A 115,343-nucleotide genomic window follows, 5' to 3' on the forward strand; every position below is an offset into this window, starting at 1 on the left:
TGCCGCTTTCCAGGGCGGCCTGGAGGCGGAACCGATCCGGGGGCTCCGCGGGCTGCCTCGCAGGCTGGATGGCGCCATCGATTATACGAAGCTGCACCAGCAGATCGTCCCAGGGCGGGAGAAACCCGGTTTCCTGGACGGCCTCGCCGCTGGCCTTCTGCCCGGTACTCCGGGACGGAGACAGGGTCCAGGGCCGGGTTTCGACCTGAAAAACCGGTTGCTCGAGGGTGAAGACTCCAAGATTTTTCGGCGCCGCAACCAGGGCAAGCAGCCCGCGGCTACCGGTCATCCGGGGAACAATAACCCGTACACCCAGCTCCGGACTCTGGCAGGTCAGGTTGCGGATTTCCAGGCCCCGAAACCAGCCAAAGGAGCAGGAGCCCAGCTCCAGGGTGATGGCCAGGCGCGAACGGAGCTCTTGGCGAAGCAGGTCCAGGACCACCGGGGAGGAGAGAATGGCAGGCAGAAAGATAAAAAACAGCCCGACAGTGAACAGACCGGTTATCCACAGTATTTTTATTTTTCTGGTCTTCCCTGCTGCCAATTCGCGCCTCTTGCTGTTCGAAATCACACCTGGTGGCTACCTTGCCGCGAAAGGGGATCCTTGTCAACCGGGATCAGGTTGCGTACAATGCATACTGGTACAAACCTGGATTCTCATCTTTGATGGCCCCCTAAACTATGGTTGCCGATACCCTGCTCATTGTTGACGACGAGATCGACCTGCTGGCCGGACTCAAGCGTCTTGCCGCCAGCTCGCTGGACTGCGAGGTCCTGACCGCTGACTGCGGGCACAAGGCCCTGGACCTGCTCCAGAGCCAGGATGTCCAGATTGTCCTCTCTGACATCCGCATGCCGGACATGGACGGCATGACCCTGCTACAGCGGATCCGGGACGAATTCCCTGGAACCGATGTCATCCTGATGACGGCCTACGGCTCCATAGACCAGGCAGTCAAGGCCCTGCAGCAGGGAGCCTATGACTTCATCACCAAACCACTCAACCACCAGCAGCTCTTCCACCTCATCGGCAACTGCCTGGAACGACGCCACCTGCTCCAGAAAAACGTCATCCTGGAACGCCAGATCAAGGCCCAGCGCGAAACCGGGCGCTTCATCGGCCAGAGTCCCGCCCTGAGCCAGGTTCTGTCGGTGATCAAGCTGGTGGCAGCCTCCAATATCTCGGTACTTATCACCGGCCAGTCCGGAACCGGCAAGGAGCTGGCGGCCAAGACCATCCACCGGCTCAGCGACCGGGGCGACCGGGAACTGATCGCCGTCAACTGCCCGGCCCTGCCGGAAGCGGTGCTGGAAAGCGAACTGTTTGGCCATAAAAAAGGCGCCTTCACCGGCGCGGACAAGGACCATCCCGGGCTCTTTGCCGCCGCCGACGGCTCCACTCTGTTTCTCGATGAAATCGGCGACCTGCCCATCGGGTTGCAGACAAAACTGCTTCGCGTCCTCCAGGAGCGTGAAATCCGCCCGGTGGGAGGTACCAGGACCCGCAGGATCGACGTGCGGATCATCGCCTCGACCAATCAGGATCTCCAGGAGAAAATGCGCCAGGGCCAGTTCCGCGAAGACCTCTACTACCGGCTCAGCGAGATCACCCTCCACATGCCGCCCCTGTGTTCCATGTGCGAGGACATTCCGCTCCTGGCCGAACATTTTCTCACCCGCTACTGCCGGGAACTGAACCGGGAACCCAAGACCCTCTCGCCCGAGGCCGTGCGCCAACTCTGCCAGGCCAGGTGGCCCGGCAATGTCCGGGAACTGCAGAACACCATCAAACGGGCCGTGCTCCTCGCCCCCGGCCCGGTCATACAGCCGCAGGACCTCGCCCTGGAAGACAATCCCTGTACCTGCGACGAGACCGACATGGAGGCCCTGCTCAACATGGACTACCGCAGCGCCAAGGACCAGGCCCTGCGGCTGTTCAGCACCAGGTACCTCACCGGACTGCTCAAACGCACCGGCGGCAATGTCAGCCAGGCTGCCAGGGAATGCGGCCTGGAACGCCAGTCCCTCCAGCATCTGCTCCGCAAATACAACATCTCGGCCCAGCAGTTCCGCACCGCCCGGTCCTGATCCCCCCTGCCTGCAAAAAAAATCTGACACTGTCATCTGAATACTGCTGTTTTTTCCCTTCCACAGTCCTTTTCCCGACCCGCCCTCCCGGTTGATCAAAAAAATTTATTCATCCTATCAAAGAGTTAAATACCTGATCCCATACCGTCTCCGGGACGGCATACCTATTGCTATTTCCAGGCTGTAGATAAAACGCCCGTACCGCGCGCATCGAGCGGACGGGAAAATCGTAAACCATGCTTTAAGACGGAGGTAGTCATGACAGAGAAGAAACAGATGGATTCCAGTGGATCCGGGACCCTGTCCGGTGGCGAAATGGACACCAGCAGTGTTCTCGAAGGCGCCGAGCCCTGGGAACCGGTGGAGACCAAGCTGGTCCTGGGCTCGCTGATCGCCGCGGCCATTGCCCTGGTCGTCGGCTTGATGCTTGTCCCCTCATCCATTCTCCACTGAGAGGAACAGCCATGTTCACCCGATGGAAAGCAAAGATAAAGAGAACCGAAAAGAACCGAAAAACCATTGAACTGATCCTTGGTCACGATGGCCGCAACTGGACCCTGTCCGGTGACCAGCTGGCCTCACTGTCCGCCCCCACACTCGACGAGCTGGACCGCAAGCTGGAATCAGCCCTGGAACACGCGTGGAAACAGGAACCGCTCGAGGTCTTCATGACCAGTGACAACGAGATGATTCCCGGCTGGATGCGGCCATTCATGAATCATTACTTCAACCGGATTCTTGAACTGCCGCTCAGGTACAGCTGAGCTCACCGGAGCTGTAACCGGAAGGCGGCGTCCGGGTCCTTCCCGGCCCATCATATCCGGTTATGTTTCAAGAACAAACCATGAAGGGAGGAGAATAGAAAAATGGCAAAAACACAACGCGCCTGGTACTCAGGCATGCTCACAACCGAAGACTGGTGGGCAGTGTGGCTCGGCCTCACCTTTTTTGGCCTTGGCCTGCTCACCCTGGCCGGCATCGACCTGGTCGGCTGGATCGCCTATCCCAAGAAATGGGTCTTCAGCCTGCCCGACGGGGCCATTGCCAAGAAAATCGTCACCATTGACAAGGCCTTCTACGCCCTGGGCGGCAAGTACAGTCTGACCGCCAAGGATACCTACAAGGCCCTGGGACCCATCGGTTCCATCCTGGTAACCTATGTCGTTTTCACCGTGGCGACCACCATCGGCGCCTATTTCCAGAAATGGGATGTGAAACGGTACGTGGTTGGCTGGACCATCATTTTTTTCCTGACCTATTTTGTCTGGTTCATCGGCCACCACGCCTTTTTCTCCGCCTCGGTGGTTGACCTGAAGAAGAGTCACTTCCCCCAGATGTTTACCCTCTCCCTGGGCGGCGGGGCCTCGTTCATCCTGGCCCTCATTGTCGGCCTGATCATAGGTAACTTCTTCAAACCCCTGGCCCGCTACCTGAGCGAGGCGGCCAAGCCCGAGTGGTTCATCAAGACCGCCATAGTATTTCTGGGGGTCAAGGTCGGCTACCTGCCGATCAAGGCCGTTCTCCAGACCGCCCACCTCGGCAGCAAAGGTGCCCAGATCGGCCATGAAATGGCCAACCTCACCTTTGACCTGTTCACCGCCGGGGCCGCGGCCACGGTTGTCGCCTATCTTATCTTCTGGCCGGGCGTCTACTCCATCTCCCGGCTCATCTTCAAACTGCCCAGAAAGACAGCCGCAGTCCTGGCCTCGGCCATCTCCATCTGCGGTGTTTCCGCCGCTGTGGCCACCGGTGGCGCGGTCCGGGCCCGGCCGGTGGTATCTATCATGGTATCGGCCCTGGTAGTTGTCTATGCGGTCATCGAGCTGGTCATCCTGCCCGGTGTCTTTACGCATGTCTGGCCGGGCACCAGTGATCCGCTGGTCGCCGGTTCGGCCATGGGTATGGCGGTCAAGACCGATGGCGCCGACGCAGCGGCCGGTGAGCTGCTCGATGAGTTCATGCGGACCAAGGTCGAGCAGGAGACCAACGGCCAGGTGGTCTGGATGAGCGGTGTTATCACCACCTCCGCAGTCATGACCAAGATCTGGATCGACATGTTCATCGGCCTGTGGGCCTTTATCCTGGCCCTGGTCTGGGTATACAAGATCGAAAAGCACGAGGGAGACCGGGTCCCGTTCTCGGAAGTCTGGTTCCGGTTTCCTAAATTTGTCCTGGGCTACTTTGCGGCCTGGTTCATCTACCTGGGCATCTTCTTCGGCCCGGGACAGGCCGGGGCCGCGGACGGCATGTCGGTGCTCAAGGCCGCCAAGGCCGGTGCCGTGCCGGTGGAAAAGGGCATGCGGAAGCTTTTCTTCATGCTGACCTTCATGAGCCTTGGTATTATCACTGATTTCAAGAAACTGGCCGAGGCCCAATTCGGCAAGATGGTCTGGGTCTACTTTGTTGCCCTGTTCCTGTTCATCATTCCGGTGGCGGTCATCATCGCCTACCTGTTCCACCACGGGATGCAGATCCCCAACATGGCATCCCTGGCAGGGGCAACCATCAATTGATCCTTTAAAAGAGTAAAAAAACCCGGCCGGTCCCGGACCGGCCGGGGCACAGGGAGCGGAAAATGACAGCGGAAATGACCAGCGGCATTCTCTACCTGCTTGTGGGGGCAGCCATTATCTACCTGTTCCAGCAACGGCGCAGCCAACTCGCCAGCCTGACACCGGACAAGGTCCCGGAACTGGATGAGGAGGGGTTGGCCGAACTGCGGCTGCTGGTGAAAACCGCCTACGAGCGCATGCTCTACATGGGGGTGCTCTTCCTGCCCCTGGCGATCAGTACCATGCGGGGAAGCTCCAATGTCAGCCGATTGTTCTTCCTCCTCCTCATCGGGCTGTTGTTTCTCAGCAACATCCCGCCAAGAAACAAAATCATCCGCCTGCTGGAGCGCTACAATCTCACCGTCCCCGACCTGCAGGATCGGGGCATCAAAGTCTGAGCAGGCCTAAGCGATGTGGTCTCTTCAGGGAATATCAGGGCTTTGGGAGTTGCGCAGCATATCAGTACCGGACAACACGCCCCGTTCACGTGCTCGTGCACGTGAACGTTAACAGGCACGAGCACGGCGCCCGCGATGTTATCCCTTCCCCGGGACACCACCGCTCACCTCCCATTCTTCCCTGAACCAGCACGTCAGTTTTTTTCATCCCCCGTTACCTCCTCAATCACCGGCAGGGTGATGATGAACACCGTACCCTGGCCAGGTTCTGATTCCACGGTGATGGTGCCGCCGTGGTCCTCGATGATCCCGTAACTGACCGACAACCCCAGGCCGGTACCCTCCTCCACGCCCTTGGTGGTGAAAAACGGATCAAAGATCAGGGGAAGGCTATCAGGGCTGATGCCGCAGCCGCTGTCCCGGACCCGGATCTCCAGGGCCCGGGAATCACTGGAGTCCGAGGAGGAAATCACCCGGGCGGCGACATGGACTTCTCCGTCTTCGCCGATGGCCTGGATGGCATTGATCAGGAGGTTGACCAGCACCTGCTTGATCCGTTCCCGGTCCATGTAGGAAGGCGGGATATCCGGGGCCAGGTCCAGCTCAAACGATATCCCCTGCCGCTGCATCTGCCGGCTGAGAATCCGCTGCACATCGTGCACAATGGTTTTGATATCCACCAGGTCCCGGCTGGACTCGTGGCTGCGGGCAAAGTTGAGCAGATCGCTGACAATCCGCTGGCAGGTCCGGGCATGGCGCTCGATGACCTCCAGGTCTTCAGCGGCCTGACCGGTCCCGATCTCCTTTTTCAGAATATCAGCATAGCAGAGAATAACACCCAGGGGATTGTTGATCTCATGGGCCACCCCTGCGGCGAGCTGGCCCACGGCCGCCAGCCGCTCGGTCCGCCGGATTCGCCGGGCCACCATCTGCTGCTCGGTGATATCGCGGGCAAAACAGACAATGGCCTCATCGGCGGCGCTGGCAAATTTCACCGGGTAGAGCGAAACCGCAAACACGGCCCCGTTCTCCAGGGTGACCTCGGTCGATTCAGGGAGGGCACCGGGATCAAGGTTGTGGAAACAGCGGGCAAAGGGCAGGGTTACACTGCAGGGCAGCGCCTCGATGGAAAGCCCGTATATGTCCTCTTCTTCCATGCCACAGTGATCCAGAAAGGCCCGGTTGACCATCCGCACGATACCGCTCTTGTCAAGCAGGGCCATGGGATCGGTGATGGCGTCGAAAACCGTATGCAACAGCTCCTTGGAATAGCGCAGCCGGGAAATACTCTCCAGGCTCTCCAGAGTGATACCGATCTGTCGGCCGATGGAGATCAGAAGCGCCTGCAGAGCGTCATCCAGGTCTTCGAGCTGGATACCGGAAAAAATCATCATCCCCAGCAGCCGTTCCCGGCAGCACAGCGGGACCCGGATTCCCAGTTCCCGGTTTTCTCCCTCCCCGGTCAAGCGGATATTGCCACACCCCTCGATGGCCACCAGCCGGGCAATGGCGTCCGGATCCGTAACCCGGGTGCCACTCAGGGAGGCCGCATCGATTTCCAGCCTCGGGGCCAGTTCCTGGTCCCCTTCCTGGCAGCGAAGCTCCAGCTGCTGCTGCCCACGGTCAAAGAGATAGATCCCGGCTCCCCGGGCAGGAATCACCTTGAGCGCAGCCTGCAGCAGGGCCGGAAGCAGGTCTCCCAGGGTCCTGGCCTGGGTGATCAGACCGGCAATGGTGTTGAGCAGGGCCAGCTCCTTGTTCCGGGCCCGGACCTGGTGGTGCAGCCGCTCCTGGGACCGTTTGAGGGCCTCGGTCCGCTGTTCGACCATGGACTGCAGGTGGCGGGCATACTGTTCCAGCTTTCTTCGACTTTCCGCCAGATGGTTGGCCATCAGCTCTGCCGCCACATGGAGATCTCGCAGTTCATCGCCCTTGCGGGCCAGCTGGTAAATCTTCTCCCCTTCCCGGTCGCCCAGGCTGTCCCGGAACAGGGTCAGGACCGACCGCAGGGAGCGGACCACCACCCGGTCAAAGAATATCCAGATAATGGCATAGAGAAAGAGCAGCACCAGGACAATGAAGCTGAACACCTGAAGGGCGGCCTCACGGATGGCGGCCATCTGGCTGCCCGCGGGAATGGATATCGACTGAACGCCGCCGATCATACCTTCCTTTTTGTAAAAACCCAGATCGGTCCCGTACCTGGCCCGGATCTCTGCCGGGGCATCGGCTGGATCGCCGTGACAGTGCAGGCATTCAGCAGAGAACTCCACCGGCCGGAACTGGACGAACCGGTCCTCACCCTGATCCCTGAGCATACCGAACCACAACTCCTCGTCGGGATGGTCCCGGAACCAGGCAATCATCTCCCGCTCTCTCGGGGTGGCTTCAAAATCAGGATTACGGGCATTGATGGCGCTGCGCCGGTAATTGAACTCGGGCAGCTTTTCATGAAAAATATCCATGATCACCCGCGAGATATAGGAAGTAGACATGGCCTCCAGGACAAAACGGTCCGGCCCCAGTTCCTCAAACATCCGCGGCCGCAGGGTGGTATGGACGTAGGTCCTGGTGGATTCCACCGCGGCCATGACCAGCTGGGTCTTCTGGAAGGTCTCTTCCTCAAAGAAACTTTTTTCGTAAAAATAGGTGATCAGGGCGACGATGGCCCCGAAGAACACGAGAATACAGGCAAGCCCGATCTGAAACCTGACCTTCATGAATATCCTGTTTTTTATTTTTGCGTGTAAAGCGTGTCGATCCGCAGCCGGTGCCGGTCGTCAAAGAGACGGCGGCAGGTCCAGGCCACGGCGAACATGGTTCCGAACCCTGTGCCGCCGCAGAGCAGGAACATGATCAGGATCTGGTATTTCACCGCATCCATGGGCGAGGAGCCACCCAGTATCTGACCGGTCATCATCCCGGGCAGGCTGACAATACCGGCCGCGGCCATGGAGTTGATAATCGGAATCATGCCGGAACGGACCGCCGAGCGCCGGATCTCATCCACGGCCTCCCGGCTGCTCTGCCCAAGCAGCAGCCTCTGTTCGACCACCTGGCGCTGCTGCCAGAGGGTCTCGGTGAACCGGTCCATGGACAGGGCCACCCCGTTCATGGTGTTGCCCAGCAGCATGCCGAGGAGCGGGATGGCGTACTGGGGGGAGTACCAGGGATCATTGCCGATGATAACGGTCAGGGCCAGCAGGGCCACGGTAAAGGAGGAGATGAACATCGAACCGGTACCCAGCAGCCAGCCCCCAAGACCCGGAAAGCGGTATTTCTGCCGGGCCATGACCTCCCGGCCGGCCACGGCGAGCATGATCGTGGCGATACCGAGGACGAACCAGATACTGCCATTTGCAAAGACCAGCCGCAGCACCTGGCCGATGAGCAGGAGCTGGACCGTGGTCCGCAGGGCCGAGATGGCCAGGCGGCGTTCAAGCCCCAGCCCCAGCCGGTAGCTGGTAAGGCCAAGGAGCAAAACAAGCGATGCGGCCAGGACCAGGTCCAGAGGAGAAAGCTGTATCACCCCCATGTTCATGCCTCCCGGTGCAGAACGGAGTCCCCGTCCATGAACAGTCGCCAGTCGGCCACCCGCTGCAGCTGCTCCGGATCGTGGCTGACCCAGAGAACGGGCACCTGCCTGCTCTGCATGTACTCCAGGACAAGTTGCTCCACCCGCTTTATGTTGGCTGCGTCCAGGCTGGCGGTGGGTTCGTCGAGCAGCAGGGCCTCGGGACGGTTGGCCAGAAGACGAAGAAAGGCAAGGCGCTGTTTTTCCCCGGTGGAAAGCCGGCTGATCCGCCAGCCCAGTACCTCGGGACCGAAACCAAGCCTGACCAGCTGTTCGCTGGCCGGTGGCCGGGAAAAATGCTCGCCGACCAAGTCGTACCACCAGAAACTCTCGGCCGGCAGCAGCCCAACCCGGCGCCGCCACCGGGGAGCCGGAATCTCCTCCTGGCGGGTATCACCAAGCCAGACCGTGCCCTGGTGGGGATCCAGATCCACCATGGCCCGCAGCAGCAGGGTCTTGCCGGCTCCAGAAGCCCCGTGCAGACCAACGCACTGCCCGGCTTCCACAGTGAAACTATAGGGACCGCGGTCATGAAAGCTCAGCTCATCAACCCGCAGGGCCGCTGCCCACTGCTCTTTCCGGGGGGAACTCGGACGACGCGAAGCCATCATTCCTGCCCGATCCCGGTTTCCATTTCCGGCTCAGGGATCTTTTCACAGCCAAGATAAACGGTAAAGACACTGCCCTCTCCCTGCCGGCTCTCCACCTCGATCCGGCCGCCATGTTTTTCGACGATATTTTTGGCAATGGCCAACCCGAGGCCGGTACCCCGATTCTTGTCGGTGAAAAAGGGCGTGAAAATCTGCTCCATCTTCTCCCGTTCCATACCCACCCCGGTGTCCGCCACCTCCAGAATCACCCCGGCGCCCCGGGTACAGGGCCGGGTGGTGAGGGTCAGGGTTCCGCCCTCGGGCATGGCCTGGACCGCGTTGAACATCATGTTGAGCAGAACCTGGTAGATCTGCTCACTGTCCATGACCACATCCGGAAGATGGGGATAGAGCTGCAGGTTCAGGACCACGCCATGTTTTTCAAACTCCGGTTCCATGAACCGGGTGGCTCGCAGGATCAGCTCGTTCAGGGAACCTCTCTGCATCTTCGGGTCCCGGGGCCGGGCAAAGTCGAGAAACTCGCGAACGATATTGTCCAGCCGGGTGGTCTCCTCGACGATGATATCGGCCAGGTGCTCGTTGCCCGGCGCCACCTTGCTGATCCGTTTGCTCAGAATTTCGGCGGTGGAGCGGACAATGCCCAGGGGATTCTTGATCTCATGGGAGACCGCGGCCACCATCTTGCCAAGGGTCGCCAGCCGCTGGGCCTCGTGCAGTTTCTCTTCCAGGCGCCGCCGTTCCTCGGCCCGTTCCTCCAGGATCCTCTTGCCCCGGGCCACGATCAGACTGAGCACCCCGAACAGCATGCCCATGATGGCCAGGGACAAAACAATGATCCGGGCCTGCATCTCGATGATGGCCCGGAGGTCGCCGGAAAGATCCTTGACCACCTCGATCACGCCCATGATGGTACCGCTGCGTTCACCGAACTGGTGCTCCTGACGAAAGGGAATATAAGTCTTGAGCTTGCAGGTGACCGGTGGGGTGCCGGGGAGCAGATTGAAAATAGTTCCCTGGCTTTCCAGCACAGTGGAGTTCTCACCCTGAAGCGCCTTCTGGTATTCGATCCCGCCCACATTCCGTTTACCCACCAGTTCCGGCCTGGTGGAATAGGAAATAATATTTTCCCGGGAATCAAAGATGGTCACCGAATCGATCCCCATACCCCGGGTTATGTTGCGGACGATCATGTCCAGGCGGGCAAACTGTTCCTCGTTGGACAGGGCGATACGGCCATAGCGGACCACGGTGGGCAGGACAAACTGGAGGAATACCTGGCGGTTCAGGTTTTCCGCGAAGAGCAGCGAATAGGCTTCGCTACGGGCAAGGAGCACCTGGCGGGCCTTGTTGGAAACCGCCCAGGAAAGCACCAGCGAGGCGACGAGGATCACCGAAAGACTGGTAAAGGCAAAGTACTTGACCAGCTGAAACGGCTGCCGACCGGTCTCCACGACCTGACGTCGCCGGTTGCCCCGGGAACGGCGCTGAAAGAGCCGGCCCGGATCGACCCGGAAACGGAGACCATCCAGCGCCTGCCATAGCCGTTCAAGGGAGAGGTTTTTACGTGCCTTTTTTCTCACAGTTCTGATCCAGAAATTCGCGTACCCGTGCCTTTGCACTCAAAGGGGTGACTGGGCCCGGCCAGGCCCGGAACACAAAAGATTCCGACCTCACACATAAAACAACATATCAGGGAGTTATGCCACCACAAACCCCGCAGCGACGGCAGATATCCGTATCGCAGGGAGCAGTGGACCGCTCAGCCAGCCCCTTTTCAAGTTCCTGGAAGAGATAACGTTTATCAATTCCATGGTCCACCACGTCCCAGGGAAAGAGCTCGTCCCGTGCCCGCGGGCGGACCGCGTATTCCCATGCCGCACGCCCATGTTTCTTCATGGCCCGCTTGAACGTTTCACCTGCGGCCATATCCAGCAGAACCGGGGCCAGCCGACGATCCCCCGGGAAAAAACCGCCTGCTGCAGGACCCGTTCGGGCCGGTCAACCTTGATCCGCAGGTTGGCCAGCCCTGCAAGTCCGGCACGCAGATATTTTATCTTCTTTTTCAGGGCTGACACCGCCCGGGAACAGGTCCGGTCCAGGGACGCCTCATCATTCTCCAGGCCGCCGTAGGGAAGATACTGGAAAGGGGTCCACGGCTTGGGAACAAAGGAGTTGACCGACAGGGTCAGTTCAGTGACCCGGCCCCGTCGACGGCCGAGTGGCAGGATTTCCCTGTGCATCCGGTGAACCAGGGAGATCATCTCGTCCAGGTCCGCCCGGGTTTCAGTGGGCAGGCCGATCATGACGTAGAGTTTGAGATGAACGATCCCGGCTCCGACCAGGGCCACGGCCGCGGAGAGCAGATCCTCCTCGGTCAGGTTCTTGTTGATGACCCGGCGCAACCGTTCTGAACAGCCGTCCGGGGCGATGGCCACCGACTTGAGCTGCGACTCGGCCAGCAGAGCCAGGAGCTGATCGTTTATCCGGTCGGCCCGCAGGGAGGAAAAGGACAGACTGCACCCCTCGTCATGCAGGTAGGCGGTAATCCGGTCAAGCACCTCCGGATCGGCCATCTCCATGCCCAGGAGCCCCACCCGATTGACCGAGGCCGGACGTTCCTCCAGACTCTCCTGGATGGCCTCGCCGCTCCAGAGCCTGGGAGGCCGGTAAATGAACCCGGCGGCGCAGAACCGGCAGCTGCGGCTGCAGCCCCGTCCCAGCTCCACCATGTACATCCCCAGCTCGGCATCCGGAGAGAGCAGCCGGGAATGGGCCGCGATCCCGGTATCGGGATGGATCACCCTGGTAACCCGTTCCTCCCGTCCCGCTTCTGCCCGGATCCGCCGTACCCGGCCGTCTTCCCCGTACTCGAAGTCGTAGAACTCCGGTACGTAACAGCCGCCCAGGGTGGAGGAGATATTTTCCAGCATCTTCCGCCGTGGTGTGGCCGCGGCCAAGGCCTGATCCACGATCTCGATCAGGGGGCCGAGGACCGGCTCGGCCTCGCCGAGTACTATCAGATCGGCAAAAGGGGCCAGTGGTTCGGGATTCATGAATACCCCGACCCCGCCCAGAACCACCAAGGGGCTGCCCGGTCCCACCTCCCCGGTCCGCCTGGCGGCCAGGGGCTCCAGACCGCCGGCGAGCAGCATACGGATCAGGCGGGGATAATCGTGTTCAAAGCTGATGGAACCGAGAACCACGGGAAAATCAACCAGCGGACGGCAGGATTCCAGGGAACGGAGCGGGCCCGGCTCCTCGGGGTAGACAAACCGCTCGCAGACCACATAATCGAGCCCGCCCAGCAGATGGTAGACCAGCTGCAGTCCCAGGTTGGATACCGCCAGGGGATAGGTGTTGGGATAGAGCAGGGCCACCGGCAGACGGCCCTTCCATTTTTTGACAATGGTCCCTGTTTCTCGATCAAGCCAGGATGTCATGGTTCCCTGCAGCACAAAGCAAAAAGCCCGGACACCATGTCCGGGCTGAAATGACAGATTATGAAAACAGGCAATCTCAGAGGATACACTCCGGCCGGGAGACTACGTCAAACCGCGGTCCGGCTCCGGCTCAGTTGGCCTTTTTGCGGATATAGGCCGGTTCGTCCCAGTCGTCATGCTCATGTTCATCAAAGATAGGGGTGGGCATGGACCGGGTCCTGGGCACGGGATTTGGTTTGGCCGGGCTCACGGCCTTGGGCGACAGATCCTCGGCCCCGACCACCCGCTCTTCCAGGGGCAGCACCGTGGTCTGCTGCGGCTTGGCCTTTTCCTGCCGGCGGCTGCGGCTGACATCGAGCGACGAAATGGTCTCGCTGTCCTCGATGGAGGAGATACCGGTGGCAATCACCGTGACCCGCAGCTCATCACCCAGACCCTCGTCGAACAGAGCGCCGATGATGATATTGGCATCCTCATGGGCCTTGTCCTGGATCAGGGCCGAGGCCTCCATGAACTCGGCCATGGTCAGGCTGGACTCGGTGGCCGAAATATTGATCAGGATGCCCTTGGCGCCGTCGATGCCGACATCTTCAAGCAGCTGGTTGTCAATGGCCCGCTTGGCCGCCTCGGCGGCCCGGTTCTCGCCAACGGCCGCACCGGAGCCCATGATGGCCGGTCCCACCTCTTTCATGACCGTTTTCAGGTCGGCAAAATCCACGTTGATATGTCCGGGCAGGTTGATGAGGTCGGTGATGCCCTTGACCGCCTGCAGCAGGACGTTGTCCACCATCTTCATCATGTCGACCAAGGTGGAGTTGGTCTGCATGAGGCTCAGCAGCCGGTCATTGGGAACCGTGATGATAGTGTCGGCATACTTTTTCAGCTCTTCCCAACCTGCCTCGGCATTACGCATCCGCTTCCTGGCTTCGAAGTAAAAGGGCTTGGTGACAACGGCAACGGTCAGCGCCCCCATCTCCTTGCTCAGCTTGGCAATAACCGGCGCCCCACCGGTGCCGGTACCGCCGCCAAGGCCGGCGGTAATGAAGACCATATCCGCCCCGGCCAGGGCATTCTGGATATCCTCCTGACTCTCCTGGGCAGCTTCCCGGCCCTTTTCCGGATCCGCCCCGGCACCCATACCCTTGGTAATCCCGGGGCCAAGCTGGAGGCGGATATCGGCCCGGGATTTCTCCAGGGCCTGCAAATCCGTGTTCGCGGCGATGAACTCGACACCCTTGAGCCGGTTTTCCACCATGGAGTTGATGGCATTACCGCCACCGCCCCCGACTCCGATTACCTTGATGACTGCTACCGATTCTTCTTCCGCCATTCTAAACGGCATGGTTCCCCCTCGAACTCAACTCTGGTATCCTGATCTTGACAAACTATACCATTAATGTAATTCAGACTAAAGTATAAATTAAGTGAATTTTATTTCCCTCTTTCCCGGTCTCACCCGGCCGGACAGGGACTTCTTTTTCCTGTTCCGCGGAAAAAAATTCCCCGCTGCTGCAGCTTGTCCGACCCGGTCAGACGATGTTCTTCATCCATTCCCGGAGCCGCTGCACCACACCGCTGCGGCTTTTCTGCCCATATTTCCGTTCCTCGCTGCCATAGAGCACCAGCCCCACCGCCGTGGTGCAACGAGGTGATTCCACCTCTTCCACCTTGCCACCGATCCCCTGGGGATAGCCGATCCGCACCGGCATATCGAATATCTGCTCGGCCATTTCCACGATATGGGGCAGCAGCACGGTGCCGCCGGTCAGAACCAGGCCGGCGTTGATCCGGTTGCGATAGCCGGAGGAACAGATGTTCTTGTTCACCAGCTCGAGGATCTCCTCCATCCGTGCCTCGAGAATCTCCACCATGACCCGCTGGGAGACCTTGCGCGGTTTCCGGTCGCCCACCGTGGGCACCTCGATGATATGGTTGTCCTTGACCATGGACGACAGGGCCCCGCCATAAAGGTACTTCAACTGTTCCGCTTCCTGGAGCGGCGTCCGCAACCCGATGGAGAGATCCGAGGTCAGGTTGTTGCCGCCAAGCGCCAGTTCCCAGGTGTGTTTGATGGTCCCGTTACAGAAAATAGCCAGGTCCGTGGTCCCACCGCCGATATCCAGGAGCGCCACCCCCAGCTCCATCTCGTCCCGCTTCAGGACCGCCCGGGAGGATGCCACGGATTCAAGAACAATATCAGCCACCTGGAGACCGGAACGGTTGCAGCTGGTCATCAGGTTGTGCAGCGAGGTCACATCCGCAGTGACGATATGGACATTGGTCACCAGCCGCACCCCGGTCATGCCCAGCGGATTCTGGATCCCGGTGTGGTCATCCACCATGTATTCCTGGGGCAGGACGTGGATGATCTGCTGGTTGTCGGAAATCTTTACCGTCCGGGCGGCCTCGATCACGGCCTCGATATGCTTCTGCCGGATTTCCTGGTTGTTGATGGCGATGATACCCGGCGAGTTGAATCCCTTGATATGGTTGCCGGCAATGCCCACGTAGACACTCTCGATATCACAGCCAGCCATTTCCTCGGCTTCGCTCAAGGCCTGGAGAATGGCTTTGACCGTGGACTCGATATTGACCACCACCCCTTTCTTCATGCCCGAGGAAGCGGCCGTGCCCACACCGATGATATCGACCCGGTCCGGAAAGACCTCACCGATGACCGCGCATATCTTGGTGGTGCCGATATCCAGGCCGGCGATCAGCTCGCCCATTTCCTGGCCATCTGCACCGTGTGCATCCTTCACACTGGTCATTCGTCTATCTCCAACACACCGTCTGTTTCCAACACACTACAGCTCCATTTTTGCAACAAGGACCTTGTTTTCGTCATAGTCCATCCGAATTTCAGCAACTTGTTCCATGGTCTTCTTTTGGTACAGCCGGTCGAGGATCTTGACCAGCCGTGCATACTTTGTCCGCATTCTTCCGCTGCCCAGATAAATAGGAAACGGCCGGTCCACCAGGTACATGACAAGTTCCTGCTCCGGGGTGACATGAATTTCAGAGATCACCTGGACCGGGAGAACCGGATTGCCCCTGCGGGCGACCAGGCGGAGGAAATCCAGGGCCTGGGCCGCCGGGGTGCCTGGAACAATCTGCATGCCATCCTGTTCCAGATCATCCTGGATGCCGGTCAGGACCGGAAAATCCAGCTCATAGCCGCTGACTACCCGGGCAAAGACCTCGCCATCGCTGTCCACGTAGTAGAGCCCGGACAGGTTGTCCCGGCCCTCGAAATTGATCATGGCCAGCGGCCGATGTTCCTGTACGGTCAGCACCAGGGCCGAGGGCCAGGAGCGGACCACGGTCACCGCGTCGATCCACGGATGTCCGGCAATACGCTTACTCACCTGATCCACATCCAGACGCAGGAGATTCATACCCCGCTCGATGCCGGCCAGGTCGATGACGGCCTGGTCCTCAACCATCCGGTTACCCTGGACGGAGATGGTCACCAGCTTGAAGATGTCCGAGCCGGCAAGGACCCGGTAGGCCCCATACCCGCTGCAGCCAAGCAGCAGGGTCACCACCATGCACATCACCCCGCCCCTGGAGATCCGCCGCAGTTTCCACGATCGCCGGGCACTGGCCACAAGGTTCTGCGAATACGGCCGACCGCTGGAAGCACCCCGCACACGGCGCAGCCACCCCGTGCAGGCCGACAACATCCTGCCGAGTCTTCCCGACCTTCCGGGCGGGGTGGATGAAAATTTCGGAGTGTACGGGGCCATATGTCAGATAAAAAAAACGCTCCTTGTTCAGGGTAGCCTCAACCTGCCCCGGCAAGACGTGCCTGCCGGTTACCGGCCAGCTGCAGGATTCAGGTCAGATTATATGGACTTCAGGCTCCAGCCAGATGCCAAACTTCTGATAAACCCGCTCCCGGACCTCGCCAGCCAGGGAGAGAATATCCTCCGGGGTGGCTCCACCGATATTGACCAGAAAATTGGCATGGTCCGGTGAAACCATGGCCTGGCCGTGCCGCAGCCCCTTGAGTCCGGCGGCGTCGATCAGCCGACCGGCGGAGTCCCCTTCGGGGTTTTTGAAAAACGAGCCGGCCGAAGCCATGTTGGCTGGCTGTTTTTCCCTGCGTTTTTTCAGATTTTCCCTGCATTTGCGCAGTATTTCCCGCTGGCGCCCCCGCTTGAGCACAAAGGTGGCCGCCACCACGATCAGATCGTCAAGACTTGCCTGGGCAAGCTCCATTCGCCGGTAGCCGGGTCGCAGCCCCGAGTGATCCACCTCCATCACCTGGCCGAGGCGATCGATCAGGATGATGGAGCGCAAGCTGTCTGCCATGGCCCGCCCCCAGGCACCGGCGTTCATCCGCACGGCCCCGCCGACACTTCCAGGGATCCCGGCCATGAACTCCATCCCGCCCAGGGCATGGTTGGTGCACCAGGCCACCAGCTTGGCCACCGAGCAGCCGGCTCCGGCCCGGACAAAGACCGGATCCGAGCCCATCTCCACGCTCTCTTCCAGTCGAATAACGTGGTTGAATTCGCCGCGCAGCTGGATGATCACCCCGGCAAACCCCTTGCTTCGCACCAGGATATTGGAGCCGCGTCCCACCACCCGCCAGGGGATGCAACGCTCTTCAAGCCAGGCCAGCAGCTTTTTCAGCTCCGCCAGGTGCGTAACCGTCACCAGGGCTTCGGCCGGCCCCCCGGTGCGCAGGGTGGAGTACCTGGCCATGGAGACGTCCCAGAGCACCTCACCGCTCCAGAAGGCCGCAAATTCCCACCGCTCGCCAGGCTTCATGCCTCACCTGCTCCGCAACTGTTCCAGAAACTGTTCCCCTGTGCGGACGATATTGCCGGCTCCCAGGGTCAGGAGCAGATCCCCCGGGCGGACAAACTCGTCCAGCCGCCGGAGCAGTTCCTCACCTTCAGGCAGGTAATGGGCCTGGCGGTGGCCATGCCGCTTTATCGCCGCCAGCAGCCCTTCACTGTCCACCCCGGCAATGGGCTCCTCGCTGGCCGGATAGATATCGGTGAGCAGCAGCACGTCGGCCCGGTGAAAGGCGGTGGTGAACTCATCAAAAAGGGCCGCGGTCCGGGTGTAGCGATGGGGCTGGAAAAGTACCACCAGCCGCCGCTCGGGCCACCCATCGCGAACCGCATCAAGGGTGACGCGTATCTCGGTGGGATGGTGTCCATAATCATCGATTACCAGGACGTCGTTCTCCATTCCCTTGAACTGCAGCCGCCGCTCCACCCCGGCAAAGCCGGCCATGGCCCGGGCAATGACTTCAAAATCGATTTCCAGTTCCAGGGCCACGGCCACGGCGGCCAGTGTATTGTAGATCGTATGCCGGCCCGGGGTATTTCGCCGCATGCGGCCAAGATCCCTGCCACGGTAGCGGACCGTGAACTCGGAGCCGCCGACCCCTGTCTCGATGCGTACCGCATGGAGGTCGGCCTGCTCGGTGAGACCATAGGTGATCTTTCTCTTCTTGATCCTGGGCAACAGGCTGGCGATATTGGGATCATCCAGGCAGCAGATCACCACCCCGTAAAAGGGGATCAGGTCGATGAACTCAAGAAAGGTCTCCCTGATATGGTCCAGGTCCCGGTAGTAGTCCAGGTGCTCCAGATCGATATTGGTCACCACCTCGATGACCGGCGAGAGCTTGAGAAAGGAACCGTCGCTCTCGTCGGCTTCAGCAACCAGGAACTCGCCCTCGCCCAGCTTGGCGTTGCCCCCCAGGTTATCGACCTTGCCACCCACCACCACGGTGGGATCCAGGCCGGCCTCGGTAAGGATGGTGGAGATGAGCGAGGTGGTCGATGTCTTGCCGTGGCTGCCGGCCACGGCGATACCGTATTTCTTGAGCCGCATGAGCTCAGCGAGCATCTCGGCCCGCTGAATGACCGGAATCTGCTGCTCCCGGGCGGCCAGAACCTCGGGATTATCCGCAGAGATGGCCGACGAGGTAACCACAACGTCCGCTCCCTCGACCCAGGCCCCGTCATGGCCGGTGTGAATGATCCCGCCCAGGGATTCCAGCTTACGGGTGATGTCTGAACGGTTCAGGTCCGAGCCGCTGACCCGGTAGCCGAGATTGAGCAGCAGCTCGGCGATCCCGGACATACCGATCCCGCCGATCCCGACAAAATGTATGTGCTTTGTTTTGTTATACAAGACAGTTCTCAGCGATTCGCGTTCACAAGACGCAGGCATTCCTCGACGATACACAACGTCGCATCGGGGCGACCCATTTTTTTCATACAGCTGGCCATAGTATGCAATTTCTCCGGGGCTTGCAAGAGATCCCCAATCTGGTCGGCGACGATGGCCCCGGAGAGCTCCCTTTCCAGGAAGACCCTGGCGCCACCACCCCGGGCGTAGTAATGGGCATTGATTTCCTGGTGATTATCGGCGGCATGGGGATAGGGCACCAGCAGGGCCGGCAGGCCCATGACCGCCAGCTCGGCCAGGGTAGTGGCCCCGGCCCGGGAAACCACCAGGCTGGCCCGGCTGTAGAGCGAGGCCATATCCTGGAAGAAATCCGCCACCTCGGCCCGAATCCCCAGGGCGCTGTAGCCCGCCCGGACACGATCCTGATCCCGGCTGCCGGTCTGGTGGATGACCATGAAATCATCAGCCAGCCTTTTTTTCAGTTCAGGAGCAGCCTCCAGCATCACCATGTTGAGGCGATGCGCTCCCTGACTGCCGCCCAGGACCAGCACCACAGGTGTTACCGGTTGGGGTCGCTCCTCGGCGGCTGCCTGGACAATTTCCCGCCGGACCGGATTACCGCTCAGCACGGTACGCGCCGGCGGAAAGGGATAATCGCAGGGAATGGAGAGAAAAATCCGGTCAGCTATCCTGGCCAGCATCCGGTTGGCCAGGCCAGGGACCGAGTTCTGTTCATGGATGCAGACCGGTATCCTCCGCCGGCCCCAGCCGAGCTTTGCCGCCACCAGCACCGGGCCGGTCACATAGCCGCCGACCCCCAGGGCCAGGTCGGGCCTGAACCGGGCCAGGATCCTTCCGGCCTGCCACACCGCCTTTGGTAAAACAGCCAGCGACCGGAACCGGTGGCCGATCCCCATACCCTTGAGTCCCATGCAGGAGATGGTGCCCCGCTCGAAATCATAGCCACCCAGAGTGGTGCGGTCGAGTTGCCGCTCGGTGCCGATAAAGAGTACCCGGCAGCCGGGAATCCGCTCCTGCATGGCCGTGGCCACGGCAATACCGGGGAAAAGATGCCCCCCTGTTCCGCCTCCGGTTACGATAATCCGCATGTGGTCAGATTACCGGTCGAACTCAGACATCCCGCTCCCACGCCAAGCTGGTGCTGGGCAATGAAGGCCTGCAGGTTTTCCATAACCTCGGCAAAGCACTCCGGGCAGTACCCATGGGTGAGCCGTTCATCGGCCGACAGGACAATCCCTTCCATCCAGGTGCCGCCAAGCTCTGTCCGCTGGCAGGCACAACAAATCTTAACCATCTCCTGGTTCTCCTTCACTCTCTTCTTTTCTCTTCTCTGACTGCAGGGCCCGGACCGCGTTTTCAAAAACCTCCCCGCGCTGACCGTAGCCTGCAAACATGTCAAAACTCGCACAGGCCGGTGAAAGAAGTACCGTCCCCCCTTCCCCGGCCAGGGCCGCAGCCTTTGCCACAGCCTCTTCCATGGTGGCGGCCCGGACAGACGGCACCAGGTCACCAAGGGCCTCTTCCAGGGCATCGGCCGCCTCGCCGATCAGCACCAGGTGCTTCACCCTGGCAGCCACGCTTTCGCGCAGAACCCTGAAATCGCGCTCCTTGCTGCGCCCGCCGCAGATAAGCACCACCGGTCCGTCACAGCTTTCAAGGGCCGCGATCACCGCCCCGGTGTTGGTGGCCTTGGAATCGTTGATAAATCGGACACCGCCTACCGTGGCCACCTCGGCCATCCGGTGCGCCGGCGGAGTGAACCTCTGCAAACCCTCTGCAATGGCTTGGGGCGGACAGCCAGCCACCCTGGCCGCCAGAATGGCCGCTGCCGCGTTGAACCGGTTAATCCGCGAGTTCAGTCGGGTTCCCGCAAGCGGGTAGCTCTCGTCGACCATCTGTCCGTGGATAACACCGTGCAACCGGACACCGTCCGGCAGCACCCGAGCCTGGGCCGACTCTTTTTCGCCGAAGCCAAGCATGCTGACATCCGCCACCACCCGGGTTTCCATGACCAGCGGATCATCGAAGCCCAGGATCGCCGTATCCCCTGCACGTTGACAGGCAAAGAGCCTGGCCTTGGCCGCCGCGTAACGCTCCATGGTGCCATGGCGGTCGAGATGATCAGGGCTCAAGTTGAGAAGTATCCCGATATCGGGCCGGAAATCACCGCTGAGCTCCAGCTGGAAGCTGCTCAGTTCCAGGACCGCCACCTCAAACTTCTCTTTCTTTTTCCTTTCTCCAGAGAGAAAAATCTCCAGCAGCGGCCGGCCGATATTCCCACCCACAAAGGGATGCAGGCCGCCGGTCTCCAGCAGGGTGCCGATGAGCCCGGTGACCGTGGTCTTACCGTTACTACCGGTCACGGCGATCACCGGCATCTTCAGACGACCACTGGCCAGGGCAAGCTCGCCGACCACGGGAATCCCGCGTTCCCTGGCACAAACCAGAACATCCAGATCCAGGGGCACCCCGGGACTGGGCACCACCAGGTCGGCATCCTCGATACACTTCCCTGTGTGCCCGCCGCTCTCCAACTCGACCCCGAGTCTGTCAAGCAGGGACAGATCCGCCCGGCCAAGCGCCTCCACGGGCCGAGACTCGGACACGACCACAGAAGCGCCGAGCTGGCGAAGAAAACGCACCGTGGCCAGGCCTGAACTTCCCAGGCCGATAACCACTACCTTTGTACCAGGACCCGGATCCAGCATCAGCGCAGTTTCAAGGTGGCCAGGGCGATCAGACCCAGAATAATGGAGATGATCCAGAACCGGACCACCACCTTGGGTTCCTGCCAGCCCTTTTTCTCAAAATGATGGTGGAACGGCGCCATGAGAAAGATCCGTTTGCCGCCGGAGATCTTGAAGTAACCGACCTGGAGGATCACCGACAGCGCCTCCAGCACAAAAATACCGCCGACAATGGCCAGGAGAAATTCCTGCTTGATGATAATGGACACCGCGCCCAGGGTACCGCCCAGCGCCAGGGAGCCCACGTCGCCCATGAATATCTCGGCCGGATAGGCGTTGAACCAGAGAAATCCCAGACAGGCACCCACTATGGTGCCGCAAAAAATGGCCACCTCGCCGGCACCCTGGACATAGGGAATCTGCAGGTAGCTGGCCACCACCGCGTTACCGGCCACATAGGAAAAAATCAGGTACACACCACCGCTGATCACCACCGGCCCGGCGGCCAGGCCGTCGAGTCCGTCGGTGAGGTTGACGGCGTTGGATGCGCCGACGATAACCATGACCGCAAAGGGCACATACCACCAGCCAAGGTCAGGATGAAAATTCTTGATAAAGGGCAGGCTGAGAGTGCCGTCATACTCCGGATGCAGGAGAATATAGAGCCCGACCATGGAGGCCCCGGCCATCTGCAGCACCAGCTTGCCGCGGGCCGAGAGTCCCCGGGTGTTCTGTTTTCTTATCTTGCGCAGGTCATCGATGGAGCCGATCATGCCGAAGAAGATACAGATCCCCAGCAGCAGCCAGATAAGACCCGAGGTCAGGTCCGCCCACAGCAGGGTGGAGACCACCATGGCCGCCAGGATCAGGACCCCGCCCATGGTCGGCACGCCCTGCTTGGAAAAATGGCTGCTGGGTCCGTCACTGCGCACCACCTGGCCGATCTGCCGGGCCTGCAGCCAGCGGATGAACCGTGGGCCGAGCCAGACCACGAGCAGAAAGGCGGTGACTGTCGCCCCGATGGACCGGAACGTGATATAGCGAAACACGTTCAGGGCGCTGAAGGTGGTGTGCAGCGAATAGAGCAGATGATAGAGCATGCTGGGTTCTGTTTTCTGTGTTGTGGTTATCTCGGCGATGGTTTCCCGGGGGAAACCATCCTTTCAACAGTGTGAAATGGCGGTGGACCGCCTGTTCAACTCAACTGGCCTGTTTGCAGGCTCAACCGGTCCTCCAGCCCGTGGATCACTCGCTCCATACGCATCCCGCGTGAGCCCTTGACCAGGATCCAGTCGTCCCCGGTCAGCCGGCCGCAGATAATAAGGGCATGGAGCCAGCCGGCCATGGTGTCGGTATCGGTAAAGACCTGGATCTGCCGCGCATCCATGCCGCCCATCCGGGCCCCTTCGGCCACGGTATCGGCAAACCGGCCGGTGACGACCAGGAGATCGAAACCAAGCTCTGCCACCCGACGGCCCACCTCCGCATGGGCCTCCCGGGCTCCGTCCCCAAGTTCCAGCATGTCACCCAGGGCCGCCACCCGTCGGCAGTCTTTGCTGCCAAAGGATGATACGGTTTCCAGGGCCGCGGCCATGGAGGCGGGATTGGCATTGTAGGCATCGTTGACCACCTGGATACCGCCGGGCAGCCGGTATAGCTGCATCCGTTTATCCACCGCCCGATAGGCAACAAGCCCCTGAACAATGGTTTCCGGCGCTATCCCGGCCGCATGGGCGATGGCAGCTGCGGCGCAGCAGTTACTCACGTTGTGCAGTCCCGGCGCAGCCACGGTGAGCCGCTCCTTCCAGGGGCCGATATGGAGGGTGAAGCGGACGCCTTTTTCCCCAAGGTTTGCCACCCTGGTGGCCCGGACCTCGGGATTGTATTTTCTGCCCGCAGGGGTCACCGCAAAACCGATCTGGTGCTTCCCGGTACGCCGGGCCAACCGCCTTGTATGGGGGTTGTCGTAATTGACCACACAGACACCATCGGGTCGCATGGCGGCAAAGAGCTCGCCCTTGGCCTCCATGACCCCTTCCACGCTGCCCAGGCCTTCCAGATGGGCGGCCTGGACATTGGTGATACAGCCGATGTCCGGATCACCGATCCCGGTGAGGCGCTCGATTTCACCGGGCCGGTTCATACCCATCTCCAGGACAGCCAGCCGATGGGTGGCCCGCAGGGGAAGAAGCGACAGGGGCAGGCCGATCAGATTATTGAAGTTGCCCCGGGTCTTGAGCACCTCCCACGGCGGCTCGAGATGGCGGCTGAAAATGGCACCGGTCATCTCCTTGACCGTGGTCTTGCCGGAACTGCCGGTGATGGCGGCCACCGTGCATCTGCGGCCCGCCAAACGACGCCGAAATCCCGCCAGGTCGCCAAGAGCCCGCAGGGTGTCTTTGACCCGGACCGTCACAACCCCGGTATCCGGGCACGTTCGCGAAACCACGACGCAGGCCGCACCTTTTTCCACCGCTGCCTGGACATAGGCATGGCCGTCAAACCGCTCACCGACCAGGGCGACGAAGATGTCGCCGGGCTGGATGGTCCTGCTGTCGGTGGAGACCCGGCCCGTCATGGCTTCAATCGGACCGGTGGCCACAACCCGACCCCTGGTCGCGGCGCAGACCAGGCGCGGATTCCAGGTCATGAGCCCGTTTTGCGCCTCGAGCCGGTCGTCAAAAAACCGTCGGCTCCCGGCCTGCCCGGCCGGACCGATGATCTGGCAGCTCTCATGTCCCTTGCCGGCGACAAGGACAATATCTTCCGGTTCAGCCAGGCAGCAGGCCAGATGGATGGCCTTCTTCCGATCCTCCACCAGGATATAGCCCCGCTGACGGAAAAAGAGCTCTGCCACTGGGTACCTGGCGAGCCCGCCTTCCCGTATACCTTCCTCGATAGCGGCCAGGATGACAAAGGGATTTTCGGTACGCGGATTATCCGAGGTCACCACCACCAGATCGGCCAGCTCGGCCGCGATCCGGCCCATCTCCGGTCGTTTGCCCTGGTCCCGGTCACCGCCGCAGCCAAAGACGCAGACAAGCCTGCCCCGGGCCAGGGGACGGAGGGTGGCCAGGACACTGGCCAGGGCATCGGGCGTGTGGGCATAATCGACGAACACGGTGGGAAAGAGTTCCGGAGGCCCCCCTTCCAGGCTGACCCGTTCCAGCCGACCGGGAACCTGCCCCACCGTGGCCAGACCCGCGGCCACCTGCTCCAGGTCCAGGCCAAGCGCCAGGCCGGCCCCGGCGGCGCTGAGCAGGTTGGCCATGTTGTATGTGCCGGTCAGGGAGGTGTCGAGTACCACCCTTGTGGTCTCATGTCGTCTATCTTCGACACACCGTCTGTCTGCGACACACTCCATGACCAGGCGGCTGCCGGTCACCCCCTGCTGTTCGATGCGCCCGCGCAGCTGACAGTCGGCCGTGAAACCGGAGGCAAGCAGCCGATAGCCACCGGTCGTCTGTCTTCGACACACCGTCTGTCTTCGACACACTGCCTCCAGCTCCGCATACAGCCGCCGTCCCCAGTCCTGCACCGTATCGCCCATGGCGATGACCGCAACTCCGTCCGGGGCCAGGTAACGGGTGAAGAGCAGCTTCTTGGCCGCAAAATAGGATTCCATGTCACCGTGGAAATCCAGGTGATCACGGCTGAGGTTGGTAAAGACCGCCACATCAAACCTGAGCCCGGCCACCCGTTTCTGAACCAGGGCATGGGAGGAGACCTCCATGATCACGTGGCTCACCCCGGCCGCTGCCATTTCCGCCAGCAGACCCTGGAGCCGAACCGGATCCGGGGTGGTCAACGGTGCTTCCCGCAGGACCTGTTCTCCGCTGGCGTCGGTATAGCGGTAATTAACCGTCCCGATCACCCCCACCCGATTCCCCTGGTGGGTGAGCATGGCTTCCATGAGCCAGGAAGTGGTGGTCTTGCCGTTGGTGCCGGTGAGGCCGATCAGCACCATCTTCTGCGCCGGATGATCGTGCAGGGCCGCTGCCAGCAGACCAAGAGCCAGGTGTGTGTCTGCCACCCGGATCATCGCTACACCCGGGCCCGGTGCCGGTACTTCCCGCTCGACCACCACCGCGGCTGCTCCCTGGGCCACAGCCTGGAAGATAAAATCGTGCCCGTCCACCCGCTCTCCGGCAAGGGCGACAAAGAGACTGCCCGGCTCCACCGCCCTGGAATCGGCGGCAATGGCCGTTATTTCCGGAGCAGGGCTGTCCGCCTGCACCTGGAGCACCAGGTCCCGGGGCAGGGAATCTATCAGGGCATCAAGTTTCATGCTTTCCATATTGGATTCAAACGGTTACAGGGAATATCTCCCCCACCGGAGTGCATCGTCTGGTCAAGAATTCAGGTCCCTGGTTCAGATAACCGGCTCCAGGGTCAACACACATTCCTGACCGGCGGCCAGGGGCTCTCCGGGACCCGGGCGCTGGCCGACTATCCGGCCGCTGCCCTGGATCCGGACCAGTATTTTCTTGCCATCGAGCCGCTGCAATCCCTTGCGCAGGCTCAAGCCCACCACCTCCGGCATGGCCTCCCTGGGTAAAGGAGCGTATTTCTTTTTTTCTTCCCGGTACTCGATATGGCTGGCGATAAGAAACCGTTTGTAGTTGGCTTCATCCCGGCCGGCGGGATGGTCTGCCACCAGGGTCTGGCTGCTGCTCTCCAGGATGTCCGGCAGGAGTTCCATCCCCAGGTCGGCCAGAGACCGGGCCCTGGTATCGACCTCTCCGGGAAGCGGGTAGTAAGAGTCACGACTGGTAACCAGCAAGAGCAGAACCTGGGGGTTTTTCCTCGGGGTCACCCCGAGAACCAGGTCCTGCAGGACAGTTATTCTTGTCTGGTCCTTCACCTCGGTACGGCGGCCCGAGCGGCTGTACACGGCCATGGTCCCGCTGCCCTGCATGGTGGACAGGAGTTCCCGACGCAGCCTGAGTGCCAGGACCGGGTCAACCACCTGGCGACGTTTTTTGCGGTCATAACTTTCCGAACGGGTATAGGTCCGCCCTGTTGCCCGGTCATACACCGCCTCGAGGAAAACAGGTTCCACCCGACGACCGCCATTGATCATGCTGGCCGCCGCCGCCACCTTCAGAAGGGTGATCCCCTGCCCTGCGACATTATTCTGGCCGGCAGCCCCCACCACAGCCACCGACGGCAGTGTGTCGAAGACAGACGGTGTGTCGCAGACAGACGACCGGCCCGGCAGCGGGTTACGGAGCCCGAAACGGGCTCCGGCTTCCGCCACATCCCCGGCGGTCAACCCCAGGTCCGGAGCCGCGACTGCTTCCGGCGGCAATGGCGGGCCAAAAGGACCCTGGCTGCTGATCGCCCCGGCCCGGGCCAGCAGGGGCCGAACCAGGTCTTCTGCCAGGGGTTCACTGACCACCTGGTTACGGCGGGCCGGATCATCAGCCTGCCAGAAATGATTGGGATTAAACGATGGCAGGCTCACCATGGCCAGGATTCTGCCGGTACGGACCTCCATGGCCAGGGCCATGCCCCGGTCGGCGGCCTGTTGTTCCAGCATCCGGCCCAGCTCCTGCTCTATCTTCTTCTGCAGCTCAAGATCCAGGCTCAGGACCACATCCATGCCACGGCCGCCGAAACTCTCCTGGCCGCCAAAGTCGATCTCCGGCACATCCGCGGCCTGGAGCTCGCCAGGCTGCAGGAGAATGTCATAGATGGACTCGGCTCCGGCCAGCCCTACCCCATCTCCTGAAAAACCTACCACATGGGCACCGCTGGCATGGGCCGGATAATACCTGACCTCGGCCGGCCGGCAGTACACCCCGGGTAGCCGGCTGGCGCAGACCTCCCGGGCCGCGGCCTGCTCCAGGTTGTCGGCGATCTTGACCGTATGCCGGGGGAACGGAGCTGGCTGTCGATCTCAGCCCGGGAACGACCGGTCAGGCGGGCCAGGAGCCCGGCAATCTCTTTTTTATCCTCGATCTCGGCCGGCCGGACATACAGGCCAAACAGCGGATAGCTGACCGCCAGCTCCCGGTAGCTGCGATCATACACCGTGCCCCTCAAAACAGGTTCAGCGGACTCGATGTCCGCTGAAGAAGATGGCCTTTGGTCTGTCTTTGACAAACTGCCGGCAGCGAGCTGGATTATTCTGCCGATATCCTGGAGGGAGAGAGGTAATCTGAACAGGAAAGATCCAGCTGCTACCAGCAAAAAGACAAGCAGTATACACAGGCAGAACTGCCTTTTTTTACGTTTCCGTGTCTTGGGAGGCCGTATCATTTTTTCTTATCTGCACCACCAGTTTCCATGCAGGTAAGCGAAGACTCCGGGTAAGCAAAAACTCCGCAATCACAGACCTGCAGGGCTGAGCAGACCTACATCTTGACCCGATGCACCTGGTTTTTTCCAGGGGCATGGAGATCAAAACGAACTGCGGCCACGGCTTCCACATACTGCCGGGAGGCCAGCTTGGCCCGGGAAGCCAGCAGCCGGATATTCTCCTCACCCAGCTCGACCCGCCGGCTCTGCTGCTGCTCCATGACCCGCAGGGCCGATCCCGTCCGCCACTGCATCAGCTGCCCGGCCCCGAGCGCGGCCACAAAGCCAAGCACAACAACAATGGCCACCGGCCGATGCAACCGCCGGGGAAGAAGTTCATCACTGCGGGACGACACCTGCTGCCGCATGCCAAGATGAACAGGACCTGGCCGATATACTCTGATATTCATACCTGGCGTCATGATCTCTTCCTCCTTTTGTCAGTCACGTAATCCTGAATCGAGGGTAGTCACAATTCTTGCAACCCTGAGCCTGGCACTGCGGGCCCGGGGATTTCGCTGGATTTCTTCCGGGGATGGTTCCACCGGTTTCCTGGTCACCAGCTCATAGGCCGGGTTGTCCATAAGCCCGCGCTTGACTATCCGGTCTTCCAGCGAATGAAAGGTGATCACGCAGAGCACTCCGCCCTTCTTGAGGACAGACGGTGCCTGGGCAAGCACCTGGACAATATTGTCAAACTCCCGGTTGACCGCGATGCGCAGGGCCTGAAACACCCGGGTGGCCACATGGATCCGGCGGGGATGATATTTCCGCGGGATGGCCCGGGCCACCAGCTCAGCCAGCTGCCTGGTGGTGGTGATCGGTGTTTTTTTCCGTTCTTCGACCACAAAACGGGCTATGCGACGGGCCTGCCGTTCCTCGCCGAAGCGGTAGAAGACATCGGCAAGCTCCTCTTCACCGAGCCGGGCGACAAGATCCGCCCCGGTCAGCGACAGATCCGCTGACATCCGCATGTCAAGCGGCGCGTCGTGGCGGAAGCTAAAACCCCGCTCCGGCCGATCGAGCTGAAGGGAGGAAACCCCCAGATCAAGCAGCAATCCGTCAACGGGCAATTCCCCGGCCTCTTCCAGGCGCCCGGCAAGCTCTGCATACGAGGCAGGGATGATCCGAATCCGGTCTCCGAACCGGGCCAGCCGCTCCGCCGCCAGGGCCGCGGCCTCTTGATCCCATTCAAAGCCGATCACCCGGCCGCCGGGGGCACTGGCCTCGAGGATGGCTTCGGCATGTCCGCCCAGGCCAAGGGTTCCATCCACGTACACCCCGCCGCCCTGCGGCTGCAGATACGCCAGCACTTCGCCGAGCAGGACAGATACGTGCGGAGCAGAGCCCATATCCTCCCCGGCTACAGGATCCCCAGCGAGGAAAGTCCCTGTTCGAAATTCTGAAAATTTTCCCTGGTCCGGCGGGTTTCGTTCTGCCAGGCGGTCTTGTCCCAGATCTCGAAGTGATCGAGCATGCCGTTCAAGACCACTTCCTTGCCGATACCAAACTCGGTACGCAGTGAACCGGGAAGAAGGATGCGCCCCTGCTTGTCCAGGGGACATTCGGTAACACCGGAGATAACATAACGGACAAAATCACCGAACCCCGGCTGCATCCGGCCTTCGGTGAGCAGTTTCTCTTCCAGTATCTCCCACTCGGGTACGGGATAGGCCTTGAGACTTTTTTGCCAGTTGGTGACGATCAGGGTCTCGTCATAGACCTCGCGCAGCACTTCCCGGAAACGGCTCGGGATATTGAGCCGCCCCTTGGCATCGAGCGTATGCTCGGACCTGCTGCGAAATCTGAGTTCTCCGACCCTGTCCTTGTTCAAACCACTCTCCGCACTCCGTGACCCCGGAAAACCATTTTGAGGCCTTTTGCACCACTTTACACCACCTAGTTATGGTTCTATCCCAGCAGCCCCTGGGAGTCAAGAAAAATTAGGACATAATTTCAGTCAGTTGACCAGAAAGACAAAAACAGAGAAAAGCACAATATGATGCGTGATAAAACCAGGAAGAACACTACATAGAGTGGTTGCGGTCAAAGCCAGCAGCACCTGCCTGTAAGCCTCCCCAGGGCATGCCAGACAGGAACTGCCTGTTCTTAAAAGAGAAAAAAAAGGGACCCGAAAACCTGAAATTATGCTCCCATCAGCCATTCCAGCCAGGTGGGACAAGGTGGGGTACAAAGTGGGGTGCGAAGTGGGGGAGAAAAAGGAGTGGATGGGATAACGCCCGCGATGTTATCCCTTCAGGGGGATACCATCGCCTGGGTGCGACGGAGATGGAAAGTTTGCTGGCCAGAGTAACCGGACCACATCCGTAAACGTACACGTGAACGAGAGAGAATAAAGAAATTCGTGTACGTGTACGTTAACGTGTACGAGCACGAGCACGAGCACGGGATGGTTCCCGCGATATACTTCCTTCCCGGGAATACCATTGGTTTTGTGCTACGGAACTGGAAAGAGCCCGGTACACCCAAAACCCCTCGTTCCTCCGCTCCGCGGTGAACGATCCATCACCATGGTCACCGCCCCTGCGGTGCCTACTCCAACCTGGAAGGTGGCAGGATGGCTCCGGGGTTGCATCTCCCCCGGGTGATTCGCCCTTGACCGGGTTTTGGCATCATCCCGCAGGAGCGGGGGCGGAACTGCAGGGGCTTTGTCGACCCTTGGTCATGCGCGTGACACCGCGGGAGCGGATGTCACGAGGATTTGCAGGGTGCAGGGATTATGAGGAGGAGGGAGTGGGGATATCCGGGTCTTCCAGCAGGGAGGAAAAGTCAAGCTCGCTGGCAAAGGTGTGCTCTTTGGCTGGGAAGGTCCCCTCAGCCACGTCGCGCAGATAGGCGGCAACCCCATCTTTGATCTGGGGGGCCAGATTACAGTATTTCTTGATGAAACTGGGGGTAAATTTCTCAAACAGGCCGAGCATGTCATTGGTGACCAGCACCTGGCCGTCGCAGTTCGGACCGGCGCCGATGCCGATGGTGGGCACGCGGAGGCGGGAGGTGACCACCCGGGCCAGGCCGCCGGGTACGCACTCGAGCACCAGAGCAAAGATACCGGCCTCTTCCAGGGCCAGGGCATCCTCCACCAGCCTGCGGGCAGCATCCATATCCCGTCCCTGCACCTTGTAGCCACCCAGCTGGCCTGCGGTCTGCGGAGTCAGACCAAGATGGCCCATGACCGGGATTCCGGCCCGAACCAGGGCCTGAACGTGGCCACAGACCTCGCGCCCGCCCTCGAGCTTGACCGCATCGCAGCCACCCTCTTTCAGGAAACGAATGCCGTTACGCACGGTATCAGGAACACTGACCTGATAGGAGCCAAAGGGCATGTCGCCGACCACCATGGTCTGACCGGCCCCCGGCGCACAGCCCGGCAGTGGTGGAGCATTTCCTCCATGGTCACCGGCACAGTGGAGTCATAACCAAGCACCACCATCCCCAGCGAATCCCCGACGAGCAGCATGTCCACCCCGCACTGCTCGAGCAGCCGGGCCATGGGCGCATCATAGGCAGTGAGCATGGTCAGACCGCCACCTTTTTTTTCCCGAATATCCTTGACCGTGAGTTTTTTCATCTTGTCACCGTAAGCTTACTGGACTTTTCGTGCTCGTGAACGGACACGAAAAAAACAACCGTGCTGCGCAAGAACACCCCCCGTTTACTCAAAAAGTCCCGGCTGGTGCCCTTTTCCCCGGCGCATCGGCCGCCCGAAATGTTCATAGGCCGCGGCCGTGGCCATGCGTCCCCTGGGGGTCCGGACCAGGAAACCGGACTGGATCAGGAAGGGTTCATACACGTCTTCCAGGGTATTCTTTTCCTCGCACACCACCGTGGCCAAGGTATCGAGCCCGATGGGACCGCCCTGAAACTTGTCGATGAGCGTCAGGAGAATACGCCGGTCCATCTCGTCCAGACCGCTCTGATCGACAGACAGCATGGTCAGTGCCCGGTCCGCCACCTCCCGGGTAATCACCTTGTGGCCACCCACCTCGGAGAAATCCCGCACCCGCCTGAGCAGCCGGTTGGCGATCCGCGGCGTCCCCCGGGAACGCCGGCCCAGTTCCATGGCCCCGTCGTCGTCGATCTCTATTCCGAACAGCCGGGCCGAACGCTTGATGATAGTCACCAGCTCTTCCGGAGAATAAAAGTCAAGCCGCAGAATCACCCCGAACCGGTCCCGGAGCGGCGGGGTCAGAAGACCGGTCCGGGTGGTGGCCCCGACCAGGGTAAAACGGGGCAGATCCATTTTCACCGAGCGCGCCCCCGGTCCCTGGCCGATCACCAGGTCGAGCTGGTAGTCCTCCATGGCCGGATAGAGGATCTCTTCCACCACGTGGTTGAGGCGGTGAATCTCGTCAATGAACAGGACGTCCCCGGCCTGGAGACTGGTGAGGATGGCGGCCAGATCACCGGGCCGCTCGATCACCGGACCAGAGGTCACCTTGATTCCGGCCTGCATCTCGTGGGCGATGATATAGGCCAGCGTGGTCTTGCCGAGCCCTGGAAAGCCGTGGAACAGGACATGATCCAGGGCTTCACCCCGCTGGCGGGCGGCCTGGATAAAAATCTGCAGCGACTCCTTGACCTGTTCCTGGCCGATATACTGGTCCAGGCTCCGCGGCCGCAGGTCGGTATCCGGCGCCACATCGTCTGCCAGCTCCTGCCGGGCAACCAGCCGCTTTCCTGTCAGCTCTTCCTCAAAATTCATAAATTGGTCCCGAAACGCAACAGACAATAGGTAAAAATCTCATCGGGCCAGCACCTGCAGCGCCTCACGGATCAGCTCCTCGACCTTCATGGCAGCCGCTGCCTCGGGATCGTGTTGCTGGACACTGCGCAGGGCCTGCCAGGCCATGTTCTGGGGATAACCGAGATTGACAAGAGCCGATGCCGCGTCCTGCATGGCATGTCCTTCCACTGCGGCCGGAGCGGCGGTTTCCAAATCGCCCCCATCCCAGCCACCGGCCAGGGCGCCCACCTTTTCGCCCAGTTCCATACACAACCGCTGGGCTGTTTTCTTGCCCACTCCGGACAGGGCAACCAGGCGGGAGAGATTCTTCATGCTGATAGCCTCGCACAGCTCGGCCGCGGAAATCCCGGAAAGGATGGACAGGGCCAGCTTGGGCCCGACCCCGGAGACCGTGTTCAGGAGCAGGAAGAGCTCCTTTTCCTCGGGCTCGCTGAAGCCGTACAGGGTGATGGCATCCTCCCGGACACTGGTATGGATGTAAAGAAAGGTTTCTTCACCCGTGGAAGGCAGCCGGTCATAGGTCCGACCCGAGACCTGGACCTCGTAGCCCACCCCGCGTACATCGACTATGACACTGCCAGGCAGTTTATGAAAGATGGTTCCTGTGAGCGCGGCTATCATTGGCAGGGATTACCTGGTCCTTACGGTCAACAATTTTTTCTGATGTAATCCATGTGATTGGCGTGGCAGATGGCCACCGCCAGGGCGTCGGCGGCGTCACTGGAAGGCATGCCGGAAAGCTCCAGCAGAACCTGGACCATGCGCTGCACCTGGGCCTTGTCGGCCTGACCGTATCCGGCCACGGCCTGCTTGACCATCCGCGGCGTGTAGTCAAAAACCTCCAGATCGCTTTGCATGGCCGCAACCACGGCCACCCCCCGGGCCTGGCCGAGTTTCATGGCCGAGCGGGGATTGGTTGCCACAAAGACATCTTCCACCGCCGCCACTTCGGGCCGGTGGCAGTTGATCACTTCGCGCAATCCCTGGTGAATCTCAAAGAGTCGCCGGGAAAAATCCTTTTCCCGGGTCCGGATGGTACCGCAGGTGACAAAACCGAGCAGGGGCCCGTTTTTCTCGATCACGCCATAGCCGGTGGCCCGGGAACCAGGGTCAATGCCCAGGATCCGGATGATCTTTACTGCTCCCATTACTCAGCTGCAACCAACCACCGACCGGGCAGCCGACACAGATCGCACGAAAAAGATTCGTCCGCGGCCACCTACGACAGCTGCTCCATCAGTTCATCGGGAATATCGAAGTTGGCGTGCACCTTCTGTACATCGTCATGGTCTTCCAGGTTCTCCAGCAACTTGAGAAGCGACCTGGCTTTTTTCTCCTCGGTCACTTCCACCGTGTTCTTGGGCACCATGGAGATGGAGGCCTCGACAATGGTGATGCCGCTTTTTTCCAGGGCATCCACCACCTCGCTGAAGTCTTCCGGCTCGGTGAGGATCTGGAACGAAGTTTCCTCCTCGATCACATCCTCGGCCCCGGCCTCGATGGCCAAGTCCATGAGTTCATCCTCATCGACCCCTTCCCGGTCCACCAGGATGGTACCCTTCTTGTCAAACATCCAGCCCACGCAGCCGGACTCACCCAGGTTACCACCGCTCTTGGCGAAGAAATGCCGCACATCTGCCACGGTCCGGTTCTTGTTGTCGGTCATGGTCTCCACCAGGACCGCTACGCCACCCGGGCCATACCCTTCATACAGGATCTCCTCGTAGGCCACCCCTTCCATATCGCCGGTACCCTTCTTGATGGCCCGCTCGATATTGTCCTTGGGCATGTTCTGGGCTTTGGCTGCGGTGATGGCACTGCGGAGCCGTGGATTTCCTTCGGGATCACCCCCGCCCATCCGGGCGGCGATGGTAATTTCCTTGATCAGCTTGGTAAAAATCTTACCGCGTTTGGCGTCATTGGCACCTTTCTTCCTCTTGATGGTGCTCCATTTTGAATGTCCAGACACGTTACCCTCTTTCTGAAGTTAAAGTTGAACAGGTTAAATTTTATTATTGATTTTCCTTCGAAAGTCGCCTTGTCCTGGCCTCTCTGGGCTTGAAACCGCGCCCCAGGATGAACACCTCCCGGCTTTCCCGGCGGGAGCTGTCCGGTTTGACCACCTTGACGGTTTCAAAAAGAGGCTTGCACTCCTTGAGCAGTTCCGGAAAATCCTCCCCCTGGAACGCCTTGGCATAGAAGGTGCCCCGTTCATGGAGCAGCACAGCGGCGATATCCAGGGCCCGGCGCACGAGTCGGAGTGACTGCTGGTGGTCGGCGTACTGACTGCCCGTAGTTCTGGGCGCCATATCCGACAGGAGGACATGGAAGCCAGGCCAGGTTTTCTTCAAGTGTTCCAGCAGTTCATCGGAATAGACATCATAACAGAGCCAACAGATTTCAGCATGGCCTTTTTGCGTCGGCAGATCGGTGTGCGAAAGATCCACACCGGCCACCACGCCCCTGCTGCCGACGATCCGGGCCGCATACAGACTCCAGCTTCCCGGGTGGCAACCGAGATCCAGCACCCGTTGCCCCTTCTTGAGAAAACGGTACTTTTTCTGGACCTCTTCCAGCTTGTACACAGACCGGGCCGGATAGTTGTCCTTCCTGGCCTTTTCAAAGTAATAATCCTTGACCTTACGCATAGATATCTGTTTCCAGTTCCCTTGTAAAAAAAATTCGAGCCCAAAGGTGATTACAACCGCTACCTCTTTTCGACCAGGGTCCTGGCCAGGACAAGGGCCTGGTCGCGGGTGTGGATCTTCTTCTCCATATGGGCCTCTTCCACGGCCTCGAGGATTTCCTTGAAAATGGGTCCCGGGCTCAGATGGAGTTCCTCGATCAGGTCCCTGCCGGTGAGCAGCGGCTTGCCCTGGCGTACCGGTTCCACGTGTTCGCGGCGCACCTGCTCCACCCGGGCAAAAAGCCGTGCCAGTTCGGCTTCCATCTCTTCGGGCCGGGCATCGCCGCGACCGGCCAGGGCATCGGCCATGCCCAGCAGAAACAACCCCGGCAGATGCTCACCCAGGGAGCGGATCAACCGCAGGCAGGCCTTGAGACTGACCTCCTGATCGCGGCGCATGACATTGCTCAGATGAAAAGGCCGCATATGGGCCGCGACCAGGGTGGAAATCACCAGGATATCCTCGTTGGAGCAGCGCAGGCGGCGGCCGATGTCGCGGCAGATCCGGGCCCCGACCTGATCATGGTTGTAGAAGGTGATACGCCCACCCCGGTCCTCGTCAATGGTAAAGGTCACCGGCTTGCCCACGTCATGGAGGAGCGCGGCCCATTTCAACTGCACCACCCGGCGCGGACCTTCAAGATAGCTACCCATTCTTTCGGCCTGACCGGGGTAAAACCGGCCCGGATCCTCGACGATCCGTTCCATCCAGCGCAGAGCCTCCAGGCAGTGGGCAAACACATCCAGGTGATGGCTGGCCGGCTGTTCCATGCCCACCCCGGCCTGGAGCTCGGGAACGACCTCCCACAGGAGGCCGATCCCGGCCATGGAGCCAAAGGAAGGAAAAGCCCGGTCACTGGCCATGATCAGGTTCAGCTCATGCCGTATGCGCTCCGGGGCCACCCGGTTCAACGTATCCCGCTGTCGGCGGGCCAGGTCGAGGGTGTCGTCGTCAATGGTGAAATCCAGCGTGGCACTGAAACGAAATACCCGCAGAAGACGAAGCGGATCATCACGAAACGCACGGTTGGAGGTCACCCGGATCCGTCTCTTCTCCAGATCCTCCACCCCGCCCAGGGGATCAATCACCGGCAGCCATTCCCCCGCCATCTCCGCAGGGACAGGCCCCCGTGCCTGCCCTGGCTCCTGTGGTTGCCCATTCTCCCCTGCCCCTCCCCCACGCAGCAGGGGACACAGATCCACCGCCATGGCGTTCACGGTCACGTCCCGTTCCCGCAGGTCGGCCTCGATATGATCCGCCATACCACGAAACGAGGTGAAATCCACCACCACCTCCCGGCAGACCACCCGGGCCGCATCCTCGTCCCGGCCAAGTTCCACGTAGGTGCCACGGGTTTCCCGGACAAAATCCGCAGCCCAGGCTTGGGCCCGGTGATCAACGGTAAGATCGATATCCGCCGGGGTGCGTCCCATGAGCAGGTCCCGAACTGTCCCGCCGGTGAGATAGACAGCACCGCGACGTTTCGCGTATATCCCGGCCAGAGCCGTCAGGATCCCGGCCGGAAACAGCTCCCGCAGCAGATCACCGGCAATGTTTTTTCTTGTCTCCTCTCCATGCTCCCACATGGCGCCACTATACCAGCCAGGACTTGGTTTTTTCCACAAAATCCTCTACAGTCTCAAATAGAGTCCGCCCATAACGGACGTTTTTGTCGAGACCAAGACATAGAAAAAGAATACTGACCACCATGACAGAAGCAGCAACAACACGAACCATACGCATCGGCGCATCAACTATCGGTCTGATCGGCCTGGATGTGGCCCTCAACGAACTGGGCTCCAGGCAACTTACCCGGGAAGAGGCTGTGGACCACCTGTTTCAGGCCATCAAAAGAAAAAACTACATCCCGCCGGGCCGGGAAAAGGACTACCGGGAGGCCCTGGGCCGGGAATATCTGCGCTTCATCGGTGCTGGCGAGGGGATGGAAGAACAGGCCCTGGTGATACGTATCTTCGGTCCCGGTTGCGTGAGCTGCAACAGCCTGCAGACCCTGGTCATCGAAGTACTGAACCAGATGGGAGTGGCCGCCGACATCGAACAGATCCATGACCCGGACGAAATCGGCCGGGCCGGGATCACCAGGACTCCTGCCCTGATGATAAACGGTCAGGTCAAAAGCAGCGGCCTGCTGCCCACCCGATCCCAGGTGGAGCAGTGGTTCAGGGAGATATAAAATAATACCATGACCGACACAACCATCATCGCCTGGCTCGGCCAGATGGGGGTCCGGGAAGAGACCGCCATTCTCCTGGCCTACGTCATCATCGCCTGCGGCGTCCTGCTGATCACGGTCCTGGCCACCTGGCTCACCCGCCGCATCCTGGTGCGGATGGTCATCAAGATCATCCAGGAAACCGGGCCGTCCTGGGACGATGCCCTGGTCCACAACCAGGTGTTCCACAAGCTGTCCTGGTACGTGCCCATGGTGATCCTCTACCTGGCCCAGGACCTGCTGCTGGCCACCGGCCACATGGTGACCGATATCATCCGCCGGCTCATCATGGCCGGTTTTGTCATTGTCACCATTCGCTGCACCACCGCCACCCTGGGGGCGATCAACGACATTTACTCTTCCCTGCGGCGTAAACGGGGCTCCACCATCCGCGGCTATATAGATGCGGCCCGGATCGTCACCTACGTGCTCGGCTTCATCTTCCTGATCGCCATCCTCACCAACCGTTCCCCCTGGGGCCTGCTCTCTGTCCTCGGTGGTCTGACCGCCGTCACCATGCTGGTCTTCAAAGATTCCATCCTCGGCTTCGTGGCCTCCATCCAACTCACCGGCAACGACCTGGTGCGGGTCGGCGACTGGATAGAAAGCCCGGAGCACGGGGCAGACGGTGATGTAATCGACATCTCCATCCACGCCGTGCGGGTGCAGAACTGGGACAAGACCATCACCTCTATCCCCACCTACGCGCTGATCTCGAAATCGTTCAAGAACTGGCGCGGCATGCAGGAATCGGGCGGCCGACGGATCAAGCGCCAGATAAACATCGACATGACCTCGATCCGCTTCATCTCGGACCAGGAGTTGGAGGATTTCGCCAGGATCCAGCTGATCAGCGGGTATGTGCGCAACAAGCAAAAGGAAATCGAAGAGTACAACCAGGCCCACGGGGTGGACACCTCGGTGGTCATCAACGGCCGACGGCAGACAAATATCGGCATCTTCCGGGCCTATATCATCGCCTACCTGAAACAGCATCCCAAGATAAACCGCAACATGACCTTCCTTGTCCGCCACCTGCAGCCAGGGCCTGAAGGGTTGCCCATCCAGATCTACGTGTTCAGCAGCGACAAGGTCTGGGCCAACTACGAGGCCATCCAGGCCGACATCTTCGACCACCTGCTGGCCGCAGTGGAGCAGTTTGATCTGCGGGTGTTCCAAAACCCCAGCGGCTGGGATTTCCGGAGGCTTTGGGGGCGGGCAAGAACGAACTCGGAGGAAGACTAGCAGCTGGGTTGTGTATATACGGTTTACGTCCGTGAACGTACACGTGAACGTGTACGAGCACGAGCACGGGATGGTTCCCGCGATATACTTCCTTCCCGGGATACCATTGGTTTTGTGCTACGGAACTGGAAAGCACCCGGTACACGCCAAAACCCCTCGTTCCTCCGCTCCGCGGTGAACGATTCCATAATCCACGGTCACCGCTCCTGCGGTGGTATGACTGGTTGCTGTGTTGAATAAATCAACATAGCGGAGTCACCCCGCAGGAGCGGGGCCAGGGCTTTTCGCGTTCCACCTGGCTCTCCGATCAGTTGCGTGACACCGCAGAGCGGATGTCACGAGGTTCTTTTGAAATCCCGGATTCCCACTCTCCATCCGTGAACGTACACGTGATCGTGCTCGTACACGTGAACGAAAGGGAAGAAAGAAGTTCGTGGACGTGTACGTTAACGTTCACGAGCACGAGCACGTTCACGGGATGATTCCTGCGATGTACTGCCCAACCTGGGAGGCGGCAGGATGGCTCCGGGGTGGCATCTCGCCCGGCTGGTTCGCCCTTAACCTGGTCTTGGCGTCACCCCGCAGGAGCGGGGATATGACTTTTCCCGCTCCGCCGGCTTCCCGGTCAGTTGCGTGACACCGCAGGAGCGGATGTCACGAGGGTTTTTTGAATCCCGCCCCCCCTCGCTACATAAATCTCCCGCCAAGACCAGGTACTACCAACTCGTAACAGGTGGGTTCAGGAAAAAATCTTCGAAACTCAATCCTCCGTGCCCGATGAGCAGCGGCTTGGCTTCCGGGTACAACTGACAGAATTTTGCCAGGCCCTGTTTTTTTTGAGCCTTTCCAGATTTCACTTCAATGGCCCAGAGATCTCTTGGGGTCTCGAGGACAAAATCAACCTCATGTCCCCGGTGGCGCCAATAATAGAGGGTATAGGGAAGCCCGGCCAGCTGATTCAACAGGTATGCTCCCACTGCATTTTCCACCAGCCTTCCCCACCACGAAAAATCGGAGATGCCCTCTTCAAAAGAAACGCCTGTCACCGCGCTGATAAGGGCGTTGTTCCAGATGATTAATTTCGGACTGCTCCCTCTTTTTTTCAATTTCCCCCGTTTGAACAATTCAAGACCGGAAACAAGAAAAGCTGATTCAAGCAATTTCAGGTAATGGGACAATGTCGTGGTGTTTCCTGCATCCTGAAGCTGACCGAGCATTTTATTATACGACAGAATCTGTGCCGGAACACCGCAGGCAAGTAAAAAAAGATGCCGCAACAATGCCGGTTTGGCAACTGTCTGCAGTTGGAGGATATCTCTTGCCAGCACAGTCTCGATCAGGGAATCTGTTACATACGCACGCCAGGTTTCATATTGATCTATCAAGTCCGCTGTACCGGGATAGCCTCCATAAAAAATCCATTTTTCAAAATCCCAGCCAAAGGCATCTCTCATTTCGGAGTACTGCCAATGGGGACAGCGATAGAGAAAAAAACGACCTGTAAGACTTTCTGAAAGTCCCTTTTGCAATAAAAGAGAAGAGGATCCAAGCAAAAGTACCTGCAGCCCCACAGGATTTCTGCATTCCTCATCCCAGAGAAATTTGACGACCTCACTCCACCCCTGCACTTTCTGGATTTCATCAAGAATCAGAAGGACATCCTCACTGCCTTTCCTCTTCCGAGCCAGCCTGACAGCCCTGCCCCACTGGGCCTCAATCCATTCCGGCCCTGGCGGCAAAGGTAAATCAGCTGAGCCATTAATGACCTCCCCCTGCCATTTCTCAGCAATCTGTAACGCTGCCGTGGTTTTGCCAACCTGTCTTGGACCGGTGATAATGTGAAGGAGTTTTTTCTTTCTTCTCAGCCCCTGGAGAATCTCTGTCACAATTTTCCGTTCATATGTGTACCGCACAGGCTTAATCTCCCTCCCCTGGATCAACATCAGTGCAAAAATACTCACTCACTGAGTAATATTACTCGTCATGCAACTAAATCGCAAGTTTCGAAAGCGAACCAGCAGGGTGCAGAGCGTGGGAGAGAAAAAGAATGAAGGCTTAGCAGGCCGGAGGAAGACGAGCAGCTGGTTCGGGTATCTGGTCTACGTCCGTGAACGTTCACGTGAACGAGCATGAGCACGGGAATGGAGGCCAGCGTCACCCCGCAGGAGCGGGGATATGACTTTTCCCGCTCCGCCGGGTCCCCGGTCAATTGCGTGACACCGCAGGAGCGGATGTCACGAGGGTTTTTGGGTTTGGCCATCGTCCTGAGGAAGATAGCTGTTGTGCTGGATTATCCCTCTCCATCCGTGAACGTACACGTGCTCGTGCTCGTACACGTGAACGAGAGGGAAGAAAGGAATTCGTGGACGTTAACGTTTACGGGCACGAGCACGGGATGCTTCCCGCGATATACTTCCTTCCCGGGATACCATTGTTCTTGTACTACGGAGCTGGAAAGCTCTCGGTACACCCAAAACCCCTCGTTCCTCCGCTTCCATGAGAAGGCTTGTCAAGAAAAGTTCGACGTGGCGAACCATTTTTTTTATAAATCCCTGTAACGTCAGGCTTCCATTCGCATTCATATAAAGAGCTCAGCCATAAGCTCGATGCATCGTACAATCCGTCGTGGAAGCTGCAACCTCCGCGGCGGTCTTTGAATATGTCACTGGCTGATGACGGACCGAGCGGTGTCACGCAGTCTTCCGGACGGGACGTTTTTTTGAGGGAGATATTAAAAACTCTCAACTGCCTTTGGAAACAGAAGGAAAAACATCCTTTTTTCCCTTTGTTCACTCTCTGGTTCAACCGGGTTTTCTACGCAGCCTTTGCCAGGGGGCGAGATTGCGGTTTGTAAAAAGGGTCATATATCTCACCGTGCTGCCAGAGGCGATGCATGAGTACCGCCAGTTTTCTGGCTACGGCAACCACGGCACGACGCTTTGCGTTTTTACCTCCCCTGGCTGCCAGGCGAAGACCAAATCTTCGTAAATTGCAATCCTCTCCAAAAGGTCCCAGGATGTACTGGGCCGAACCGACCAGTAACCTCCGCAGATAGGGGTTGCCCGCTTTGGTTATCCGAAGCTGCCTGTCGGTTTCTCCTGACTGGTCGCGGCGGGGAGTCAGGCCAAGAAAACATCCAACCTGTCTACTTTTGCCAAATCGTGCCGGGTCTTCCACGATTAATAGAAAGGCCAGGGCCGTCAGAGGACCAACTCCTTTTATGGCCCGCAATAATTCGGTCTCCGGGTATCGCTCCGCACTGATACGCTCTATTTCCCTGTCAAATTCTTTGATCTGGGACGTAATCTGGCCGATAATTGTCAATACAGGCTCCAGAGCGCCACGTAAGTCTTCAGGAAGATGTTCATCTGCCTGCCGGTGAAAACTGTCTGCGCTGCATCCCGGCAGGCGATATCCCAGCGCCTTGACACTGCCACGAACATGGTTGATCAGGCTGGAGCGGTTCCTCACCAGGACATCCCTGGCCTGCAATATCTCCAGATCAATCTGGGCCTGTTCGCCCCTGTGGTTGACCGGATAGAGCAGATCAGGATCCATCCGGGCTATGCGGGCCAGCATTTCAGCGTCTCTGGTATCTGATTTATCGTTGCTGTCCCAGATGGCGCGTAATTTACGAGGGTTGCCAACCAAAACATGGCAGCCCAGCCTGGATAACAGCCTGCTGATCCAGGCCGAATGGGTACCGGCTTCAAGGGCAACAGTTGCCCCTTTATGGGGTGAGAAAAACTCACTCAACGCCTCTCTGGTATTAGTAACCGTATCTCGACGCACGATTCGGCCTGCATGATCAACAATACAGATAACATGATTTTTATCGCCAAGGTCCATTCCGATTGTTACATTGTGCATGGCTGGTTCTCCCAGGTTGTGCAGCATTCGACTGCGGTTATTCTTGAGCGTGTTTATAACACAGCTCGCGGGGAATCAGCCTTCTCATTTTACCTCCGCGGTGAACGATTCCATAATCAACGGTCACCGCTCCTGCGGTGCCCACTCCAACCTTGGATGTGGCAGGATGGCTCCGGGGTTGCATCTCACCGGGTGGTTCGCCCTTGACCAGGCTTTGGCGTCACCCCGCAGGAGCGGATGTCACGAGGTTTTCTGGGAGACAGGAGAAGGGGCGGGCCAGGAATCAGCAGGCAAAATCGGTGCCGTCCACGGGATGGGCGGTCATGGTCTCTTCCTTGCCTTCGCCGTAGATCCGCACTGTGGCCGGAGGCGTTTCGCCGTGTATTTTTTTGCCATACCGGACAACCAGGCCTGCGGCCAGGCGCAGAATTTCCTCTTCCTGTTCTGTGCCGGCCACGGTTTGTTCGGCCCGCCGCAGCAGGCCTGTAGGTCCGGGCCGGTCTTCCATCTTCAGCAGCCAGTCACCCGGCTCGTAAAGCTTCTTGATTCTCTCATTTTCCGCCTGTTTACGACCCAGAACCAGCCAGGTACCACCGGGGAGCAGGAACTGACGGCCCACCTGCAGCAACTTGATATCGCCGACCTCGATGCTCTCCCGGCCGGTAGCAAAATGGCCCTGGTAAAAACGTTCGATCCGGGCGCCGAGATTGGGATCAGTAAGAATGCACCCTCCGGCCGGGGCCGGATATTCGGTGATGCCGAATTCCCGCGCCAGGGCCATCTGGTCCTTGCGCCCGCGACCGGAAAAACCGTAGAGTTTTTCCCGATCCACCATCCCTTCCCGCTCCGGCCGGGTGGGATCCAGCCGTTTGGCGCACAGGGGCCGCAGGAGAATATCCTCGCATTTCGAGTCCCGTTCGATCACCCTCAGGGTATCGCGCCGCTGGGACATGGGCCGCTGACCCAGCACTTCACCGGTAAAGAGAAAGGACGCATCGTAACGGGGCATCAACTCCCGGGCCCGGGTGAGCATGAAGATCTTGCAGTCGATGCAGGGATTGAAATGCTTGCCATAGCCATGGGCCGGGTTGCGAAGCAGTTCGATATACCCTTCGCTCAAATCCACCAGCCGGACATCGACCCCGTGTTTTCTCATGACCTCGCGCTGGAACTCCTCTTCCCGCGTCAACAGGTCGTGATCAAAAAAGGGGGTGACAAATTTCAGGGCAATGACCCGGATCCCCTGGGCCGCGATTACCCGGCAGGCAAGAAGAGAATCGAGGCCCCCGGAATAGAGGCCAAGGGCTGTAATTTCAGACATAGATAGAGGTCAGTCAGTTAAGATTTAAATAAATAACGTTGCCCACAGAGAGGTAACCCGTGAACGTCCACGTGCTCGTGCTCGTACACGTGAACGAGAGTAAACAAAGGAATTCGTGTACGTGTACGTTAACGAGCACGAGCACGGCGCCCGCGATGTTGTCCCTTCGGATACCATCGCTTATGTGCTACGAAGCAGGCATCGAGACAGGGCAGGCACAGGGGCCTGCCTCTACGACGTTACCGCCTCATCCGGCCCGCTCGATCAGATCCCGGGCAAAGGCCATGGTCTGGTCTGTCAGCGAATTGCCGCCCAGCATCCGGGCAAGCTCCAGCACCCGGCTGTCCCCATCCAGCATCCGGATAGAGGTACTGGTCCGCCCCTCCAGCACCTGTTTCTCCACCAGGTAATGGGCCGTGGCATAGGCGGCGATCTGGGGCAGATGGGTAATACAGAACACCTGGTGATGCCCGGCCAGTTCACTGATCTTTCCGGCCACGGCCTCGGCAGCCTTGCCGCCGATTCCGGCATCCACCTCGTCGAAGACGACCGTCTCCACCTGATCCCGCCGGGCAAGCAGACATTTCATGGCCAGCATCAACCGGGACAGCTCACCGCCGGACACCACCTTGACCAGCGGCTTGGGTTCCTCACCGGGATTGGCGGAAAAAAGAAAGGTGACCTGGTCCTGACCGGTGGCCTGGATATTTTCGGCATCACTTTCCACCGCAGCGCTGAACAGTGCCTGGGGGAAACTCAGGGAAGAAAGCTCCCGCTCCATGGCCTTTTTCAAACTGGCCGCTGCCTTCTGCCGTTTCCTGGTCAGCTGCGCTGCCCTGGATCGCAGCTCAGAGGACAAAACCTCCAGCTCCTTTTCCAGCCGCGCAAGCTCCTGCTCCATGCTGTCCAGGGTCTGCAGCTCCTCCTCGGCCCGGACCGCGAACTCCAACACCTCTTCCAGGGTCGGCCCGTACTTGCGCTGCAGAGTCTTCAGGGCAGCCAGCCGACCGTTGATCTCCTCCAGCCGACCCGGATCCATGGGAATAGTGTCCCGGTAATCCCGCAGGGCCGATTCCAGGTCCTTGACCTCGTAACAGGCCGTGGTGATCCGCTCACTGAGCTCCCGGGCACTCTCGTCCAGCGAGGCCACCTGCTCCATGTTCTTTCGAATTTCGGCCAGGTGCTCGATCAGCCGCCCGTGCAGCAGCTCATGGCTTTTGGCCGCCAGGGTCGCCAGGGTGGTGGAGGACTTGAGCCGGTCCCGTTCCAGGGACAGCTCTTCATCCTCGCCCGGAGTCGGGTCCACTTCCTGGATCTCCCGCAGTTGAAAGGCGAGGAAATCCCGCCGCTGCTCCTTGTCCTGCTCTTTTTCCTGCAGGATCCGGAGACTGCGGGCCAGCTGCTGCCAGCGCGCATACAGGGAGGCAAATTCCTGCCGCTCCGGCCAGAGTTCACCAAAACTGTCGAGAAAATCCAGGTGCCGCCGGCTGCTGAGTAGTTCCTGATGATCGTGCTGACTGGCAATGGAGACCAGGTTGGTGGCCAGCCGACCGGCCAGCTTGGCAGTAACCAGGTGATCATTGACATACACCCTGCTGCGGCCGGTCCGGCTGAGTATCCGACGAATAATGCACTCACCGTCGTTTTCCAGCCCATGCTTCCGCAACAGTTCCAGGCTTTCCTGCTGCTCGGATCCCAGGAGAAAGCAGGCCTCGATAACCGCCCGGTCGCAGTTGCTCCGGATCCAGGTCGCACTTCCACGGCCGCCGGTGAGCAGATGCAGGGCCTGGAGGATGATGGACTTACCCGCCCCGGTCTCACCGGTGAAAACAATAAGCCCTGTGTCCTGGCCACTGAAATCCAGGTGCAGCGAATCGATCAGGGCGAGATTTTCTATGTGCAGTTCCTGCAGCATTTGTCTTTCCAGGGTCGACGTTGAAATGATGCCAGGGCATCTGAAAATCACGTTGTGGATTCATGCCGTAGGGGCAGGCCCCCGTGCCTGCCCCTACGGATACGACACAACAGCCCCCCTTCCTCAGGACGATCTCCAACCCAAAAAAACCTCGTGACATCCGCTCCTGCGGTGTCATGCGCATGCCCAAAGGGCCGACGGAGAGGCAAAAATCCTGTCCCCGCTCCCGCGGGGGTGACGCCAAAACCCGAGCAGGGGCGAACCACCCGGGTGAGTTGCAACCCCGGAACCATCCTGCCAGCTCCCAGGTTAGAGTGGGCACCGCAGGAGCGGTGACCGTGGTGATGAATCGTTCACCGCGGAGCGGAGGAACGAGGGGTTCTGCATGTACCGGGCGCTTTCCAGCTCCGTGGCACAAAAGCGATGGTATCCACTGAAGGGATCACATCGCAGGAACCAGCCCGTGAACGTGCTCGTGAACGTTAACGTACCCGTGCACGTACACGTACACGAATTCCTTTATTCTCTCTCGTTCACGTGTACGAGCACGGGCACGTGGACGGTCACGGACGCAAACCGGATACCCGAACCAGCCGCTCGTCTTCCCCCAAGACCTCGTGACATCCGCTCCTGCGGTGTCACGCGCATGCCCAAAGGGCCGACGGAGAGGCAAAAATCCTGTCCCCGCTCCCGCGGGGGTGACGCCAAAACCCGAGCAGGGGCGAACCACCCGGGTGAGTTGCAACCCCGGAACCATCCTGACGCCTCCCAGGTTAGAGTGGGCACCGCAGGAGCGGTGACCGTGGTGATGAATCGTTCACCGCGGAGCGGAGGAACGAGGGGTTCTGCGGGCATCGGACGCTCTCAGGCGGCCGACATCAGCGGACAAAGAACTTGACTCCGAAAAATGAACCCTGTATCTTCGTGATTATTCTTGTAAATTTTACACTGTATCCGGAGTGGCCCATGGGAGCGACCAAACGGCTCAGCGCCAGCCTTGAAGACTATATCGAAGCCATCTATCACATCACCTGCGAAAAACAGGAGGCCCGCGGCAAGGACATCGCAGCCCGCCTGGGAGTCAGCGGAGCCTCTGTGACCGAGGCGCTGCGCTCCCTGTCACAGAAAGGGCTCATCAACTACACCCCGTACGAGGCCATCACCATGACCGACCTGGGCCGGACAGTGGCTGAGGACGTGGTCCATCGGCACCAGGCCCTGAAAAAATTCTTCATCGATGTCCTGGCCATCGACCAGGAGATTGCCGAGGAAGGGGCCTGCAAGATAGAACATGCCGCTCCCCAGGAAATCATTGACCGGCTTGTCCAGTTTACCCGCTTCCTGGAGGTCTGCCCCCGGGGCGGCCGGGATCTCATCCAGGGATTCAGCGATTTCTTTGATAAAGGAGAAACCAGGATCGACTGCGAGCACTGCATATCGCAGTGCCTGGAGAATAAACCGAGAAAATCCTGATCAGCCCTTGAGCAGCCCGACGATCTCACCCTCTTCCGGAAACCGGTTCAAGGCTTTTTTGGAAAAAATCAGTTCGCCGTCCCGGCTGACCTCAAAGACGCCACCGGACCCGGCGATCAGCTCCACGTCAACATCAGGACCGAACACCTGCTTCAACTCGGCCTCCAGACTGGAGGCACGCGGTTTATAGTTTCATTTGGAGCAGTATTCAATGGTAACTTTCATTGCAAGCCCTCCTTTGAGCCATGGATCTACGATACACCTGTTTCGGCCAGGATGTTATATCATATCATAAACCATGGGAAAAGAGAGGAGTACCTGAATTGAACGTTTCATCACCCCGCAGAGCGGGGCATGGCCTGACGCCACTTCGTCGGCTACCCGGTCACCTGCGTGACACCGCAGAGCGGTGATCACGAGTTTTTCAAGGTAGCCTTTATTTGTTGCCTGCAGAAGCGTACTTTGAGCAGCCAGGTTTTTTCCACAGGCAGAGAGAAGAAGCAATGTTGTTATCCCTCATATCGGTGACAGCTGAGCTTTGGTAGTAATCACAAACAATTACAACTGGTTTTCTTTTAAAGTGTTGCAGGTAAGCGGAGACTCCGGATGGGTGAATCGCTCAATTCAGGGAGTATGTTTTCCGTTTCCATGCCCGGATCCTGCCGGTATACTGCAGTAGAAGGCCAGACTGGAAGACCAACCTCAGCCACTGCCAAGCCCCAGAGACTACACACATGCCTGTCTACGAATACACCGCGCTCAGCAGCAGCGGCAAGAAAACAAAAGGCATTATCGACGCCGACTCTGTCAGCGCGGCCCGGCAGAAGATAAAGAGCAGGGGCCAGTACCCGGTGGAGATCACCGAGACCACACCCCAGGCAGGAAAATCCGGCAGGACGTCCTTCCTGCACATCGAACTGGGGCAACGGGTGCGGCAGCAGGAGATCCACATCGCCACCCGCCAGCTGGCCACCCTGCTCGGCGCGGGCATCCCGCTGGTCCAGGCCTTGAACGGCCTCATCGAGCAGACCACCAACAAGAGCCTCAAAAAAATCATTGCCCAGATAAAGGACAGCGTCAACGAAGGCAACTCCCTGACCGCGGCCCTGTCCGAACATCCGCGCCTTTTCTCCCGGATCTACATCAACATGGTCCGGGCCGGCGAGGCCTCCGGCTCCCTGGATGTTGTGCTGGAACGGCTGGCCGAATTCGGTGAGAGCCAGCAGGCCCTCAAGGCCCGGATCAAGGCCGCTCTCACCTATCCCCTGTTCATGGCCGTGGTCGGTACCCTGGTCCTGTTTCTCCTCATCACCTTTATCGTCCCGAGCATCACCAAAGTCTTTGAAGGAACCAGCCAGGCCCTGCCCCTGCCGACGATTATCCTGATCAGCCTGAGCGGGTTTTTCAAAAACTACTGGTGGCTGCTCATCCTGCTCATTGTCGCCGCTGTCACCGCCATCCGCTTCTTCATCACCCGGCCCACCGGCCAGCAGCTCTGGGATCGGCTCAAGCTCACCCTGCCCCTGCTTGGCGACCTCAATATCAAGATCGCCTCGGCCCGCCTGGGCCGGACCCTGTCCAGCCTGCTGGAGTCCGGCGTCCCGCTGGTCACGGCCCTGCAGATCGTCAAGAACATCCTCAACAACACTATCCTCGCCGACACCATCGACGACGCGACCCGGGAACTGGAAAAAGGCCGCAGCCTCTCGCAGATCCTCAAAAAAAGCCCTTGGTTTCCTCCCATGCTGGTGCAGATGATCGGAGTCGGGGAGCAGAGCGGCGCCCTGGAGAAGATGCTGGGCAAGGTGGCGGACAACTACGAACGGGAGGTGGAGGCAAAAATTCTGACCATGACCTCGCTCATCGAACCGATCATGATCCTGGTCATGGGCGGGGTGGTGAGTTTCATCGTGGTTTCCATCCTCCTGCCCATCTTCGAGATGAACCAGCTGATCCGCTGAGGAACAGGCGGGTTACTGTCCTTGGACTGTTGCCCACTCAAAGCCGACAATATTGCGGCTCTCCTTGTCGAACTCCACCCCCAGCAGGTAGATCTCGCCCTGGCCACGGTACTTGTCCGCATATCTCTTTTCCCTGATCTGGGCCAGGGCACTGCCTGTTTTCGCCCCCTTGCTGACCACCTTGAATTCAAGGATATATATCTTGCCTTCGACAAACACGGTCATGTCGATACGGCCGACACTGGTACTGTCCTCGACAACCACGTCCAGGCCAAGGGCGGTGAAATAGCAGTAGAAGATAGAGGCGTAATACCCTTCATAGCCAGCCAGCTGATTCTTGCGGTACCAGTCGTGGGGGATGGAGGCGAAAAAGGAGTGAAAAATCTCCCGCAACTCTTCCAGGCGGCCCGCGGCCAGGGCCTCGTAAACCCGGTCTTTCAACAGTTCCCGATCCGACGCCCCGCTGCGTGACAGGACCTGCAAAAGGGTCTCTGTCAAGCTCATACGCACTTCCAGGTTTGGAAAACCCAACCTGTACGAGGTCCGACCGCCACGTTGTCGTCTTTCTTTGATGGTCAGGTAACCAGCCTGAAAGAGAAGGGCCTCGGGTTCAATATAGTTCACGTCAAAACTACCGAGGAGCTGTTCCCCTGCCAGCATCTGACCGAGCCGTGGCGCTGCAATCTGTTTCCGCAACAAAAGATTAATCAAAAACGTCGGATTGCCTGTTTCGAACCAGTAGGCGCGAAAATCCTTGTTCCGCAAAAACAGCAGCACATCAAACGGATTGTATACCAGATCGCCAAGCCAGTTGTAGCCATTGTACCAGCGCCGCAGCTCCTCCAGATCCACCCCCTCCAGGTATTCGGCAAAGACCTGTTCCACGTCCCGCTGGGTATAGCCGCAGATGGTGGCATACCGTTTGTCCAGGGTGATATCCTCCAGGTTGTTCAAGCCGCTGAAAAGCGACACTTTGCTGAACTTGGAAACACCGGCGAGAAAAACAAACCGCAACTGGGCATCACGGGCCTTGAGCACCGAATAAAGATTACGGAGTCCATCGCGCAGCTCTGTAGCCAGTTCGGGAGATTCCAGGTTATCCAGGATCGGTTTGTCATACTCGTCCACAAGCACCACAACACGCTCACCTACAGATTCGTGCAGGCGCAGGATAAGTTCATCCAGACAATCTCCAGGGTCGTTACGGGACAGGGTAATATTCCACTGGGACGCGTTCTCATCCAACTGCTGCCGGATCCGCTCTGCAAGCCGACCTGTACTCTGTATCACCCCACCGGCAAAATCAATGCGCACCACGGGATGGCGCCGGCTCCAGTCCCAGTGATTTTCCAGGTACAGCCCGGTAAACAGCTCCCGGCTGCCGGCAAACGCCTCGGCAATGGTGTCCAGCAGCAGAGACTTGCCAAAGCGCCGCGGACGGGAAAGAAAATAACTCTTCCCCTGATCGGCCAACCGGTAAATCAGCGGCGTCTTGTCCACATAGCAATAATTGTCAGACCGGATCTCGGCAAAGGTCTGAACTCCTATGGGAAGTTTCTTCATGACAGTCCTTGGGCTGTTGCCCACTCAAAGCCGACAATATTGCGGCTCTCCTTGTCGAACTCCACCCCCAGCAGGTAGATCTCGCCCTGGCCACGGTACTTGTCCGCATATCTCTTTTCCCTGATCTGGGCCAGGGCACTGCCTGTTTTCGCCCCCTTGCTGACCACCTTGAATTCAAGGATATATATCTTGCCTTCGACAAACACGGTCATGTCGATACGGCCGACACTGGTACTGTCCTCGACAACCACGTCCAGGCCAAGGGCGGTGAAATAGCAGTAGAAGATAGAGGCGTAATACCCTTCATAGCCAGCCAGCTGATTCTTGCGGTACCAGGTGGTGAGCGGAGCGAATGACCGGTCGTGGGGGATAGAGGCGAAAAAGGCGTGAAAGATATCCCGCATGACATCGCAGTCGCCGGCGGCCAGGGCCTGGTACAGGGCCATCTGGTAACGGGCTCTCTCTCCAGCCGATTTGGCCAATGCTGACAGAATCGTCCCGGTAAGGGCCCGTTTCACCTCCCGATTGGGATAGGTGAGCGTGTAGAAATACTCGTTACCCAGCCGGTGGCGTTCCTTAATGGTGAGATAGCCGGTCTGGAACAGAAGCGTCTCAAGCTCCAGACTCCCCACGTCAAAGCTACTCAACAACTCGTCGCTGGCCATCACCCGTTCCAGGTTGGGAACCGGGTAACGCCGTTCCTCGACGAGCCGCACCAGGAAGGACGGATTGCCGGTTTCAAACCAATAGTTACGGTACTCCTTTTCCTTGGCGAAAAACAGCAGCACATCAAACGGATTATACACCGGCTCGCCAAGCCAGTTGTAGCCATTGTACCAGCGCCGCAGCTCCTCCAGATCCACCCCCTCCAGGTATTCGGCAAAGACCTGCTCCACGTCCTGCTGGGTATAGCCGCAGATGGTGGCATACCGTTTGTCCAGGGTGAGATCCTCCAGATTGTTCAAGCCGCTGAAAAGCGATACCTTGCTGAACTTGGAAACTCCGGTGAGAAAAACAAACCGCAGCTGGGCATCATGGGCCTTGAGCACCGAATAAAGATTACGGAGTCCATCGCGCAGCTCTGTAGCCAGTTCGGGAGATTCCAGGTTATCCAGGATCGGTTTGTCATACTCGTCCACAAGCACCACAACACGCTCACCTGAAGTCTCATGCAGACGTTCAATCAGCTCTGACAAGACCAGATGAGCCAACCGTTGCTCCAGCTCGATACCAAAGCGCAGACCTTGCTGCCGCAGCATGGCAATAATTGTCTCATCCAGTTCTGCCCTGTTGCGCATCACCCCGCCGGCAAAATCGATACGCACCACCGGATACCGCCTGTCCCAGTCCCAGTGATTTTCCAGGTACAGCCCGGTAAACAGCTCCCGGCTGCCGGCAAACGCCTCGGCAATGGTGTCCAGCAGCAGAGACTTGCCAAAGCGCCGCGGACGGGAAAGAAAATAACTCTTCCCCTGATCGGCCAACCGGTAAATCAGCGGCGTCTTGTCCACATAGCAATAATTGTCAGACCGGATCTCGGCAAAGGTCTGAACTCCTATGGGAAGTTTCTTCATGACAGTCCTTGGGCTGTTGCCCACTCAAAGCCGACAATATTGCGGCTCTCCTTGTCGAACTCCACCCCCAGCAGGTAGATCTCGCCCTGGCCACGGTACTTGTCCGCATATCTCTTTTCCCTGATCTGGGCCAGGGCACTGCCTGTTTTCGCCCCCTTGCTGACCACCTTGAATTCAAGGATATATATCTTGCCTTCGACAAACACGGTCATGTCGATACGGCCGACACTGGTACTGTCCTCGACAACCACGTCCAGGCCAAGGGCGGTGAAATAGCAGTAGAAGATAGAGGCGTAATACCCTTCATAGCCAGCCAGCTGATTCTTGCGGTACCAGTCGTGGGGGATGGAGGCGAAAAAGGAGTGAAAAATCTCCCGCAACTCTTCCAGGCGGCCCGCGGCCAGGGCCTCGTAAACCCGGTCTTTCAACAGTTCCCGATCCGACGCCCCGCTGCGTGACAGGACCTGCAAAAGGGTCTCTGTCAAGCTCATACGCACTTCCAGGTTTGGAAAACCCAACCTGTACGAGGTCCGACCGCCACGTTGTCGTCTTTCTTTGATGGTCAGGTAACCAGCCTGAAAGAGAAGGGCCTCGGGTTCAATATAGTTCACGTCAAAACTACCGAGGAGCTGTTCCCCTGCCAGCATCTGACCGAGCCGTGGCGCTGCAATCTGTTTCCGCAACAAAAGATTAATCAAAAACGTCGGATTGCCTGTTTCGAACCAGTAGGCGCGAAAATCCTTGTTCCGCAAAAACAGCAGCACATCAAACGGATTGTATACCAGATCGCCAAGCCAGTTGTAGCCATTGTACCAGCGCCGCAACTCCTCGAGATCCACACCCCCCAGGTATTCGGCAAAAACCTGTTCCACGTCCCGCTGGGTATAGCCGCAGATGGTGGCATACCGTTTGTCCAGGGTGATATCCTCCAGGTTGTTCAAGCCGCTGAAAAGCGATACCTTGCTGAACTTGGAAACACCGGCGAGAAAAACAAACCGCAACTGGGCATCACGGGCCTTGAGCACCGAATAAAGATTACGGAGACCATCGCGCAGCTCTGTAGCCAGTTCGGGAGATTCCAGGTTATCCAGGATCGGCTTGTCATACTCGTCCACAAGCACCACAACACGCTCACCTGAAGTCTCATGCAGACGTTCAATCAGCTCTGACAAGACCAGGTGAGCCAACCGTTGCTCCAGCTCGATACCAAAGCGCAGACCTTGTTGCCGCAGCATGGCAATAATTGTCTCATCCAGTTCTGCCCTGTTGCGCATCACCCCGCCGGCAAAATCGATACGCACCACCGGATACCGCCTGTCCCAGTCCCAGTGATTTTCCAGGTACAGCCCGGTAAACAGCTCCCGGCTGCCGGCAAACGCCTCGGCAATGGTGTCCAGCAGCAGAGACTTGCCAAAGCGCCGCGGACGGGAAAGAAAATAACTCTTCCCCTGATCGGCCAACCGGTAAATCAGCGGCGTCTTGTCCACATAGCAATAATTGTCAGACCGGATCTCGGCAAAGGTCTGAACTCCTATGGGAAGTTTCTTCATGACAGTCCTTCTGCTGCTGTCCACTCAAAGCCGACAATATTGCGGTTCTCCTTGTCGAACTCCACCCCCAGCAGGTAGATCTCGCCCTGGCCACGGTACTTGTCCGCATACCTCTTTTCCCGGATCTGGGCCAGGGCACTCCCTGTTTCCGCACCCTTGTCCACCACCTTGAATTCAATGATATAGATCTTGCCCTCGATCCGTACTGTCATGTCGATGCGGCCCGCATTGGTGGTGTCCTCGGCAATCACGTCCAGGCCAAGGGCGGTGAAATAGCAGTAGAAAATTGAGGCATAATACCCTTCGTAGCCAGCCAGCTGGTTTTTTCTATACCAGTCATGGGGGATGGAGGCGAAAAAGGCGTGAAAGATATCCCGCATGACAGCGCAGTCGCCGGCGGCCAGGGCCTGGTACAGGGCCATCTGGTAACGGGCTCTCTCTCCAGCCGATTTGGCCAATGCTGACAGAATCGTCCCGGTAAGGGCCCGTTTCACCTCCCGATTGGGATAGGTGAGCGTGTAGAAATACTCGTTACCCAGCCGGTGGCGTTCCTTAATGGTGAGATAGCCGGTCTGGAACAGAAGCGTCTCAAGCTCCAGACTCCCCACGTCAAAGCTGCTCAACAACTCGTCGCTCGCCATCACCCGTTCCAGGTTGGGAACAGGGTAACGCCGCTCCTCAACAAGACGGACCAGAAAAGACGGGTTGCCGGTCTCAAACCAGTAGTTGCGATACTCCTTATCCTTGGCGAAAAACAGCAGCACATCAAACGGATTGTACACCGGTTCGCCAAGCCAGTTGTAGCCATTGTACCAGCGCCGCAGCTCCTCGAGATCCACCCCCTCCAGGTATTCGGCAAAGACCTCCTCCACATCCCTGTGGGTATAACCGCAGATGGTGGCATACCGTTTGTCCAGGGTGATATCCTCCAGGTTGTTCAAACCGCTGAAAAGCGATACCTTGCTGAATTTGGAAACTCCGGTGAGAAAGACAAACCGCAGCTGGGCGTCCCGGGCCTTGAGCACCGAGTAGAGGTTACGAAGGCCATCGCGAAGTTCTGTAGCCAACTCGGGAGATTCCAGGTTATCGAGAATCGGTTTGTCATATTCGTCGACCAGCACCACCACCCGCTCGCCGAGGGATTCGTGCAGGCGCAGGATAAGTTCATCCAGACAATCTCCAGGGTCGTTACGTGACAGGGTAATATTCCACTGGGACGCGTTCTCATCCAACTGCTGCCGGATCCGCTCTGCAAGCCGACCTGTACTCTGTATCACCCCACCGGCAAAATCGATACGCACCACCGGATACCGCCTGTCCCAGTCCCAGTGATTTTCCAGATACAGTCCGGTAAACAGCTCCCGGCTGCCGGCAAACGCCTCGGCAATGGTGTCCAGCAGCAGAGACTTGCCAAAGCGCCGCGGACGGGAAAGAAAATAACTCTTCCCCTGATCGGCCAACCGGTAAATCAGTGGCGTCTTGTCCACATAGCAATAATTGTCAGACCGGATCTCGGCAAAGGTCTGAACTCCTATGGGAAGTTTCTTCATGACAGCTCCATTGCGGACAGGCAAAACTGTAACAGACCATGTACAGGCCTGCAGTGTACCAATCGGAATAAGCCTTGGCGATAAAAAACACGAACCTGTTGCCGGACATGCCCTTGTCCAAGGTCCCGATCTAAAGCCGTGAACGTTCACGAGCACGAGCACGGGATGGTTCCAGCGATATACTTCCTTCCCGGGATACCATTGGTTCTTGTACTACGGAGCTGGAAAGCGCCCGCTACACGCCAAACCCCCTCGTTCCTCCGCTCCGCGGTGAACGATTCCATAATCCACGGTCACCGCTCCTGCGGTGCCCACTCTAACCTGGGAGGCGAAAGGATGGCTCCGGGGTTGCATCTCACCCTGGCAGGTCGCCCTTGGCCAGGCTTTGGCGTCACCCCGCAGGAGCGGGGCCAGGGCTTTTCGCGTTCCACTTGGTTTCCTGGTCAGTTGCGTGACACCGCAGGAGCGGATGTCACGAGGTTTTTTTGGGGTTGGCCATCGTCCTGGGGATGGTAGCTGTTGAACCGGTTCGTAGGGGTAGCCCCCTGTACCTGCCCTTGCCCCGGGGTCCCGATCTCCATCCGTGAACGTTCACGAGCACGGGATGGTTCCAGCGATGGAATTCCTACCGGAGATACCTACCGAAGCAAAAAGCCAAAGGCAGACTTGACCTCTTTCCCATGAACCAGCTGAGCCGCTGAAGTGGCGTTACTTGACCGAAGGAGTAATAATTTTTTTCAACCTGGAGACCATTCCCGGGCCGTGGGGAAACTGTTTTTCCAGCCAGCTCTGCCACTGATCGGCAAAGGCGTCAATCTGGTGATACTGTTCCCGGCTCAGGGTGACGTTTGGCGGCGGGGTGGACTCCGGCGGCCCGAGGGGCGAGGTGATGACGGTGATAACACGCCGGCTGTCCGAGACGTGATAGTAGGCACCAAGCCCCATGACCCAGTCATCCTTGATCTGGCCCCAGAAGGCGGCCCATTGCAGCAGGCCACCGGCACCGCTGCCGGAAGTGTAGAGGGAATAGGGAGGGTTGACAGGGTAGCCGATCTGTTCGAAGGAGGTCTGGTTGTTTTCCTGGAAAATAAGGACGATAACGGTACCGGCGTCGTTTTGCCAGAAGAACTGCTCCATGACCGTGGGCCCGACACGCATCTTTTGGGCCGGCAGCATGCGGAAGCCCGGTGGCACCACAATCCGCTGGCCAAAACCGAGCAGAATATGACCTTCGTGGACCTGGGCCAGGGCAGGCAATGACCCGCTGCCAGCTTGCGCCGCCACGTCCGGCCAGGCTGGCTCCCCAGCCTGCAGCTGCCGCCGCCAGCCTTTTGCCCTCATGCACTCTTCATACGCCCGGGCAGTATAGACCGGGTCAACACTCTTGCCTGTCTCGCTGTGCAGCTGGGCAATCTTCTCGCCAATCAGCCGGCATTCCCGCGAATCAAGACTAAAAGACGCCTGTGTGCCTCCTGGCTTCTGCCAGGATTCGGAACCGGCACATCCTGCCAGGAGAAAAAGAGCAAGAAGGAGTACAGGGTTTGCAAAGATGGTTTTTATGAATTCCATGTATCGTTGGAAGCACACTCTTTCAGATGAACAGCATTACTTTTCAATTATCTTTCCGTGCTCGTAACCCGTACCCGTGCTCGTGCTCGTACACGTTAACGTACACGTACACGATTTCCCTTTTCATTCGTTCACGAGCACGTGGACGAGCACGTTCACGTTCACGGAAATTCGCTGCTCCGTATATCGGCCTTGCCGACCCTGGACTCTCCACACTCCGTCGCCATTTGCTGTAAAAACCGATACCCAAACAACCTGCTCTTCAATTCTTCCTCATATCCTCCAGTGTCTCCCTGGTGTACTCGACCGACTGGTAGGGATCCATGGGATACAACCGGCTGGGTTGGCGGACCGTCTGGCCGGGATCCCTCGTGAAGGTGGAGAAGGTATAATAGATATTTCCCCTTCGGTCGCGGTCACTGAAGATGGAGAAGGGAATGCGGATGAACACGCCCTTTTCACTGGCATCTCTGTTATCCGGGTTTATAAAATCACTGGTATCTGTTTTGGTCAGCCAGGCGCCGATGGTGAAGTATTTGAAACTGCGCCGCAGTTCCAGGCGAAAGCCCATATCGCCAGCGAGAAATTTACCTATCTTCAACCCGGCCTCGATGCCCTGGTCCGGCCAGAGCAACCCATATAAGTTGAGAAAGTGGGAATCATAGGTCTTGGTAATGGTATCGCTCAGCTTGAAATTATTTTCCGGATCCCGCTTCCACACCGCCTCGCTCTCGAAACCGAGACCGAAACGACCATCATCGAACAGACGAAAGACCTCGGCCCCGAACCCGGCGTATTCACTCTCGAAAAGACCAACGGAAAAACGCCCCAGGACATTGAAAGGCAGGGAGGCATGCTGGTCAAAGGCCAGCACTGAAATGCGTGGCCGGGATTCACGTTCATAAAGGACCACGTCGGTCCGGGTCGGCTCGGGTTCAAGGGGAGCGAACAGGACTTCGTCAAATTCATTGAGCAGGGTAAATTCCAGCTCACCGTAGAATGTCCCGTTTTTCCAGGGATTCACCGAGGCCCTGGGCCGGAGGAAGATCTTGTTCTTGAAAAACCCCTCCTTGTTGTTCAGAAAGGTTCGCACCTTCAGGTCGACGCTGTAGTCAAACAGGCTGTCCGGGACGCGGTAGCTGCCGATTTCCTCCTCGCCGGTGAAAAAGGCCTGCTGCTGACGGCGGTTGTACAGGGAAAGATCGGCAAAGGTGAGAAAGGCTTCCTTGTCCAGCCGGCCATCCAGGAAGGCCCGCAACTCCTGGCGGCTGGCCCGGAGACATTGCCGCACCTGGCCCAGGTACACCAGGTTCAGATACACGGTGGTGATCCGTTCCGGGGCAATACCATCGACTACCCGGGCAACCCGGCCCAGGGCCTTGGCATGGGAGAGATATTTACTGTTGTTGAATTCTATCCAGATGGCATGATCCCTAACCGCGGTTTCCACGCCGGTAAAACCGTCATTGCGTACTTCCCTGGCGAGCAGGGCTGCCAACTGACGATTATCCGCCTCATACGCCTGCCACCGTTTCTTTTCCGTGGCCAGGTAGGGCGCCTCTTTTTTCCAGGGCAAAAGCCCTTCCGGATCCAGGGGAAAATCGCCGGACAGGCCAAGGCTCCATTCCTGACCGCGCATGAAGCCACCCTGGAGATACACATGGTTGCCCAACCGGTACTTGAGCCCCAGGTTCACGGGCCAGCGGGCCGCCTGCGGAGAGCCGAACATGTCCTCGTATTTCAATGAGGAATATTCCGCCGACAGGGTCAGGTCCGGGGAATAATGGTACTCGATGCCGCCAAAAAGGCTGGTCTGGCGAAACGGGCTGGAAAGGAGAAAGGTGGTGTCAAACGTTTCGCCCTGGCGTTGCCGGGCAATGTTGTCCAGGGACTCGCCACCCAAGAGCCCCTGGCCAAGACCCAGGGTCAGGTCCAGGTTGCCAAACATCTTGGAGGCGACAAGATAGCGGGAAGGAAAAAGGGAGGTACCGATGGGGTCATAGGCCCCGACAGCTACCTGGGGCCAGAGAGAACTTTCCTGTAAAAGGACCAGCCGGGCACCGGCATTACGATCCTTATGATAGCCATAACCATAACCTGGGAAGGCTATGACAGAAGACGTCTCAGTAAACTGCCCATGAAACTCCAGCCGGTCAAAGACACCCAGGGCAACGCCGTAATAGCGGTAGGGCTCGGCCTTGCCATACTTGAAGCGAACAGACCAGTCCGGCAGGATCCGGGCCGTGGGCATATCCCAGATCCCGGTAAAGGACTGGAGCGAGGCAAGGGGCCTGGCCTTGGTGACCGCACGAGCCGGGACAGCAAGGATGGCAGCAAAACAGGACAGGAGAACAGGCAACAGGACCAGCAAACGCCCCATCAACTGCATGGCAACAAATCCTGTCGGCTCACTCCTCTCCACCAGGAGTCTCTTTCTGCTTGATATTGCGAAGAGCGTTACGGAAAAACACCAGCAGGACAGCCATAAAACCGGAAACAAAGAAAGCAAGGGCGACGATCAATGCTTTTTTCGGCTTGAACGGCTGTTCCGGCACAAAGGGCGCATCAAGGACCTTGAAGGTCTCCAGCTGCTTGGCCTCGGTTATCTTGGCCAGTTCCAACTGCTTGCGCAGCTCGGTGTACACGGCCTGGGAGGCCAGGCGCTCCCGGGTGATCTTGGACAGGGTGAGTTGCTCGCTGGGCACCTGGCGTTCCCAGTATTCCAGCTCCCTGGTGGCCTCGGCAAGCTGCTGCTCGACGAACTCCCGCTCCCGCCGGGCATCGGAGACGTATTCATTGTCCAGGAAAAAATTCAGTTCCCCTATCACCCGCTCCAGCATCTGGCCACAAAAGCCGGGATCCTCACCCACCCAGGCAAGATTGATCAGTTCTGTTTTCTTATCCTGGTTGACAGTAAAAAAATTATCCAGCACCTCCCCCTGTAACGCCTTTATCACCGTGGGTTGATCCTCCGGCTCCTCCACCATCCAGCTCCGGGTCTCGGGATCCCAGATATCTTTATAGAGAACCGGCAGGAGATCATACTTTTTGATAAGCCGTTCCTTCAAGGTCCGGCTCTGGAGAAACGACATGATATTACTCGAACCCTGGCCGGGCAGGGCAATGGGCAGGGGTAGGTTGCCGATCAGCCCGCTCAGGCTGCTGGCCGCGGACTGATCCTGCTGGTTGGGGATCAGGGTGGCGGACGACTTGTATTCCTCCGGCAGGACATAGATGCTCACCAGCCCGGCAGCCAGGGTACAGGACAGGGAAAAAAACAGGATAAACCATTTTCCGGCCCAGAGGATGCGCCAGAGTTCGATCAGATCTATTTCATCTTCCTGCACCCCTTCCATGGGAAAGGGAGGGTAGGCATAAATTATCTCTTTTTCTTTAGGTGCTTCTGACATTATCTCTTCTGAACCCTTTCGACAAAAACAAGCGACGGGATCGCGGGAAGGGATCCTGTCGCGGAATACGATTAAATCGCAAAGATAATACCTGCAGTGGTGGCGATCTTGAATAGGATATCCGAGATATTTCCTATGAGCTGCATGTACGGCAGTCGGTCCAGATTCTCCGGAACCACGACGGTATCGCCGGGCATGGGCTTGTAGTTCCAGAAGCTGTTGAAGAAACTGCCTTGGGAAGAGGCCAATACTTCGCCATTGGCCTTGACCACGTACACGGCCTTCCTATCCGCTGTTTTGGTCGGCCCGCCAGCCCTGTCCAGGTAGTCCTTCAGGGATAAATTTTCACGGTAGAGAAACGAGTTGGCATTATACACGCTGCCAACCACAGAGACGAAGTTCGGCTTCTGGGGCACATGGAGGCTGTCACCCTCGTGGAGCTCGAAGTCGAAATCCGTACCTTTGATCGAGGCCAGGGGCCCCAGGGTAATGCTCATCCTGCCGGTGGCCCTGACCTGCCGCAGGCGACCGATGAGCCCCTTCAGGGCCTGCTGCTGACCTGCGATCAGAGCGGCATCCTTGTCGGTGGCCAGTGTCTGGGCCTTGTCGGAAAGAACGGACTGGACCCGCAGCTCCAGGTCGTCGATCATCTTGTTTATGCTCTTCTGCTGGATCAACTTCGCCTTGGCCGAGACAAAATAGGCACCATAGAAATAGGCCTTGTCGGTGAAGCCCCCGGCCCGCTCGATCAGGTCGGAAAGGCGCTCTCCATCACGGATGCGGTAGGTGCCGGGAAACTTTACCTCGCCGGTAATGGAGACACTCTTGAAACTGGCCGCGTCCTTCACATGGCGAACATAGATATAATCATAGGGCTGGAGCGGAAAATCACCATTGGTGTCCGCCGAAAGCGTCTTGTTGATGGTGGTCACCTCGCCGTTACGGATCTCCTGCCGGCTGAGATCGATGCGGCCGGTGTCGGCCTCGAACCGGAAACCTCCGGCCATCCCCAGCAGGTCGCCCAGGGTGAGGCCCGGTGTGTAGGTATACTCGCCGGGGCGCCAGACACTACCCATCAACTGGACCGGCTCCTTGATATTATATTCCTTGCGGGAGAGTATCTCTAAACGATCATAGGGCGCCAGTTCGGCATCATAGTCATGCTGAAAAACCCTGGCCAGCGGAAAACGCTCCACCCGGTAGCGGGTGGTCTGCGGGTCATAGCGGTGGAGCAGGCCAAACTCGATGATCGAGTCCGGCTTGAGCAGGGAGGGATCTGTCAGTATATCAGACAGCTTCAGCCCTGGCCGATACTTAAAGATATCCGGCGCCCAGACATTGCCCTCCAACCGGACGACTTCCGGCCAGGTGGCACCCAGGTACTGCAGCTCAAGGAGATCACCATTCTGTATGGATACCTTTGCCAGGTCTGCAGAGCCACTGCGCTGGTCGATATCCTTGATGACAAATTCCTGGTTGTCGACAAACCGCCGCAGGAGGAGTTTCCGGGTGAAGGTCTGGGGAAGTGCCCCGCCGGCCAGTTCCAGCAGATCGGCAGCAGTTTTTTCGCTGGTGAGTTCATAAATCGCCGGCTGGAGCACGGCCCCGGCCACTGCGGCGGTTGGCCCGATCCGGGGGACAAAGAGCACATCCCCATCCTGGAGCGGCAGATCCTGCTCGCGGGAACCGTACAGGAGAAGGGTGTACAGATCCACCACCTGGACCAGGGTACCATCGCGAAACAGCTTGATGGTCCGCAGGGAACCGCTCTTCTTCACCCCGCCCCCACTGATCAGGCCACCGATCACCGTGGAAAAGGGTGGCACCAGGTGCAGGCCGGGCCGCGAGACCTCGCCGATCACGTAAATTTCCACACTGCGCAGCTCGGCCAGGGAAACACTGAGATTGATACCCTGGATATACTTTTCCGCCTCGCTGCGAAAAACATCTTCCAGCTTGCCAAAAGGCGTGCCGGCCACCGGAATGATTCCGATCTGCGGCACATCGATGGTCCCGTCCCGGCGGACGGTGCCGGTATAGGCAGCATCCTGGCCATTGCCCCAGATGCGGATGCGGAGCTTGTCACCCGGGCCGATGATGTAGCTATCCCCGGGGACCGCCAGCTTGGAAGTGTAATTGGTCGAGGTCTGGAACAGGTTGTAGCCATACTGCGTAAGCGACCGGGCCAGGGGCGAGTTGTACTGCTGCCGGTAGAGCTGTTCGATGGAGGAAAACGCGGCCGGACGTAGCGTATCCACCTTCTGCTCGGCAGTGGCTCCCTCGCCTTCTGCCCCCTCACCTTCAGCAGCCGACACCTCGCCGGATCCTGCCTCACCCTGGGCCCTGGCAGCGGAAAGCAAGGCTGGCGCGTTGGGCACATTTTGCATGTACTGCCGGATCTGTTGCGGAGAAATATTCGTTCCCGCCGGGATCCCGGCGGGCAATGGTACCTCCCCGGCCAGGACGGAACCTGCGCCCAAAAAGACTGCGAGCAGAAAAGAAGTCAGGAACACAAAAAAATTAGCCAAAATTCGTCTACCATCCATATCAAGTACAGACAACGGTTACCCTGCCCGTCCCCTTCGGCACGCAGAAGTGCCAACGGGCTCCGGGCTGAATGATTTCGGTTCTACCACGGGGAAATTGTAGTCAGTTCCATAAAAAAAAGCTGCTGAAAAGCAGCTTTTTCAAAGGATCGTTCCAGGAAAAATTCCTGGAATGAATCCAGAACATTACAAAGTCAACTCAATGACTGTGGGCGTGGGCTGTCGGGGCATTGTCGTTACCGGACGCAGCGGCGACCACACCCGCCACGGCAGCAGCGGCCACAGCGGCAGCGACAACGGTCGTGGTGGTGATACCAGCTGCTGCAGCACCGGCTGCAGTGGCGGTGGCGGCAGTTGCCGTGGTGGCGGCAGTACCACCGGCTGCACCTGCGCCGGCTGCACCGGCCGAACCAGCCGCACCGGTCCCGGAACCGCCCGCTGCACCTGCTGCAGTACCGCCTTCAGCCGCGGCATGGGTGGGGGCAACAGGTGTAAAGGCAAAAAGAAACGCTCCAGCAACGAGTATGGCAAGTATTTTCTTCAATTCAACGCTCCTCTTTCTTTTCAGAAACAATATGACTGCACTGATACAATTAACTTTACAAAAAAAATATCAGGTAAATTGTCAAAAGTCAATGTTTTCCATCACAAGGGACGAGTACCGGACTCTTGCCTGTAACTGTTGGGAGACAATGATTTTGTCTCGGGAACCCAACCGGACACACGGAAAAAAAATTTTACTACTGCAACTCCACCTGCCCTTGTCCGGGGTCCTCCCCCTCTCCATCCGTGCTCGTACACGGGATAGTTTCCCCCGATATACTTCCTCCCCGGAGTTACCATTGGCTTTGTGCTACGGAGCTGGAGAGCACCCGATACACCCAACCCCCCTCGTTCCTCCGCTCCGCGGTGAACGATTCCATAATCCACGGTCACCGCTCCTGCGGTGCCCTGACGTACCCGGAAGGAAAGGATCCACGAACCTCCTGCTATGGCAATATATCACTAGGGGTCTGACAGGTAATAAGGTTATTCACAGCCGAGAAATGCTTGTCATAAGTGAATACCGCGTAACCATGTTGCAAAGCTGTGGCGGCAATCCAGAGGTCATTTGTCGGAATTGGCAGTCCATCTCCCCTTAATTGACTGAAAATCCTGGCATAATACTCTGTAGTTTCATCATCCACAAATAACAGCGATACGCGTGGTGAGCTCAAAAATTCATTCAGTTCCAGCCGGTTTCGAGATTCTTTCCGCCCGACTACAAAACCAGCAATTAATTCACCAAGAACCACAACACTCATACCAATTTTTTCAGCCAGGCGAATGATCTCGACAGCATCATCAACTCCATTTTTAAAGGCTGCATAACCATTGGTATCAAGAAGAATTTTTTTCATTTCCAGAGTCCTTCATCTATCACTTCAAAGTCTCTGATAGCGGCAAGGAATTCCTCTTTTTCCCTGTCGGTCCACGTACCTGCCAAATGATCGAGATCGTGATATTTATTCCTTCTATCACCCCCAATCCCCAGGCCTTTATGGATGCAGTCAAGTATAAGGGCATTTATACTGATCCCGGAACGTTCCGCTCTTTCTTTAAGAGCCCTGTGTACCTTTTCATCTATTCCCCGCAAACTGAAACCAGGCATAATATCCTCCTCTTGAAATAAATGATATCACAGTAATGATATCACATCGCAACACCATTGACAATACCGCGTCCAGAGGTCGCAAGCAGGCAACGGTTGCAAGGCAACAGGGCAGGCACAGCAGGACCAGGTCTACATCCGTGAACGTCCACGAGCACGTTCACGGGATGGTTACTCCGATATACTTCCTCCCCAGAATACCATTGTTTTTGTGCTACGCAGCTGGAAAACGCCCGGTACACCCAAAACCCCTCGTTCCTCCGCTCCGCGGTGAACGTTCCATCACCATGGTCACCGCTCCTGCGGTGCCCACTCCAACCTGGGAGGCGGCAGGATGGCTCCGGGGTTGCATCTCACCCGGGTGATTCGCCCTTGACCTGGTTTTGGCGTCACCCCGCAGGAGCGGGGCCAGGGCTTTTCGCGTTTCACTTGGTCTCCTGGTCATTTGCGTGACACCGCAGGAGCGGATGTCACGAGGTCTTGGGGCAAGAACGAACCCGGGGGAAGACGAGCGGCTGGTTCGGGTATCCGGTCTCCATCCATCCGTGAACATCCACGTGCGGAACTGGTAGAGCACAGCGGAACGGCGTTTGTAGCTATTTTTCTTGACTTATGTCGATATGTAACAATATTTTTTGTGCTATAATCGTTTTTCCGGAGGACGCCATGGTTGAAAACGATCAGAATAGATCAACTTACAGACTCGCAGGGTATGCGGCACTTATCGAGCGATACGATCTCGATGTTATTCCGAATTGGCACAGGTCCCTGGTGACTACCAGCGGAATCCGCCGGATCGACTCAAGCGAGGGTATAGTCAGGGAGATTTATCCACCCAGGTACTGGCCGGGGGACACACTGGGCGATCATCTTGAATTTGCACTCAAATATGACGGTACTAATCTCGCGATACTCGCCAGCCTGTTTCGGGAAGTTGCAGAGGAAGATTTTCTCGAATATGTCCGCTCCAAACCAACCGGAAAATATGCCAGGCGACTGTGGTATCTGTACGAGTTTCTAACCGGTAAAAGGCTCCCGCTGGATGACGCGAAGCGGGGTAACTATATTGATCTTCTCGAACCGGATGAATATTACACGGTCACCCCGGCCCGCCAGGTTCGTCGTCAGCGAATCAACGATAATTTACTGGGTGATCGACGATTTTGCCCAATGGTTCGCCGCACAGATACCCTTCGTGACTTCGAAACAGCCGATCTTCCCAAGCGATGCCGCAGGGTCGTGTCCAGCTATTCCCCGGAATTGCTGAGGAGGGCTCTGGGCTACCTGTACACCAGGGAGACAAAGTCGTCTTTTGAGATCGAACATATCAAGCCTACATCGACCCGGACCGAGCGATTTGTAGCACTGCTTCAACTGGCTGAGCAGGAAGACTTCTGTGAAAAACCGCGCTTGATCGAGCTTCAGAATCGCATTGTCGATCCACGGTTTCGTGATTCCGACTACCGGACGAACCAGAATTATGTCGGAGAGGCAATCGCCAGGGAGAAGGAAAGGGTACACTTCGCAGGCCCAAGGCCTGAGGATCTGGCCGACCTGATGGAGGGCCTGGTAGCCGCCCACAAGCGCATGGACGTGAGCGAGGTGTCCGCCGTGATTCACGCTGCCGTTATCGCCTATGGGTTCGTTTTCCTGCACCCATTCGAAGACGGCAATGGTCGAATCCACCGTTTCCTGATTCACAACATCCTTGCCCGCCGAGGCTTTACGCCGGGAAGCGTCATGTTTCCCATATCGGCATCTATGCTGAAGAATCCTGCCAACTATGACGCCTCTCTGGAAGCATTCTCACGGCATCTTATGGCCCTGGTGGAATACTCGCTTGATGAAGAAGGCCGGATGACCGTTCATAACGATACTGCCAGGTGGTATCGCTATATAAATATGACGCCCCAGGTGGAGGCACTCTTCGGATTCATAGATCAGACCATTGACATGGAGCTCGCCCGCGAACTCAAATTCCTGGCAAACTACGAAGAGACCAAGAGAGCCATCCAGGAGATCGTGGATATGCCCGACCGGAAGATCGACCTCTTCATTCGCTTCTGCCTGCAAAACAATGGCAGACTCTCGGCACGTAAACGCGCGAGTCACTTCGATTTCCTGCTGGATGAAGAAATCGTCCGTATGGAACAGGCTGTGCTGTCCGCCTACGGAAGTAGTGTCTTGGACGATGATTGATTGCCGGCTTCTTACCGCTGAACGAGACAGTGGTATACTGGAAAAAGCCTGAACACGTCGATATCCCGTTTTGAAACATACATCCCGGCCCCCCCTCTACGTCCACGTCCACGTGCTCGTACACGTACACGTGAACGTGAACGTGAACGAGAGAGAATAAAGGTATTCGTGTACGTGTACGTTAACGAGCACGAGAATAAAGGCTGGCGTCACCCCGCAGGAGCGGGGCCAGGTCTTTTCGCGTTCCACTTGCCTCCCCGATCATTTGCGTGACACCGCAGGAGCGGATGTCACGAGGTTTTTTTGGGTTGCCCATCGTCCTGAGAACGGTAGTCTGATCCAGTTCTACATTATACCGCCTGCATCGATACTGTTGTGTCGTTACCCGTAGGGGCAGGCCCCTGTGCCTGCCCGCCGCAGGGTGGAGCTACGGAGGCGAAGAAGTACCGGATCCGCCCAAAACCCCTCGTTCCTCCGCTCCGCGGTGAACGATTCCATCACCACGGTCACCGCTCCTGCGGTGCCCACTCCAACCTGGAAGGCGAAAGGATGGCTCCGGGGTTACATCTCATCCGGGTAGTTCGCCCTTGACCAGGTTTTGGCGTCACCCCGCAGGAGCGGGGCCAGGACTTTTCGCGTTCCACTTGGTCTCCTGGTCAATTGCGTGACACCGCAGGAGCGGATGTCACGAGGTTTTTTTTGGGTTGCCCATCGTCCTGGGGATGGTAGCTCTTGCCCCGGGGTCCCCCTCTCCATCCGTGAACGTCCACGTGCTCGTGCTCGTACACGTGAACGAAAATGAGAACAAAGGTATTCGTGTACGTGTACGTTAACGGGCACGGGCACGGGAATAAAGGCCGGCGTCACCCCCGCAGAAGCGGCTGTCACAAGTGCAGAAAGAACCGGCTGCTTGACAAAACCACCACATAAGCAATAAAATGGAGCTACCAACTCCAAAAAGGAAGCAAAAATGGCGATAAGAAATCGTTTTTTTCAAGATCCAAAGCAGAGCTTTTTCCTCTTCGGGCCACGGGGCACTGGAAAATCAACCTGGCTGCACCAGCATTTCCCCTCTGCGCATTTTATAGATCTCCTGGCACCGGACATTTTTCGATCCTTCCTTGCCAGGCCGGAACGGCTGCAGGAAGTCATTGAAGGGACAGGTGCTGAAACTATCATTATTGATGAGGTGCAGAAGGTCCCGGAACTGCTGGATGTTGTGCACCTGCTCATGGAAAGGAAACATGGTCTGCGATTTGTGCTCACCGGATCGAGTGCAAGAAAACTGAAACGAACCGGCGTTGATCTGCTGGCAGGACGAGCCATTGTCAAAACCATGCACCCCTTTATGGCGGCAGAAACAGCAGATTCCTTTACCCTGGAATCAGCTCTGCAGACCGGGATGGTACCGCTCGTGACGGAATCAATCAATCCCCGGGAAACCCTGAACTCCTATGTTGCAATATACCTCAGGGAAGAAGTTCAGGCCGAGGGTCTTGTGCGCAATATCGGGGCGTTCAGCCGCTTTCTCGAGGCGGCCAGCTTTTCCCATGGCTCTGTCCTGAACATTGCCGCCATCGCTCGGGAATGCCAGGTGCAACGCAAGACCGTAGAGGGATATCTGCAAATCCTGGAAGACCTCCTGCTCTCTTTCCGGGTGCCGATTTTTGCACGGCGATCCAAGCGGATCCTGGTCGCTCACCCGAAATGGTATTATTTCGATGCCGGCGTGTTCCGCTCCCTGCGCCCCTCGGGTCCCATTGACAGCCCGCAGGAGATAGACGGAGCAGCTCTTGAGGGACTTGTAGCCCAGCATCTCCGGGCATGGTCAGCCTACCGTGGTACCGGGGAGCTGTTTTACTGGCGGACCAAATCCGGGGTCGAGGTGGATTTTGTTCTGTATGGAGAAAAAGAATTTTACGCCATTGAAGTGAAAAACAGCACCCGGGTACAGGGAAAAATGCTCAGAGGACTGCGCAGTTTCTGCGAAGATTACCCGGAAGCAACCCCGGTGCTGCTCTATCGGGGCAGGGAACGATTAAGGATACATAATATCGCCTGTGTTCCATGCCAGAATTTTTTAACCGCCCTCTCCCCCAGGCAGACCATCGCTTACGCCATAAAAGCGTAACAGGCCGCTGAAAAACGAGGGGCGTCTTTTAATGAGTGTCCTCCCGAATGTTGACCCCGTGTTGACAATCGATATACGTTTTCGTATATTGATTGTATGTACACATTGTCGCAGGAGGTGGAATATGGCACATACGGAAACACGCAAGGCGCCGATCAATATCAGGGCGCTGGACGCACAGCGGAACCTGATTGACAGAGCCGCTGCCATACTGAACAAAAACCGATCAGAATTCATGCTGGAGGCAGCTTGCCGTGAAGCAGAGAATGTCTTGCTTGATCAACGGCTTTTCCTCTTGACGGAGAAAGATTTCAAGGCATTTGAAGTGGCGTTGAGTAACCCTGTCGCCGAAAACGGGGTAATGATGGACCTGTTAGCGAGTAAATCCCCATGGGAGAAATAACCGCGCCGGAACCAATTACCTCGGCGCATATCCTGGCTGATTTCGATTGCGGTGTATCTTCGCTCAATGACTGGCTGAAAAGGCAAGCTCTAAAAAATGAAGTGTCCGGGGCTTCCCGGACTTTTGTTGCCTGTAAGGATCTGCAGGTTATCGGTTTTTACGCATTGGCTGCCGGTAGTGTCATTCGGCGGCAGGCGCCTGGAAAAAGCAAACGTAAAATGCCGGAACCAATTCCTGTCATGGTTCTGGGAAGACTGGCAGTGGATTTTCGCTGGCAGAAAAACGGCATTGGCAGGGGGCTGCTGAAAGATGCCGTTTTGCGAACCATCCAGGCGGCAAAATATGCGGGGATGAGGGCGCTGGTTGTTCATGCGCTGTCTGAAGAATCGAGAAAATTTTATCTCCGGCACGGTTTCCTGGAGTCGCCTTTAAACCAGTTCACACTGATGCTGCCATCGGGCGGCGTGAAAATTTAATCCGAGCCGGAATGAAGGCTGAGTTGAAATTACCTCGGCTGGAGTTGAAGGCCGGGCACGAGCAGGGGAATGGAGGTCGGCGTCACCCCGCAGGAGCGGGGCCAGGGCTTTTCGCGTTCCAGTTGGCTCCCCGATCATTTGCGTGACACCGCAGGAGCGGATGTCACGAGTTTTTTTGGGTTGCCCATCGTTCTGAAAAAGGTAGCTGTTGTGCCGGATTCCCCCCTCTCCATCCGTACACGTTCACGGGATAGTTCCCGCGATATACTTCCCCTCCCCGGAGTTACCATTGTTTTAGTACTACGGAGCTGGAAAGAGCCCGGAACACGCCAAAACTTCTCGTTAGCGCATAAAATAATACTCGCAAAGCGCATCATGGCAGCGTAGAATATAGCACCATATAAGATCCATAAAATCAGTATGAGGTGAAAAGATGCCTATTAGCATTACCGAAGACATCAGGTCAATAACTGATCTGAAGCGAAATACGAATTCCGTTCTGAATCAAATTCGAAAAACAAAGCGCCCCGTTATTTTAACTGTTAATGGAAAGGCCGAGGCAGTATTGGTTGACGCCAAAGAATATGAAAAAATATCAAATGCATTTAATCTGTTAAAGCTCCTCGCACCCGCAGAAGAAGATGTCAGGGAAGGAAGGTTTTCCGAAGCTAAAGAATTTTTCCAGGAGTTCAAACGTGGCAAAGAAATATAAAGTCAATATTACATTCAATGCCAAAACAGACCTGGAGCACATCTTCTTCTACATTGCCGAAGACAGCATTAATAATGCAAAAAAATTCATTCTCGAATTAGAAGAAAAAATATACCGTCTTGACACTATGCCAGAAAGATTTGCGTTGATCCCAGAAAACATCTTTTTTGGCACAGATTATCGGCAAATCACACACAATAAATATCGCGTTATATACAAGATAAGCGGCAATTCAGTTTTTATCATGAGAGTGATTCATGGTGCGAAATTATTGGATCTATAAATGATCTCACCCTGGTGGTTCGCCCTTGACCTGGTTTTGGCGTCACCCCGCAGGAGCGGGGCCAGGTCTTTTCGCGTTCCACTTGGCTCCCCGATCATTTGCGTGACACCGCAGGAGCGGATGTCACGAGTTTTTTTGGGTTGCCCATCGTCCTGAAAAAGGTAGCTGTTGTGCCGGATTCCCCCTCTCCATCCGTACACGTCCACGTGCTCGTGCTCGTACACGTGAACGAAAATGAGAACAAAGGTATTCGTGTACGTTAACGTTAACGAGCACGAGCACGTTCACGGGATAGTTCCCGCGATATACTTCCTCCCCGGGATACCATTGGCTTTGTGCTACAGAGCTGGTAAGCGCCCGGTACACCCAAAACCCCCTCGTTCCTCCGCTCCGCGGTGAACGATTCCATCACCACGGTCACCGCTCCTGCGATGCCCACTCTAACCTGGGAGATGACAAGATGGCTCCGGGGTTGCATCTCACCCGGGTAGTTCGCCCTTGACCAGGTTTTGGCGTCACCCCGCAGGAGCGGGGCCAGGGCTTTTCGCGTTCCACTTGGCTCCCCGATCATTTGCGTGACACCGCAGGAGCGGATGTCACGAAGTTTTTTTTTGAGTTGGTCATCGCCCTGAGGAAGTGGGGCTGTTGTGCCGGATTCCCCCTCTACGTCCGTACACGTCCACGTGCTCGTGCTCGTACACGTGAACGAGAGAGAATTAAGGTATTCGTGTACGTTAACGTTAACGAGCACGAGCACGGGAATGGAGGCCAGCATCACCCCCGCAGGAGCGGCTGTCACGAGAGGATTGCCCGCCGTGACCACCGTTTCGGTACTCGGGGACAATATTTTGCAGATACTCTTTCAGCTTACCCACATCCCTTGAAACAGCCGCCTGCCGTAACCGGGCAAACTCCTCCGTCAACCACTCCCAGTCCACCTGGCGGCTCCTGGCAAGCAGCAGCTTGGGGTGCTCGGTGGTCCTCAGGTCTTCGCTCTCGTGGAAAATCTCCTCGTACAGCTTTTCCCCGGGCCGCAAGCCGGTATAGACAATCTCGATATCCTCGCCCGGTACCAGGCCGGAAAGGGTAATCATCTGCTCCGCCAGGCGCCTGATCAACACCGGCTCTCCCATGTCGAGAACAAAGATCTCCCCTCCCTCGCCCATGGCCCCGGCCTGCAGGATCAGGCTGACCGATTCCGGGATGGTCATGAAATAGCGGGTAATCTCGGGATGGGTCACGGTAACCGGACCTCCTTCCTCGATCTGTCTCTGGAAGAGCGGCACCACCGAACCGGCAGAACCCAGGACATTGCCAAAGCGGGTGGTGATGAATTTCACCGAAGAACGCTGATTCAGGTTCTGACAATAAAGCTCGGCGATGCGCTTGGTCACCCCCATGACATTTGCCGGGTTCACGGCCTTGTCGGTGGACACCAGGACAAACCGGTCCGCCTGGAAGCGGTCAGCGGCATCGGCGACGCACCGGGTGCCGAACACGTTGTTGCATACGCCCTCGGCCGGATTCCACTCCACCATGGGAACATGCTTGTAGGCGGCAGCATGGAAGACCACTTCGGGCCTCCAGGTGGCGAAAACCCAGTTGACCCGTTCCGGATTCTTCACATCGCCAAGAACGGTCTCGAGCTGCAGATACGGATATTCTTTGCGCAACTCATGATCGATGGAATAAAGATTGAACTCGCCGTTATCAAAAATAATCAGCCGGCCAGGCTCAAGGGCGGCAATCTGGCGACAGAGCTCGGAGCCGATGGACCCTCCCCCGCCGGTCACCAGCACGGTCTTCCCGGACAGGTATCCGGCAATGGCATCCAGGTCGAGCTGCACGGTTTCCCGGCCCAGCAGGTCATCGACGGTTACCGGCCGCAGACGGCCCGCCTCCACCTCCATCCCCTTCATCTCAAGCACTGATGGCAAGGTCTGACAGGCGACATCTGCCTCGCGACAGAGGTGGACCAGGTGACTCAGGACCTTTTTATCGGCCGAGGGAATCGCCAGGATGACCAGCTCGATACCCATGTCCCGCACAATCGACGGAATTTCATCTGTTCCACCGACAACCCGCACCCCGTGAATTTCCCTTCTTTTCAAGCCTGGATCATCGTCAAGAAAAGCAAGGGGCTCATACTCCGGCCGGTGCAGCAGATCCCGGACCAGCAGTTCTCCGGCCCTACCTGCACCGACAATAAGCGTCCGTTTACCGACCTTCTTATGGAGAGTCAACCGATGATCTTTCAGCCAGCGGTACAACAACCTGGAGCCGCATAATCCCGCGGTGAGCAGGATAGGATAGAGAATGAAAACAGAACGGGGAATACCCTGGAAACGGGTAAGCAACCCGCTGGACACGGCAATAACCAGCGTTCCCAGGCCGACAGCTTTAAGAATCCGGACAATATCCGGAATGGAGGCAAAACGCCACAGGCCCAGGTACAGGCCAAATATCCAGAAAATTATTCCCTGAACAGGAATAGCCAGAAGGAGAAGCTTATACAGTGTCTGCAGGTGAACAGGCGGGATGCTGTCAAAGTTAAACCGCAGCAGGTACGCCATAATAAGCGCAAGCGGAACCCACAGCATATCATGCACAAACGCGGCCCAGCGGTTGAACACATATCGTTGCATTCTTTTTTTCATTACCCGATGACCGTTGAAACCAGATCCCACGCCCCAATCACATTGCACCATCTTTCGACAACTGCCCCTGCAACCCTGCAGGATCAAATATCTCCACACTGCATTCCAAAGCCACCCTTTTCAGGGCCGTATCCTGTGTTGCAATGGGCAGCCCTTTGCGCATCGCCAGATCCAGATACGATGCATCGTATGTCGACAGTTGATGCTTCCGGGCCAGGGCCACGATTTCCCTTGTCATTCGGTCAGGGGATTCCTGAATGACCGTAATTGGAAGCTCACCGATCAAGGCAAGAAAACGCACGCTGTCCGCTTCGCTGAGACGGCCTCGCCGCTCGGCCACCACCAGTACATTACCGATTTCAAGGGCCAGAAGGCCGGAACAACGGCCTCGGCAGATTCAAGGCTTGTCAGTACGACATCGGCGTACGAGCTTTCCTCGTCCATAAAACACCATGCCATGACCACAGAATTGTCGATCACAAAATCAGCCATCAGCGCCTGCCCTCTTCAATCATTTCACGGATTGAAAGACCATGCAGAGCGTGTCTTTTCCTGAACTTTAACAACTCATCAATAACCTCTTTCGTCGGAACCTTTCGGTCTGCCTCAGGAGCCTGCAATACAGCTACCGGCACACCGTGCCTGGTGATGGTGATTTTCTCCCCTTTGGCCACCCTCTTCAATAACTGGGGCAAATGGGTCTTTGCCTCGTAAGCGCCTGTGGTTTCCATAATCTTTGCTCCTTATCTTTCAGTCTGGTCTAAGACCAGTCTATCCACAATCTGCATTGCTGTCAATAACCTGAAACCGTGCAGCTCTGAACTCAGGTTACTGGCACCATTATTCTTCCCCGGCCCTGAACCTGAATGCCAGCCATACCAAAGGCGCATACGCCACAACCAGGCCAACCACCCCGTCCAACCATCGCAAAGCGACCAACATTGCCAGTGGATAAAGCCAGCATACATTAATGGCCCCAACCGTCAACGATACCACCCGATGCGAACCGTACTTTCTCGCCGCATGCTGGTAGCCATGGCTCCGATGGGCCTGGTACAACTTCTCTCCCCGCACCATACGACGCAACAGGGTCAGCGTGGCATCAACAATAAAAACACCCAGCAGGATCAACCAGGCCCAGAACAACCGGGGCACCTCCCAGGCCGCCTGAATCGACAAAACACCCAACGTCACCCCGAGAAAACCACTACCCGCATCACCCATGAAGATACGGGCCACGGGAAAATTCCAGCACAGGAAACCAAGCACTGCCGAGGCCAGCAACAGCGGCAACAACCAGGCCAGCAGACCTGCACCGGTCAACCATGCCAGCATCGCCGCCCCAAGACACACCGTGATGGCCTCGATTCCCGCTATCCCATCGATGCCATCCATGAAGTTGTACAGGTTCAGCAGCCAGACCAGGTACACTGCCGCCAGCACATTTCCCGACCACCCCAGGTCGAGCCGACAACCAGGTACCGGTATAGACGGCAACCCACCCAGCCATGCCAGTGCCCAGGCAGCCCCGGCAAAATGGGCCAGCAACCGCCAGCGGGCAGGGATATGGCCGCGATCATCGAGAAAACCGACCAGCGCCACCCAGGCCCCGGCCCCGGCAAGACCAAGCAGAACAGGTATCGAAAGGTTTGCAGTAAGGACAAGAAAACAGGTCAGCGCCAGGAAAGAGACAACGATGGCCAGTCCGCCACCGCGCGGGGTGGGTACAGTATGGGAGCTGCGCTGGTTGGGAACATCCAGCAGGCTGTGTGACAGGGCATACCGGCGCAGAACAGCAGTCAACAGCCAGGAAAGCCCGGCCGCGATTCCGCAGGCAAGCAGCACCTTCATGACGAGTGGAGGGATTCCAGAAAATGACGGGCCGTACTCCGAAGGGCCGCCTCCACACCAACGGGCGGAGTCCAGCCAAGCAGATCCTGCGCCTTTGCAATGTCCACCTGCAAAGAGCCAAGGAGCCGACGCGCCAGGGCCCGCTGCCCAACCATAGTGGCCCCGAAACGCAGCAGCCATTCCGGAACCGGCACAAGCCGGGCCACCACTCCAAGAGCAGCAGCCATCCGCCGCAGGAGGTCGGTAGTGGACAGATCCTCCCCATCCGAGACCAGGAAAACCTGGTTGGCAGCCGCCGGATGATCGACACATGTCACGATAAAATCCACCAGGTTATCCAGCGCCACCAGGCTGCGCCGGTTGTGAATCGCCCCCAGAGGCAGAGGCACCCCCCGGTAGAGCCAGCGCATCATGGAGCGAAAATTTCCCTTCACCCCGGGACCATAGACCAACACCGGCCGAATAATCACCACCACCATGCCTGTCTCGTCGGCCAGGGCCTTCAACCCCTGCTCTGCCTCATACTTGGATACAGCATACGGCTCCTCTGGCCGGGGTGTATCTTCTTCGGTAAACGATCCCCCTTCCCCAGACTGCTCGCCATGCACCTTGACAGAACTGATAAAAACAAACCGTCGCACCCCGGCAGCCACTGCCTGACGGGCCAGGTTCAAGGTCCCCTCCACATTCACCCGCCGATAGGCCGCCAGGGCGTCGGCAAATCCTTCCCGCATCACATGTACCCGGGCTGCCGCGTGTACCACCACCTCGACCCCGGCCACCGCCTCCCGCCAATCCGTTCCGGCAGCCAGATCACTAACCTGCACCTCCTCCACCGCAGACGGCAACGATTGCCCTGCCTGCCGCAGGGATACCCTGACTCCATACTTTCCATCCGCCAGCAAGCGTGCCATGACCGCTCCGCCGATGAAACCGGTGGCCCCGGTCAGCAGCAACTCACTGCGCCTGCCACTGTTCATACGTTGTACCCCAATATCCGACGGCACCTTGCTGATACAAACTCTCCGCACAAATTGTTACAGTAAAAATCAGGATGCAACTCTACCTGCCCAACTCGCAACCCAGCCACTCAATTCATAAAAAAAGCAGTTCCGCCAATAAAAGCAAAAACGAACACAAAACTTGACGCAACAAGCCAGTTTCGCCGGGCATGTCTACGGGTTGCCACCTTGAACAACATGAGAATAGGCACAGCCATGGCACAACTTTGCATTAAGGTCAACCGAGCGCTGTCGGAAATCCCGAGAAAAGGTGCCAAGACCACGGGGACAAACCATGACAGCAAAATCAAAATGAGCTCAAAACTGGAAGGAATCGCATACACTCCTTCGCGGGTGAAAAGCATTTTGGGAATGGACCAAAATAAGGCCAGAGCACTCAACCCGACAAAGTACCAGAATAGCCAGGATGGCCTGTTGGGCGCAAACATGTACAGCAGAAGAATGCAAAAAATCATCACAGAAAAGACCCCATGGGCCATGGGCATTTCATGTCTGCCACCCTTCCATGGATACAGCAGAACAACTACCAGGCAGGAGGCAAAGGAAAAGTATCCAGTGATAGGTGGCATCGGAAAAATCAATAGAACAGGCAGGAGAAAAAACAGAAGAAATAAAGGCAACAGATATGGAGTGCTTTTCCCGGCCAAGCGCGCCAGTGTAACTTGATACGGCTTTTTGGCACCGCTCAGCCTACGCCTGGGCTGCCGGAGCCCCGAACCACTTCTTTTTAAACCATTTTTTTCTGCCCAACTGACGAATCCATAAATACCACCACATAAAACAAGCGTTTCTAAAAGCAACGCCCATTCCGGCCCGGAAGAACCCAAGACGCCAAGTGCCCCGAACACGGCTGATAAACCATAGATAATGGTCACTACATCCCGATGGGGCAGCCCCATACTGAGCAATCTGTGGTGCAGGTGCGTCTTATCAGGGAGAAAAGGGTTTTCTCCCCGCCGCAGCCTGCCTGTCATCACATGAAGCGTATCGACTACTGGCAGGGCAAGAATGGTGGCCATAACTATTGGTTTTACTGGCTTATACAATCCCCCTCCATGGGCCAGGCCAACAGATAACGCAGCCAGAAGAAAGCCCAGCAGGAGACTGCCGGAATCTCCCATAAAAAGCTTGGCAGGATGCGTGTTGTAGCGAAGAAACCCCAGAATAGCCCCCAGCCCGGACAAGGCCAAAACAAGAAAAAACCATGCCTGGTTGCTGTAGGCTAGCACCGCAATAAAAAAAAGAACGATGGCGGAAAGCCCAGCCGCCAGCCCATCCAACCCGTCGGAAAGATTCAGCGCATTAATGACACCAACCATGCAGAAAACAGTAAACACGGGAGCCAGAAAACCGAAACGAATCTCACCGATTCCAAAAAGATCGCCAAATCCAGGCAGAGAAATACCGCTGACCATCATAAAGGCTGTTACTGCAAGTATCTCGCCGACAAATTTCAGCTTGGGGGAAATTTTGAAGAAATCATCCAGCAGACCGGTGAAAACGATAATGCCAGCCCCAAGCAGTACGCCCTGGATCAATGGTGGGGTCTTAACGCATAACAGAACGCCAAGCACAAAAGCTGCAGCAATACCAACCCCACCCATTCGTGGCAAAGGGTTACGATGTATTTTACGGGGATCAGGATGATCCAGCACTCCGAGCAACTTCGCAACCCTTCCAGATAGCGGGACAAGGACAAGTGATAAGAATAGACTCGTATAAAAAACCAGAAGGAAAAAACTGATATCAGTAAGGAGGGGTTGATTCATTAGTTAATCGTCGATAGTAACAGGCAGGCTTGCAAGGTCATTTTTATAACAGCAATTCGCGATGTCATTTAGCCGCCTATAAAATACTGACCTGCCCAGCGGCAACTGCCATTTCACGCTTGCCTGGATGGAGGATTGGCACTCGACACAGGGAGGAATTTGCCAATCAGATCCCTATACTGTTGAAGCACCTTTTCCCAAGTAAACTGTTCTTTGAAACGCCTTAGGGAAGCGGCTCTCATCCGCTCCTGCTCGTGTCGATTTTCCAGAAGCTCTGCAAACTTGTGTGCGCAGTCCGTTTCATTATTGAAAAAGTGCGCCCCGCTCCCGGCAACCCATCGGTTGAACGGATTGTCGTGCGCCAATACGGGTGAGCCGGCCCCGAGAGCCTCTACCAAAGACGGGTTCGTACCTCCCACTCGATGTCCGTGAACGTATAATGCTGCATGAAATCTTAACGATTGCGTCACCGACAGATCATATATCGCTCCCGGGAACAGCACGCTTTCGGATGCAGCCTCAACAACCGACCGGTGATAACTGCTACCCTCGACGTCAAAACGTCCCAACACAACAAGCTTCTTACCACTGGCAGGACAACCAAACGCCTTTACGATCTCCAAGATCGAATTATCCGGCTCCGGACGGGCAATCACCAGCGCATATTCTCCTGGCGTTAATCCCAGTTTCCTGATCGGCTCCTCGGCTGCCTTTGTTACCTGGTCCGCTCCATACGGTATCATGGTGATCTTGTCTCTGCGAACTCGCGTAGCGAGGTGATTGGCGATTTCCGGATGATCGGCAATCAGGTGATTGCCAATGAGACACCCGACGCGCTCATTCATATAGAGCCAAGCTTTTGCTGGCAAGCTCCACTGGGTGCGCCTCCATTCGACACCATCCATGTTGATAAGATTCGGGATCCCAAACCGCCGAAAAACCCCTGAGAAAACCGCGGTGCCATAACCTAGCGAAAGTACGATTCCCCCTTCGCGGGTCGCCCGACGCATCGCCTTTATATCGAACAGAATTGTCGAAGCTGCTCCCCGATGCCGACCGGTATATGCACCCGGCGAACGCCCTCCCAGGAATCCTCCCTCGCCTTCCCCTTTCCGCTTTCCTGGCAGTAGACGGTGACTTTCCACCCCTCCTTAGCCAAATAAGGCGCCAATTTAGCGGCAAAGGTTTCGAACCCGCCATGTTGGGCTGGAACCCCTCTAACGCCAACAATGTGAAGTTGTACCGGTTTCTTATGTCCTTGAAGCATGATGAATCGCTGATACAGGTATGAAAAACGAGCCTAACCCACTGCTCGCAAACAAAAAAATACTGTCGAGACAGGAAACCCCGTTTACCTCAATAGAGTTCTTACAAGGGCAATCAATGTTAATCGGGAAAATCCCTTCGGAACGACTCGCCGGAAGTGCGGATAATCCTCTCCACCACCGCCCATTCCCTGCGCTGAACGTGAAACCAGGTAGTGGCCATCATTCCCAACGCACCCTGCCCCGCCGCATAACGGCTAAAGTTGCGCATGGTTTTTTCCCTTTTCCAACTGCTGCCGATCACTCGAAAACCCTCCTGCTGCATGACAGCCAACGAAGGAAACTCGGCTTGGTCGTCGAAATAGTGCCAGTCGCAGATGACGATATCGCGGGGGAGTTTGTCCCGTAACGCCTTACCATAGCCTGGCACGCTGCCGTGCAGATGTTTGTCCAACATCTCCGGAAACTCTTCCGGGGCAATAAGCATGTCTCCCCACATCCAGGTCATGATGCCGCGCTCTTTCAAGTAACTATATATACGCCGCACATCTTGCACGAACAGCTCGGCCGGAAGCATGTTTTCGCCAGGCCCCAACCATCTCTTCAGGGAATTGACGTTGTACCCCGCCACCTCATCATGACCGATGTGAATCGCTCGCGGATGCAGGGCGTCTATGAGCTCTTCCAGCAGGGCTAAGACCCGTCGATAGGTCTCTTCGTTCCGAGGGTCGTAGGTCACTCTATTGAACATCAATTCAGGAAAATTCCCCTGAAAAAATTTCTCTTGGTGGGTTAGGAGTTCCAACTCCGGGATGACCTCCATCCCATTCTCTTGCGCATAGGTAACCCAGGCGAAAAAGTCCGGTTTACTCCAGGCGTCATCTCGAGCCTGCCAAGGCGCACGGTCAAGCTTAACCCCATCGGTGATCGAAACCTGAACAGCTTCGAATCCCGCCGAACGTGCCAGATCCACCATCCACCGGGCGCGATCGGGAGTCACTCCACGCAACACGAAATGCCAAATCCTTGCCGGCGGTCGATACACACTGGATCCTGTGTCGTCGTCCGCCGCCAGAGCACTACTTACGGCGGCGAACAGCAGCGCAACCAATACCACAAACAACTGGTAGGCTCGGTGCATCACAGCGACGCCTCATAGCCAAGTTTTTGCATGACTTCGCAAAAAGGCTTCTCAATGGCTGGCGCAAGCGCAAAAGGTTTCTTTTGTCCTACAGGCTTCAGCGTCGATTCAGCATAACGGATAAATGGCATATCACTGCCAGCCAACCCAGTAAAAGGGGTGATTTCACCCAACACTTGCAATGGCTTGGCACAAAGTTTCTCGTAGGACACCTGCAGCACATCGTTCGGGTATTGCTGCAGAAGAGACAGCCCCTCGCGCATCGTCACGACCCATTCCACGGCCGCCATGTCGGTATGATTCGTCCACGTGCGCATCGCATCGGCGTGGAGGGCCAGATCGGCATGCTCCGGTACGATTTGATCGACCAGCAAATCCCACTTGCGGCGGTCTACGCCCCACCAGTCGTGGTTTTCACCACCAACCTGCTGACCCAATCGATGAGACCAACCATCGATGGAATGGCAGGTATCCCAACCGTTACGCGACAGGAACAGGAACTTCGCATCCGGAAAGATCGCCTTAACAAAAGGAACCCGAAATATCAGCTCAGGATACTTGTCCACGACGCGACGGGAAATGGTTGCCGCCAGATACGCGCCAAAAAGGCGGTGGGCCGATTTTTTCACTTCCAGCGTCGCCTCCTCAGCCCCTATCCTATAACGTGCCGTTCCTCGGGTATAGCTGCCTATCAAGTCCTCTTCGGGATGGATCGCATGCCACAGCGCCTTGGGTTCATTCAGAAACCCCACCTCCCGGTGCATGGAGAGCACCACGCCGAGGATCGTCGTGCCGCTTCGCCCCGTGCCAAGTATGAACACCGGCTTCTCTACCCGCTTCAACTGGGTCAAACGTTTTTCGACTGCGAAATGTGCGAAAACGATCGGATTGACCCATCGCCCACGGGTTGTTAAAGGGCGCCCTTCAAACAGGGCGTAGCTCACCATACGACTCCATAACTTCCAGGGTCGGGTACGAATATAGGTTTTATCGACCTGCGCGATCATACCCCCACCTCACACAGCACCGGGTTCATTGGGTTATCTTTTCCAGCCACTGCCAAGTCTGTCCGATACCAGCATTCAGATCGATGCGCGGCTCCCAATCGAACCATTCTCGCGCCTTTGTGATATCCAGAACGACCCGCGGAACATCAAAGGGTCTTCCCTCCCTGTAACACACCTGCACGTCTCTGGAAGAGACTTTCGATAAGACATTAATGACGTCCTTTATCGAATACCCTATACCGCTCCCGGCATTAACTATCCCGGAACCTCCGGTACAGCCTGCTCGAACACAAAGATCGGCGAGATCGCCAATGTATATAAAATCACGCACAATAGAGCCGTCGCCCCATACCTCTATGGGCTCCCCGGCCAGCACCTTGGCTGCGAACGTACCAATGACCCCTTGAACGCCTTTATGACCCTGTCGTTCCCCGTAGGGGTTGGAAGCTCGAAGAATCACATACTCAAGACCGTGCAAATGCCCAAACATATGCAGGTAATTTTCTATCGCGATCTTGACCACTCCGTAGGAACAGACTGGACGCAACGGATGACTTTCCGGGATCGGGACCACGTCGGGAATCCCATAAACTGTACCACCTGACGACAGGAAAACGATCCGCCTCACCCTTTTCTGCACCATCAACTGCAGCAAGCGGACTGTACCGACAAGATTCCCTCCTATGTCAGAAATTGGATCAAGGTTCGATGTGGACGGTACGGTGGTACTAACAAAGTGATAAACGACATCAATTCCCTCCAAAGATTCGGCAAGGGCTGGTACGTCATCAAAAGGAGCTAAACGGTAATCGACGTTATTTAGTGAGCTACGATATCGTGCTTTCGACCGATCAAATATACGAACCTTTACTCCTTTTGCGAGCAGGTGGTCAACTACGTGTGACCCGATAAAACCGTTGCCCCCCAATACCAGCACTCTCATCTCAGTACTCCTTCGTAGATACCCATCAATCTTTCGTAAAAGCGCTTATCATTAAACTCCTCCTCCACGTATGACCGCGCACGCCTCCCCATATCCTTAACGACATCGTCTTTTCCATTACCAAGCTTTCTCATTGCGGTCGCAAGCGCCTCGGGCGAACTTGCCTCGTAAACAAATCCGCGGGCTCCATGATCGATTAATTCGGGTATGCCGCCCCGATTCGATCCGATCACCGGTTTGCCCGCCGCGAAAGCCTGAAAAATCACGTAAGGAAAATTTTCATGCCAGCGTGATGGCACCACGACAAACCGGCAGCAACTCAGCCATCCACTCAGATCGTCACCCCATTTTGGCCCAAGAAAACTGACATTGGTCAATCCAAGCTCCGCCGCCCGCGATTCAAGTGATTCACGATCCGGACCTTCACCGATGATTACCACGGGCAATTCCCGAAACCGGGCCGCAGCCTCAAGTAGCACATCCACACCTTTTTCATCGATCAACCGGCCAAAATAGAGGGCATAATCCCCCAACGGGCCACGCAGGCTGTTTTTCGTAATATCGAATGGGTTTCGTAGCATCTTCCATCGGAAAGATTCTTTGCCCCAAAACTCCTCAGTTCTATGCGCCATAAACTCACTAGCAAACAAAAAAGTATGTACATTTTTGCGATAGATATTCATCCAATTATGTGCATAGGCCTCCATAGCACTGGCAACACTGTAAGCAATAGATCCGTGACAACAATTATTAATAATGGCGCGATAAAAACTACCTTCTTTGCAATCTTCACAAACACGCCCGTGATGATAGAGCTTGTAATTGGGGCAGATATGTTTGTAGTCGTTGCAACTCAGCACCACGGGCACGCCCGCTTCACGTGCCGCATCCAGTATGGCCGGCGTAAGTTGAACATAAATGGCAAACGCATGAATAATATCCGGATTAAAGTCCTCAATCAGCCGCGCCATTGATTCTTTTGCACGGCGGTTATAGATCATGCGCGGAAAATTTATTGCCTTGGCAAGCACCCCGCCGGTACTATATGCTGCCACCGATGGGAAATAACTGCGCCATTCTGTTTCAATCGCATTATTCATTGCGGATAGGTAAGCGACTTGATGCCCTTGTGCTTTCAGGACACGACCTACCTCGTGATAAAAAACTTCGGCCCCTCCAGCTATATCGAAGTTGTTATGGGACAATAACACTCTCAATTCTGGCCACCTAACGCACGTAATAACGATTTTTCCATGACTGCCATTTGCTCCCTTATATAATTTAATATTAAGAAGACGACAAACACTATAAGCGAGTAAAAATAACTGGAAATGACGGCTCTAAACAGACTAAAAAAAAGTATTATCCCCAACAGGAACAATAAATCAGTCCTTCGCAACATGCTATGCGAGCTCGCTTCAAACATACAATACAGAAGAACTAGCACTGTAAATAAACCGATGATTCCATACTCTCCAAGTAGGGAGCCGATTCCACTGTCATGTATCCCTGTTCCCCTTTTCACTGAAGACCAATCGGCAATGCCAAGCTCATCATAAACTTTTGATCCTAACGATAGCGGTGAGCCAAACGTACCACCTCCTGTCCCAAGCGGAAAATGTTGTTTTGCCAGAGTTGCGCCAGAAATCAACATAGCAACTCGAATGTATTTCTGATCGCCTTCATACGTGTTGACTGCTTTTTTCAGATCCTGGTCAATCCCTCGACCAAACAGCACGAATATCACCGGCACCATAATAATCAACAATGTTGATAAAATACGATATATTATCTTTTGTTTGATCGCTATGTAAAAATAATAAGAGGATAGCACACACAGTAACAAAGATGATCTAGACCAGCTCATAATAAGACCCGCTAACAATAACAAGGAAAGTAACCTGTTTTTGCGCACAAACATATAAAATAAAAAGAGCACAGTCGAAAGTGCGCCGAAACGGTTTGGATTAATCTCAAAACCAACAATTCTCGACGTGTCCAGTTCATATGAAACATCTGGCTGCAGAGAAACAAAGAATTCTGGAAACAGGATATTCAACGCAAAACCCAACAAGTGCACAACGGTAACGACAAATATAACTTTGTGTATAGTTATCGTCCTAACCTCGCTAGCGACAACAAAAAACTGAAAGATCTTACAATAAAGCAAGGACGCCAAAAAAGAAACAACTAGTCCTCTTGAATATACAGAACCGAGCGAACAAAACGTCAGCGCTATAAGTGTCGATATCCATATCACCGCCAAGATACTTACTTTGAGCCTGTATGTATAAGCCAAAACAATCAAGGCAAACACTGACATTACCATCGCATCATCAAGGATCGACAATACACTCAGGTTGCTCACGGCGGTTATAAAATCGCCAAACAATATAATTAAAGTCACCACTATTACCAGCGGCAACGATACAAGTGCACCTATTTTTTTGTAATTCATAATGGTTGAAACCGCTGATTCATTCTACGCAGCAACTATCAGTTCATTATATATCCCCGACTTCGTGACATTAGGACAGTATGATAAAGCCTGAATGAGCCAGATTGCGGTGCAGAAACGGACATTACGACCGCTATATTACCGCTCACGACTTAATCAGAGAAACTTTTATCATTGGATGTCATAATACTTCATTAATAAATCCTTCGTGTCTGGATCAATGTAAACGTCATCAGCATGCTGCTTGTTAATGGATAGCATTTTTTTGATTATTCTATTTGGCACCCTAGAGCAAGCTTTCAACGTTCTGTTATTATGGGCGTAGAACTCAATTTTTCTCCTTACGGACAGATAAAGCCTCTCAATCAGCTGGTTTCTGACTGCCACACTCTCGTTCTCAACCGTAAATCGGTAGTTATTGTAGTAGTTGCTGTCTATCCCGGAAAAATCACAAATCTTTTCCATCACAGATGACGGATTATCACGCAACTCATTAAATTGGATGACCAACACCCGTTTATTCATGTTCTGGCAAAAAATCGACAAGTAGTAATCGTACCGTCCCTGATCGAGTGCTCGAAGATGTACTGGCGTCAATGGCGATTTGGCAAGATTTATTTGCATACGCACATAGGTATCGAACGATGCCGCATTATCAAGCAACCCTCTCTGTTTTGCGTACTTATACCAGGAAATCAATCGTTCGATCGGGTCGCGCACTATAAATATTAGCTTGCTCAGCGGCAGCAGTTTGAAAATATTCAGTGCTTGTTGTGAATACAAATAGTCTGGCGTAGCTTCCATTCTTATTCGTTTGTCCTCTTTGCATTGAGTGAAAAATTCACCGTATCGCTCCAGATTGTTCCCATCAAATCGCTCTACCGAAGGCAGAATATCTTCCTGGTCAAGAAAAAAACGCGTCTCTTTCAGGCTGGAAGGGCAAATTTGGGGATGATCGGCCAGATATTTGTAGATTGAGGATGTCCCTGCCTTGGGAGCCCCACCTATAATCAAGTACACGTATTCTGCCACACTCATACTATCACCTTATGATAACACTATTGCCTTTATACCCAATTTTCGCCAAACCAACCAAACCGCGCCAAGATTATTTGCAGCAACAGCTACTGACGTCGCCATTGCAGCCCCAACTCCTCCCCAAAGAGGAACAAAAATAGTGGTCAGTGCCAACAGTAAAAGTGTTGTGACCATTGTGAGTTTTTGAAAGGAAATCTCATTTCCGCTCATCATCAACAAATAACCGACGGACCCAGTCATGACGTTCACCAACTGCCCAACCGCCAATATCATCAACATCAAGCCACCTTGCTCAAACTCGACTCCGAAAAATCCCATTATCCAACTGCCACCAAATATAAGCGCCATAAAAATAGGACTGGCTAACAAGGTAATCATTAGTGCTGTACGTCGCGCAGTTTGACCTAACGCCTCCATATCGCCTTTTATGTAAAGTTCGGCAAATTTTGGAGCAACTACGTTGTTCACTGCAACAAGTAAGAAGGTTACTAGCATCGCCACACGGCTTGCCGCTCCGTATACTCCAACTTCAGCACTGGTAGCCCAAATACCCAGTATAAATAGGGGCGCCCAAGGAAGAATTGCCCGATTCATCACCGCCACCAACAATAGCGGTTTGCAACTCGCCCACAGCAGCCGAAGAGAAAAATGTTTCCGATCAACCTCGTATCCACAAAATGTTCTATGCAACGCCCACGCACCCACTAAGGCAACAAGTATCGTCGATACGGCATAAGCCAACACCGCACCATTCACTCCTGCAAACTGGGACAACGGATAAAGCAGCAAGAGAGCAAATAATGAAACACCAATGCCTTGCACTAACATAGCATCGCGGACACGCTTCAATCCCTTGAGGCTTTCAGCTTGAAGATTAAGCAAGGAAGAAGGAAGGATAGATAGGCACATCAGGCGCAGAGGATCAGTAAGCTCCGCTTTATTAAAAATGGCACTTGCCAACCATGGAGCGGCAACAAAGACAGTGAGCATAACTGCAGCCGAAACCAACAAGGCCATGCGCATCCCCTGGGCATACACACCTTGTACACCCGACCAATTTTGATGAGTTGCATAGGTGGCCACAAAGCGTAGCAGTACGTTATCTAGCCCCACCCGGCCAATCACCGAGCCTATGGCGGTCACGGAAAGGGCCAAGAAGTATAACCCTGTATCTTCTACGCCAAGTAAGCGGGCTAAAGAGACGTTCAAACCAAAAGTCAGGCCAGCACCTATCACTTTCAGAGCAAATGCAAGTACCGCACCCCGCACTACCTCTCGCATGTGCTCATCGGCTCGAATCCGAAACAGTTTTTCCTTCAAACATAACATGATGGATGTCAAATCCTGATAGATTAGAGACCGTTTTGCATTCGATCTCACCAGTTTCCATTTCGATAGGCTGGTTACGAGGCTAACGCCTGATAACCCCTCTGCTGAAGCTTTTCCGCCAAAGCCTGCCTGGCATGTTGCTCCCCATGCACCAAGGTAATTTTCTCCGGTTTGTGGCCCGTGCTGCACACCCAGTCAAGAAGACCCTGCTGGTCGGTATGGGCCGAATAGCCGCTGAGCGGTTGCACCCGGGCTCGGATGGAGAAACGCTCTCCATCGAGATAGACATAACCGTCCGGGGTGTTGGCATATTTCTGAATGATGCAGCCCGGGGTGTTTTTGGCCTGATAGCCCACGAAGAGCACGTCGTTTTTCGGATCCTCCAGGCCGGCGGCCAGGTGGTCGACGATACGGCCGCCGGTGCACATGCCGGAGCCGGCGATGATCACGGCCGGGCCGTCCATCCGGGTGAGGCGCTGGTGGTCGCGATGGCTTCGGGCGCTGTAGAGGCCGGAAAAGTCCAGGGGGTCGTCGCCTTCGGCCCGGAGATCTTGTGCTTCCCGGTCCCAGAAGGGGTAGAGTTGTTCGAATATCTCGGTCAGGGTGAGGCCGAGAGGTGAATCTACCACTACCGGGATCTTTTGGGAATGGAGAAGCGGAAATTGCTGGCGCAGGTCCGGGTCGGTGCGGAGACGATCGATCTCGTAGAGCAGTTCCTGGGTGCGGCCCAGGGAAAATACCGGGATGAATACCTTGCCGCCATCGGCAAGGGCCCGGGTGAGGATCTCGCCCAGGCGCTGGATGCGGTCGTGGCGGCCTTCGTGGAGCCGGTCGCCGTAGGTGGATTCCAGTACCAGGTGGTCACAGGGCTGTGGTGGATCGGGGTCAGGAAGCAGCGGCGTGTTTGTGGCGCCGAGGTCGCCGGAAAAAAGGATACTGCAGGCAGGCTCTTTGGATTCCAGCCGGACAAAGGCCGAGCCGAGGATATGGCCTGCCCGGCCCAGGCGGAAGGTGAGCTTGTTTTTCAGTTCAAAGGTCTCGTTATACTCGAAGCCCCAGGTGAGGTCGTCCAGGCGGGTGAAAAAGTGCTGCTTGGATTCCTCGTCCTCGTGCTGGAGGGCCATGGCGTCTTTGAGCATGGGGAAAAGGAGTTCCCGGGTGGCGTGGGTGGTGATGATTTCGCCCTGGAAACCTTGCTGGATCAGTTCCGGCAGTCGTCCGCAGTGGTCGAGATGGGCGTGGGTGATGAAGAGGTAGTCGATGTCTTTCGGGGGTACCGGCCATTGGGACATGGGCAGGGTGTGGTCGTCGCCCTGGGCCAGGCCGCAGTCCACCAGGATGGATGTGTTGTTTATCTGCAGGAGATGGCAGGAGCCGGTGACGGTTGTTTTAGCGCCAAGATGCGTGAGCTTATATGGCAATTGTTTGGGCTGTTGGGGCATGCTGTTCTGCGTGGCCATTTTTATGCTGCTTGATGGCCTGGGATTGACCATGAGGCTGTGCTGGGGCTTGGGGTGGTATACCGCGGAGCGGTATGCGGATCGCTGGTGCTCATGGCAGATAAGGGCAATCGGTCGTTCACCGCGGAGCGGAGGAACGAGGGGGATGTGCGGGAGCCTGGGGTACGGGAGGTGACCATGGTTGTTTTATTGCCAGGTAGCGGTGTTTTGTCCTTGGACCACGAGGCTGTGTTGGAGGTTGAGGTGGTATACCGCGGAGCGGTATGCGGACCGCAGGTGCTCATGGCAGATAAGGGCAATCGGTCGTTCACCGCGGAGCGGAGGAACGAGGAGGGTGTGCGGGTGCCTGGGGTACGGGAGGTGGCCATGGCTGTTTGATCGTCAGGTAGCGGTGTTTTGTCCTTGGACCACGAGGCTGTGTTGGGGTTTGGGGTGGTATACCGCGGAGCGGTATGCGGATTGCTGGTGCTCATGGCAGATAAGGGCAATCGGTCGTTCACCGCGGAGCGGTGGAACGAGGGGATGTGGGGGAGCCTGGGGTACGGGAGGTGGCCATGGCTGTTTGATCGTCAGGTAGTGGCGTTGTGTCCTTGGACCATGAGGCTGTGTTGGAGGTTGGGGTGGTATACCGCGGAGCGGTATGCGGACCGCAGGTGCTCATGGCAGATAAGGGCAATCGGTCGTTCACCGCGGAGCGGAGGAACGAGGGGGATGTGCGGGAGCCTGGGGTACGGGAGGTGACCATGGTTGTTTGATCGTCAGGTAGTGGCATCGTACGTTAGGGCCATGAGTGTGTGTATTGGTTCAAGGTGTTATACCGCAGAGCGGTATGTGAGTCACATTCGGTCATGGCAGATAGGGGTTGTCGGTCGTTCACCGCAGAGCGGAGGAACGAGGCGTACAACCGCCAACCACAGAACCATCCGCGTGATCAGAAGCGTTCAGGGCTTGGAGGCGTTACCGCCAGGCGGTATGCGTACCGCATGCGCTTCAGGCAGACCTGGGAAGTCGGGCGTCACCGCGGAGCGGTTGAACGAGGGGTAACCTCAGGTACGAAAGTATCGGGTAAACCCAATGTCTTCCTGTATTGAAGGAGCGCATTATGATTACAGGGAGGCGGGATGAACGTCAAGAGTAAATTCAATGCGTTAGTCAGGGTTTGGGAGGGATTTCAGTGGTGGGAGACTGGTTGCAGAGGGGGCCTCATTGTGATACTGCATCGAGAAAATCTTTGGCGTGCAAGCGATAATCACGATTGGCCCTGGTCCAGCGGTATCCCTTTTCGCCTATTTCGGTCCGTTCCTCTGCCGTGTGAGATTTTAATGAGATTATCGCCTGGCTCAGGTTCTCCGGATTCTCTCCAGGGCAGCTCAGGCCGGCGCCACTGAGGGCGTCGATGTCGTGGGGGCGTGGATGATGGGTTTTGCGGCCAGCATGTAGTCAAGAAGCCCTTTTACCTCAAGACCGCCATTACATCGGCCGCATTGAAGACAGCTGTGTCTTCCGGGGATTCTGCCGGATTTTTACACCAGAGGGCCAGGACAATTTTCCGTTTGCCTATTTTGGGGAAATTTTCAGCAGAGTTGGTCAGCCTGTGCAGGGTTTGGCGGACATCTGTCTTTTTTTCCCATTTTGCCTCTCCAAAAAGGAGCGAGCATCCATCCAGGGATTCGGCCACCAGGTCGATTTCCATCTGGTTGCCGTTTAGCCCTTTTCCCCACCAGCGGGCAGCCGGTTTCCAGCGCTGCCCGGCGATTGCCAGCCTTGGCACTGACCAGCGGGCCAACTCTTCCCAGACATCGGCAACCTGCATGGTCAGCGTCTGTTGCGAGGCGGCATAAACTGCATCAATGAGGTCCTGTTCCAGCAGGGACTGATTGGGCATGACAATTCGGTACCAGAACTGCAAAAAAGGATCTGCCAGTCTGTAAAGGGTTTTCTTTCCCGAACGGATATTTTCACCAAAGGGAACCTCTTTTTTTATGTAGCCAAGCTGTATCAGGTTGGCGAGCGGCCTGGTCAGGCTTGTTGACGGTTTGCCAAGCCTGCCGGCAATTTCCGATAACCTGTGGGCGCCGCCTGCGATCAGACCAAGCAGAGAGTGGGGCTGGCTGGCTCCCCGCATGTCATCAAGCAGCAGGCGCATGGGCTCTTCATGAAGGATGCCGTCCCTGTCCAGCACCAGTTCTTTGCAGGCTGTTTCCGTGCTTGAGTATTGCTTTGCCAGTTCCCAGTAACGCGGCACCCCTCCCCAGATGGAATACGCTTCAACTGTCTGGACCGCATCACATTCAAGAGCATCCGCAAGCCACCCCGGCTCCAACGGACGGAGCTTTATTATTTCGGCGGCTCTCCCGTACAGGGGAGCTGTACTGTCAAGAACAAGCCCCTGCATCATGCGCTGCGAAGAGCCACAGATAATCAGATGAATGGTATTTTTTTGCGTATCGATATGACGCTGGAGAATACTGGGCAATTCCGGCGATTTTTGCACCAGGTATGGAAACTCATCAAGAATAAGGGCAATATCATGACGGGCCTGGTTGTAAAGCGCATTGAACAGGACCTCCCAGGATGGATAGGCAACCTGATCAAAGCCCGGTACGTGTCTGCCGATTTCAGCGGCAAGGCCCTTTATCTGTAAAGGGGCTTCCTGCTGATCCGCCAGATAATAGATATCCTGTTTCCGGGCTATATGCTGCAGCAATCTCGATTTGCCGCAGCGACGGCGGCCATAAACAACGATCAGCGCCGGGTCGGCAGCATTCAAGGCCCGGCCAAGTCTGGCAACTTCCCTTGCCCTGTTTAAAAATTGCAACCGCATCGACTCCCTCCCCGTTAACTGCAAACATTTTTATTTTTCGTAGCGACACAGAAATCGGGCAGGTAAGCAAGCCTGCGAGACTCCGAAAAGATCCTTTATGGACAGGCACCAGTCAAGACTGACCGCACTCATTATACCTGTCAAACATTATACCTGTCAAACATAATGTTCGTTTTGGCCATTATCCACAAGGAAGGGACAAGCCAGATGGGGAGGCTGCAGCACCAGTTAACCCGCATATTTCACAAGCGATCTACTGCAAGGCCTGAAAACACCGCGCCTGCAGTCGCCTCATGACCGCCAGGCCGGCAAATCCGGTGGCACCGGTCAGCAATATTCTGCCGCATTCTCAGAAAAATCAGAGCCAGTTGATGTGAGAAGCAACACTGGTTCCTGATTCCTTCTGCCAGCTCAACCTTGGGTTGCCGTCCCGGTTGGGCCGATAGCTTATCTTTCGCTCCTTTCACACCGTCTCCCACTCAAATTCAGTGATGTTTTTTTTATTTGAGTCAAAGCCGATGCCAATGATATAGACCGTTCGATCATCAGCAAGATATTTCCTGTGATACCCCTTCTCCTTTATCTGCTCCAGGGCCGAGCCAGGCGCATTATCCACCTTGAACTCTATCACATAGACGGCCTGCGGCAGGATGATGCTCATATCCACCCTGCCCTTGCTTGACACATCCTCAGCCACGAGGGGCAGGCCCAGGGAGGCAAGGTAGGCGTAGATCACAGAGGCGTAGTAACCTTCATATCTTTCTATGATTTTATTGGCATAGTTCTGGTACGGGATGCCGGCGAACAGGGCGTGGAGGGTCTTGTGGAATGTTTCCAGGTCGCCTGCCTGCAGAGCGTCATAGAGGCTGTCCTGCAGGGGTATTTTATCCTGGCGCTGATTGGTGAGATAATCAACCAACAGTTCGTTCAGAGAGAGCTGAATCTCCTTGTTGGGGACTTTGAGTCGGTAAAAGAGTCTGTCCCGGCGGGTGAATTTCTCGGCAAATGTCAAGTATCCGGTCTGCCAGAGCAGCGCCACAAGGTCAATGTGGTCCACATCAAAGGTGTCAAGGATGATGTCGTCAACCACGCAGTTTTCAAGCTCAGGCAGATAACGCCGCTGCTCGTTCAGGAGATCTATGAGGAAGCTGGGGTTGCCGGTGCTCCACCAGTAGGGGCGATACTCCCTGTTCTTTGAGAGAAAAAGCAGTATATCAAACGGGTTGTAGAGCGGATCGCCAAAGTAGTTGTAGCCGTTGTACCACTCCCTGAGTTTGTCCATATCCACGCCCTGCAACCGCTCGGCAAAGGACCGCTCCACTTCCTGGTGGGTATAGCCGCAGATGGTGGCAAAACGCTCATCGATGGTGATATCATCAAGGTTGTTGAGGCCGCTGAAAAGGTTCATTTTGGCAAATTTCGACACCCCGGTTATCATCACAAAGCGGATATACTCATCCAGGTCCTTCATGATGGAGTAAAACCCTTTGAGCTTGTCGCGGTTGGACCGGGCCAGCTCCCTGTCGGTGATATGGTCCAGGATGGGCTTGTCGTATTCGTCGATGAGGATGACCACCTTTTCCTTGTACCGGGAGGCGGCGTTGCGGATCAGTTCGGCAAAGCAGAATCCGGGATCATCGAGAGGATCATCACAGGAAATGGCAAGCCACTGCTGATTATGTTTGAGATTATGGTAAATAACAGCGTCGAACTTCTCCTCGGTGCGGAACTCACCGCTGCCAAAGCTTATGCGGATGACCGGGAATTTTCGCTCCCAGTCCCATTTGTCTTCAATGTAAAGACCATTGAAAAGGTCGCGGTTGCCGGAAAAAAGCTCGTAAAGCGTGCTGAGCATGACACTCTTGCCAAAACGGCGGGGACGGCTCAGGAAAAAATACTCCCCGCTCTCGACCAACTGCAGCAAAATCTCGGTCTTGTCCACATAGACATAATTCTCTTCCGGATCGCGCAACTTGGCGAATGTCTGAATTCCTATGGGCAGTTTTTTCATATTCATGGTCCTGGCGCCTTACGGTCAGGCAACTAGCTCTGGTTGCAACCCGGCGCTGTTTTTTTCACGCCCTTCACACCTTCTCCCACTCGAATTCAGTGATGTTTTTTTTGTTTGAATCAAAGCCGATGCCAATGATATAGACCGTTCGATCATCAGCCATGTATTTCCTGTGATACCCCTTCTCCTTTATCTGCTCCAGGGCCGAGCCAGGCGCATTATCCACCTTGAACTCTATCACATAGACAGCCTGCGGCAGGATAATGCTCATATCGACCCTGCCCTTGCTTGAGACATCCTCCGCCACAAGGGGCAGGCCCAGGGAAGCGAGGTAGGCGTAGATCACAGAGGCGTAGTAACCTTCATATTTTTCTATGATTTTATTGGCATAGTTCTGGTACGGGATGCCGGCGAACAGGGCGTGGAGGGTATTGTGAAATGTTTCCAGGTCGCCTGCCTGCAGGGCGTCATAGAGATTGGAGCGCAATTCCAGTTTCTCGCTGCGCTGATCTGTAAAATAATCTATGAACAACGCGTTGAGAGACATTTGTATCTCTTTGTTCGGCACCTTCAGTTTATAAACAACAGAATCAAATTTATCTATCTTTTCCGCAAAGGTCAGGTAGCCGGTCTGCCAGAGCAGGGCGACAATGTCGATATGGTCCACATCAAAGGAGTCAAGGATGATGTCGTCAACCACGCAGTTTTCAAGCTCAGGCAGATAGCGACGTTGCTCGTTCAGGAGGTCGATCAAAAAGCTGGGGTTGCCGGTGCTCCACCAGTAGGGGCGATACTCCCTGTTCTTTGAGAGAAAAAGCAGTATATCAAACGGGTTGTAGAGCGGATCGCCAAAGTAGTTGTAGCCGTTGTACCACTGCCTGAGCTTATCCATATCCACGCCCTGCAACCGCTCGGCAAAGGACAGCTCCACTTCCTGGTGGGTATAGCCGCAGATGGTGGCAAAACGCTCATCGATGGTGATATCATCAAGGTTGTTGAGGCCGCTGAAAAGGTTCATTTTGGCAAATTTCGACACCCCGGTTATCATCACAAAGCGGATATACTCATCCAGGTCTTTCATGATGGAGTAAAACCCTTTGAGCTTGTCGCGGTTGAACCGGGCCAGCTCCCTGTCGGTGATATGGTCCAGGATAGGCTTGTCGTATTCGTCGATGAGGATGACCACCTTTTCCTTGTACCGGGAGGCGGCGTTGCGGATCAGTTCGGCAAAGCAGTACCCGGGGTCATCGAGAGGATCATCACAGGAAATGGCAAGCCACTGCTGATTATGTTTGAGATTATGGTAAATAACAGCGTCGAACTTCTCCTCGGTGCGGAACTCACCGCCGCCAAAGCTTATGCGGATGACCGGGAATTTTCGCTCCCAGTCCCATTTGTCTTCAATGTAAAGACCATTGAAAAGGTCGCGGTTGCCGGAAAAAAGCTCGTAAAGCGTGCTGAGCATGACACTCTTGCCAAAACGGCGGGGACGGCTCAGGAAAAAATACTCCCCGCTCTCGACCAACTGCAGCAAAATCTCGGTCTTGTCCACATAGACATAATTCTCTTCCGGATCGCGCAACTTGGCGAATGTCTGAATTCCTATGGGCAGTTTTTTCATCATTTTTCTCGTTCCACGGCATCAAGCTGGCCATGCAAACACATTGTCTCGATTTCCGGGCCCCCAATTGTGTCCGGGTGACCCGCAAGGGAGCCGATGAATCCGACCAGGGCCCGATTGAACGGGGTTGCATGCAGCCGCATCGCGATCCTGGCACAGGAGGATGCGCCGGCAATATCGCCGGCACCAAGGCAGGCCACCGCCTGTCGGGCCAGTTGCTCTGCCTGCCGCTCTATCTCCAGCAGTTTTTCCAGTCCGGCTCCGCAACGCCTGCACCGGGCAGTTCCGTTATAGCGGGCCCGGCAATGGGGACATCGCTGCATGTTCTACGACTCCAGATAAAAAATAATCTCGGAAAGCTCTTCCATGGCCTCCCGGGCGGCATCGGCATCCCCGGCATCCAGCGCCTTGCTGACATCCTCTATCAGGTTGACCAGATCTTCGCGATCCTCTTCTCCTGTCGTATCGAGCAGACCACGAGCCTTTTCCAGCAGGGACTGTGCTTCTCTGTTTAACTTTTCGTCAACCTCACCGGTTCCTGATTCGTTTTCCGGCAGGACGTCGTCCTTTTCCTGGTCGCCAAACAGACTGAAAACCTTTGCCCTGGCTCTGGCAAGGGACTGATCGTTTCTGTCGGACAGCGCGTTTTCAATAATAATGGATTTTTCCAGTCCTGTTGCCTTTTCCATGGCGCTGACCTGCAAGATACCGTTGATATCCAGGGAAAAGGTCACGATGATTTCATTGCCGCCGGCAGGGGTTGCAGGCCGGTAACCCTGAATCTGCCGACTTCAATATTGTCAAGGGCATCGGCTGCCTCTCCCTGGTAGACCTTGACTTCAACCTCCTTCTGACCGTCAACAGCAGTAAAAAATACCTCGCTCCGGGTAACCGGTATGGGGGTATTCTTTTTGATCAGGGGCACAAATGCTGTCAGGGAAAAAGCCCCATCCACTTCCCCGATGGCGCTTGTACCGAAAGTATACGGCGTGATGTCCACCAGGATGGCCCTGACCTCCAGGCCGCCGATCATGGCGCCCTGCAGTGCAGCGCCGCAGGACACGCACAGTTCCGGGTCCAGTTCGTGGCGGGGAGCAAAACCGAACTCCTTTTCCAACCGCTCCTGAACCAGCGGGGTCCGGGTGGAGCCACCGACGAGAAGCACCTCGTCGATATCGGCCATCACCATATCCGCATCCCTGAGCACCACGTGCACACCATCCATGGTTTCCTCCACAAGAGGAGTTATCATCTCTTCATAATCGTGCCGGGCAAGTTCCATATTCAGATGATAGGGGGCGCCATCGACCTGCAGCAGATATTCCTCCTCGACTTTGGCAAACGGCTTGAAAGAGAGCTGTTTCTTGGCATCTTCCGCCGCCCGCCGGATCCTGGCCAGCGCCTGTATGTCAAGCTCCTGGATCCCTGTTTCTTCAGCGACCCTCTCCCTGAGCACCTTTTCCAGAAGGGCGTCAAAATCATCACCGCCCAGGGCGTTGTTGCCGTGACTGGCCACAACCTCGATCACGTCATCCTCGATCATGACAACGGAGACATCGAATGTGCCGCCGCCCAGATCGTACACCAGAACCTTTTTGTTGCTCTTGTTGCTGGATTCGTACACCAGGGTCGCGGCGGTCGGCTCATTGATCATCTTGACGACTTCCAGCCCGGCAATCTCTCCCGCCTCCCTGGTCGCCTGCCGCTGAATATCCGAAAAAAAGGCGGGCACGGTGATAACGGCTTTTTTCACTGGCCGGCCAAGATATTTTTCAGCGGAATTTTTCAGTTTCCGCAAAATCATGGCCGAGATTTCCTGGGGCGTGTAATCCCTGTCTCCGAGGCGGATATTTTCCGGTGTACCCATCATCCTCTTCACAGATTTCACGGTCCGCTCGGGATACACAACATACTGGTTCCGGGCCGCAACACCGACAAGCAGCTCCCCTGTATCGTCCAGGCCGACATAGGACGGAAGAATTTTGCCATCTTCGCCCTCGATAACGGTTACGGAACCGTTTTCATAGACCGCCACTTCCGAATTGGTGGTGCCCAGGTCAATACCGACTATAATCTCACTCTGTTTCACCTAACGCTCCCGATGTTTGTTGACGATCACCTCCGCTGGCCGCAGCAGCCGATCCCCCTGCATGAATCCCTTACGTACCTCGCGCAGCACATGTCCATCCGGCAGGGAGTGATCTGTACTGAACCCGACCGCATGCATGGTGGCCGGTGTAAAGGTTTCCCCGACAGGCAAAACGTCCACCCCGCATTGTTTCAGCAGGGCAAGCACCCGTTCGGCCAGCATCTCCTGTCCCTGTACCTGGGCCTGAATCCACCGGCGCTGCCGACCGTCGCCGGACAGACGTTCGAAAAAGCCGGGTTCCGGAGGGGCCTGCTCCATGGCGGAACGGATTCTGTCGTAGAGATCCATCAGGCCATGGACAGGAACAGACTGTGTTTCGCCGGTTTTCCGCTCTTCCTTCTGTCTGCCCAGGCGCTGCATCATGTCCCGCAGGTCCTGGTTTGCCCCGTCCATGGCCATAAACGCCTGGCGAAACTCATCCAGGGCTGTTCTGACCTGGCGCGATTCGATCCGCACCTCGTTTTTAAGGCCCGAGAGTTCGGTGAACAATGCATACATATCCACCGGCTCCTGAGCCGGTTCAGGCTCATATCCTGTTTCCAGGTAATCGCGGAACCGTTCAACCAGTTCCTCCTTCAGGTTCTCGTCCATATTATCTGTCTTCTTTCCCTAATACGCGTCGAGCCGGAAAAACCGGCAAAAGGTTTCCAGGCCGGCAGCCATGCCCTTTTCAATCTCTTCGGACGAGTACTCGGCCTGCCGCACTTGCTTCTTGAGAATCAGCCCTGCGATATCTTCCGGCCTCGGTCTCTCCAGGTGAAACAGCCTGTACCTGACCCTTGCCTTTTCATCCCTGATCAGTTCATAGGCCCGGCGTATTCTTTCAAACTCCCGGGGAAACCGTTCAGGGGGACAGGAACGCACCTTGGCGAGATAGGCCTTTTTAACAGTACCATCGTCAGAGTCTTCAGGTATGCCAAGAATATCAAAGGGAGTCTGCATGTCATCACTCCAGATCGTCGAACAGGTTCATCTGGTGCCACTGCGGCTTTTCGTGCGGTTCATCGTCATCGACATCCTCGGTCACGGCCGACCAGGGCAGAGGAAATACTTCGTTTTCGTCCTCCTCAATCATTTCGTCATACGGAAACAGTTCATCGTCTTGTGCAAACAGATTCCATGCAACCTGCTCCGGCAGAAGATCACTCACCCTTTGAATGAGTTCATGTTGTCCGGCGTGGAAAAGCTGTTCAAAGAGTTCATCGATATCATCCAGTGTCAAGGACTGCAGTTTTCGACGATTTCCGCCCTGAACCAACCCGATCAGCTCATAGGCCCTCCACTCCGGAGCATCGGGATAACGCTTGCGCATACCCCTGCCGAACCGCGCAAGGGCCACATGGAGTCCGGCCATGTCAAGGGCCTTGCCGATCATCCGGCCTTCATCCCGCTGCCAGTCCATACCGGCACATGTGGAAACATATTTTTTCAAAGTGGCCACGACATCCCGGAGAGCCTGCCATTCATCGGCAGGAGACGAGACTATCCATTTCATAAGCCTGAGAAATTCCCCGGTGTCGACCGCATTCTTTGCCGCCTGCCGCAGAGCACGGTCAAAGTCACGCCGGTACTTGACAGGGACTCCCATGAGGCGGCCTTCCAGCGATACCAGCACATGGGACAACAGCATGGAAGGATTTTCCTGCCGCCCCTGCTCGATCAGGTCCAGGCCCTTTCTGTCCTTTTGCAACAGGAGCAGCATTCCCCGGCAGATCAGGTTCCGTCCCTTGAGACGGATAGATCTGACCCGGAATGTGATGGCATCCAATTCCCTGTCAGCAAGGTCAAATTTTTTCTTTCCGGCCAGTTTCCGGGCATGGGCCAGGTGCGATTGAGCCATGAAATCCATGGCATCGGTATTGATCGGATCGATTTTCAGGACCCTGGCCGCCAGACGGGCTGCCTTCCTGTGCGCATTTCTCTGCCCGGCACGGCGCATTGCCTCAAGAAGAATGGGCACATTGTCCGGTAATTGTTCAACAGCATCATTGATAATTCGATACCCTTTTTTTTCCTCACCAATCCGGTAGGCCAGGCGATAGGCCTCTATCCATGTCTCATGGTCTGCCGGGTCATATTCGAGACTTTTCCGCAACATGTCGAGCCTGACATACTGATCTTCCGGCTCCCCTATCTTTTCAAGCAATTGCGCCAGGTGCCTCAACACGAGGGCCCTGACCAGGGGATCGACCTCAACACCATGCCTGTCCAGCTGCCCGAGGTAATCATACCAGTATTCACAGGCTATATCCGGCAGCAGTTCAATTTCTGCCGCCAAGGCAAGCAGGCGCACTTTCTCCAGCAAATCAAGCCCGGGAAAATTATCGACAAGAGAGACAGCCCTGGAATGGCAAAAGGGTGCAAGCGCAAGCAGCACTTGACGGTGCTCTGCCGGAGTAAACAATGCCTTGTGCTTCTTCACAAGCTGATACAGCGGGTAAGGGGCAATATCCGGTTTTGCCAACTGCTCGAAAAAATGTTGCTGGTGCTTTTGCAGCCCATACCTGTTGGCAAGTTGTTCTTTCTGCCGGCTGTCGGCCCGGGCAAATTCCTTAAAAAATTCAACAGGATCGTCATACCGGGACAAAAGACCTGCAACATAGGGATAATAGGGAGAGTCCTGCCTGATTCGGCGAAGGATCCTGAAGGCTTCATCCTGATTGTCATGCCACCGGATACATCCGCTCAACAGGAGGCGCAGGTCGCGGTAGGGAGAGCGGAAAGGTATTTTCCTGAGCGCTGTGTGCAGAATATCCGCCTGGCCGGCCAGGTAGGCGGCAACCGCTTTTTTCGCCTCGGGATAATGGCGCAGCACAGGAGAACCGGCGGCAAAATCATCTTCACCGAGTTGACCGCTGAAAAGCAGCAAGGCCCCAAACAGTTCCTCCAGGCGCTGCCGCTGGCCCGCCTCCAGCTTATTTTCGTCAAGCGTTGCAAAAAGCCTGGCAGCCTGAGCGTACCGGCCGCTTCTGATATCGAGAAGAAGACGGGTCTTGACCGCAGCATCCCGTCCACAGAAACTTTCCATGTTTTCCAGCAGCGCCAGGGCCTCCTTGTACATCCGATCAGCAGAAAATTCTTCTATCCTGCCGTGATACGCCCTGGCAAGCAATCTCCGCAACTCATCCTGGTCCTTGTGCTGCCGCTCTTTCTTCAGGGCCTGCCGGAAAAACTCTATGGCCTGCCGGAACTTGCCGGACTCCAGGTAACCCTGACCTCGTCTTTTCAATTCATCCGGGGATAATTTTCCGATCGTGGAACCCTGTTTTTTTTTCTTTCTCTTTTTCTTTCTACTCATCCGCACGTATTCCTCAACACTCGAGATCGTAACAGGTTACTGGATTACCAGCGATTCATGGGCAAGCAAAATTCCGTGATATGGCAGGGAACCATCGGGTATCCTTCGTAAATTTTTTTCGTCAGATTCGACGGCCCAGGCCCCGGCGGCTGTGCGCCGGAACAACATTATAACATTCTGAAAAATACTCTGCGGCTCATTTTTTCTCGACAAAGCCCGGAAAGGTCGATTTTAGCAAACCTGGATATTCGGTATGCCTGACAAAGATTATACCTGTCAAACATAATGGTTGTCTCGGCTGTTATCCACGAGGAAGGGAATGATGCGGCGGAATTCCGGCTTCCCTGTCTCAGGTCTGTTCTGTAACAGCCTGCCGGCCCAGCAGTTGTCGGTAAATGGTTGTTACCTGTGCAGCGACCCTTTCCTGGGAAAAACTCTTTTCCGCCATCTCCCGACCCCGGCGGCCCATTTTCTGACGCAGGGCTGCATCGTCTATAAGCTGTTTCAATGCTTCAGCCAGGCTTTCCGGGTCACGGACCGGTACCAGGAAACCGTTTTCACCATCTTTAACGGCCTCCCGGCAGCCGGGGACATCGGTGGCGACACATGGTCTGCCGCAGGCCATGGCCTCCAGGAGCACCTTGGGCAACCCCTCGCGGTAGGAAGGCAGGCAAACGATACTGGCCCTGACAAGGGTTTCAGGCATGTTATTGCTCTTTCCCCACCACTCGATTATTCCCTGTTCTGTCCATGCCGTAATATCTGTGTTCGATACGCTCCCCGGGTTGGCCGGGTCCGGATCGCCAACCAGGACAAACCGTGCCGCCACTCCCTGGTCTTCAAGCAAACGGGCTGCTTCGACAAATTCTTCCACACCTTTCTCCCGGAGGAGACGCGCCGCCAGCATAACCACGGGAACGCCCTCTGGTTCGGGGCCGGGACAGAACCGGGCCAGGTCAACTCCTGCTCCCCGGATCAGGCAGATGCGTTCCGGAGGTACGCCCGCTTTCTGAAGCAGGTTCCGATCATCGGGATTTTCGACAAGTATCCTGCCACGAGCGGCTATAACAACTATAAGCCGCTTGAACATCCACCTGATAAATCCGCCACGGTTTTCGGCAGAGAACAGAAAGCCCATACCGGTAAGGGCTGCCACAATATTTTTTGTACCTGCAAACAGGGAAGCGAACCAGCCAAGCATGACAAGTTTCAGGGAAATCAAATGGACAATATCCGGTTGCTCCTTTCTGAAAACCCGAACGAGCCTGGTGATGGCGCCGAGTTCTTTCAAGGGGTTGAGGTTACTCCTGTCTATATCGATAGGAATAACCTTAACCCCCATCGATTCAATTTGCCTTTTCTTACCAGACAGCCGGGTAACCAGAGTCACTTCGAAACCAGACTCGAGAGCAGCCAGGGCCATCGGCACCCAGTGGGAACAGAAGAACCAGTCTTCGGACACGAGAAATAAGATTTTTGACATTTTTAATACATCGATAAAGATATCGTTCGATCAGGAATGAAAAGAATAACCGAACAGCTCTATCTCTTCCCTGTAAACGTTCGCGACAATATTTTCTGACACCTCATCATAATGTGCACGATACCCTCCGCCTGAACCTTTATTTTTATGCGGTAAGGAGATATTACAAGCGCCTATCTTTCGGCATACATACTTGAAATCTTCATCAAGATTTTCAAAACGACCTATAAAATCAAGAGGGATTTCTCCTTTAAAATTTTTCAGATAATGAACCTGGCTCCTAAGCATCCTTTTGCCGGCCCATTTACTTATAAACTGATTAAATGTACAGTTTTTATCAACACCATAATTATGCATATGAATTTCATCATTCATAATATTTCTATACATAGAGTAAATCCTTGCCCATGGATTACGGACAAAAGTAAATTTAAAATAGGAACTATACTGTGATCTATTAACTGTAATCTTGTTATTTGTATTTGTATTTTTATGAAAACGAGCTATATATATTCTTTTTGCGAGCTCCATGACATTGTCTTTCGACAAAAACAATGCCAGATCAAGAGAGAGAGGCTCAATCATTCTGATACTTCTGTGATCCTGCATATCTCTCCCCTCATAGCCATCAAAATGACCCAGGGCATCTTCTATGCTTGTACCCGCACATTTCGGTATGTGTATAAAGATACATTTATATTTATGTGAAATCATATCCGGTCCCTTACCGGTGGTGCCACTCATGCACACAACTGTCTATACAAATCTGCGTATGAGCCGGCGATCACATCCAGTCTGAAATTTTCCCGTATCCGCGCCCGGCCTCTTAAGCCAAGCTCCTTTCTTTCCTGCGCAGGCATCTTCAGAAATCGCTCTATCCCGTCAGCCAGGGCTGTTGCGTTTCGTGGCTCGACAACAGCTCCTGTATCGCCGACAATCAGTCCTGAATCGCCCACATCCGTCACCACGCACACCACGCCACAGGCCATGGCCTCACCGATGACCATGGGAAAGGCCTCGCCATAAGAAGAAGACGAAGAATAGACATCGAGGGCCGCCATGATGGCTGGTATGTCATTGCGCCTGCCTGGCAGATGAAAGCGGTTTCGCAACCCGGCACCATCGATCCATTCCGATAATGCACGGTTCTCCCAGGAAAGACCCTCTCCGCAGAGCAGGAATTGCACATCCGGAAATCTTTTGTGCAGCAGCGTAGCCGCTTTTATGAAATTTCGGTGGTCCTTCTGCGGATGGAACCGCCCTACCATGCCAACGAGCAGGGCCTGATCATGAATGCCCAGTTCTCGTCGTACCAGAGCACGTTTTCGCGCATCGGGCCGGAACCTGTCGGTATCAAATCCGTTTGGAATGACCACCATCCTGGAACCATCATAGCCGATCCCGACGTGTATCTTCCGCGCTACCTCGGCACAGCAGATGATTTTCCGGGGTAACCACCGGGACAGGCCCGCACAGGCCCGGGCTGTCCAGATGGTGGACCTTTTGGTTTCCTGGGGATCGAGATCACTGTTATGAATGCCCCAGGCCACCGGAAGATTGCCCGCCATCTTTGCCGCAAGCCCACCGATAAGGTCCGCGTGGTACATCCAGGTCTGGACCAGGTCCGGCGCGGCGCGGCGGAGCCTGCGGGCAAGAGAGAAAATGGCAACCGGGTCCGGAACCCCCGGCCGCATGCCAAGGGCCTGCACAGGTATGCCGGATTGCATTATTCTCTCGCCGATGGGCCCTGTATCCATGAGTGAAATGACTTCCGAACTGAAAACAGTCCTGTCCATGGCGGACAGAAGCTCGCAAAGCATCATCTCCGCACCGCCGGTGTCCAACCCTGTTATGATATGAACAATTCTGAGAGGATTTTTTTTCATTTTAAACAACCTGTCTGCTGACCATGCGGCCGGCAACTTTCCCCAAGCAAAATCTCCAGGTACTGGTCAATTATCCTGGCTGAGGAAAAGTCTTCCGCCCGTTTCCGCAACAGAGAGGGGTCCGGAGGATTTTCAATCGTTTCCACCATGGCCCGGGCCAGGGCTTCAGGATCGCCGACAGGGACCAGATGCCCGTATCTGCCATTTTCAAGGATTTCCGCAGGGCCGCTGGGACAACTGGTGGCAACTACCGGGGTGCCCAGGGCGATGGCCTCGAGAAGGGCATTGGGAAGCCCTTCCCAGCGGGAAGACAGAACAAAGAGCGAGGCATGCTTCATGAACGGGTAGGGATTACTGACAAACCCTGGCAGTGATATATCGTTTTCCAGGTTCATGCTGGTGATCAATTTTTCCAGCTTCTGCCTGTCCTCTCCTTCGCCAAGTATTACCAGCCTTGCCTCGAGCCTGGCCCTTGCCAGCGCAAATGCCCGGACCAGGGTCTGGAAATCCTTTTGCTCGGTCAACCTGCCAGTGCCGAGAATAACCGGGGGCCCTGGCTCCCGGAACCAGGGATGATCATTTTTTTCTTTCGCCCTGGCAGAAATGGTCTGCAGATCAAGCGGGTTGAAGACGACGTGCAATTTTGCCGGCGCAATACCTGCATGCCGACTCAAGTCCTCGGCAGAGCCCCTGGAATTTGCAATAACCGCGTCTGCCCGGGGATAAAAAAAACGGGTAGCCAGAGGCAGGAGCCTGCCGCGTAACTGCCTCGTGTTTTCAGCACTGATTCCCATGGTGTTGGCCTCCCGCACAGCCAGCAATCCAGGAGCGATTCGCGCAAATTTCCGGGCCCAGATGGCAATGATATTGGCATGAGCCATGGTGGCCAGCATGGCCCCTGGCTGTTCACGGCGAAGATATCGCACCAGGGCCGGCAGACTGGTGACAACGCGGGATGCTTTCAGGTCGATAACCCGGACATCGGGTGAGATTTCATCCAGGTATGGCCCTTCGGCCCGGGCCAATACCAGGTCCACTCCGATTCCCCTGCCCGCGAACCCGTTTGCCAGGGTCACCATGACCCGCTCTGCTCCGCCCCCGCTCAGGGAAGGCAGATAGAGAGCTATATCGCAAGTCGCCACAGGCACCCCATCTTTGCACGGTCGCGCCAGCCCGCATAGGGAGGCTATAGCGGTCAGACACGACTGCACAAATCCGGGGCACCTGAGACGACTTGCATTCTTTCCATTGAAATATTGGTCTGGCGCACACCCTGTGATCAGATACGCTATATCGATCTTCCTGGCAGACATCACCTGTTCTCTTTTTCAAGCCAGGCCTGGAACATCAGGAAGTCCCACAGGTAGTAGTGCCACGGGAAACGTCCTTCCAGGTGCTCCCTCCACATTTTCCGTATCGGTTCAGGGTGAAAGAAACCTTCCCGGCGCAACCGGTTTTCATCCAGCAGAGCCTCGGCCCAGTCCCGCAGAGGACCACGCAGCCAGTGCCTGATCGGCACCCCGAACCCCATCTTGGGACGGTCCATGATTTCCCGTGGCACATAGCGGTACAGGACCTGGCGCAGCAGCCACTTGCCGTGCCCGTTTCTGTACCTGAATCGCATGGGGAGGCGCCAGGCAAACTCGACAATCCTGTGATCCAGGAGAGGAACACGGGCCTCCAGGCTGACGGCCATGGTGGCCCTGTCCACCTTGACGAGGATATCGTCGGGCAGGTAGCTGATGGCGTCCATGTACATCATGTATTCCCGAAAATCCGGCAGATCCACCATTTTTCCATGGCAGTCGAAAATCGTTTCAGGCTCGCTGCCTCCGAGGACAAGCGCTGCCGGATCCTTGGCATGCGACACCAGCCGCCGGTAGAAGGACGCACCTGACCGCTGGCTGACGATTTCAGCCAGGTTGGGCAACCGGTATGCCAGTTGAGGGACCTGAAAACGTTTTGGCAGAAACCGCATTCCATTTTCCAGCGACCGTCCCGGCAGCTTCTCCATTGCCAGGGCCATCACCCGGCGCACGGGATATGGGACGCGGCGCAGGACCCGCCAGATCCGCCAGCCGTTGAAATAGCGCCGGTAGCCAAAAAAAAGTTCATCCCCACCATCTCCGGAAAGGCTGACTGTTACATGGCGCCTGGTGAGTTCACTGACCAGGAAAGTAGGAACCTGGGATGAATCCGAAAACGGCTCGTCCCACATCAGCGGCAGCCTGGGGATCACCTTCATGGCGTCTTCCGGGGTCACGTAGAGCTCGGTATGCTCCGTTCCCAGGTGCCGGGCCACGGTCTTTGCGTGTTCGGCCTCGTTGTATCTCTTTTCATGAAAACCGATGGTAAACGTCTTTACCGGGCGGGTTGACCGGGCCTGCATCAGGGCGACAACCGTACTGGAATCGTATCCACCGGAAAGAAAGGCCCCCAGGGGGACATCGGCAACCATCTGCCCCTGCAGGGACTGGTCCAGCAACCGCTCAAGTTCCTGGACGGCCTCGTTCTCATCCCCGGCAAAGGGATTGTGCCTTGCCTTTTCTATAACGTCTCCAAGCTGCCAGTACGGTTTTATGACCTCCTGCGGATTACCGGCGTTCAGGCTTAAACAGAGAAAATGACCGGGAGCCAGTTTGCAGATACCCTGGTAAATGGAACAGGGTGCCGGTATATAACCGTGGCGAAGATACAGGGTCAGTGCGTCCCGGCTGACCTCCCCGTTGAAGGCGGGGTGTGCCCTGAGTGCCTTCAGCTCGGAGCCGAACAGGAAAAACCCCTGCTGCCAGCCATAATACAGCGGTTTTTCGCCCATGCGGTCCCTGGCCAGGACCAGTACTTTCCGTCTCTGATCCCAGAGGGCCAGGGCAAACATGCCGACAGCGGCCTGCAAGGTACGTTCAACACCCCAGGCCTCAAAACCGGCCAGCAGCACCTCGGTGTCAGATCTTCCCCGCCAGTGCGGAGCGTTGCCTTCGTTCTCGAGAGCCTGTCTCAGCTCCTGGAAATTGTAGATCTCGCCGTTGAATACCAGGGCAAGACGACCTGAAGCGGAACGCATGGGCTGATGGCCCGCCGGAGTCAGATCAATGATGGCCAGCCGGCTGTGGGCCAGGGCAACACCGCTTTCCCTGTCCACCCACACCCCGTGGCTGTCCGGACCGCGGTGATGCAGAGCGGCGATCATGCCCGAGACAATGCTATCCAGTGCAGGGCCTCCGCCCTGCCGGCTGTCTATGAAACCGGCGATTCCGCACATGGCGTCTCCTGAAAGTGCATGAAAATATGTGTCATCCCGGACAGGTTGAATTTCTCCTGAATCCGTGATGGAAAAATTATTGTTTTTCTGATTGCCACCGCATCTCAGCTTGAAGAGAAGACACCAACGCCTGGCGCTACTTCGTCGGCTGTCCGGTCACCTGCGTGACACCGCAGCGCGGTGATCACGAGTTTTTCTCCAGGTAGAGAGAAAACAACTCCACCCACATCTTGCCAATCCGCTCCATTGCAAAACGCTCCCTGGCCTCAATGGCACTGGCAGCGTAACGGTGACGCAGATGTTCATCCCCCATCACTTTTGCCAGTGCCTCGACCAGTGCTGCGTGGTCATCCTGGGGCACCAACAATCCATCGATTTCGTGGCGCAGGATGTCACGCGGCCCGGTGTCGCAGTCCACGCTGACCGCGGGCAGGCCGTGGGCCAGGGCCTCGACAAGTGTGTTGGGAAATCCCTCGAAACGGGATGTCATGACGTAGAGATCCGCCGCCTCGTACCACTCGCCGATGTTACCCACCGTACCGGGGAGAAACACACGGTCTTCCAGGGCGAACCCGGAAACCTGTTTTTCCAGCTTGCTCCGGCAGTTCCCTTCGCCCACGATAGCCAGGCACCAGTCCGGAAAGCGGGGCGCCAACTCGGCAAAAGCGGCCAGGAGACGATCAAATCCTTTTTCCGGACCCAGGCGGCCGGCAGCCAGCAGGATGTTACACCCGGGGGTGGAAGCCGTGGCCTGCACTGGCTGCACCCGGGGCTCCTGAAGGGGCAAAGGGTAAAAAACCGGGTTTGGAATCACCGCCACTTTTCGCACTCCGGCCCGTGCCTGGAGCCATTGCGCGCTTTTTTCGGTTTGCGCCACCACTGCCGCAAGGTGCGGGTAGGTCCTTCTCCTCAACCACGCCCAGACCCGTCCCACGGGAAATTCAGGCGGATAGGTGCGCTCCGAGCCAATAGCCGGGATGCCGGTGCCGGCAGCAGCGATGGCCAGCAGGCTGCTGGCACCGTTCATCATGCCCAGCGCCACGTCGGGCTTCTCCTGTTTGAGGACCTGGCGCAGGACTCGAACACGATGGAGGTTATGCCTGATTGCCGAAAGCGCACCGGCACTGACCGCATCGGCCCGCAAAGCGATCCGGCGGACATCCGGGTGGAGCTCAAAAAAATCCCGCTCCCGGCCCGTCATGGTGACGATGGTTATTTTGCAGTTCTTCGCGGCCCAATGATTAGCCAGATTGGCCGTGACACGTTCAGCGCCGCCGGCGGACAACGAGTGGATGAAGATGAGCACATGCATCGGCAATAAGATTTTGATTCAAAGTACAGAGCCAAACAGCGCCGCCATTGCTGACGAAACAGTATCTGTACTGAAATGAGCGCACACTGCAGCTCTTCCACGCTTTCCCATATCCCTCGCCGCATCTCTGTTATGGTACAGATACTCCAGGGCATCGAACCATTCGTCATCGGTTCGGGCGCCAAAGCCAACGTCACCCCTGCCCAGGACCTCTGCGTTCATTCCCACCGGGGATACCACGACCGGGATGCCGCATGCCATGTACTGAATCATTTTGAAACTGCATTTTCCCCGTGTCCATTCGTTGTCAGCCAGAGGCATAATACCTGCGTCCATCATCTGAATGGACTGAACCTCCATGGATTCGGACCATGGTATGAACTGTATGCTTCTGCCCCTGATGCCGGGCAGGTCCGGTGCCTGATCAGACACTACCAGCAGCCTGGCATCACCATATTTTTTCATAAAACGGCTGAGTACCGCCTCGATATCCTTCAGGTATACCTGATTAATCTTTGTGCCGACCCAGCCAATGGTAAAAATATCATTTTCACTCTTTTCCAGTGGCCTGAACGAGTCCACATCTATTCCTGTCGGCACGATGACAACATTTTTATTGTATGCAGAAAACCAATCGGCAATATATGTATTGCCCGCTGCAACAGCGCCTGCTATCCCGGCAATCCTGCGGATAGCACCGTTGTCCTTTTCCTGTAACCAGATGGCATCATCAACGTCAAATACAACAGGCTGCCTGAGGAATTTTTCCAGCGTCATCCGCCCGGGCAGCAACTCCCGCTGCAGCCATGTCACATCATATCTTCCTGTGCCATACACGTGTGAACACCTTGACAGGACTTTCATCCCCTGCCACGCGGCAACAAACGGAAGCCTGGCATATCCTGGCCATGAATCTATACCTGAAGGTACCTTCGCGTAGGCACTGATAAATGGAAAATATTCCGTCACATCTATGTCGTAGCGCTTCAATTTCCCGATATTCTGGCGAACACGGTACCGCGCCGAGGGCACAAAACGCCCCTGGGTGAGAGCAGCAACACGTATCATGACCCGTTCCTTGCCCATACGGTCATTCGACCGGTCTGGCCAAGCTGGCTCAAAAACCAGGCCAGAGGATAAAGAACCTGGTGCCACCTTCCTGCATTTTCGGGAAAACCAATCAGCTTTGCCCCCACCCTTTCATAACCTCTGTCACGAAGCACATACCCGGCACTGGGAAACAGATTACTCAACACACGCTGGTGATGAATTTTTACCGGAGACCAGCCGCTTGTCTGCAAAACCAGGCGTATCGTCCGCGGAGTATAGTGGTACAGGTGGGTCGGCAACTGAAGCGCATACCATTTTTCTTTAAAAATTTTAAACTCCAGAGCGCCGGCGTTTGGCACCGATAGTACCAGCCAGCCTCCGGGCCTGGTCCATTCACGCAATTTTTTCAAACCGCCAACAGGGTCATGCAGGTGTTCGGCCACCATCCAGCCGACAACGAGATCAAACAACTGGCCGGGCGCAGGAGCGGTTTCAAGAGGTCCCGCATGCACATGATACCCAAGCTGAGCGGCCGCCATGGCCGCTTTGCGCGAAAACTCTATGCCCTCCACCCGCCAGCCTTGCTGAGCCATGCGGTGCATGAACGAGCCGGAGGCGCAACCCAGCTCCAGCATGTTTCCCGCTGGAATCGGCGGCAGTGCAGTGGTTTTGTAGTCGACAAGAGCCGACACAACAGGCCTGAGCAATCTTTTTATGACGGATGAGCGGCCCGGTGCTTCCGGCCGGACCCGGGTCCCTGCGTAGGGGCCGTAATCATCGGGATAGTAGAAACCGATGGCCTCGGGCGCGGGCCTTGGATTGGTGCGCATCAGACCGCATGTGCGGCATTTAACGACTGTAAACGTGCCCGGAAGATCATGCAGTAAATCTTTCCCCTCGAGAACAACGTTATCACCCCTGCACAGCCGAGGGGACAACCGACATCCTCGAGCAATACGCCGCCGGACATATTCATGCAAGAACACCCTTCTTGAAAAAATACTGTTGTATCAAAAAATTAGCCATATAATAGATACTTGTCGCCAGGGCCAGCCCCATTACCCCCCATAGATAAAACGATACGACCTTACATGGAATATAGAGCGTAAAACTGACAACAGATATCCTGGTGGGCGTTCTTGTGTCACCACAGGCATAAAATGCGGAAGATGAAATCTGCCCCAGGGCGCCTCCTATGAAAACACCTGAAAGCCACATCATAATCCACCAGAGATCTGTTACATTTTTTTCACTCAACCGGCCAATACCAACCAATAATTCAAGAACAAGTTGTCCGACGGTGCCAAGAGCGAATAACCCGAAACAGGAAATGGCGGCTATCTGGATAAGTTTACGGATATATAGTCGCCTGAACTCATCTCTTTTTCCAGACTGGTGCAACCTGCTGAGGCGAGGGACCATAGGGGCTGCGACAGCCTTGTTCAGCACCTGGTTGACAGCGCCATATATCCTCTGGGCCAGGTAATAGAGCGACAGGCTGCCAGCCTGGGCCATCGACAACAGCATACGGTCGACCACGGGATCTGTCTTGTAGTACGCTGTTCCCAATATCAATGGTTTGATACGCTGCCAGGATGTAACCACAAGTTCACTTTTCAGCGCCGGACGGGCAGGATACCCCATACCCGGCAGCAACAGTACAGTCTGCAGGGCCAGTCGCAGGACACTGATCCAGGCGGCAGCGACCACACCAAAGCGCGGAAGAGCCCAGGTCAGCGCCAGGAAGCCGATCACGCTTGCCAACAGCGGTGTACATTCCGCCCAGACGAATCTCTGCCTGGCGTGGTACGCCGCCCACTGAACTCCATTGACAGCCGAAAAGACCATGCCGATCAGCTGAATACGGGTCAGTCGTACGGTCAGGTCCATCCCGCCTTCGGAAAAACCCGGAACGGTGACAGGTACCCACCAGGGAGCGGTGACAAAAAGCGTCATAGCCAGCATAGTGAATGCGCCGCCGATCAGAGCAAAAAAACTCCATGCGTCACGTCGCAGACACTCTTCGCCTTCAATGGAAAGAAGCGGGACCAGCACATGCATCAGCGAGCCACTGATGATGGCCAGCGTCAACTGGGGTATTGTCATGCCCGCAAACAGGGCATCTGTCTCAATACCCGGGCCAAGCCGCGTGAGAACATACCACTGATACAGGAACGCAATGCCGATACTCATCGCCGAGAGCGTACCGAGGTGAACGGCCTGTTTCATGACTAACCTTTCGTACGGATTTCCGACGAGTTCCTGGCGCGCAGATCGTTACAGGTATCCCACCGTTGGAGCCTGACCTTCCCTGCAATCTCTGTCACCTGCTCCCCATCCATTCCGGATACCGGAGCCGGCGGCAAGTGTTCACAGGCACCACATCTTCGCGCGATCGATCCCGTCCGCATAGGCAGGCTATCGGCATCTCCCTTCGGTTGCTCACCTGCGGCCGGTCACGCTTACGAGAATCTGCGGCACATCTGAACACGTACATTTTTCCCTGTAATTTTGGTCTGATGCTCATCGTGTGATCATTTACAGCTGGCGATAATCACAGCCGGACCATCCATTCGAATAGACCGAAAGGTGAATCTACCATTACCGGAATCTTTTGGGAATGTGATTATCATCAAGGCTCTGTAATCCCATGGGCTTTGATTTCAAAGACCAGGAATGCCCCCGGGTGGACCAGGCAGGCCTGGTAAGTTGCGCTCCCCTATGGTCAGGTAAGCGAATGGTCATGTCGTCGTGTTCGTGCGGAGCAAAGAGGCCAACCATGAAAATGTTCCCAAAACGCTTCGCAGGGCGAAACTGAAAAATGCGGCCGCCGGGTTGGTCGCTCCTCAACTCGATGCACAGGAAGGATCTGTTTAACCGATGAATATAACAAGATTTCTATGCAAATGCGCCTTGGTCATCCAGGATACGCAGCGATACCGCACTTGTCAAATATTATGCAATGGTTATCGTACCTGTTAGAGGTAATGAAGCTGTAGCAACCTGTTAAAATGGACAACGGAGGGTACAATGGCAACTGTCATCACCGCAAGCTTTGGGCAGGAAAACACCTTGAAAAACATTGTCGACGACCTGGTTAATATCGGTCTCCCAAGCGAAAAATTTTTTGTTGACGCTGCTGCAGTACAGATCAAGATAATTTGTGCACCAAGCGTAGAAAAAGAAATTTTTGAAGTGATAGAGCGGCACAACCCCACGACAACACAACGCCATGAACTCAAGGAACAAGGAGAGGCAAAGGTCATTACAGCCACCTATGGGTCAGAGGATACACTGAAAAACGTTGTCGACGATCTTATCAATATCGGACTTCCCGCCGAGGAGGTCTATGCCGATAAAAAAAGCAAACAGGTTAAAGTGATTACCGGGTCCGCCATTGAAAGGGAAATCCGGGAAGTACTGAGTCGGCACAATCCCAGCGAGATATGTTAGCCGACAAAGACCTGCTCCGAACAGGCAAAACTTCTCTTTCCTTTATCCCTGGTCAAGGTTTCGCCTGTTCGGTTAAAAAACAGCCAAATCTTCAATCCCGCCTTCTGAGACGACCACTGTCCTTTTGCCTGCCCGAGGTCTGAGTATGAAATCAACGGATGAATTTGCCGCACAGAGTAGTGAACAAAGCCTGAAGGAACTGCAGACCGATGCAAAAAACGGTCTTAGTAGCCAGGAGGCGGCCCGGCGGCTCGCACGATACGGCTACAACGAAATCAGTGAAAAGGAAGAACCGCTCTGGCACCGTATTTTTCGCCGTTTCTGGGGTCCGATTCCCTGGATGATAGAAATTGCGGCTATACTGTCGGCCATGGTGCAGAAATGGGAAGATTTCGTCATCATTACCATTATGCTCCTGATCAATGGTCTGCTCGATTTTTTCCAGGAGCACCGTGCTCTCAATGCCCTCAAGGCACTGAAGGGGAAACTGGCCCAGAAAGTGACGGTCCTGCGCGACGGATCATTTATAACTATCGAGTCCCGGGAACTCGTGCCTGGCGACATCATCAAGCTCCGCATCGGAGATGTGATCCCGGCCGATGTTCAGCTCCTGGAGGGTGATTATCTTTCCATAGACCAGTCATCCCTGACCGGTGAATCTCTTCCGGTCGTGAAAAAAGCCGGTGAGATAGCTTACGCTAATACTATTATCAAGCAGGGAGAGATGACGGGAGTGGTGGTCAATACCGCAGCCAACACCCGCTTTCATTCCGTTGTAGCCCTGGTGGCCAGGGCAACGCTTGAGGAACGCAGCCATTTCCAGAAAATGGTTCTCCAGATCGGCAACTTTCTTATCATCCTCACCGTTGCCCTGGCCATACTGATTCTCATGGTGGCCCTGTTCAGGCATGAAAATTTTATTGAAATCGCACGGTTTGCCCTGGTTTTAACCGTGGCAGCCATTCCGGTTGCCCTACCGGCCGTCCTGTCTGTGACCATGGCTGTCGGCGCCCTGAACCTGGCCCGCAAACAGGCCATTGTCTCACGGCTCACCGCCATCGAGGAACTTGCCGGCGTCGATGTCTTCTGTTCGGACAAAACCGGCACTCTGACTAAAAATGAAATGCAGGTGGCCCAACCCGTGCTGCTGGGCAATCATGAACAGCGGGAACTCTTTCTCTACGCCCTGCTCGCCTCTCGCCGGGAGGACCACGACCCCATCGAATTACCCCTCTTCCACTACGCCGAACAGCACTTCCCGGATCTTAACCTGGAGGAGTACCAGCAGGTAGATTTTGTTCCCTTCGATCCGGTGCACAAGAGAACCGAAGCTACCATCAGTGGTAGAGATGGAACCTTTCGGGTCTTCAAGGGTGCTGCCCAGGTCCTATTAGAGATGGCCGACCTGCCGGACAGTGAAGCCATTGCCATCGCCAACTCAATCGAGCTCCTTGCATCCAAGGGATATCGAACCCTGGCCGTTGCCAGGCAGGATGATACCGACAGTCCGCTCGAGATTGTCGGACTTGTGCCGCTGATTGACCCGCCCCGGGACGATTCGCCCCAGGTTATCAACGACATGAAAGCTTACGGGGTCAGAGTAAAAATGGTCACCGGAGACAACATGGCCATCGCCCGCGAAATAGGGTCCATGCTCGGACTTACCGGTCGGACCATGCGGGCTGAACAGCTCAGTGGTAAATCCAACACCGAACTGATTGCCCTTGTCCAGGCCCTGACCACAGCCATCTACCACAAGTTGAAGCCGGAGATATCCACCAGGGAGGCAAGAAAGTTTGCCGATTCCGTGATGGAGGAATTGAAATCTCTCTATGACGTAAGCCTGCTCAACCGCGAATTCCTCCACACCCACGAATCGGCCATTATCGAGATGATCGAGGAAACCGACATCTTTGCTGAAGTGGTCCCCGAGGACAAGTACATGCTGGTGGACAGGCTGCAAAAGGGCGGTCACATCGTCGGCATGACCGGGGACGGGGTCAACGATGCTCCTGCCCTTAAAAAAGCGAACTGTGGCTTTGCGGTGTCCAACGCCACCGATGCAGCCCGCGCTGCCGCCGACATCATCCTGACCGCCCCCGGCCTGACCGTCATCAACCATGCCATTGAA

The 115,343-nt window shown here is 56.3% G+C and carries 95 protein-coding genes and 2 pseudogenes (2 of these 97 cut by a window edge); 18 read left to right on the forward strand and 79 right to left on the reverse strand.

What is annotated here, in order from left to right:
- Positions 1-544: the start of a hypothetical protein gene (locus tag GF1_RS10100; protein ID WP_267926424.1), read on the reverse strand. It extends 1,007 nt beyond the left edge of the window; the window shows 544 of its 1,551 coding nt (coding positions 1-544); it begins with the start codon at positions 542-544; its stop codon lies off the left edge, out of view.
- Between the two features lie 137 nt (positions 545-681).
- On the opposite strand from GF1_RS10100, the gene GF1_RS10105 reads away from it, so the two are divergent.
- From GF1_RS10105 to GF1_RS10125, 5 genes are all read left to right on the forward strand, one after another.
- Positions 682-2,088 carry a sigma-54-dependent transcriptional regulator gene (locus GF1_RS10105; protein ID WP_267926425.1) on the forward strand — a complete coding sequence of 469 codons (1,407 nt, stop codon included), beginning with the start codon at positions 682-684 and terminating at the stop codon, positions 2,086-2,088.
- Between the two features lie 258 nt (positions 2,089-2,346).
- Positions 2,347-2,541, forward strand: coding sequence for a hypothetical protein (locus tag GF1_RS10110; RefSeq protein ID WP_267926426.1), 195 nt, complete (start codon positions 2,347-2,349; stop codon positions 2,539-2,541).
- 11 nt (positions 2,542-2,552) lie between these two features.
- The gene (locus GF1_RS10115) at positions 2,553-2,852 is read left to right on the forward strand and encodes a DUF5395 family protein (RefSeq protein WP_267926427.1); all 300 of its coding nucleotides are present in this window, start codon (positions 2,553-2,555) and stop codon (positions 2,850-2,852) included.
- Positions 2,853-2,954: 102 nt separating this feature from the next.
- Positions 2,955-4,601, forward strand: coding sequence for a putative sulfate exporter family transporter (locus tag GF1_RS10120; RefSeq protein WP_267926428.1), 1,647 nt, complete (start codon positions 2,955-2,957; stop codon positions 4,599-4,601).
- A 62-nt stretch (positions 4,602-4,663) separates the two neighbouring features.
- Positions 4,664-5,038 carry a hypothetical protein gene (locus tag GF1_RS10125; RefSeq protein WP_267926430.1) on the forward strand — a complete coding sequence of 125 codons (375 nt, stop codon included), beginning with the start codon at positions 4,664-4,666 and terminating at the stop codon, positions 5,036-5,038.
- 194 nt (positions 5,039-5,232) lie between these two features.
- On the opposite strand, the gene GF1_RS10130 is transcribed toward GF1_RS10125, so the two are convergent.
- The 28 genes and pseudogenes from GF1_RS10130 to GF1_RS10265 all read right to left on the reverse strand — a co-directional run bounded on the left by GF1_RS10130 (position 5,233) and on the right by GF1_RS10265 (position 36,874).
- Positions 5,233-7,758, reverse strand: a complete 2,526-nt coding sequence (locus tag GF1_RS10130) for a c-type heme family protein (protein ID WP_267926432.1) — start codon at positions 7,756-7,758, stop codon at positions 5,233-5,235.
- Positions 7,759-7,772: 14 nt separating this feature from the next.
- Positions 7,773-8,573, reverse strand: a complete 801-nt coding sequence (locus tag GF1_RS10135; protein ID WP_267926433.1) for an ABC transporter permease — start codon at positions 8,571-8,573, stop codon at positions 7,773-7,775.
- 2 nt (positions 8,574-8,575) lie between these two features.
- Complete coding sequence (locus GF1_RS10140) at positions 8,576-9,223, reverse strand: ABC transporter ATP-binding protein (protein WP_267926434.1); 648 nt, start codon at positions 9,221-9,223, stop codon at positions 8,576-8,578.
- Positions 9,220-10,803 (reverse strand): sensor histidine kinase, encoded by a 1,584-nt coding sequence (locus GF1_RS10145; protein WP_267926435.1) that lies wholly within the window; start codon positions 10,801-10,803, stop codon positions 9,220-9,222. Before GF1_RS10145 ends, GF1_RS10140 begins: the two co-directional genes overlap by 4 nt.
- 109 nt (positions 10,804-10,912) lie before the next feature.
- Positions 10,913-11,149 carry a hypothetical protein gene (locus tag GF1_RS10150; RefSeq protein WP_267926436.1) on the reverse strand — a complete coding sequence of 79 codons (237 nt, stop codon included), beginning with the start codon at positions 11,147-11,149 and terminating at the stop codon, positions 10,913-10,915.
- Positions 11,116-12,663: a radical SAM protein gene (locus tag GF1_RS10155; RefSeq protein ID WP_267926437.1), complete on the reverse strand. Its 1,548-nt coding sequence runs from the start codon at positions 12,661-12,663 to the stop codon at positions 11,116-11,118. The genes GF1_RS10150 and GF1_RS10155 overlap by 34 nt, the downstream gene beginning before the upstream one ends.
- Before the next feature lie 130 nt (positions 12,664-12,793).
- Positions 12,794-14,005, reverse strand: coding sequence for a cell division protein FtsZ (gene ftsZ, locus GF1_RS10160; RefSeq protein ID WP_267926438.1), 1,212 nt, complete (start codon positions 14,003-14,005; stop codon positions 12,794-12,796).
- A gap of 187 nt (positions 14,006-14,192) precedes the next feature.
- Positions 14,193-15,434 carry a cell division protein FtsA gene (gene ftsA / locus GF1_RS10165; RefSeq protein ID WP_267926439.1) on the reverse strand — a complete coding sequence of 414 codons (1,242 nt, stop codon included), beginning with the start codon at positions 15,432-15,434 and terminating at the stop codon, positions 14,193-14,195.
- Positions 15,435-15,470: 36 nt separating this feature from the next.
- Positions 15,471-16,274: a cell division protein FtsQ/DivIB gene (locus tag GF1_RS10170; RefSeq protein WP_267926440.1), complete on the reverse strand. Its 804-nt coding sequence runs from the start codon at positions 16,272-16,274 to the stop codon at positions 15,471-15,473.
- Positions 16,275-16,506: 232 nt separating this feature from the next.
- A complete protein-coding gene (murB, locus tag GF1_RS10175) occupies positions 16,507-17,442 on the reverse strand; it encodes a UDP-N-acetylmuramate dehydrogenase (protein WP_267926441.1) in 936 nt (311 codons plus the stop codon).
- Between the two features lie 3 nt (positions 17,443-17,445).
- Positions 17,446-18,825, reverse strand: a complete 1,380-nt coding sequence (gene murC / locus GF1_RS10180) for a UDP-N-acetylmuramate--L-alanine ligase (protein WP_267926442.1) — start codon at positions 18,823-18,825, stop codon at positions 17,446-17,448.
- An 8-nt stretch (positions 18,826-18,833) separates the two neighbouring features.
- Positions 18,834-19,931 (reverse strand): undecaprenyldiphospho-muramoylpentapeptide beta-N-acetylglucosaminyltransferase, encoded by a 1,098-nt coding sequence (gene murG, locus GF1_RS10185; protein ID WP_267926443.1) that lies wholly within the window; start codon positions 19,929-19,931, stop codon positions 18,834-18,836.
- On the reverse strand, positions 19,916-20,137 hold the full coding sequence (locus GF1_RS10190; RefSeq protein ID WP_267926444.1) for a hypothetical protein: 222 nt from the start codon (positions 20,135-20,137) through the stop codon (positions 19,916-19,918). Before GF1_RS10190 ends, murG begins: the two co-directional genes overlap by 16 nt.
- On the reverse strand, positions 20,130-21,551 hold the full coding sequence (murD, locus tag GF1_RS10195) for a UDP-N-acetylmuramoyl-L-alanine--D-glutamate ligase (RefSeq protein WP_267926445.1): 1,422 nt from the start codon (positions 21,549-21,551) through the stop codon (positions 20,130-20,132). The genes GF1_RS10190 and murD overlap by 8 nt, the downstream gene beginning before the upstream one ends.
- Complete coding sequence (gene mraY / locus GF1_RS10200; RefSeq protein ID WP_267926446.1) at positions 21,551-22,630, reverse strand: phospho-N-acetylmuramoyl-pentapeptide-transferase; 1,080 nt, start codon at positions 22,628-22,630, stop codon at positions 21,551-21,553. Before mraY ends, murD begins: the two co-directional genes overlap by 1 nt.
- 95 nt (positions 22,631-22,725) lie before the next feature.
- Positions 22,726-25,818 carry a UDP-N-acetylmuramoyl-L-alanyl-D-glutamate--2,6-diaminopimelate ligase gene (locus tag GF1_RS10205; protein ID WP_267926447.1) on the reverse strand — a complete coding sequence of 1,031 codons (3,093 nt, stop codon included), beginning with the start codon at positions 25,816-25,818 and terminating at the stop codon, positions 22,726-22,728.
- A gap of 84 nt (positions 25,819-25,902) precedes the next feature.
- A complete protein-coding gene (locus tag GF1_RS10210) occupies positions 25,903-27,276 on the reverse strand; it encodes a PASTA domain-containing protein (protein WP_267926448.1) in 1,374 nt (457 codons plus the stop codon).
- Positions 27,270-27,794, reverse strand: a complete 525-nt coding sequence (locus GF1_RS16645) for a hypothetical protein (protein ID WP_492226174.1) — start codon at positions 27,792-27,794, stop codon at positions 27,270-27,272. Before GF1_RS16645 ends, GF1_RS10210 begins: the two co-directional genes overlap by 7 nt.
- A gap of 95 nt (positions 27,795-27,889) precedes the next feature.
- Entirely contained in the window at positions 27,890-28,243 is a 354-nt protein-coding gene (locus GF1_RS10220) for a hypothetical protein (RefSeq protein ID WP_267926450.1), read from the reverse strand.
- Between the two features lie 30 nt (positions 28,244-28,273).
- A complete protein-coding gene (rsmH, locus tag GF1_RS10225) occupies positions 28,274-29,185 on the reverse strand; it encodes a 16S rRNA (cytosine(1402)-N(4))-methyltransferase RsmH (RefSeq protein ID WP_267926451.1) in 912 nt (303 codons plus the stop codon).
- A gap of 11 nt (positions 29,186-29,196) precedes the next feature.
- The gene (gene mraZ / locus GF1_RS10230) at positions 29,197-29,667 is read right to left on the reverse strand and encodes a division/cell wall cluster transcriptional repressor MraZ (RefSeq protein WP_267926452.1); all 471 of its coding nucleotides are present in this window, start codon (positions 29,665-29,667) and stop codon (positions 29,197-29,199) included.
- A 904-nt stretch (positions 29,668-30,571) separates the two neighbouring features.
- Positions 30,572-31,425 (reverse strand): annotated as a pseudogene (panB, locus tag GF1_RS10235) (3-methyl-2-oxobutanoate hydroxymethyltransferase).
- An 84-nt stretch (positions 31,426-31,509) separates the two neighbouring features.
- Complete coding sequence (ruvB, locus tag GF1_RS10240; protein ID WP_267926453.1) at positions 31,510-32,559, reverse strand: Holliday junction branch migration DNA helicase RuvB; 1,050 nt, start codon at positions 32,557-32,559, stop codon at positions 31,510-31,512.
- Positions 32,560-32,598: 39 nt separating this feature from the next.
- On the reverse strand, positions 32,599-33,222 hold the full coding sequence (gene ruvA / locus GF1_RS10245) for a Holliday junction branch migration protein RuvA (protein ID WP_267926454.1): 624 nt from the start codon (positions 33,220-33,222) through the stop codon (positions 32,599-32,601).
- A gap of 26 nt (positions 33,223-33,248) precedes the next feature.
- Positions 33,249-33,749, reverse strand: a complete 501-nt coding sequence (gene ruvC, locus GF1_RS10250; RefSeq protein WP_267926455.1) for a crossover junction endodeoxyribonuclease RuvC — start codon at positions 33,747-33,749, stop codon at positions 33,249-33,251.
- A gap of 71 nt (positions 33,750-33,820) precedes the next feature.
- Entirely contained in the window at positions 33,821-34,570 is a 750-nt protein-coding gene (locus tag GF1_RS10255; protein WP_267926457.1) for a YebC/PmpR family DNA-binding transcriptional regulator, read from the reverse strand.
- Between the two features lie 43 nt (positions 34,571-34,613).
- Positions 34,614-35,249: an RlmE family RNA methyltransferase gene (locus tag GF1_RS10260; protein WP_267926458.1), complete on the reverse strand. Its 636-nt coding sequence runs from the start codon at positions 35,247-35,249 to the stop codon at positions 34,614-34,616.
- A 59-nt stretch (positions 35,250-35,308) separates the two neighbouring features.
- Positions 35,309-36,874: a CCA tRNA nucleotidyltransferase gene (locus GF1_RS10265; RefSeq protein ID WP_267926459.1), complete on the reverse strand. Its 1,566-nt coding sequence runs from the start codon at positions 36,872-36,874 to the stop codon at positions 35,309-35,311.
- Between the two features lie 122 nt (positions 36,875-36,996).
- Between GF1_RS10265 and GF1_RS10270 the strand changes: the two genes are divergently transcribed.
- The gene (locus tag GF1_RS10270) at positions 36,997-37,482 is read left to right on the forward strand and encodes a thioredoxin family protein (protein ID WP_267926460.1); all 486 of its coding nucleotides are present in this window, start codon (positions 36,997-36,999) and stop codon (positions 37,480-37,482) included.
- A 9-nt stretch (positions 37,483-37,491) separates the two neighbouring features.
- Complete coding sequence (locus GF1_RS10275; protein ID WP_267926461.1) at positions 37,492-38,766, forward strand: mechanosensitive ion channel family protein; 1,275 nt, start codon at positions 37,492-37,494, stop codon at positions 38,764-38,766.
- A gap of 716 nt (positions 38,767-39,482) precedes the next feature.
- Here the strand turns inward: GF1_RS10275 and GF1_RS10280 are convergent.
- The 4 genes from GF1_RS10280 to recN form a co-directional block, all read right to left on the reverse strand.
- Positions 39,483-40,652: an ATP-binding protein gene (locus GF1_RS10280; RefSeq protein ID WP_267926463.1), complete on the reverse strand. Its 1,170-nt coding sequence runs from the start codon at positions 40,650-40,652 to the stop codon at positions 39,483-39,485.
- A gap of 928 nt (positions 40,653-41,580) precedes the next feature.
- Positions 41,581-42,636: an IS110 family RNA-guided transposase gene (locus tag GF1_RS10285; protein WP_267926464.1), complete on the reverse strand. Its 1,056-nt coding sequence runs from the start codon at positions 42,634-42,636 to the stop codon at positions 41,581-41,583.
- Between the two features lie 283 nt (positions 42,637-42,919).
- Positions 42,920-43,957, reverse strand: a complete 1,038-nt coding sequence (locus GF1_RS10290; protein ID WP_267926465.1) for a thiamine biosynthesis protein — start codon at positions 43,955-43,957, stop codon at positions 42,920-42,922.
- A 247-nt stretch (positions 43,958-44,204) separates the two neighbouring features.
- On the reverse strand, positions 44,205-45,872 hold the full coding sequence (gene recN / locus GF1_RS10295) for a DNA repair protein RecN (RefSeq protein ID WP_267926466.1): 1,668 nt from the start codon (positions 45,870-45,872) through the stop codon (positions 44,205-44,207).
- A gap of 966 nt (positions 45,873-46,838) precedes the next feature.
- Here recN and GF1_RS10300 point away from each other — a divergent pair.
- A complete protein-coding gene (locus GF1_RS10300; RefSeq protein ID WP_267926467.1) occupies positions 46,839-47,345 on the forward strand; it encodes a metal-dependent transcriptional regulator in 507 nt (168 codons plus the stop codon).
- Here the strand turns inward: GF1_RS10300 and GF1_RS10305 are convergent, their stop codons facing one another.
- A complete protein-coding gene (locus GF1_RS10305; RefSeq protein ID WP_326491547.1) occupies positions 47,346-47,570 on the reverse strand; it encodes a SelT/SelW/SelH family (seleno)protein in 225 nt (74 codons plus the stop codon).
- Between the two features lie 509 nt (positions 47,571-48,079).
- On the opposite strand from GF1_RS10305, the gene gspF reads away from it, so the two are divergent.
- On the forward strand, positions 48,080-49,306 hold the full coding sequence (gspF, locus tag GF1_RS10310) for a type II secretion system inner membrane protein GspF (protein WP_267926468.1): 1,227 nt from the start codon (positions 48,080-48,082) through the stop codon (positions 49,304-49,306).
- Between the two features lie 12 nt (positions 49,307-49,318).
- Here the strand turns inward: gspF and GF1_RS10315 are convergent, their stop codons facing one another.
- The 11 genes from GF1_RS10315 to GF1_RS10365 form a co-directional block, all read right to left on the reverse strand.
- Positions 49,319-50,869 (reverse strand): ATP-binding protein, encoded by a 1,551-nt coding sequence (locus GF1_RS10315; RefSeq protein WP_267926469.1) that lies wholly within the window; start codon positions 50,867-50,869, stop codon positions 49,319-49,321.
- Positions 50,866-52,443: an ATP-binding protein gene (locus GF1_RS10320; RefSeq protein WP_267926470.1), complete on the reverse strand. Its 1,578-nt coding sequence runs from the start codon at positions 52,441-52,443 to the stop codon at positions 50,866-50,868. The genes GF1_RS10315 and GF1_RS10320 overlap by 4 nt, the downstream gene beginning before the upstream one ends.
- Complete coding sequence (locus GF1_RS10325) at positions 52,440-53,993, reverse strand: ATP-binding protein (RefSeq protein WP_267926471.1); 1,554 nt, start codon at positions 53,991-53,993, stop codon at positions 52,440-52,442. The genes GF1_RS10320 and GF1_RS10325 overlap by 4 nt, the downstream gene beginning before the upstream one ends.
- Entirely contained in the window at positions 53,990-55,543 is a 1,554-nt protein-coding gene (locus GF1_RS10330; protein ID WP_267926472.1) for an ATP-binding protein, read from the reverse strand. The genes GF1_RS10325 and GF1_RS10330 overlap by 4 nt, the downstream gene beginning before the upstream one ends.
- Before the next feature lie 708 nt (positions 55,544-56,251).
- Positions 56,252-57,112, reverse strand: a complete 861-nt coding sequence (locus tag GF1_RS10335) for a hypothetical protein (protein ID WP_267926473.1) — start codon at positions 57,110-57,112, stop codon at positions 56,252-56,254.
- A gap of 262 nt (positions 57,113-57,374) precedes the next feature.
- On the reverse strand, positions 57,375-59,534 hold the full coding sequence (locus tag GF1_RS10340) for a YjbH domain-containing protein (protein ID WP_267926474.1): 2,160 nt from the start codon (positions 59,532-59,534) through the stop codon (positions 57,375-57,377).
- Positions 59,521-60,522, reverse strand: a complete 1,002-nt coding sequence (locus GF1_RS10345) for a Wzz/FepE/Etk N-terminal domain-containing protein (protein WP_267926475.1) — start codon at positions 60,520-60,522, stop codon at positions 59,521-59,523. Before GF1_RS10345 ends, GF1_RS10340 begins: the two co-directional genes overlap by 14 nt.
- Before the next feature lie 71 nt (positions 60,523-60,593).
- Entirely contained in the window at positions 60,594-62,909 is a 2,316-nt protein-coding gene (locus tag GF1_RS10350) for an SLBB domain-containing protein (protein ID WP_267926476.1), read from the reverse strand.
- A gap of 358 nt (positions 62,910-63,267) precedes the next feature.
- Complete coding sequence (locus GF1_RS10355) at positions 63,268-63,612, reverse strand: hypothetical protein (RefSeq protein ID WP_267926477.1); 345 nt, start codon at positions 63,610-63,612, stop codon at positions 63,268-63,270.
- A 445-nt stretch (positions 63,613-64,057) separates the two neighbouring features.
- Positions 64,058-64,468 (reverse strand): type II toxin-antitoxin system VapC family toxin, encoded by a 411-nt coding sequence (locus tag GF1_RS10360; protein ID WP_267926479.1) that lies wholly within the window; start codon positions 64,466-64,468, stop codon positions 64,058-64,060.
- Positions 64,465-64,719 carry a FitA-like ribbon-helix-helix domain-containing protein gene (locus GF1_RS10365; protein ID WP_267926480.1) on the reverse strand — a complete coding sequence of 85 codons (255 nt, stop codon included), beginning with the start codon at positions 64,717-64,719 and terminating at the stop codon, positions 64,465-64,467. Before GF1_RS10365 ends, GF1_RS10360 begins: the two co-directional genes overlap by 4 nt.
- 666 nt (positions 64,720-65,385) lie before the next feature.
- Here GF1_RS10365 and GF1_RS10370 point away from each other — a divergent pair.
- The 6 genes from GF1_RS10370 to GF1_RS10395 all read left to right on the forward strand — a co-directional run bounded on the left by GF1_RS10370 (position 65,386) and on the right by GF1_RS10395 (position 70,923).
- Positions 65,386-66,918 carry a Fic family protein gene (locus tag GF1_RS10370; protein WP_267926481.1) on the forward strand — a complete coding sequence of 511 codons (1,533 nt, stop codon included), beginning with the start codon at positions 65,386-65,388 and terminating at the stop codon, positions 66,916-66,918.
- A gap of 970 nt (positions 66,919-67,888) precedes the next feature.
- Positions 67,889-69,049: an ATP-binding protein gene (locus GF1_RS10375; protein ID WP_267926482.1), complete on the forward strand. Its 1,161-nt coding sequence runs from the start codon at positions 67,889-67,891 to the stop codon at positions 69,047-69,049.
- A 124-nt stretch (positions 69,050-69,173) separates the two neighbouring features.
- Positions 69,174-69,452 carry a type II toxin-antitoxin system TacA family antitoxin gene (locus GF1_RS10380; protein ID WP_267926483.1) on the forward strand — a complete coding sequence of 93 codons (279 nt, stop codon included), beginning with the start codon at positions 69,174-69,176 and terminating at the stop codon, positions 69,450-69,452.
- Positions 69,440-69,928 carry a GNAT family N-acetyltransferase gene (locus GF1_RS10385; protein ID WP_267926484.1) on the forward strand — a complete coding sequence of 163 codons (489 nt, stop codon included), beginning with the start codon at positions 69,440-69,442 and terminating at the stop codon, positions 69,926-69,928. Before GF1_RS10380 ends, GF1_RS10385 begins: the two co-directional genes overlap by 13 nt.
- A gap of 433 nt (positions 69,929-70,361) precedes the next feature.
- Positions 70,362-70,640, forward strand: coding sequence for a type II toxin-antitoxin system Phd/YefM family antitoxin (locus GF1_RS10390; protein WP_267926485.1), 279 nt, complete (start codon positions 70,362-70,364; stop codon positions 70,638-70,640).
- Positions 70,624-70,923 (forward strand): type II toxin-antitoxin system RelE/ParE family toxin, encoded by a 300-nt coding sequence (locus GF1_RS10395; RefSeq protein ID WP_267926486.1) that lies wholly within the window; start codon positions 70,624-70,626, stop codon positions 70,921-70,923. Before GF1_RS10390 ends, GF1_RS10395 begins: the two co-directional genes overlap by 17 nt.
- 740 nt (positions 70,924-71,663) lie before the next feature.
- On the opposite strand, the gene GF1_RS10400 is transcribed toward GF1_RS10395, so the two are convergent.
- The 17 genes from GF1_RS10400 to GF1_RS10475 form a co-directional block, all read right to left on the reverse strand.
- Positions 71,664-73,568: a polysaccharide biosynthesis protein gene (locus tag GF1_RS10400; protein WP_267926487.1), complete on the reverse strand. Its 1,905-nt coding sequence runs from the start codon at positions 73,566-73,568 to the stop codon at positions 71,664-71,666.
- Positions 73,569-73,617: 49 nt separating this feature from the next.
- Positions 73,618-73,881: a type II toxin-antitoxin system VapC family toxin gene (locus GF1_RS10405; protein ID WP_267926488.1), complete on the reverse strand. Its 264-nt coding sequence runs from the start codon at positions 73,879-73,881 to the stop codon at positions 73,618-73,620.
- The gene (locus GF1_RS10410) at positions 73,863-74,072 is read right to left on the reverse strand and encodes a PIN domain-containing protein (RefSeq protein ID WP_267926489.1); all 210 of its coding nucleotides are present in this window, start codon (positions 74,070-74,072) and stop codon (positions 73,863-73,865) included. The genes GF1_RS10405 and GF1_RS10410 overlap by 19 nt, the downstream gene beginning before the upstream one ends.
- A complete protein-coding gene (locus GF1_RS10415; RefSeq protein ID WP_267926490.1) occupies positions 74,072-74,311 on the reverse strand; it encodes a type II toxin-antitoxin system Phd/YefM family antitoxin in 240 nt (79 codons plus the stop codon). The genes GF1_RS10410 and GF1_RS10415 overlap by 1 nt, the downstream gene beginning before the upstream one ends.
- A gap of 109 nt (positions 74,312-74,420) precedes the next feature.
- Entirely contained in the window at positions 74,421-75,431 is a 1,011-nt protein-coding gene (locus tag GF1_RS10420; protein WP_267926491.1) for an MraY family glycosyltransferase, read from the reverse strand.
- Positions 75,428-76,411: an NAD-dependent epimerase/dehydratase family protein gene (locus GF1_RS10425; protein WP_267926492.1), complete on the reverse strand. Its 984-nt coding sequence runs from the start codon at positions 76,409-76,411 to the stop codon at positions 75,428-75,430. Before GF1_RS10425 ends, GF1_RS10420 begins: the two co-directional genes overlap by 4 nt.
- A gap of 110 nt (positions 76,412-76,521) precedes the next feature.
- Complete coding sequence (locus GF1_RS10430; RefSeq protein WP_267926493.1) at positions 76,522-78,222, reverse strand: glycosyltransferase family 4 protein; 1,701 nt, start codon at positions 78,220-78,222, stop codon at positions 76,522-76,524.
- 113 nt (positions 78,223-78,335) lie between these two features.
- The gene (locus tag GF1_RS10435) at positions 78,336-79,127 is read right to left on the reverse strand and encodes a glycosyltransferase family protein (protein ID WP_353740410.1); all 792 of its coding nucleotides are present in this window, start codon (positions 79,125-79,127) and stop codon (positions 78,336-78,338) included.
- Positions 79,128-79,237: 110 nt separating this feature from the next.
- Positions 79,238-79,489 carry a DUF1972 domain-containing protein gene (locus GF1_RS16505; protein WP_353740411.1) on the reverse strand — a complete coding sequence of 84 codons (252 nt, stop codon included), beginning with the start codon at positions 79,487-79,489 and terminating at the stop codon, positions 79,238-79,240.
- Positions 79,490-79,608: 119 nt separating this feature from the next.
- The gene (locus GF1_RS10440; RefSeq protein WP_267926494.1) at positions 79,609-80,628 is read right to left on the reverse strand and encodes a family 20 glycosylhydrolase; all 1,020 of its coding nucleotides are present in this window, start codon (positions 80,626-80,628) and stop codon (positions 79,609-79,611) included.
- The gene (locus GF1_RS10445) at positions 80,628-81,635 is read right to left on the reverse strand and encodes a sulfotransferase family protein (protein WP_267926495.1); all 1,008 of its coding nucleotides are present in this window, start codon (positions 81,633-81,635) and stop codon (positions 80,628-80,630) included. Before GF1_RS10445 ends, GF1_RS10440 begins: the two co-directional genes overlap by 1 nt.
- A 25-nt stretch (positions 81,636-81,660) precedes the next feature.
- Positions 81,661-82,578 (reverse strand): NAD-dependent epimerase/dehydratase family protein, encoded by a 918-nt coding sequence (locus GF1_RS10450; RefSeq protein WP_267926496.1) that lies wholly within the window; start codon positions 82,576-82,578, stop codon positions 81,661-81,663.
- A complete protein-coding gene (locus GF1_RS10455) occupies positions 82,575-83,789 on the reverse strand; it encodes a glycosyltransferase family 4 protein (RefSeq protein ID WP_353740460.1) in 1,215 nt (404 codons plus the stop codon). The genes GF1_RS10450 and GF1_RS10455 overlap by 4 nt, the downstream gene beginning before the upstream one ends.
- Positions 83,790-83,791: 2 nt before the next feature.
- On the reverse strand, positions 83,792-85,036 hold the full coding sequence (locus tag GF1_RS10460) for an O-antigen ligase family protein (RefSeq protein WP_267926498.1): 1,245 nt from the start codon (positions 85,034-85,036) through the stop codon (positions 83,792-83,794).
- A 171-nt stretch (positions 85,037-85,207) separates the two neighbouring features.
- A complete protein-coding gene (locus GF1_RS10465) occupies positions 85,208-86,074 on the reverse strand; it encodes a sulfotransferase family protein (RefSeq protein WP_267926499.1) in 867 nt (288 codons plus the stop codon).
- Between the two features lie 9 nt (positions 86,075-86,083).
- Positions 86,084-87,394, reverse strand: a complete 1,311-nt coding sequence (locus GF1_RS10470) for a flippase (protein ID WP_267926500.1) — start codon at positions 87,392-87,394, stop codon at positions 86,084-86,086.
- Between the two features lie 83 nt (positions 87,395-87,477).
- The gene (locus GF1_RS10475) at positions 87,478-88,824 is read right to left on the reverse strand and encodes an MBL fold metallo-hydrolase (protein ID WP_267926501.1); all 1,347 of its coding nucleotides are present in this window, start codon (positions 88,822-88,824) and stop codon (positions 87,478-87,480) included.
- 132 nt (positions 88,825-88,956) lie between these two features.
- On the opposite strand from GF1_RS10475, the gene GF1_RS10480 reads away from it, so the two are divergent.
- Positions 88,957-89,241 carry a hypothetical protein gene (locus GF1_RS10480; RefSeq protein ID WP_267926502.1) on the forward strand — a complete coding sequence of 95 codons (285 nt, stop codon included), beginning with the start codon at positions 88,957-88,959 and terminating at the stop codon, positions 89,239-89,241.
- 1,075 nt (positions 89,242-90,316) lie between these two features.
- Here GF1_RS10480 and GF1_RS10485 read toward each other — a convergent pair.
- From GF1_RS10485 to GF1_RS10570, 17 genes and pseudogenes are all read right to left on the reverse strand, one after another.
- Complete coding sequence (locus tag GF1_RS10485) at positions 90,317-91,687, reverse strand: ATP-binding protein (RefSeq protein WP_267926503.1); 1,371 nt, start codon at positions 91,685-91,687, stop codon at positions 90,317-90,319.
- Positions 91,688-92,150: 463 nt separating this feature from the next.
- Complete coding sequence (locus tag GF1_RS10490; RefSeq protein ID WP_267926504.1) at positions 92,151-93,698, reverse strand: ATP-binding protein; 1,548 nt, start codon at positions 93,696-93,698, stop codon at positions 92,151-92,153.
- Between the two features lie 73 nt (positions 93,699-93,771).
- Complete coding sequence (locus tag GF1_RS10495; RefSeq protein WP_267926505.1) at positions 93,772-95,322, reverse strand: ATP-binding protein; 1,551 nt, start codon at positions 95,320-95,322, stop codon at positions 93,772-93,774.
- On the reverse strand, positions 95,319-95,642 hold the full coding sequence (locus GF1_RS10500) for a hypothetical protein (protein WP_267926506.1): 324 nt from the start codon (positions 95,640-95,642) through the stop codon (positions 95,319-95,321). The genes GF1_RS10495 and GF1_RS10500 overlap by 4 nt, the downstream gene beginning before the upstream one ends.
- 3 nt (positions 95,643-95,645) lie before the next feature.
- A pseudogene (locus tag GF1_RS10510) lies at positions 95,646-97,408 on the reverse strand (Hsp70 family protein).
- A complete protein-coding gene (locus GF1_RS10515) occupies positions 97,409-98,059 on the reverse strand; it encodes a nucleotide exchange factor GrpE (RefSeq protein ID WP_267926509.1) in 651 nt (216 codons plus the stop codon).
- A gap of 18 nt (positions 98,060-98,077) precedes the next feature.
- The gene (locus tag GF1_RS10520; RefSeq protein ID WP_267926510.1) at positions 98,078-98,410 is read right to left on the reverse strand and encodes a J domain-containing protein; all 333 of its coding nucleotides are present in this window, start codon (positions 98,408-98,410) and stop codon (positions 98,078-98,080) included.
- A gap of 4 nt (positions 98,411-98,414) precedes the next feature.
- Positions 98,415-100,766 (reverse strand): tetratricopeptide repeat protein, encoded by a 2,352-nt coding sequence (locus tag GF1_RS10525; protein ID WP_267926511.1) that lies wholly within the window; start codon positions 100,764-100,766, stop codon positions 98,415-98,417.
- A gap of 349 nt (positions 100,767-101,115) precedes the next feature.
- Positions 101,116-102,249, reverse strand: coding sequence for a glycosyltransferase family 4 protein (locus GF1_RS10530; protein ID WP_267926512.1), 1,134 nt, complete (start codon positions 102,247-102,249; stop codon positions 101,116-101,118).
- A 30-nt stretch (positions 102,250-102,279) separates the two neighbouring features.
- The gene (locus GF1_RS10535; RefSeq protein WP_267926513.1) at positions 102,280-102,993 is read right to left on the reverse strand and encodes a sulfotransferase family 2 domain-containing protein; all 714 of its coding nucleotides are present in this window, start codon (positions 102,991-102,993) and stop codon (positions 102,280-102,282) included.
- The gene (locus GF1_RS10540; RefSeq protein WP_267926514.1) at positions 102,990-104,135 is read right to left on the reverse strand and encodes a glycosyltransferase family 4 protein; all 1,146 of its coding nucleotides are present in this window, start codon (positions 104,133-104,135) and stop codon (positions 102,990-102,992) included. Before GF1_RS10540 ends, GF1_RS10535 begins: the two co-directional genes overlap by 4 nt.
- Complete coding sequence (locus GF1_RS10545) at positions 104,132-105,283, reverse strand: glycosyltransferase (RefSeq protein ID WP_267926515.1); 1,152 nt, start codon at positions 105,281-105,283, stop codon at positions 104,132-104,134. The genes GF1_RS10540 and GF1_RS10545 overlap by 4 nt, the downstream gene beginning before the upstream one ends.
- A 164-nt stretch (positions 105,284-105,447) precedes the next feature.
- The gene (gene asnB, locus GF1_RS10550) at positions 105,448-107,397 is read right to left on the reverse strand and encodes an asparagine synthase (glutamine-hydrolyzing) (protein WP_267926516.1); all 1,950 of its coding nucleotides are present in this window, start codon (positions 107,395-107,397) and stop codon (positions 105,448-105,450) included.
- 184 nt (positions 107,398-107,581) lie between these two features.
- Complete coding sequence (locus GF1_RS10555; RefSeq protein ID WP_267926517.1) at positions 107,582-108,709, reverse strand: glycosyltransferase family 4 protein; 1,128 nt, start codon at positions 108,707-108,709, stop codon at positions 107,582-107,584.
- A gap of 18 nt (positions 108,710-108,727) precedes the next feature.
- On the reverse strand, positions 108,728-109,777 hold the full coding sequence (locus GF1_RS10560; RefSeq protein ID WP_267926518.1) for a glycosyltransferase family 4 protein: 1,050 nt from the start codon (positions 109,775-109,777) through the stop codon (positions 108,728-108,730).
- On the reverse strand, positions 109,774-110,739 hold the full coding sequence (locus GF1_RS10565) for a class I SAM-dependent methyltransferase (RefSeq protein WP_267926519.1): 966 nt from the start codon (positions 110,737-110,739) through the stop codon (positions 109,774-109,776). Before GF1_RS10565 ends, GF1_RS10560 begins: the two co-directional genes overlap by 4 nt.
- Positions 110,732-111,988, reverse strand: a complete 1,257-nt coding sequence (locus GF1_RS10570) for a lipid II flippase MurJ (RefSeq protein ID WP_267926520.1) — start codon at positions 111,986-111,988, stop codon at positions 110,732-110,734. The genes GF1_RS10565 and GF1_RS10570 overlap by 8 nt, the downstream gene beginning before the upstream one ends.
- An 801-nt stretch (positions 111,989-112,789) precedes the next feature.
- Between GF1_RS10570 and GF1_RS10575 the strand changes: the two genes are divergently transcribed.
- Complete coding sequence (locus GF1_RS10575; RefSeq protein ID WP_267926521.1) at positions 112,790-113,212, forward strand: hypothetical protein; 423 nt, start codon at positions 112,790-112,792, stop codon at positions 113,210-113,212.
- A gap of 145 nt (positions 113,213-113,357) precedes the next feature.
- Positions 113,358-115,343, forward strand: partial view of a plasma-membrane proton-efflux P-type ATPase gene (locus GF1_RS10580; RefSeq protein ID WP_267926522.1) — the 5' portion only. 618 nt of this gene lie beyond the right edge of the window; only the first 1,986 of its 2,604 coding nucleotides appear in the window; its start codon is at positions 113,358-113,360; its stop codon lies off the right edge, out of view.

This window comes from Desulfolithobacter dissulfuricans (genome assembly GCF_025998535.1).
Classification (GTDB): Bacteria; Desulfobacterota; Desulfobulbia; order Desulfobulbales; family Desulfobulbaceae; genus Desulfolithobacter; species Desulfolithobacter dissulfuricans.

Excerpts from the sequence above, each read along its gene's own strand:
- GF1_RS10265 (WP_267926459.1), bottom strand. The coding sequence starts at position 36,874 with ATGTGGGAGCATGGAGAGGAGACAAGAAAAAACATTGCCGGTGATCTG.
- GF1_RS10365 (WP_267926480.1), bottom strand. The coding sequence starts at position 64,719 with ATGCCTGGTTTCAGTTTGCGGGGAATAGATGAAAAGGTACACAGGGCT.
- ruvB (WP_267926453.1), bottom strand. The coding sequence starts at position 32,559 with ATGAATTTTGAGGAAGAGCTGACAGGAAAGCGGCTGGTTGCCCGGCAG.
- GF1_RS10445 (WP_267926495.1), bottom strand. The coding sequence starts at position 81,635 with ATGATCGCGCAGGTCGATAAAACCTATATTCGTACCCGACCCTGGAAG.
- GF1_RS10460 (WP_267926498.1), bottom strand. The coding sequence starts at position 85,036 with ATGAATTACAAAAAAATAGGTGCACTTGTATCGTTGCCGCTGGTAATA.
- GF1_RS10285 (WP_267926464.1), bottom strand. The coding sequence starts at position 42,636 with ATGCACAATGTAACAATCGGAATGGACCTTGGCGATAAAAATCATGTT.
- GF1_RS10440 (WP_267926494.1), bottom strand. The coding sequence starts at position 80,628 with ATGCACCGAGCCTACCAGTTGTTTGTGGTATTGGTTGCGCTGCTGTTC.
- GF1_RS10520 (WP_267926510.1), bottom strand. The coding sequence starts at position 98,410 with ATGCAGACTCCCTTTGATATTCTTGGCATACCTGAAGACTCTGACGAT.
- GF1_RS10315 (WP_267926469.1), bottom strand. The coding sequence starts at position 50,869 with ATGAAGAAACTTCCCATAGGAGTTCAGACCTTTGCCGAGATCCGGTCT.
- GF1_RS10560 (WP_267926518.1), bottom strand. The coding sequence starts at position 109,777 with ATGATACGTGTTGCTGCTCTCACCCAGGGGCGTTTTGTGCCCTCGGCG.
- GF1_RS10150 (WP_267926436.1), bottom strand. The coding sequence starts at position 11,149 with ATGGCCGCAGGTGAAACGTTCAAGCGGGCCATGAAGAAACATGGGCGT.
- recN (WP_267926466.1), bottom strand. The coding sequence starts at position 45,872 with ATGCTGCAGGAACTGCACATAGAAAATCTCGCCCTGATCGATTCGCTG.
- GF1_RS10345 (WP_267926475.1), bottom strand. The coding sequence starts at position 60,522 with ATGTCAGAAGCACCTAAAGAAAAAGAGATAATTTATGCCTACCCTCCC.
- GF1_RS10120 (WP_267926428.1), top strand. The coding sequence starts at position 2,955 with ATGGCAAAAACACAACGCGCCTGGTACTCAGGCATGCTCACAACCGAA.
- GF1_RS10140 (WP_267926434.1), bottom strand. The coding sequence starts at position 9,223 with ATGATGGCTTCGCGTCGTCCGAGTTCCCCCCGGAAAGAGCAGTGGGCA.
- GF1_RS10260 (WP_267926458.1), bottom strand. The coding sequence starts at position 35,249 with ATGCGTAAGGTCAAGGATTATTACTTTGAAAAGGCCAGGAAGGACAAC.
- GF1_RS10570 (WP_267926520.1), bottom strand. The coding sequence starts at position 111,988 with ATGAAACAGGCCGTTCACCTCGGTACGCTCTCGGCGATGAGTATCGGC.
- GF1_RS10300 (WP_267926467.1), top strand. The coding sequence starts at position 46,839 with ATGGGAGCGACCAAACGGCTCAGCGCCAGCCTTGAAGACTATATCGAA.
- GF1_RS10435 (WP_353740410.1), bottom strand. The coding sequence starts at position 79,127 with ATGGATGGTGTCGAATGGAGGCGCACCCAGTGGAGCTTGCCAGCAAAA.
- GF1_RS10270 (WP_267926460.1), top strand. The coding sequence starts at position 36,997 with ATGACAGAAGCAGCAACAACACGAACCATACGCATCGGCGCATCAACT.
- GF1_RS10555 (WP_267926517.1), bottom strand. The coding sequence starts at position 108,709 with ATGCATGTGCTCATCTTCATCCACTCGTTGTCCGCCGGCGGCGCTGAA.
- GF1_RS10530 (WP_267926512.1), bottom strand. The coding sequence starts at position 102,249 with ATGTCAAAAATCTTATTTCTCGTGTCCGAAGACTGGTTCTTCTGTTCC.
- murD (WP_267926445.1), bottom strand. The coding sequence starts at position 21,551 with ATGCTGGATCCGGGTCCTGGTACAAAGGTAGTGGTTATCGGCCTGGGA.
- murB (WP_267926441.1), bottom strand. The coding sequence starts at position 17,442 with ATGAAGCCTGGCGAGCGGTGGGAATTTGCGGCCTTCTGGAGCGGTGAG.
- ruvC (WP_267926455.1), bottom strand. The coding sequence starts at position 33,749 with ATGGGAGCAGTAAAGATCATCCGGATCCTGGGCATTGACCCTGGTTCC.
- ruvA (WP_267926454.1), bottom strand. The coding sequence starts at position 33,222 with ATGATAGCCGCGCTCACAGGAACCATCTTTCATAAACTGCCTGGCAGT.
- GF1_RS10495 (WP_267926505.1), bottom strand. The coding sequence starts at position 95,322 with ATGATGAAAAAACTGCCCATAGGAATTCAGACATTCGCCAAGTTGCGC.
- GF1_RS10490 (WP_267926504.1), bottom strand. The coding sequence starts at position 93,698 with ATGAAAAAACTGCCCATAGGAATTCAGACATTCGCCAAGTTGCGCGAT.
- GF1_RS10540 (WP_267926514.1), bottom strand. The coding sequence starts at position 104,135 with ATGAAAAAAAATCCTCTCAGAATTGTTCATATCATAACAGGGTTGGAC.
- GF1_RS10500 (WP_267926506.1), bottom strand. The coding sequence starts at position 95,642 with ATGCAGCGATGTCCCCATTGCCGGGCCCGCTATAACGGAACTGCCCGG.
- rsmH (WP_267926451.1), bottom strand. The coding sequence starts at position 29,185 with ATGGGCTCTGCTCCGCACGTATCTGTCCTGCTCGGCGAAGTGCTGGCG.
- GF1_RS10130 (WP_267926432.1), bottom strand. The coding sequence starts at position 7,758 with ATGAAGGTCAGGTTTCAGATCGGGCTTGCCTGTATTCTCGTGTTCTTC.
- GF1_RS10425 (WP_267926492.1), bottom strand. The coding sequence starts at position 76,411 with ATGAACAGTGGCAGGCGCAGTGAGTTGCTGCTGACCGGGGCCACCGGT.
- GF1_RS10525 (WP_267926511.1), bottom strand. The coding sequence starts at position 100,766 with ATGAGTAGAAAGAAAAAGAGAAAGAAAAAAAAACAGGGTTCCACGATC.
- GF1_RS10370 (WP_267926481.1), top strand. The coding sequence starts at position 65,386 with ATGGTTGAAAACGATCAGAATAGATCAACTTACAGACTCGCAGGGTAT.
- gspF (WP_267926468.1), top strand. The coding sequence starts at position 48,080 with ATGCCTGTCTACGAATACACCGCGCTCAGCAGCAGCGGCAAGAAAACA.
- GF1_RS10350 (WP_267926476.1), bottom strand. The coding sequence starts at position 62,909 with ATGCAAAATGTGCCCAACGCGCCAGCCTTGCTTTCCGCTGCCAGGGCC.
- GF1_RS10485 (WP_267926503.1), bottom strand. The coding sequence starts at position 91,687 with ATGCGGTTGCAATTTTTAAACAGGGCAAGGGAAGTTGCCAGACTTGGC.
- GF1_RS10330 (WP_267926472.1), bottom strand. The coding sequence starts at position 55,543 with ATGAAGAAACTTCCCATAGGAGTTCAGACCTTTGCCGAGATCCGGTCT.
- GF1_RS10325 (WP_267926471.1), bottom strand. The coding sequence starts at position 53,993 with ATGAAGAAACTTCCCATAGGAGTTCAGACCTTTGCCGAGATCCGGTCT.
- GF1_RS10110 (WP_267926426.1), top strand. The coding sequence starts at position 2,347 with ATGACAGAGAAGAAACAGATGGATTCCAGTGGATCCGGGACCCTGTCC.
- GF1_RS10190 (WP_267926444.1), bottom strand. The coding sequence starts at position 20,137 with ATGGTTAAGATTTGTTGTGCCTGCCAGCGGACAGAGCTTGGCGGCACC.
- GF1_RS10420 (WP_267926491.1), bottom strand. The coding sequence starts at position 75,431 with ATGAAGGTGCTGCTTGCCTGCGGAATCGCGGCCGGGCTTTCCTGGCTG.
- GF1_RS10480 (WP_267926502.1), top strand. The coding sequence starts at position 88,957 with ATGGCAGATAAGGGCAATCGGTCGTTCACCGCGGAGCGGAGGAACGAG.
- GF1_RS10335 (WP_267926473.1), bottom strand. The coding sequence starts at position 57,112 with ATGGAATTCATAAAAACCATCTTTGCAAACCCTGTACTCCTTCTTGCT.
- GF1_RS10155 (WP_267926437.1), bottom strand. The coding sequence starts at position 12,663 with ATGACATCCTGGCTTGATCGAGAAACAGGGACCATTGTCAAAAAATGG.
- GF1_RS10400 (WP_267926487.1), bottom strand. The coding sequence starts at position 73,568 with ATGCAACGATATGTGTTCAACCGCTGGGCCGCGTTTGTGCATGATATG.
- GF1_RS10465 (WP_267926499.1), bottom strand. The coding sequence starts at position 86,074 with ATGAGTGTGGCAGAATACGTGTACTTGATTATAGGTGGGGCTCCCAAG.
- GF1_RS10415 (WP_267926490.1), bottom strand. The coding sequence starts at position 74,311 with ATGGAAACCACAGGCGCTTACGAGGCAAAGACCCATTTGCCCCAGTTA.
- GF1_RS10390 (WP_267926485.1), top strand. The coding sequence starts at position 70,362 with ATGCCTATTAGCATTACCGAAGACATCAGGTCAATAACTGATCTGAAG.
- murG (WP_267926443.1), bottom strand. The coding sequence starts at position 19,931 with ATGCGGATTATCGTAACCGGAGGCGGAACAGGGGGGCATCTTTTCCCC.
- GF1_RS10410 (WP_267926489.1), bottom strand. The coding sequence starts at position 74,072 with ATGGCTGATTTTGTGATCGACAATTCTGTGGTCATGGCATGGTGTTTT.
- GF1_RS10575 (WP_267926521.1), top strand. The coding sequence starts at position 112,790 with ATGGCAACTGTCATCACCGCAAGCTTTGGGCAGGAAAACACCTTGAAA.
- GF1_RS10375 (WP_267926482.1), top strand. The coding sequence starts at position 67,889 with ATGGCGATAAGAAATCGTTTTTTTCAAGATCCAAAGCAGAGCTTTTTC.
- mraY (WP_267926446.1), bottom strand. The coding sequence starts at position 22,630 with ATGCTCTATCATCTGCTCTATTCGCTGCACACCACCTTCAGCGCCCTG.
- GF1_RS10115 (WP_267926427.1), top strand. The coding sequence starts at position 2,553 with ATGTTCACCCGATGGAAAGCAAAGATAAAGAGAACCGAAAAGAACCGA.
- GF1_RS10450 (WP_267926496.1), bottom strand. The coding sequence starts at position 82,578 with ATGAGAGTGCTGGTATTGGGGGGCAACGGTTTTATCGGGTCACACGTA.
- GF1_RS10135 (WP_267926433.1), bottom strand. The coding sequence starts at position 8,573 with ATGGGGGTGATACAGCTTTCTCCTCTGGACCTGGTCCTGGCCGCATCG.
- GF1_RS10275 (WP_267926461.1), top strand. The coding sequence starts at position 37,492 with ATGACCGACACAACCATCATCGCCTGGCTCGGCCAGATGGGGGTCCGG.
- GF1_RS10205 (WP_267926447.1), bottom strand. The coding sequence starts at position 25,818 with ATGAAACTTGATGCCCTGATAGATTCCCTGCCCCGGGACCTGGTGCTC.
- GF1_RS10290 (WP_267926465.1), bottom strand. The coding sequence starts at position 43,957 with ATGTCTGAAATTACAGCCCTTGGCCTCTATTCCGGGGGCCTCGATTCT.
- GF1_RS10385 (WP_267926484.1), top strand. The coding sequence starts at position 69,440 with ATGGGAGAAATAACCGCGCCGGAACCAATTACCTCGGCGCATATCCTG.
- GF1_RS10105 (WP_267926425.1), top strand. The coding sequence starts at position 682 with ATGGTTGCCGATACCCTGCTCATTGTTGACGACGAGATCGACCTGCTG.
- GF1_RS10380 (WP_267926483.1), top strand. The coding sequence starts at position 69,174 with ATGGCACATACGGAAACACGCAAGGCGCCGATCAATATCAGGGCGCTG.
- GF1_RS16505 (WP_353740411.1), bottom strand. The coding sequence starts at position 79,489 with ATGCTTCAAGGACATAAGAAACCGGTACAACTTCACATTGTTGGCGTT.
- GF1_RS10430 (WP_267926493.1), bottom strand. The coding sequence starts at position 78,222 with ATGAATCAACCCCTCCTTACTGATATCAGTTTTTTCCTTCTGGTTTTT.
- asnB (WP_267926516.1), bottom strand. The coding sequence starts at position 107,397 with ATGTGCGGAATCGCCGGTTTCATAGACAGCCGGCAGGGCGGAGGCCCT.
- GF1_RS10515 (WP_267926509.1), bottom strand. The coding sequence starts at position 98,059 with ATGGACGAGAACCTGAAGGAGGAACTGGTTGAACGGTTCCGCGATTAC.
- GF1_RS10360 (WP_267926479.1), bottom strand. The coding sequence starts at position 64,468 with ATGAAAAAAATTCTTCTTGATACCAATGGTTATGCAGCCTTTAAAAAT.
- GF1_RS10220 (WP_267926450.1), bottom strand. The coding sequence starts at position 28,243 with ATGAATATCAGAGTATATCGGCCAGGTCCTGTTCATCTTGGCATGCGG.
- GF1_RS16645 (WP_492226174.1), bottom strand. The coding sequence starts at position 27,794 with ATGATACGGCCTCCCAAGACACGGAAACGTAAAAAAAGGCAGTTCTGC.
- ftsZ (WP_267926438.1), bottom strand. The coding sequence starts at position 14,005 with ATGCCGTTTAGAATGGCGGAAGAAGAATCGGTAGCAGTCATCAAGGTA.
- GF1_RS10125 (WP_267926430.1), top strand. The coding sequence starts at position 4,664 with ATGACAGCGGAAATGACCAGCGGCATTCTCTACCTGCTTGTGGGGGCA.
- GF1_RS10535 (WP_267926513.1), bottom strand. The coding sequence starts at position 102,993 with ATGAGTGGCACCACCGGTAAGGGACCGGATATGATTTCACATAAATAT.
- GF1_RS10320 (WP_267926470.1), bottom strand. The coding sequence starts at position 52,443 with ATGAAGAAACTTCCCATAGGAGTTCAGACCTTTGCCGAGATCCGGTCT.
- ftsA (WP_267926439.1), bottom strand. The coding sequence starts at position 15,434 with ATGACCAGTGTGAAGGATGCACACGGTGCAGATGGCCAGGAAATGGGC.